We start from the raw sequence: 111,748 nt of genomic DNA, 5'->3' as shown, positions 1-111,748 counted from the left end.
GTCCTGGGTGATCCCGGCGACTTTTACGCCCAGACCGACTTTGGAACCGGCGAACATATCCGCAAATGACGCGCTACCGGACTTAAAGCCGTAGGTCGCGGAGTTGGCAATGTTGTTACCAATGACGTCGAGGTTAGTGGCTGCAGCATTCAGGCCGCTGACCGCTTGTGAAAAGGCCATGAGTTACTCCTGGTAAATGTTAGGGCTTAAATAATCTGCCGAACTTCGTCGAGCGTGGTGGTACCGTAAGTCCCGAGATCCAGCGTGTTACCGCCGCCGCTGCGAATCACACCCTGCACCAGTGCAAACTGCAGTGGCTGTGCCACCAGCTGCGTGCTGCCGCTGCTGGCGGAAATCGCGACGTTGTAAGAGCCGTTTGGCGCCGTGCTGCCATCGGTTACCGTCCCGTCCCAGGTAAAGGTATGGACGCCCGCTTTCAGCTCGCCAATGTCAATGGTGCGTACCACGGCACCGGTCTTATCGGTGATGGTGGCGGTCACTTTGTCCGCGCTCTGCTGCAACTCAACACCAAACGGGGTGGTTGAGGTGGTGGTCGAGCCTTCGGCACCGCTGGTGCCTGCCAGAACGGTAGAGCCCGGGATCATCACGCCATGGCCAATCAGCGTGCTGGCCTGCATCGACTGGCTGTTGTCGATCTGCCCGGAAATAGAGCCCAGCGTGGTGTTAAGTTTCTCGATGCCGCTCACCGTACTGATCTGCGCAAGCTGCGTGGTCAGTTCGTTGTTCTGCATCGGGTTAGTCGGGTCCTGGTTTTTCAGCTGTGCCACCAGCAGGGTCAGAAAGCTGCCCTGCAGATCGGAGGCATTGCTGCCGGTGAGGGAGCTGTTGCCGGTGGTGCCGCTGACGCCAGTGGTAGCCGTCCTGTCATTTACATTGACTGCAATGGACATTGATCTCTCCTTTACTGGCCCAGGGTGAGCGTTTTAAGCATCATGCTCTTCACGGTATTCAGGACTTCTACGTTGGCCTGGTAGCTGCGGGAGGCCGACATGGTGTTGACCATCTCGCCAACCACATCCACGTTCGGCATTTTGACGTAGCCGCTGGCGTCGGCCAGCGGGTTGCCTGGCTCGTACACCAGTTTGTCCGGCGCCTGGCTCTCGATCACGTTGGCCACTTTTACCCCGCCGGTTTGCGCACCCGGCGCAGCATCCACCTGGAATACCACCTGCTTGGCGCGGTAGGGTTGACCGTCCGGGCCCGTTACGCTGTCGGCGTTCGCCATGTTACTGGCGGCAACGTTCAGACGCTGGGATTGCGCGGTCAGCGCGGAACCCGCGATATCAAAGATATTGAGTAAGGCCATTATTAGTTGCCTCCCTGCAGAACACTCATCATGCCTTTAATCTGCCCGCCGAGAACGGTCAGCCCCATCTGGTACTTGAGGCTGTTATCGGCGAACTGCGTACGCTCCCGGTCCATATCGACGGTATTACCGTCCAGGGATGGCTGATCCGGGATGCGATAAAGTAAATCGGTATTCGGGGTAGTGACGGTCTCTGCGGGAATATGACGTGCAGAGGTCAGCGCAAGGGCAACACCGCTGTTCTCGGCCCGGCCACGCTCCATCACTTTCTTTAATTCACTGGAAAAATCGATATCACGCGCCTGAAACCCGGGGGTATCGGCGTTGGCGATATTGGCGGCCAGAATCTCCTGACGCTGGGCACGCAAGTTGAGCGCTTCTTGCTGAAAACGTAGCGCGGCGTCGAGTTTATCGAGCATGTCTCCTCCGCTGATGGCAAAATTTCAGTGGATAGCTTAAATCTCAACCCGTCTCCGTCATCGACGGAATAAGCGCAAAATGCGTCGCTATTTATTGCGTTGATGCCCACCCGCTACAGGTAGAATCCTGCTCATTCTGTAATCCGACGGTAACGGGCGATATGACATTCAAACGTGGAGTGACCGCAACCCTGCTCCTCTGGAGCTCCCTCTCTCAGGCGCAGGATCTGAATGGTCAGCTGACGGCGTTTTTTGCCCAGCGACTGGCAGGATTCAGCGATGAGGTGTCGGTTCAGGTCCGCACGCCAGCCAGCATGCTCCCAACCTGCGAAACGCCTCAGTTCAGCGTCCCTGGCAACACCCGGCAGTGGGGCAACGTGAGCGTGACGGCACGCTGTGACAATGAAAAACGGTTTATACAGGTTGCAGTTCAGGCGACGGGCGATTATGTTGTCGCGTCCCAAAACATCCCCCGGGGTGGGGCGTTGCAGCCGGGTAGCGTGACGCTGAAACGCGGCAGACTGGATCAGCTTCCGCCGCGCACGATTCTGGATATCAACCAGGTGCAGAACGCCGTAAGCTTGCGCGATCTAGTGCCCGGGCAACCTCTGCAACTGTCGATGCTGCGCCAGTCATGGCGGATCAAAGCCGGACAGCGGGTGATGGTGATCGCCACTGGCGAGGGCTTTAGCGTTAACAGCCAGGGTCAGGCCCTGAACAATGCGGCCGTTGCGCAAAACGCCCGCGTCAGGATGACCTCAGGCCAGGTTGTGAGCGGTACCGTCGATTCTGATGGGAATATTCTGATTAACCTATAATCTTTTTAAAGATTATGCGGCGACTGCCGATAAATCATTAACAAATGATAATGTCAGGCGCTTACGCCGCCAACCCTCGATGAGGACACCACAATGAGCATTGATCGTACATCGCCCCTGAAGCCGGTTAGCACTGTACAGCCTCGCGAAATGAATGAGACTGCAACGCCAAAAACGCGCCTGCAAAAATCAGCAGCGGCCGACAGCACCAGCGTTACGCTGAGCGATGCCCAGGCGAAACTGATGCAGCCGGGCAGCAACGATATCAACATGGAACGTGTTGAAGCGCTGAAAACCGCGATCCGTAACGGTGAGCTGAAAATGGATACCAGTAAAATCGCTGACGCGCTGATCCAGGATGCGCAAAGTTTCTTAGAGTAATCGCCGTATGAGTCGTCTGACGGAAATAATGGATCACATGACGGTCGTCCTGAACGACCTGAAAACGGTAATGGACGCCGAGCAACAGCAGCTCTCTGCCGGGAATGTGAACGGCAGCGCGCTGCAGCGCATTACCGAAGATAAAAGCTCCCTGCTGGCCACGCTGGATTATCTGGAGCAGCAGCGGCGCACCGAGCAGTCCGCGCGCCAGAGTGCCAATGATGATGTCGCCGAACGCTGGCAAACGATTACTGAAAAAACTCAGCATCTGCGCGACCTCAATCAGCACAACGGCTGGCTTCTTGAAGGGCAAATCACCCGCAACCAGCAGGCGCTGGAGGTGCTGAAGCCGCATCAGGAGCCGGCACTGTATGGCGCCAATGGCCAGACATCCAGCTCACGCAGCGGCGGGAAGAAGTTTTCGATCTGATTGTCCGGATGAGACAGACAGAGAACGGGGAGCACCGACAGGCGCTCCCCTTTTTGCGTTACGCCGTACGGCGGGCGAACTCTTTCACTTTGAAGCCCAGAACCGCGAGAGTCGCGAAGTACGCCACAACCCCCACCACCACTACGGCCATCAGGCGCAGCAGACGATAAGGCATGGTGCCCAGCGCCCAGTCCGGCATCACGTAAAGCATGCCCACCAGCGCCGCAGCCATTACCAGCACCGCAATCACCAGCCGTAAGAGGAAGCTCGCCCAGCCCGGCTGCGGGGTGAAAATCTGCTGCTTTCTCAACTGCCAGTAGAGCAGCCCGGCATTCAGACAGGCCGCCAGACCGATGGACAGGGACAGACCGGCATGCTTCAGCGGGCCGATAAAGGCCAGGTTCATCACCTGGGTCATGATCAGGGTCACGATGGCGATCTTCACCGGAGTCTTGATGTCCTGACGCGAGTAGAAGCCCGGAGCCAGCACTTTCACCACAATCAACCCCATCAGGCCGACAGAGTAAGCCACCAGCGCCCGCTGGGTCATCAGCGCATCGAAGGCGCTAAATTTACCATACTGGAACAGGGATACCACCAGCGGTTTGGCGAGGATCCCCAGCGCCACCGCGCTCGGCAGCGCCAGCAGGAAGCAGAGGCGTAACCCCCAGTCCATCAGACGGCAGTACTCATCCTGGTTGCCGCTGGCAAAACTGCGGGAGAGTGACGGCAGCAGGATCGTACCCAGCGCTACCCCCAGCACCCCGGACGGAAACTCCATCAGGCGGTCGGCGTAGTACATCCAGGAGACGGAACCGGAGACCAGGAACGAGGCGAAGATGGTGTTGATGATCAGCGAAATCTGGCTCACCGAGACGCCAAGAATGGCCGGCCCCATCTGCTTCACCACCCGCATCGCCCCGGCATCGCGCAGGTTAATGCGCGGCAGCACCAGCATGCCGATCTTCTTCAGGTGCGGCAGCTGATACGCCAGCTGCAGTACCCCGCCCACCGTCACCGCCCAGGCCAGGGCCAGCACCGGCGGATGGAAGTGCGGCGCGGCAAACAGCGCAAAGCCGATCATGCTGACGTTGAGGAACGTTGGCGCAAATGCCGGGACCGAGAAGCGGTTCCAGGTGTTCAGGATCGCCCCCGCCAGCGACGCCAGCGAGATCAGCAGAATATAGGGGAAGGTAATGCGCAGCAGCTGCGAGGTCAAGGCAAATTTATCGGCGGTATCGGCAAAGCCGGGCGCGGTGACCATGATCACCCAGGGCGCCGCCAGCATGCCGATCACCGTGACGATCGCCAGGGCGAGGGTCAGCAATCCCGAGACGTAGGAGACAAACACCTTCGTCGCGTCTTCCCCCTGCTTGCTTTTGTATTCCGCCAGAATGGGGACAAAAGCCTGGGAGAACGCGCCTTCGGCAAAGATACGGCGCAGCAGGTTAGGCAGTTTAAACGCAACAAAAAAGGCGTCAGTCGCCATCCCTGCGCCAAAGACCCTTGCCACAATGGCGTCGCGCGCAAAACCCAGCACGCGCGAAAACATGGTCATCGAGCTGACGGCAGCCAGCGATTTTAATAGGTTCATTAACGTGAATTTCCACTACCAGACGGCAAAACGCCTGCAAAGCAGGCGTGATTCTCGCCGGGTGGCGCTGCGCTTACCCGGCCTACAAGACAATAAACGCGCCTAGTCTACTCGTAAAAACGCGAATTGCTATGGGCAGATGTTACCGCAGGTTATTCGCTCATGGCCTCGCGCCAGAGCTTCTCCACGATGCGCTGGGCCCGGATCGCCTGTTCGCCTGCGGTTTCAGGAACCGTCTGATTTTGCACGCATTCGATGAAGTGACGCGCGCAGCCCGCAAAGCCGCGCTGCTCAAGGGTGCTTTGCCAGCCCGGGATGGCCGGCGTAACGACGCCACTCCCCCGCTCCTCGCGCCACTCACGCATATCGGTAATGTCCAGCAATGCGCCATCCGTCACCGCCTGGATCCACTCCCGCTGGCTGCCCGCCCGGCGGTGCATGGAGGTAGTGATCTGCAGATTACCGGCGCTGAAATGGTGCTCGGCATAGACCATCGCCCCGTTCTCGTTGGTCTGCAGCGTACCGCCGGTAAGCCGGGCATCATTGCCCGCCAGCCACAGGGCGGTATCCACCACGTGCAGATAATCATCCAGCAGGGTAAAGCGCAGATCGTTGGGCCCGATGCTGTCGGCGCGGTGTTTATCCATCCGCAGGGATGCCGCACCGTTCAGCTGGGTTTTCAGCTGCTGATAGAGCGGCGCGAAGCGGCGGTTAAAGCCGACCATCAGGGTGAGCTTCTTCTGGGCAGCGAGGTCAATCAGCCGCTCGGCGTCGGCCAGGTTATCGGCCAGCGGTTTATCGACGCAGACATGCACGCCCGCCTGCAGCAGCTCGCTGACCACCTGATAGTGGGTAACGGTGGAAGTGTGAACAAAGACCACATCACACTCGCGGGCCAGATCCTGTAACGACGTATAATAAGGCATGCGCAGGGACTCGCAGATCCGCAGCGCCTTATCCCGCGACGGCGACCAGGCCCCCTGCAACGTCCAGTCTGTTGCGGCGCTCAGCACCGGCAGCCAGGCTTTCTGGGCGATCCCGCCCAGTCCTACAACGCCTACACGTAATTTTGTCACCGTTAATCTCCCAGATGTGCCAGCAGCGAATCGAGTCGCTGTTTCAATTCTTCGACTTCATTTTCCAGCGCCTCAACGCGGGCCAGTAAGGTCTCATCCGCGACCGGGGCCGCAGCCTCAGCTGTCGTGACGGCGGTATCAACCTCACCGCTGAAGAGGTGCATATAGCGGCTTTCGCGCTTGCCCGGCTCACGGGCCAGACGCAGGACAAAAGGCCCATCTTCCCGGGCGGCAAGGCCCTCGAGCGCCTGCTCCACCTCCTGCATATCCGCGAACTCGTGCATACGCGCGGCCCGGGTGCGTAGCTCGCCCGGGGTCTGCGCCCCGCGCAGCAGCAGGGTGGCGACGAGCGCCACTTCGGCCGGGTTCAGCTTAAGGGCACCAAACTCGGAGTTGCAAAAACGCTGTTCATATTTGGTGACGCGATTGCCAAAGCCGCTGACGGTGCGCAGATAGTGGCGCTTAACCAGCGCATCAAGCTGCTCCTGCACCTCATGCTCGGCGAGGTTCATCACCGGCTCACGGTTGGTCTTCTGATTGCAGGCCAGGGTGACCGCATTCACCGAAAGCGGATACTGTTCCGGGGTGGTGACCTGTTTTTCCAGCAGGCAGCCGATAACGCGCGCTTCTGTGGCGGTTAACTGATATTTCATCTCTGTTCCTTAGCGCCCCGCGCTCCACTCTTTGGTTGTCAGCGCCGTCAGGACATGATCGCGCCATTCGCCGTTAATCAGCAGGTACTCTTTGGCATAGCCCTCTTTTTCGAACCCGAGGCGTGCCAGCAGATCGCCGCTGCGCTGATTGTGCGGCATGTAGTTGGCCATAATGCGGTGCATATGCTGGGTCCGCTGCATATAGCGGATAGCGGTGGTCAAGGCCTCAAACATCAGCCCCTGCCCCTGCCATTTTTGTCCGATGGAGTAGCCCAGGTAGCAGGCGTGAAAAGATCCCCGCACCACGTTAGAAAAGTTGGCGATCCCGACGATCTCTTTCTCTTCCGGATCGAGCAGGGCAAAATAGAACGCCGAGCCCTGCTTGTGGAACTCGGCAATCATGCTCAGCCGGGCCTGCCAGCCGGAAGGATAGCAGTGGCTTTCATCCCGCACGGGTTCCCAGGGTTTTAAAAACTGACGATTCTCAGCGTAGTAGTCCGCCAGACGCCAGGCATCACGCTCGTGCACCAGACGCACCACCAGCCGGTCGGTCGTCAGGCGAACTTTCGGCACATTACTGCGATAGCCAAACATGGATACAACTCCTTCATGTTACAACCTTGACCCGTTAGCTTTACTATACCTGCGCCGTTGCCATTCGGGAAAACAGTGACATAGCATTTTGATGTCTTTTCACATTTTTCGATGAAAAGCCTCAATCAAAGTCCCCTTTTGATAAAAAAATATTGTCGCCTGCGCGGTGGGAAAAACGCCGGCGAAACCGCAGAATATTAGCGCACTCATCATCTTTGTTCCCCTGGAGGGGAAATGTCCCGTATCTCACAGGCCCGGCGTCTGGGCAAATGTTTCCTGCTTGTCGATAACATGCTGGTTGTCCTCGGCTTTTTCGTCGTTTTCCCGCTGATTTCGATTCGCTTTGTCGATCAGATGGGCTGGGCGGCGCTGATGGTCGGTATTGCGCTGGGTCTGCGCCAGTTTGTTCAGCAGGGGCTGGGGGTGTTTGGCGGCGCCATTGCCGACCGCTTCGGGGCCAAACCGATGATCGTCACCGGCATGCTGCTGCGGGCCACGGGATTTGCCACCATGGCTATCGCCCATGAGCCCTGGCTGCTGTGGGTCTCCTGCATTATCTCCGGTCTGGGGGGCACGCTGTTCGACCCGCCGCGCACGGCGTTAGTGGTCAAACTGATCCGGCCTCAGCATCGCGGACGCTTTTTCTCTCTGCTGATGATGCAGGACAGCGCCGGTGCGGTGGTGGGCGCGCTGTTGGGCAGCTGGCTGCTGCAGTATGATTTTCGTCTGGTCTGCGCCACGGGCGCGGTGCTGTTTATCCTCTGCGCAGCCTTCAACGCCTGGCTGTTACCGGCATGGAAACTCTCCACCGTCAAAGCGCCGGTGCGCGAAGGGCTGGGCAGGGTCTGGCACGACAAACGCTTTATCACCTATGTGCTGACCCTGGCGGGCTATTACATGCTGGGCGTGCAGGTAATGCTGATGCTGCCGATCATGGTCAATGATGTGGCGGGTTCCCCGGCGGCGGTGAAGTGGATGTACGCCATTGAAGCCTGTCTCTCCCTCTCCCTGCTCTACCCGATTGCCCGCTGGAGCGAAAAACGCTTCCGCCTTGAGCACCGTCTGATGGCGGGCCTGCTGCTGATGTCCCTGAGCATGCTGCCCATTGGGATGGTGGGCTCCCTGCAGCAGCTGTTTATGCTGATCTGCACCTTCTATATCGGCTCGATTATTGCCGAACCCGCCCGCGAAACCCTGAGCGCCGAGCTGGCCGACCCGCGTGCGCGCGGCAGCTATATGGGCTTCAGCCGTCTCGGGCTGGCGATTGGTGGTGCGCTGGGGTATGCCGGTGGCGGATGGTTGTTTGATGCCGGGAAAGCCTTCAATCAGCCGGAGTTACCGTGGGTCATGCTGGCCTTAATCGGGGTGATCACCTGCTTCGCGCTGGGCTGGCAGTTCAGCCACAAACGTCGCCTGCCCGGCATCCTCGAGCCTGGCGCCTGATCGCACAGATATCAGTTTTTTCTGCTGGTCTGACACACTCTCCCCTGACATACTGGCGCGTCAGGATTGAAGCGCTGACATTATGTCGAGGAAAACCATGAAAAAATTCGTTATTGCCACTGCGTTGATCTTCAGCGGCCTGCTGGTTGGTTGTAATCAGCTCACCCAGTACACCGTCAGTGAGCAGGAGATCAACCAGGCCCTGCAAAAGCGCAATAACTTTGCGAAAGATATCGGCGTTCCGGGCGTGGCCGATGCGCATATCGTCCTGACCAACCTTGCCAGCCAGATTGGCCGCGAAGAGCCGAATAAAGTGATGCTCTCCGGGGATGCCAGCCTGGACATGAACTCGCTGTTCGGCAGCCAGAAAGCCAATATCAAACTGAAATTAAAAGCGCTGCCGGTCTTTAATAAAGATCAGGGCGCCATCTATCTGCAGCAGATGCAGATCACCGACGCGGTGGTGTCGCCGGACAAAATGAAACCGGTCCTGCAAACCCTGATGCCATACCTGAATCAGTCGCTGCAAAACTACTTCAACCAGCAACCGGCCTACATCCTGCGCGAAGATAACAGCAAGGGTGAAGCCCTGGCGAAAAAGTACGCAAAAGGAATCGAAGTGAAACCGGGTGAGATTGTTATCCCCTTCGTCGATTAACCACTGAGGCGCTTCGGCGCCTTTTTTTTGTGGAAAAGAGTGCAAACGAAAACGTTTCCCTCTATTCTTTGTGTCCGGCAAAAATCATCTCACTCAGCCGGAGCCTATCCATGACTGCACCATCCCAGGTTTTGAAAATTCGCCGCCCAGACGACTGGCATATCCATCTTCGCGATGGCGATATGCTCAACACCGTCGTGCCGTATACCAGTGAAATTTATGGCCGCGCGATTGTCATGCCAAACCTGGTGCCGCCCGTCACCACGGTCGACGCGGCGATTGCCTATCGCCAGCGCATTCTTGCTGCCGTGCCTGCCGGACACGATTTTACCCCGCTGATGACCTGTTATCTGACCGACACGCTCGATCCCAACGAGATCGAACGCGGCTTTAACGAAGGGGTCTTCACCGCCGCCAAGCTCTACCCGGCCAACGCCACCACCAACTCCAGCCATGGCGTAACCAGCATTGATGCGATTATGCCGGTGCTGGAGCGCATGGAGAAACTGGGGATGCCGCTGCTGGTGCATGGCGAAGTAACCCATGCCGAGATCGATATTTTCGACCGCGAAGCGCGCTTTATCGACACCGTGATGGAGCCGCTGCGTCAGCGTCTGCCTGGTCTGAAAGTGGTGTTTGAACATATCACCACCAAAGATGCGGCCGAGTACGTGCGCGATGGTAACGAGCTTCTGGCCGCCACCATTACCCCGCAGCACCTGATGTTCAACCGCAACCACATGCTGGTGGGCGGCGTGCGCCCTCACCTCTATTGCCTGCCAATCCTCAAGCGTAATATCCACCAGCAGGCGCTGCGTGAACTGGTTGCCAGCGGCTTTGAGCGTGCCTTCCTCGGCACCGACTCTGCGCCGCACGCCCGTCACCGCAAAGAAGCCAGCTGCGGCTGTGCAGGCTGCTTTAACGCGCCTACCGCGCTGGCCAGCTATGCCCAGGTGTTTGACGAGATGAACGCCCTGCAGCATTTCGAGGCCTTCTGCTCCCTGAACGGCCCTCGCTTCTACGGCTTGCCGGTTAATGAGACCTTCGTTGAACTGGTTCGGGAAGAGAGCAGCGTAGTGGAATCCATAGCCCTGACGGATGACACCCTGATCCCGTTCCTCGCGGGTGAAACCGTACACTGGACGGTAAAACGCTAAAAATTGTTGGCCCCCTGTTGTAAGTTCGACAATATAACTGTATAAATAAACAGTATATTACACAGGGGGCAACTATGCGTATCGAAGTGACCATTGCCAGAACAACTACTTTGCCTGCCGGGGCGCTGGACGCACTGGCGGGTGAATTATCCCGCCGTATAAATGACTCCTTTCCCGAACGCGATGGTGCTGTCACCGTGCGTTATGCCAGTTCAAACAATCTGTCGGTGATCGGCGGCGCCAAAGAAGATAAACAGCGCATCAGCGAAATTTTACAGGAAACCTGGGAGAGCGCTGACGACTGGTTTATTACCGATTAGTTTTATGCCTCATTGTTTTTTTTTGCCGGGTCGCCCCGGCTTTTTTTCGTCTGTTTAACGTAACTGCGAATAATCTGACTGACTCCGTCAAAAATCATCAGCAAGATGATGTTTTAATGTTCAAACAATCCTAAAAGGCACAAATTTGTTGTGCTGCCTGTTTCTTTTTCCCTTCAGAAGCCTTATTTATTGATATACTGAAATTGCTTCAGAAAAACACGCATTGAACCTCACAGTCGTTGTCATTTAACACGTATTCAGGGGGTTATGATGGAAAAGAATAATGAAGTCATCCAGACACATCCACTTGTTGGCTGGGATATCAGCACTGTAGATAGCTACGACGCACTGATGCTGCGTTTGCATTACCAGACCCCGAACCACCCTGACACCGATGAAGCGGAAGTTGGGCAGACGCTATGGTTAACAACCGACGTCGCACGTCAGTTTATTTCTATTTTAGAAGCCGGCATTGCAAAAATAGAATCCAGTGACTACCAGGCAAATGAGTACCAGCGACATTAATGTAATGTCTCAATCTCACCCAAAAAGGCACCTTACGGTGCCTCATTTATTTCGCCCTTGTATAACCGTCCCGTCTTAATTACCCTGCTAAGCAACGAAACGCGTAAAGAGAATCTGATGAAATACGATCTAATTATTATTGGCAGCGGATCTGTCGGTGCAGCGGCAGGTTATTACGCAACCCGGGCCGGTCAAAACGTGCTGATGATTGATGCCCATATGCCGCCCCACACCGAAGGGAGCCACCACGGTGACACCCGTCTGATGCGTCACGCTTATGGGGAGGGTGAGCGCTATGTGCCGCTGGTGTTGCGAGCGCAGGCGCTGTGGGATGAGCTAGCCGACATCAGCGGTGAACCGGTCTTTGAACGCACGGGCGTCGTCAATCTCGGGCCGTCCGGGTCGTCATTCCTGGCAAACGTTGAGCAGAGCGCCCGCCAGTTCAATCTCAACCTTGAGCGCCTGGATGCGGCGGCGGTGATGAAACGCTGGCCTGAAATTCAGGTTCCCGAGGGTTATATCGGTCTGTTTGAGGCTGAGTCCGGGGTCCTGCGCAGCGAGCTGGCGATCAAAACCTGGATTGCGCTGGCGAAAGAAGCCGGCTGCGCGCAGCTGTTTAACTGCCCGGTCACTGCGATTTCCCATCAGGACGACGGCGTCACCGTCGAGACCCCGGAAGGCCCGTACCGCGCAGATCGTCTGCTGGTAAGCGCCGGCACCTGGGTCTCGCGTCTGGTGCCAGACCTGCCGATTCAGCCGGTGCGTAAGGTCTTCTCCTGGTTCCAGGCCGACGGCCGCTACAGCCATCAGAACCACTTCCCGGCCTTTACCGGCGAACTGCCTGATGGGGATCAGTTCTACGGCTTCCCATCGGAGAAAGATGCGCTGAAGATCGGTAAACACAACGGCGGCCAGGTCATCTCTTCTCCGGAAGAGCGCAAGCCGTTTGGGGCTTATCCTGGCGACGGCTCTGAAGCCTTCAAATTCCTGCGCAACGTGCTGCCAGGCATCGGCGGCCTGTTACACGGGGCAGCCTGCACCTATGACAACACGCCGGATGAAGACTTCATCATCGACACCCTGCCGGGCCATGACAATACGCTGCTGATCACCGGTCTGAGCGGCCATGGATTCAAATTCGCCAGCGTGCTGGGGGAGATTGCCGCGCAATTCTCTCAGCAGATCGCCCCGCCGTTTGATCTCACGCCTTTCTCCCTGTCGCGCTTTAGCCGATAATGCTGTCAGGCTTCGGGTTGCCGAAGCCTTTCATTTCTTCCATTACCGGTACCCTCATGCGTCGTATTGTGAATTATGTGGTCAATAATATTCGCGAGCATCTGATGCTCTATATTGTGCTGTGGTCGCTCCTCGCGCTGCTCGATATTCTGTACATTGTATTTTTCTGATGAAAAATATTGACATAAATTGACGATTCTTAAGATAACTATAATTTCAAAATAAATTATTTGAACATCATAAAATCGTCATAACCCGCCTGTCATCAGCGCCGATCACATATCACTAACAATCACATTGACCATTATTGCCAATTGTTATTCAAAATAACTGAAAGAATAAAATTAATAATGAATATCTGTAAATATCATTTGCATTAATGTTTCACCCACGCCATTTTTAGCGCTTGCGAATTAATAACGGTATTCACAATGCAGGTGCGTAATTCCCCCACACGCTATGGCGTTATTTCCATGAGTTTACACTGGCTGATGGCTATTGCGGTGTATGGCATGTTTGGCCTTGGATTATGGATGGTGACACTCAGCTATTACGATGGCTGGTATCACCAGGCACCCGAGCTACACAAAAGCATCGGCTTTATGCTGATGATGGCCCTGGTGGTACGTCTGCTGTGGCGCCATTTCTCCCCGGTGCCTTCGGCGCTGAAAAGCCAGTCGCGTGCCACGCGCCTTATCGCCACTGCGGCGCATATTGCGCTGTATGCGCTGCTGTTCGCCATTCTTATCAGCGGCTATTTAATTTCCACCGCCGACGGCAAGCCGATCAGCGTCTTCGGTCTGTTTGATGTCCCTGCCCTGCTGGCAGATGCCGGGGCGCAGGCCGATCTGGCCGGAACCATTCATCTGTGGCTGGCCTGGGGCGTCGTCATACTTTCTGTCCTGCATGGTCTTGCGGCCTTCAAACACCACTTTATCGACAAAGATGCCACCCTGACACGTATGTTGGGGAAAGCGTCACCTGACTCTGGAGCATAAAATGAAAAAAAGCCTGCTGGGATTAACCTTAGGTTCTCTGCTGTTCACCACCGGCGCCGCGGTGGCAGCCGACTACAAAATTGATAAACAAGGTCAGCACGCCTTTGTGAACTTCCGTATCCAGCATCTGGGCTACAGCTGGCTGTACGGCACCTTCAAGGATTTCGACGGTTCCTTCACTTTCGATGAGAGCAATCCGGCGGCCGATAAAGTCAATGTGACCCTGAATACCAACAGCCTGGATACCAACCACGCCGAGCGTGACAAGCACCTGCGCAGCGCCGATTTCCTCAACGTGGCTAAATTCCCGCAGGCCACCTTCACCTCCACCGAAGTGAAAAAGGATGGTGACGGCCTGGATATTACCGGTAATCTGACGCTGAACGGCGTGACCAAGCCCGTTAAGCTAGATGCAAAACTGATTGGTCAGGGTGATGACCCGTGGGGCGGTAAACGCGCAGGGTTTGAAGCGACAGGCAAAATCCACCTGAAAGACTTTAACATCACCACCGATCTGGGCCCGGCGTCGCAGGACGTGGAGCTGATTATTTCGGTGGAAGGGGTTCAGCAGAAGTAATGCCCTCGCCCGGTCAGCATCATGCGACCGGGCAAGGTTTCAGGGTCATTCCGGATCGGGAATACCCAGGCGGGTGTTCAGACGTCCACGCGATTTATTGAAGATCTTATTGCCGTTCTCGCGACCCGCACGACGGCGGCGCTGCTCCTCTTCCGGCAACATACTCTCCTCGCTACACAGCTCGCTGCAGCAGCCGTTGAACTTTTCGGCGCAGGCCGGGCACTGAATAAACAGCAGATGACAACCGTCGTTTTTACAGTTGGTATGGGTGTCGCAGGCGGTGCCGCACTGATGGCAATGCGCGATCACATCGTCAGAGATACGCTCCCCCATCCGCTCGTCAAAGACAAAGTTCTTGCCGATAAAGCGCACCGGCAGGCCCTGTTCGCGCGCGCGACGGGCATACTCAATGATCCCACCCTCGATATGCCAGACCTTGTTGAAGCCCTGGTGCTTCATGTACGCGCTGGCTTTTTCACAGCGGATGCCCCCGGTGCAGTACATGACAATTTTCTTGTCCTTATGCTCCTGCATCATCTCAACCGCTTTTGGCAGCTGCTCACGGAAGGTGTCCGCCGGGATTTCAAGCGCGTTTTCGAAATGGCCCACTTCATATTCGTAGTGGTTACGCATATCGATAAACACGGCGTCGGGATCGTCGAGCATGGCGTTAACATCGGCCGCTTTCAGGTATTCGCCCACGTCGCTGGCGTTAAAGGTCGGATCGTCGATGCCGTCGGCCACGATACGTTCGCGCACTTTCAGGCGCAGCACCCAGAATGATTTGCCGTCATCGTCGAGGGCAACGTTCAGACGCAGGCCGTCCAGCGCCGGATCAAAGGCGTAGAGGAATTCACGCAGGGCGTCGACATTGCTTTCCGGCACACTGATCTGGGCGTTGATGCCCTCGTGCGCCAGATAGATACGGCCAAAGACGTTCAGGGCGTTTAAGGCTTTATACAGCGCGTCGCGCGTCGCCTTTGGGTTAACAATGGTGAAGTACTTATAGAACGAGATCGTCGTGCGCGGCTCGGTTTCAGCCAACATGCGCGCTTTTAGCTCTTCGTTCGAAATGAGGTTGTGTAACACTGGCATGGTGTACGGTTCCTGCAATCGTAGTGAGAATGAAAATCGGGCGGCATCATATAGCAAACAATGAGAATTTACATCCCTTCATTTTGCGCTACATTTCTCACCCTGAAATGCCGGGGCTATAACATTTGCTGTTTTCATGAACATTTCGACGCCGTGCGTTTTGGATATGAAACGAATAATGCGACAATCTGCCAACAGGACGTATCATAAACAGGAATGACATGACTCAATTACCTAAATTTTCCACTGCGCTATTACATCCTCGTTACTGGCTGACCTGGGCTGGCATCGGTTTATTGTGGTTACTGGTGCATCTTCCCTACCCGCTGATCTACCGCCTTGGCTGCGGCATGGGTCGACTGGCGATGCGCTTTATGTCTCGCCGCGCATACATTGCCCGCCGCAATCTGGAACTTTGTTTTCCAGAAATGAGCCAGCAAGAGCGTCACGAGATGGTGGTCAAAAATTTTGAATCCGTCGGTATGGGGCTGATGGAGACCGGGATGGCCTGGTTCTGGTCCGACAAACGCATGGCGCGCTGGACCGAAGTGACCGGCACCGGCATGGCACCCGTGCATCAGCTCCAGGCGCAGAAAACCGGCGTACTGCTGATTGGCGTCCATTTTCTGACGCTGGAGATCGGCGCGCGGATGTTCGGCATGCAGGCGCCCGGCATTGGTGTCTATCGCCCGAACGACAATCCGGTGATCGACTGGCTGCAGACCTGGGGCCGGATGCGCTCCAACAAAAGCATGATCGACCGTAAAGACCTCAAAGGGATGATCCGGGCCCTGAAATCCGGCGAAGTGATCTGGTATGCACCGGACCATGACTATGGCCCTGGCGCCAGCGTCTTTGTACCCTTCTTTGCCGTCGATGAAGCGGCCACCACTACCGGCACCTGGACGCTGGCCCGTCTGTCACAGGCGGCGATTGTGCCCTTCGTACCGCGCCGCAAAGCCAATGGCAAAGGCTATGAACTGATGATGCTGGAACCTGAGTGTTCCCCCCCGCTGGACGATGCGAAAACCACCGCCGCGTGGATGAATGAGGTGGTTGAGAAGTGCATCCTGCTGGCGCCGGATCAGTATATGTGGCTGCATCGCCGCTTTAAAACCCGCCCTGAAGGCGTGCCTTCCCGCTATTAATCTCCTGTACTGCGGCCTCTCCGGCCGCACCGCCCTTTTGACTTATCATGCCCTCCGCCATTGCAGCAATCATCACCCAGGCGCATAATTAGCAGGCTTATTACCTTCTTAAAATGATGATGCCGCCGCGCATCATAACGCGGATAGCTATGTCTCCCTCAGAAACGCCAATTAACTGGAAGCGGAACCTCACGGTGGCCTGGCTGGGCTGCTTTCTTACGGGTGCCGCCTTTAGCCTGGTGATGCCTTTCCTGCCGCTGTATGTCGAGCAGTTGGGCGTCAGCGGCCACAGCGCCCTGAACATGTGGTCGGGGCTGGTGTTCAGCATCACCTTCCTCTTCTATGCCATTGCATCTCCATTCTGGGGCGGGCTGGCCGATCGTAAGGGGCGTAAAATTATGCTCCTGCGTTCGGCGCTGGGCATGTCGGTAATTATGGTGCTGATGGGGATGGCGCAAAACATCTGGCAGTTTCTGATCTTACGCGCCGTGCTGGGGCTGCTGGGTGGGTTTGTGCCCAATGCCAACGCGCTGATCGCCACGCAGATTCCCCGTCATAAAAGCGGTTGGGCGTTGGGCACGCTCTCTACCGGTGCGGTGAGCGGCGCCCTGCTTGGCCCGCTGGCCGGCGGATTGCTGGCGGACAGCTACGGCCTGCGTCCGGTATTTTTCATCACCGCGGGCGTCCTGTTTGCCTGCTTCCTGCTGACCTTTTTCTGCATTCGGGAAAACTTCACTCCGGTGCCCAAAAAAGAGATGCTCCATGCCCGTCAGGTGTTCGCCTCGCTGAAAAACCCTAAACTGGTACTCAGCCTGTTTATCACCACGATGATCATACAGGTGGCGACCGGCTCCATCGCGCCGATCCTGACCCTGTACGTGCGCGACCTCGCGGGCCACGTGAGCAACATCGCCTTTATCAGCGGCTTAATCGCTTCGGTCCCCGGCGTGGCCGCGCTGATCAGCGCCCCACGGCTGGGAAAACTGGGGGATCGCATCGGCCCGGAAAGGATCCTGATTGTCGCTCTGGTGATCTCCGTCCTGCTGCTTATCCCGATGTCCTTCGTGCAATCGCCGTGGCAGCTGGGCGTGCTGCGCTTTTTACTCGGGGCCGCCGATGGCGCCCTGCTGCCAGCGGTTCAGACCCTGCTGGTCTATAACTCCACCAACCAGATCGCCGGGCGTATCTTCAGCTACAACCAGTCGTTTCGTGATATCGGCAACGTCACCGGCCCACTTCTTGGGGCCGGGATAGCCGCCAGCTACGGTTTTCGCGCGGTGTTTATTGTGACCGCCTGCGTGGTGATGTTTAACGCCTTTTACTCCTGGATCAGCCTGTCGCGCGCCGTTCGTCGACCGCAGCCAGATAAGACCCCTGCGCCTGATTAAGACAACTCCGTGAAGGCTTTTGCCGCTTTCATACTTGCAATTATGGAGAATCAGCTATTCTTTCCCTGAACACCATGTCAAAACACAGGGAGACGCCGATGACTATGTTTGCCACTCTAGAGGCAGAGTAAAACAAAATACATATTGTTTTATTGGCGTTTTTTCTTGAGCTGATTGCTAGTACTTCAACCGTCTACCAACATATGTCATCACTAACGCCCCGTCATGTACCACTCAGAATCAGTACTAGCATCTTGATCACATCGTCCAGTACTACAGGTGGCAACCATACGCCGAACACTGCCAGTACTACAGGTGCAATAACGTAGTTGTACACAATCAGAAAAACGAACACATACGCAATGTAATGCTTCCATGAGCTATCACCCTTAACACTACGGTTAGTCTTTGCCTTGACAGTCTTGTTAGTCTTGCCCTGCCCCAGTAGCTTTAGTAGCCATCCCTTCACTAACTCAATCATGTTAAGTCCTCCAATAGTTCACGAATTTTTTGCATATGCTCCTTATCCATTCCTGCTTTGAATTTGAATTTCGCCATCAGTGCTTTATTCAAACTACCCCACTGAGAACACAACATACAAATAAGTGCCGATTCAGCATGTAAGGCTTCGGCATATGTTGGATAACACGCCAGAATACTTTTTTTATACGGTTCTCCCGCTTCGATCATCTCATTCACTGATTTACTGGAACTGGTGTAATCGTTCCAGTTTGACTGTTTAGAAGTACTCTTAATCTCTGAGACATTTTTAACCGACTTCCATACTCGTTTCTGACCAATATAGAATTCACCGCTGTTCGGGAACTGAATTATATATACAAAACACGCCGTTTCTTCTGGGATGAAATCTTCATCCTGATACCACATTGCCCACTTCAATTCTTGTTCGTCATTTGACGCCATTTTTATCACTCCTTGATAAATACATTCATACACATATTTATGAGGAAACATCAAAATGAGCATCGAAACAGACGTAATCGAGTTACTGAAAAAACTTGAAGGCACTAAACAATACCAGACCAAAATGAAGTATTTCAGAAATGGAATGTTCCATATCTATAAAGACTCAGAAGGTTTTGAAACCATCGGGTACGGCCATCTGGTTAAATCAAATGAACGTAGTAAATTCGTGAACGGAATTACAGAACAGCAAGCCGATCAATTACTCCTGGTCGATTACCAGAAAGCAAAACGTGATGCTGATTCATTCAATCTGGATGTACCAGAACGTTGGAATGCATTAGTTTCTATTCTCGTATTCCAGTTGGGTAAAACTGGTTACTCTAAGTTCGTGAAACATCTTGCAGCATTGAAGAACCACAATTACGCTACTGCAATTGCAGAACTGAAAAACAGCAAATTGTACCAACAGACCCCGAACCGTATCGATCAATTACTGTACTGGGTAACAAACTAAAACAAAAAGGCCAGCTATTATTTATATACAGTTAACTTAAACGTGTATAAAGTGTACTAAAGCAGATGGATCTGCTTTTTTTTCACCCCAAAACTAAGCAAAGTATACAGTGTGTATTGTGTATTCTACTTAAAGGAAAACATGATTTGTCATCAGTTAAAGTCAGGGCAACGATTGTAGAAGATAACACTGGTATCAAAAGCCAAATCCCTATCCTTCTGACAGAGCAGGGAGAGTTGAGTGTGGTAACAGATTACCTGCTTAAGTTAGAAGCCGACGATGTAAGCCACTCGGTAATGAATGGGGTCCTCCAGGCTGTGTCCTTATTGCTGGATTACATGGAGGCAAATAGAGGCGACTTTGACGACCCAATGCTGCTCTTCCAGACTTTTTCTAAGCGTTTATATACTGGAACGATTGGCGAGAATGGGATTGACCCTTCAGGTTTGTATTGGGTGCCGGCCTCAACCAGTAACGTGAATAAACATATTCAACGACTGACTGCCTTCACCGACTGGCTGGCACACAAACAAGGTGTAGAGTCTGTGAATCCGTTGTGTGAAGCGACCCGGCATGAACAGAGGTTAAATTACGCCGCATGGTATCGCAAAAATCAGAACGATTTTTTAGGTCATATTGAAGATAAAACTGTTAACAAAACCATCCGTAAGGCTAGAACGATCAAAGGCCGTACTCCTCTCACAATAGCTGAACATGATGCTATCGCATTTCCCGAAATGCACTGGGAAAAATTCTATATGTGTGGTGTTGGTGGCTCTGGCGATCCACGAGTGGCACTAAGAGATAAATTAATTCTTCTGCTTATGCACGGTGGTGGGGTGCGCGAAAGTGAGGCGTTAACACTTTGGGTGACGGATGTATTTGAAGACCCGTATAACCCAGACAGTGCTGTGGTCAGGATCTATAACGAGACTGATGGTAAGGCCCCTGAAGGTTGGCGTAATCGCTCTGGTGCATCAACCAGAGCGGCATATTTAAAAGAACAATATGCCCGGATACCACGACAGCGAATGAAAGGAACTGCCCGACTTGGCTGGAAGAACCGCGTGGTTGATCATAAAGATAATTACCTACAGGTTCAGTGGTTTCCTGCCGACTATGGAAAAGTGTTTATGTCACTCTGGAAAAACTATCAAAAGTATCGCGCCAGTATCGACTGTCACCACCCTTATGCATTCATTTCTTTTCATCACAGCGCCCTCGGTAACCCTTACACAATTTCCGCTTTTCATGACAACTACATCAATGGATTAAAACGAATTGGTTTAGAACCAAACAAGGCAGAAGGTTTAGGCCCTCACGGACATCGACATAACTACGGAAGACGATTAGAGCGTTCAGGGCTGAGCCCGCTTGTGATCCGCCGTTGCATGCATCACAAGTCTCTGGATTCACAAATCCCATATACAGGCAAAGGTCAGAAAGAAATTTCGGACGAACTCACTAAAGCTACACTGCTGCTGGCAAACCCTGATTCGAAAGTCAAAATTCTTGACTGGAAAGCTCTAACTGAACATGGCTTTAATGACATTGACCCGCAGGGTTATTTCACAGGCCGGAATCCAAAGCTGAGAGGTAAATAATGTTGCCACCAAAAAGCAAAAAAAATGATGGGCGTACATCCGACTTAGCTTTCTTATGGATGCTGACTACGCTTGGCGCAGAATGGCGGCAATGGCAGGAGCTGGCAGCAAAGTGGATGGCAACACAAACCCTCGGTATAAGTGATAAACGCGAGGCCCTGGGACGCTTCTTTGAGTCCTATATTGCTGAGTACGCCCCGTATGCAATAAGTGATTTGTCATTATTTTTTAAAGGCTACCAGGGACATAAGTGCTCCAGTGAAGAGTTTGAGCAAATTATAAGGAGCACTGTTGCCGCATCCGCGAACATTCAAAAAGGCATGAACTATGCTTATGAATTCATTGATTTTGTTGTCAAAGACGTTTTTTCGGAAAAAGATAACTATGGCAATTTAGTTCCATTGGTTTTAAATCCACTCCGAAAAATTAAAAAAGGATATGTTGCTACAGAAACAGTGCGCAACCCCTTACCATATCGCTATATTCAGAACCTGCGCCAGATCCTTTGTCCATTACCGGATAAAACTGAACTCACCATTATCGGTCAGAATCTTAAACAGGAAGAAAAATTACTTCCTGCCTGGCATTACCGTCACTTTAAATACTGGGTTTGGGCGCAGCATGCTGGGAGCGACTGGTTTGAAGTCGGGCCAGAACTGATTGATAAAAATGACCCCGACTGCGTATGGCGTACCAGAGAAGTGACCCGTAAAGGTAAAAAAATCACCCTTTATCAAATCTGGTCGCCTGTAAAAGCAATGATGATTTTCATTAAGCTCCACCTGCCACTTCGTTCCTCGCAGGTTCGTATGCTGGACAGCGGAGAAGCCGATACGTGGCGCTATGAAAATGGTCGATGGATTCTTAACACTCGACATGATTTCGCCCTTGGCAGTGCAAAGCGCCCATTTGGAAAAGGCATATTCCGTCGGATTTACGATACCATGACTGGACTATACTCGACGGGGTTGTACATCAATACCAACAAGACTGCTGACCAGAATAAAAATGAACTGGAACGTGGTTACATCATACCGTGGCAAAACGAAGAAGTGCTGTACTGGCTGGAGAAATTGAGGAACTGGCAAGAAAAATACAATCCGATTGCGAAGCCTACCGAATGTACTTTGCTGCTGAGAAAGCATATACACCACCAGGGATCAGACAGACAACTGAAAAGTATGGGAGAAATCGCTTTTCTGTTCCGTGACGCATCTGCCAGAGGCGAGGATAAACAAAAACCTATTCCTTATAACGCGTCAGATTCATTCTGGTATCAATTGCTGCTTGAATTAGAAAATCAACTCGCAGCCCGCGGGGATACCCTGGATAACGACGAGCGTTTGAAGCTGGTTGTGGATTATCCCGAGGGAAGAATGAAAGGTACAGCCACGCTGTTTCCTCTTCACAGCCTGCGTGTCTCTCTCATCACTGCGTACACAATGGACACACAACTGCCATTACCTGTAATTTCAAAACTCCTAGCAGGCCATACTCGCCTGTTGATGACCATCTATTACAACAAAATCACACCTTCTGTCATGGCAGATAAAATGAGCGAGGCACATGACACTCTGGATGTTAAATCCAGGCTGTCGGTTCGCAACTTTCTCAAAGATGCTTCAATGGAGCAGATTCAGTGCAGGATGGCATATCACAGCGAGGGGAGTATCCAGACAGCTCTGGTTAATCGTAACCCGATTGGCTGGGAAGAGCGTTCGTGTGGGCTGTGCCTGATGGGAGGTAACACCGTGAAGCCTGATGAAATTAATACCCTAGGAGGATGCTGGAATGGTGGGGTATTGATAAAAGACTCAGGCTCCGCTGCCAGCCGTATTTATGAAAGTGTCCCCCATGGGCCTCAAAACTGTATTCGTTGTCGATGGTTTATCACCGAGGCCCGGTTCCTTCCTGCGCTCAATGCCCAATTTAACCAGCTGAGTTACAGGGCACACCAGGCTTCTGCCTTATCTGTGGAAATTGAAGGTGAACTGGACATACTTAAAGATGAACAGTTTTTCTTTGAGGAACAAGGAAAACCCTTTATCAGACATGATGAGCTAAAGGCACTACAGCGCCGTTATGAAATACAGCAAGCAGAAGCAGATGAGTATACGAAAGACTGGATTGCGTGTTTTGAACTTATTAACAAAATCATTCGTGTCGAAGAACTCAGGAAGGACGGCGACCTCAAAGATAAATTGATTGCGGTTGGCTCAGAGCAGGACGTTTGTCATGCTCTGAAGTTTATCGAAACTGACTCGGAATTATTGCATCTGTCTTTATTGTGCGAGGATGCTGAGTTCTATCCAGATTTGCTGGATGAACTTCGCAAAACACCGGTCATTCAAAAGCGTTCTGTGCAGCTGAGTCGGGTATTAATGAAAAAAGGTTTTGAGCCTGTTTTCATGGAAATGGACGATAAACAGCAGCTTATTGCTGCCAACGCAATGCTGCGCCAGATGGCTAAAATAGCTGATCCTGACGATAAACTTGAAGGATACCGCAAGGTGGTCGGTTATATTGAGGCAGGTGAATACCTGACTAATAATAACCTTTTTTCTGAGGGGATTCAGTCCCTTACCAGCAAAGCCATTCACCTTAGTCACATTGCCCTGCCTGACTTACTGGAGAACTAATGGAATTAAATATTGATATCATTCTTGCTGATTTGAAAGAAGGCAAAGTAAAGCGGACTCAGCAGAACCTTGAAAAGCTTAATGACACCTTGAAGAAATATGCTGAATCAGGCCAGCGAGACTTCTCCATCACAAAGATTGGGTTGGTGTCCGCTGCCGATGGCGGTCTTGCTTATGAAGCCCTGCGGGCTACCCGTAACGAGCATTACCGCACACTGATAAAGGCCTGGGCAGCCACTTGTAATACCAGTATCCAAAAGCCATTATCCGGTACCTCCCGGTCTAAATCTGTTCCCGCAGACTATAAACTTTTAGAGCGCATCCCGGACCTGGCGGTACGCGCCTTGTTTGGCCAAATCATTGCCGAGCGTAACCGCTACCGCAATGAAGTAAATCTGCTCAAACAACATGCCAATATCATCATCGACAAACGCCCCGTGCGGCAGTTTCAAACGACACCAGAATCTACGGTGGAGGTATTACCGTCCCTGTCAGGAATTCTCACCCACTCAGAAAAGAAAGCCCTGGCGTATTCCATATCTGAGGAATGCATGGATAAGAACAACTGGCAGATTACCCAGGCCGGGCAAGTAAAAGACACGGACTACAACAGTGAAGTTTTTCCACGAGGTTTTGTCACAGGGCTTCGAAAGTTATTGGATGTGGCAGATGAATAACGGCAAATGGCTATGTAAGCATTCCACATAATTGTCACCATTTTTCCCGTCTGGCGGGAGAAAATTCATATTGAAGTGGTTTACTGAATTTGGCCACCTGAACAGAGGTGATATGCTCACCTCAGAACAACACAGGTGTCATAATGAAAAAAAGAAATTTCAGCGCAGAGTTTAAACGCGAATCCGCTCAACTGGTCGTTGACCAGAACTACACCGTGGCAGATGCAGCCAGCGCTATGGATGTCGGCCTTTCCACAATGACGCGATGGGTGAAACAATTACGTGATGAACGGCAGGGCAAAACACCAAAAGCCTCCCCCATTACCCCGGAACAAATTGAAATCCGTGAGCTCAGGAAAAAGCTACAACGTATTGAAATGGAAAATGAAATATTAAAAAAGGCTACCGCGCTCTTGATGTCAGACTCCCTGAACAGTTCTCGATAATCGGGAAACTCAGGGCGCGTTATCCTGTGGCCACTCTCTGCCATGTGTTCGGGGTTCATCGCAGCAGCTACAAATACTGGAAAAACCGTCCTGAAAAGCCAGACGGCAGACGGGCTGTATTACGCAGTCAGGTACTTGAACTGCATGGCATCAGCCACGGCTCTGCCGGAGCAAGAAGCATCGCCACAATGGCAACCCAGAGAGGTTACCAAATGGGGCGCTGGCTTGCTGGCAGACTCATGAAAGAGCTGGGGCTGGTCAGTTGCCAGCAGCCGACTCACCGGTATAAGCGTGGCGGTCATGAGCACGTTGCTATCCCGAATCATCTTGAGCGACAGTTCGCCGTAACGGAACCAAATCAGGTGTGGTGCGGTGATGTGACCTATATCTGGACGGGTAAGCGCTGGGCGTACCTCGCCGTTGTTCTCGACCTGTTCGCAAGAAAGCCAGTGGGCTGGGCCATGTCGTTCTCGCCGGACAGCAGGCTCACCATGAAAGCACTGGAAATGGCATGGGAAACCCGTGGTAAGCCCGTCGGGGTGATGTTCCACAGCGATCAAGGCAGCCATTATACGAGCAGGCAGTTCCGGCAGTTACTGTGGCGATACCGGATCAGGCAGAGTATGAGTCGGCGTGGAAACTGCTGGGATAACAGCCCAATGGAGCGCTTCTTCAGGAGTCTGAAGAACGAATGGGTGCCGGCGACGGGCTATGTAAGCTTCAGCGATGCAGCTCACGCAATAACGGACTATATCGTTGGATATTACAGCGCACTAAGACCGCACGAATATAATGGTGGGTTAACGCCAAACGAATCAGAAAACCGATACTGGAAAAACTCTAACGCGGTGGCCAGTTTTTGTTGACCACTTCATATTTGTCTTTCTCTTCTGTTGAGGAAGCTGGAGTTGAAGGTTTGTTCGAAGATAAGGAAAGCTCAATCCCTAAAACAGTAAACACTCTGAATAGCCTTTCAAAACTGGCACTCGATGGATTGGATTCGAAACGTGCATAAGCTTGCTGTGACACTCCTAATCGCTCTGAAATAGCTTTCTGTGTGAGTCCATTAACTTTGCGAAAACCAATCAATATTGGACGTAAATGATCAAGATGCTTTATCGGATAGGCTTTATTCATTTTGAGATAACCACGCGTTGTTGCGTCTGAAACATGCTTCTGGAGTCTCATTTAACAACGTACAGGGTGTTAAAACAAGAATACAAACTATAGATTGTTAAACAAACATGTAGTAGCGCTTAAACCCTTATTGAAAGGGCTTTCTGCATGATGCTCGACTCAGAGAACATTATGAGTATGTTGCAGGATCTCTAAAGGTGAATCGTTCGTTTGCGAGAACTTAAGCTGTATGGAGGAAGAGGTCCTGAAAGAAGGCGTGGAGTGCGATCACTCGTGAAAATGGATAGCGCCTGCGTCCTTGTTGCCTAAGGATGGAGAATAGCGCAAGTCAGCCGCGCCTTGTGCGTATCGCGTGGGCAGTTCTCACTACCAGTTAAACTTTCTGCCGGTTAGCAGGGCAAGCGCTGTGACCGGCGTAACGACGAAGCACTTCCCCTATGGATAGACAGATAAGTTCTCTGATAGAAAGCAATTTATTATATTTAAAACACCATCCAATAATTTACAAAATAAACATTAAAAGACTCTCTAAATTAAATTCAGAGTCTCGTCATGAGATTTACAAATACATGATTGAAATGAATCGCTTTGAAACTGGCTGTTCAGACCTGATTAAACCTGCAAATTGTTTTTGCTCAGGGTGTCCCTAAGTGAAAAACTACTCACAAGTACATGAACAGGCTCTGTTTTTTATTATCTGGATAATTTGCCATTTCCTTTCAAAAGTTAGAAATCAAACCCAAATAACTCTTCCTTTTTTTATCCAGAAATGAGATTGACAACCATCTTTTAGCCATACAGAAGGATACAGGGAAGGTAAACTGTTATCGTCAAGAGCATAATCCCATCTGGGGTTGGCTTCTTCTATAACCAGTAACTCAATGGTTCGCTCACATCCACAGGGACACTTAAATCCAATACACCAATCCTCCGTGCCCTCTCTGGCGAGAATTATGGAACGAAGAGGCATCTTATCCGGTAATGAATCCTCATTAACGATGATCAGTTGCCTTGCCGGAAGTAAATATTCAAACTTGCGTAGAAAATAATAAAGAACCTTGTTGAAAAAAGACATTACATATCTCCCAGTTCAGGAATACCCAAAAGTGGTTCTTTCCTGCCAGCGGCTATACGGGGATTGGGAGCCCTGGCAATTGCATCTTCATCGATATAGTCCTCTTCAACGCCAGAAAGACTGAACAACGTTCGCGCATATCCCTTGTTAGGGTATTCACGAAAAGGGAAACATCTGGCGATATATTCCAGTACACATGCTGCCGCTGCCCTCATGTTCAGTGTTATTACAGCTGGAGCCTCTTCCTGTAGCCCTGTGATGTAACCTCTTTCGACTTGCTCGTCATACTCTTCTTCGCTCAGGTTTTCACGGTAGATAAGCTCCGGGGTGTATACATGCCGATCAGATAACGTAGAGCCACCGGGTTTTACATAGTCTATCCGTCCCGTGACATCCGTAATTTTTCTTCCATCCTCAGGATCAACATGCGTTGGTATTTTTACACCCACATCAAGCAGTGGGATTAAAAATGACGAAGCAATGCGATCTGCAATCATCCGAGCCTGGAAAGTATCAACACAGCAAAAAATCACATCTGCATTTGCCGCTGACAGAACGGCTTCTCGCGAGAAGATGGTGTCCTGAATGGGTTGGGCAATATCTTTTCCTCGTATATTGCGAATAGCTTGCGCAAACATATCAACCTTCGACCGGCCGCTCAGGGCATCATCAAGAGTCGAGTTCAGGATCCTGTTCAGATTTTTCTTTTCAATATGATCATGATCAATAAGAACTATTTCCCCAAATCCTAGCCGGGCAACCTGTTCGGCCACAATTGAACCTGTGCCAGATACACCAATGATAGCTGCGGTAAGTTTGTTAAAGGTGTCAGTCATACCCGATGTAAAAGCTATCGGTTGCTGGCTTAACTCATAAATACCATCCCACCAGTAGTGAATATCATCACCTGCGACAGTTACTAAATCCACATTCTCAGCGTATTTCCCCTTACGATAGAGCCGTGCACGCATGCTTCCTTCAGAGACCATAATTGCTGAACCATGAACAGTGTCAACGCCCTGATAAAGAGAAAGCATCGTCTGAGCATCACTTGCATCATCCGTATCCGAGAATTCAAGCAAACCGCCGGGATGTGAATGTACAAGAATAACTGTCATTAAAGTTTCTTCAGCGGCATCAATGGCTTTCTCCAGATAGCTACCAGGCCATGATATAAAGTCACTCGTCCTGGATACGCACTCTTCATATGGAACCGGAATTAGCTCCTTTGCCATGAGCTTCAGACGAACTCCTTCATAACGGTTACACACCAGGATTGCAGCCGCCTCTTTTCCGTCTCCTGGAAAAAGATGTTTCTTCAGAGAAGTATGGAGTTCCTGAGTTAAGATTAGACGACTTCCGTGGCTCATTGCTCCACCTCCTTTTGCAGACAACCATCAGCCATGGCCAGTTGAGAAATAACTGAATCGGTCTCAGGATCCCATGAGCGATGGCGAGACCATCGCTGATACGCAACACTATCAATAACCGCCGTAGCTTCCGTAGCCGGAATGTTGACGCCATTGACCCGAGCCAATGGTGGATAGACATAAAACATATCCAACATGTTTACGGGATAGCCAGATGTTATCGACAGTGCCAGATTTACCTGTTGATGATTATATCCTTCCGGCACCTCAAAACCGTGAATAATCAGCCATCGTGCATTGCCGTTCAGGCTGGTCTCCCAAAAATACCCCATTTCGTTAAGATAGCGCTCATCACTGGGCAGAAGACTGAACTCACGGCGCTTGGCAGGGGACTCTTCGCCATTGTTCACATCTTTCGGCGTAAGTCGCAGTTTCTCTATCCCGGGCGTGCGCAAATCGATGATATCATCAATATTCTTCTCAACTTTTGGCTGCCCTTCAACTTTGAGAAAGATATGCCATGCCTGATTGGGATTCAGCCCTGCCCGGATAACAGCATCCCGGATGACAACGGTCGGGGTATCAAAAGTAAATTCCTTACCCTGAACATTCAGCTTCCACGTTGCCTTTCTGCTGATGAAATGCTCAATCCCATCACCATCCAGATCGATAATCTGGTCATTTTGTATTTCAAGATCGGCTTCGTCTTCACGTTCAAGAAGAAGTTTTTTATTGTCGTCAATGTTTCCGAGCTTACGGACGTTATAACCAGTGATTAAGCGGCATGGCCACTCAAGACGTGCCCCGTCAATTGTAAAAAAATACGTGCGATCTGATTCAATAACGATGAAACGGCGAACATCAGAGCCAAGATGGACAACTTCATCAGGACGGATATCTTCCAGTGAACCATTCGGAAGAAACATCAGGACAACAGGCATTTGATCTGGTTTAAAACCTGATGCAGCAGAAATCTGTGAACCGTTTGGTGTACGGTCCTCAAGCGCGACCTGACGGAAAACGAGATGTTCATCTGCCACCTCAATGAAGTGGTCGTGGGGGTATTGGGAACGAATCTCTTGCATAAATATCTCCAGGAGTTCTTCAGCAGTAGCGCTTCAGAATCTCATTAAATAAAGCTGTTTAACCAGGTGTCAGAAAAAAACTGAACCACTGCGAAAACTATACATGCAGCAATCTGGTTAAATCAAGCTGTTTAAGCGGAAATATTTGGACCGGAGTATATAAACTCAATGCCTCCTGTTGGTGAGGACACTTCAGACCTCATGATAACCCCTTCACTGGAAAGTTTTTTAAGCCTTGTGCTCGCATTTTGAACTGATATGTTGAGAGACTTAGCGACATTTGCCGTACTAACGCCATTACGTCCTAACACGACGTCAAGCAACGCCTTTGTCGAGCTTTTCGCTTCAGGGCCAATAACCCGCACTCCGCCAGCCAAAACCACTATCATAGACTGTTGCTTTGCAATGGCAGCATAGTCCCAGTTATCGATGAGATCTGTTGAGCTGACATCGGTGATAAAGAAATACTTTTCCCCACAAAGCTGCTTTGCAAGCGCAATGACACTTTCACGTGGAAAAGAGGAATCGGTAGCCACAATTCCTTCAAGAGAGATTTCAAAAGACTTGCAGCCAGGGTTTGAGTCAACGACATTTTGAAGTCGCTTAAACACTTCCCGCCCCAAAACATTTCCAAATGGATGGTTATTGTTTTCAGTGAGTTCCAGCAGTTTGACTTTCATACAATCCTGCTTCTTATGGTTAATTTAAGGAGATGATACTAATCATAGCCCAGGAAAAAATCAAAGCAAACTTGTGTGCCCTTAATCAACGCGAGCCTTTTTTTGCTGGTAATTTCAGTTATAACACCATTCTTGTAGGTAATTCTCAACTCAAAGTCAGGTTGTCGGACAAGAACAACAGCATCATATTTTGCGGCCAGATCCTGAGAACGCTTCAGACCCAGTCCCCGAGCTGCCTCGTCAGGTGCAGACCCAAATTGGCTCAACCCACCATTTTTAAGCGCATGGGTAACCAAGAATAAATCAGCATCTTCGCCTGATGACTCCAGTTCCTCGAAAATTTCAGGATAATGTTTTTTAAGATTACGTTTCAATGTCGTGGCAATACCCAAACCACTATCTGAAATGACGGTCTGAATGTGGCGCCGCTTACCTTTATATAACTGTAACGCTGCAAACCCAGGAATCGGGCTCTCACTGTGATCCCGGACATTACCAATCAGCTCTGAAAATATGGTGAACACCGCCATGTAGTACTTTTGGCCGGCATGGACTACAAACTTCTTAGTTAACTTTACAGGGATAGAGTTATCAAAATCATCAAGGTCTATAGAGGCTATCTCAACCAGATTGTCACTGTTTCCCTGATAGCGTTGTGCCCTTGAATTCGTTGGTCTCTCAGGCTTGACTAACACATCAGGATGCAAATGATCAAAAAAACCTAACCGGTTCAGGTAGTTTTTCGCAGAAGGGCATTTGCTAAAATCGAGTTCTATGGATTTTCCAGAATATGCAGCCTGATTTGCCAATGCAATTATCCTTGCTCCAGCCGCCAATAAAATAGAGCAACTTTCCGGGAAGCTTATGCTGCATCTGCGCGCAGAGGCGCTCAACAGACATCCCGAAGCTGATAAGTTAGCTTCAAAAATATTTTCATCGATCCAAGCGTCGCCATCCAGAACCAGAACATATTCATCGTCAACATACCATTTCCATTCGACCCGTTTGAGTCCCTCTGCATGGCTATATAAAAATGAATTCAGGGCTGACTTGTCAGCATATCCGAGAGTTTTAGCTATCTGTTTGCCTGTCAGGCCGGGAGATTCCCGAAGCAGCTCTTTGATTTTCTCTGTATCGAACAGCATTCGATAAAATCCTTAAAGAGAAATTATTCCTTTCCCTGTCCGGCAACTACCGGCCCCCTGTAAAGATTCACAGGCTGAGAAAGAGCAGAGGGGTGCATCTGATGTAACAAAGCGATAATTATATGTGGTGCTCCGGTTCGAGGTAAACAGCCGACAGGATAAAAATGCAGATCCTGCGAGTCCTTTACATCTCAGCGCCTGGAGTATCTGTCGAAACACTTCATATCAATATCAACTGATGAGTAGACGAGGGATGCCTGTTTAGTGACCTGAGTGCATTTTACGCATGGGATCTGAATAAATGTGATGAAGAATTGCGAGCAATAGAGCAGAAAATTTGAGGGAGATATGCATATAAAAAATCATTATTAGGCAACACGTCGGACTGAGTTATTGTCGCCTAATAATAATGATATTCATTTAGCTTGAATGTGAATAGCTACATTATTAAGACACAATAGTAAGGTGTATGAGGCAGCAGGACCGCCACCTTTGAAATTTTTAGGAAGAAAATCGTACACACCGCTATACACAGTGTGTACATCTTAAGATGTAGGCCAAAACATTAATATGTAATCATTATTTTCAAGTCACAATCAATAAACACCCTATTAACTGTATACTCAAGTATGCTGGCCTTAGTTGTTTTTCGTGCTGCAATTCTAAAATGGTCAATACGCGTGACAGTTTCACATCAATTTCGTTGATTTTCATCTGAACGTTTTTCAGTTCGCTTTCTAAAACAACCTGCTCATTTTCAATCTTGTCTAAACGTTGCTTCAATAACTTCTGTTCAGACTGTAAATCTCCAATGCGACGTTCCAGAGCCTCTGTATCCTGTTTAAACTCACGGTATCGTGTAAATGCAAATCCCAGTACTGCCACGGTCGCACTTACACCCGCAATTAATGTTCCTGTAATCATCATACGCAAACCCCGAGAAATAGACTCAGCGTAACGATTGTCCATAATGGCAAGCCAACAGTATGCAGTGCAGCCAGTCCTACTACTGCCGCTGCATAGATGCCAAACTTGATTAATTTTTCTTTATCCATGTTATTATCCTCTCTCAATTGTACTGAGAGTATTTATTATTTTTATTGTAAAAACGGCTGTTTTAACTGTACCAGGTAGTACTGAATGTCCAGACCTTTAACGAACAATTTGTATACGTCAATTACCTGCACCTGGTATACATCATCGTAATATTGCCAATCAACAATATCACCACGGTTCAGTACTGGCATATCGTCACCCATGAATGCAATGTTCATGAAGTCATGCCCCATGACATCTACCCCATAATCTTTGAAGTACTTAGAATCGATGAAAGCCTGATTAAATGGACGGTTACACATCAGTACTTCATAACCGTCTAATGTGATGTTTTCTGTTACTTCTTCACTGAAATGCTCTTGCATTAGTTTCTCCTGAATATGAATGTTCCTTTCATATTATTTATCACTAATCTCGCTTTTTGTTCAGTTTCGTCAAAGAAGTCATAAATCATCTTACGTTTTTTCTTCTCATATTTACCGATAATACGTTTACTGCGTTTCTTCTTTTTTAGACTGGTATCAATCAAATACTTTTTACCGTTCTGTTCCACTACCTTGTACTTCTTGCCCATCTGGGTATGCAGTCCTGCAATGTTGCCTTGTGCAGTCATACGAGCGTTAGCCGTTGGGATAATTTTGTTAAACGTTGCCGGATCATCTGTCAGTACTGAACGCAGATATGCAGCCTGAGAACCACGTACAATGATTTGGTTAGTCCTGGTTCCATTACCGTGCTGAATGAAATTGAAGAATATCGCCCGTTTGGTGAACGCAACAGAACCACCCTCAACACTGTTGTTGATGTCATCCTGAATCTGTTTCGATAATGCACGGCATCGTTTTGTTAATTCTGATTGAAAATCTGTGATAAACACTTTGCCCTGACTATTCAGTACTCGTACTGCATCGGCGGGAGTTGCCCCCCGCCTAAAATCGCCTGATATCATTATGCTCTCCCTACGATTACGGTAATATTCCCGTTGAATGCAACCACACTGTTATTAGAACGCTGTTCGATTGTTAGTGTTACTGCAACCTGAATCGCCACGGGTTTAACAGACACCTCCGAGTCATTTAAGATGGCTTAAAGAGAGGTGCCCATGAGCGGTAAGCGTTATCCCGAAGAGTTTAAAACTGAAGCAGTCAAACAGGTTGTTGATCGCGGTTATTCTGTTGCCAGCGTTGCAACACGTCTCGATATCACCACCCACAGCCTTTACGCCTGGATAAAGAAGTACGGTCCGGATCCTTCCATTAATAAAGAACAGTCAGATGCTCAGGCCGAGATCCGCCGTCTCCAGAAAGAGCTGAAGCGGGTTACCGACGAACGGGACATATTAAAAAAAGCCGCGGCGTACTTCGCAAAGCTGTCCGACTGAGGTACGCCTTTATCCGTGACAACTCCTGTTGCTGGCCTGTTCGCCTGCTCTGTCGGGTGCTGGATGTTCATCCCAGTGGTTTTTACGCCTGGCTTCAGCAGCCGCATTCACAACGCCATCAGGCAGACCTGAGACTGACAGGACAGATTAAACAGTTCTGGCTGGAATCGGGATGCGTCTATGGTTATCGCAAAATCCATCTGGATCTGCGGGACAGCGGGCAACAGTGCGGAGTGAACAGAGTCTGGCGACTGATGAAACGTGTCGGGATAAAGGCTCAGGTCGGATACCGGAGCCCGCGGGCACGTAAAGGCGAGGCCAGTATCGTGTCGCCCAACAGGCTCCAGCGACAGTTTAATCCGGATGCTCCGGATGAGCGTTGGGTAACGGACATAACCTACATCAGGACCCGCGAAGGCTGGCTGTATCTTGCCGTGGTTGTTGATCTGTTCTCACGCAAAATTATCGGCTGGTCCATGCAATCCCGGATGACAAAGGACATTGCCCTGAACGCACTGCTGATGGCTGTATGGCGGCGTAATCCCCAAAAACAGGTGCTGGTTCATTCGGATCAGGGCAGTCAGTACACAAGCCATGAGTGGCAGTCGTTCCTGAAATCACACGGCCTGGAGGGCAGCATGAGCCGTCGCGGTAACTGCCATGATAATGCGGTTGCAGAAAGCTTTTTCCAGTTGTTGAAACGCGAACGGATAAAGAAAAAGAGCTACGGAACGCGGGAAGAAGCCCGCAGTGATATTTTTGATTACATCGAAATGTTTTATAACAGTAAGCGTCGGCATGGTTCCAGCGATCAGATGTCACCGACAGAATATGAAAACCAGTATTATCAACGGCTCGGAAGTGTCTAAATAGATGCGCGGAATAGTAGATCACTGAAAGGGAACTCAGCCCGGATTGTGCGATCTGATCAATCGCCAAACCAACCAAAACCACCAACCGGACTGAGCGATGCCGATCATAGCACCAATACCCCGTGGCGAACGACGCCTGATGCAGAAAGCTATTCATAAAACGCGCGATAAAAATCATGCCCGCAGACTCACGGCCATGCTGATGCTTCATCGGGGTGAACGGGTCAGCGATGTTGCCAGAACTCTCTGTTGTGCTCGTTCATCCGTTGGTCGCTGGATTAACTGGTTTACGCACTCAGGTATTGAAGGCCTGAAATCCTTACCCGCAGGGCGCTCCCGACGCTGGCCTTTTGAACATATCTGCACCCTGTTACGTGAGCTGATAAAGCATTCTCCCGGCGATTTTGGTTATCAACGTTCACGCTGGAGCACCGAATTACTGGCATTAAAAATCAATGAGATAACCGGTTGCCAGTTACATGCAGGAACCGTTCGCCGCTGGTTGCCATCTGCGGGGCTTGTATGGCGCAGGGCCGCGCCAACTCTGCGTATCCGTGACCCACATAAAGATGAAAAGATGGCGGTAATCCACAAAGCGCTGGATGAATGCAGCGCAGAGCATCCGGTATTTTATGAAGATGAAGTGGATATCCACCTTAATCCTAAAATCGGTGCGGACTGGCAGTTGCGCGGACAGCAGAAACGGGTAGTGACGCCGGGGCAGAACGAAAAATACTATCTGGCCGGCGCACTGCACAGTGGCACGGGTAAAGTCAGCTACGTGGGCGGCAACAGCAAAAGTTCAGCGCTGTTTATCGCTCTGCTGAAGCACCTGAAAGCCACTTACCGGCGGGCGAAAACAATCACGCTGATCGTTGATAACTACATTATCCATAAAAGCCGCGAAACACAGCGCTGGTTGAAAGCAAATCCCAAGTTCAGGGTAATTTACCAGCCGGTTTACTCGCCGTGGGTGAATCATGTGGAACGGCTATGGCAGGCACTTCATGACACGATAACCCGTAATCATCAGTGCCGCTCAATGTGGCAGTTACTGAAAAAGGTCCGCCATTTTATGGAAACCGCCAGCCCATTCCCCGGAGGAAAACATGGTCAGGCAAAAGTGTAGCGGTATTAGGCGCAGCTATTTAGATTATCCGTGGCGATTCAGTATTGTAAAATGACTGATAGTTATATTCGAACCAGGCTAGTTCAAACTCTTTTGCAATAGCCTGAATAGTACTGTTAGGACTGTACAGGCGGTTAATATAAAAACCTGCTGTATCAGTTACTGATGGGTTCTGTGCTATCCATCGCCCACCAGCTACCATCTTAATACGCTGTGACTCTGTTATTTCTTTCTGGCATTCTGGGCAGTGTAATTTTGCAGTACTGGAATCTGGGATGTCACGCTTGCCTACTTTCTTCCATTCGAACTTTACGTTCTCCCATTTCAACGTATGTTCATGCTGGCAGTGAATACATTTTACAAAGTATTCACGTTGATCTGAGTTCTGGTACTCAACATCAATTGCATCGCCTGCAAATGTAGGCGTTGAACTTATGAGGATTTTGGCTTCGGCTCCGAAATCAGTAGCCCTCTGCTCAGCTAAACGTATCGGGTTCCCTTCTGGTGAGTTCTGGTCTATTGCCGATACTTCATCAAGTATGATTCGCTTGAGCGTTTTACCTCGTAAAGCACGGGCACTACCTAATGTAAGAAAATATAAAAAAGTACCGTCTTTTAATTCGGTCTGTTGTTGGTTATTTGCTTTAGTTTTGTCGTTCTTATCTGTGACTAATTCTTGAAGTACTGGTATTTGCTCTATGGTCTTGTCAATCTTCGCTGACTTCCACTGTTTTAATTCTGACAATGAACTCTGGGCAATGCCAATATTAGAACTATCAGTACCCATCCAATAGAACAGTGCTGAGTTCAGTAGTGTAGTCTTTGCAATCTGGGCACTAGTTTTATAAACAACTTTGCGGTACTGGTCAGACTCAATAATATCTAGCATTTCTTTCTGAAATGAATATAGCTTTAACTTCTGTCCGGCTGCTGCACCATCAGGTAGTACTAAATGAGTCTCAGCCCATTCACTGGGCTTTAACTTCTGTGGAGGTTTGATAATTGGTACTGCATTTTTCAGTACTGTTATTGTCTTGTTCATTTTCGGCATCCTTGCCTTGTTCGTCCTCTTCTGGTACTTCAAATTTCATATCGCCAATTTCATTGAGCATTTCGTCAATTCTGGCCTGTAATACACGTTTAACTTTCAGTACTGAATCTTGTTCGAAAACTTCATGTTGAATTTTGTTCGGTAGTGAGCGGATATAATCACGTAACGTTTTAAAGTACTGGGTAAGTTCTTTATGAACTTCGTCGGCTTCGATTAGTTGATCCAGTTTTAACTTTACTTCGGCTTCGGCTAAATCTGCTTCTGCCTGCATTTTGCGTAGTCGTGCCTGGTCGATCTTGTCTCGTACATCACCATCACGTAGCGGCGTTAAGATGTTGTCTACGATCCATGCACGTGCATTCTCTTCTGTGTCTGTAGGCATCCCGCGTTTCTGCCATGCCAGTACAGTACTGTGTTCATAACCGTAATCACGGCCCAGCTTTCTGATTGAAATAGATTCGGACATTTTTATTTTCCTGATTATTGTTATTATATTTATCAGGGTTCAGTACTTCATCTGGTGCTTTGTCATCTAGTGAGAGTAAGTGATCCACGTGTTTTTCAGTATTATAAGGATCACTATTATCACGTGGATCACTTGCCATTACTGAATATCAAAATGACGAACGGATTCAGTACTGAATATTTCCTGGTGTGGTTCATTGATCAAAAATCGCACATACGCAAAAAACAACTCGCTGCCGAAACTACGCGAGGCTTGGCCTGTCTGGGAGTACCTTTTAATGCTTCTGTATCGCTCTGTATGCGACTGTACTGAATTAAACGCGTCCGTGCGTTAATATTTCTAGCGTTGTTTATGAAGTGATACAGGCTGTTCTGAAAGGTGTTCTAAATAGTAATCACGGATTGCTATAACTTCTTCTTTATAGAACGTATGGTTAACACCAGAATACAGTTCTTCTATAGTTTGCCAGTACTCAACATTCATAAAGTCTTCGGCAACAGTCAGTAATAGGCAACATGCCCTGCCCAGTTCTTTAGCGGTTGGTTCTTCCGAACCCTGTTCAAACTTCGAAATTAGTTCTAAAGCGTTGTGTGTCAGCTTGATACTTTCATCAGCAGACAATGATTCAAATGCAATAGTTTCATCTGCAATAATTCGTACAATTTTCATACACTTCCCAGTGCTATTCTTTTGACTCCGGTCAGTCTGGATCTTATCTGTACTGTCTGCAATACTGTACAAATATACAGTATAAAGAGAGGGTATAGGGATGGGTAACAAAGATGGGTATGACGCGTCGATCACCAGTGGCATACAGCGGTTCGTACATCATGGGCAATGGGCTACTGTGTGCTACTGGGGATCGTCGTTAGAAGAGTACAGGATCGGTGATAAGGTCTTTTTCCAGAATGAGTATAGGCAGTACTGGTTAGGTCAGATTCAACCTGATTGCTTTGTACTGCTCTATCCTGAACCTCTACCACGAGTGCTAGACGGCCTTACCTATCTGGACTCAATACAGCGTATGCACCAGATACACGACGATGATGATTGGTTCTGTGACCAGGGTGAACTGCCGTTCTAACAGTGCCAGTGGTAATCAGGGCAATAGAGTAATACCAGGCCCTGCATGAAGTTCTGTTGATCGGGTTCTGGATGGCTGAAATAGATATGCAGTACTTCACTGTGTTCATCGTAGTGCATATCTAATTTGATTAGTGGCTCTGTATCGATAACTGCTAGTAGTTCCTGAACCATCTCGAAATAGAGTTCAGTACTTCCATAGACTGGTAAATGTATAGATGTTCTCATAGGGTAAATTACTCATGTATGTTTGAGTATTTACCCCATAGTTAAAGTATTGCTTTATTTGTTAATGTGTTGAGCAATATTTTTTGCAACCTGTACTGCTATGTCATCCCAGGCACTTTCAAGTGTACCTGTCTGGCTAGTACCGCCGATGACAGGATCGTTTTTATGTGACGTGAACTGTTGAGACCAGGTTTGACCGTTCAGGTTGAACGTTGCATTAAATGTGACCGACCCAACGTCAATTGCCGGTGTGATGTTGAACATACCCGCTGAATATTCGAAACCGGAACGGGCTTCAATTACTGTAATGGTTAATTTCTGTCCAGAAGGATTAACATCAGCGAAAGTGCTCACTGCTTCTTCTATGCGTGAAGAGAGTGCAACCCCAGTTGGTACGCGTGTACGAGAACCGCCACCGACAAAACCATCAGCACCTTGTATATCAATACGCTGTGGGAAATCAGCAGGATTCCATACGATAGATAGTTTTGGCTTTTCACCCTGGATATGAACTGATTTCATTTCTGAGACTGAAGGATAAGAGAGACGGTTATTGAATGGTAAACTTACTGCACATCCTGTTAGCCCTACCGTTACTGCAAGAACCGCCAACGCTTTTACCAGCTTCATTTATTTTTCCTTAATTGGTATGGTACATAAAATAAGTCGCTGATATTTTAAGAATTATCTCATTGATATGCAATACGCGATTCGATGCCAGTACTGTCAATAGTTCACAGTTACGATTTAGTACTGGCATGAAGGCGTTCAAAGGTGGCAGTACTTTTACATCGAGTCCACGTCTACGCTAACCCGCACATTGCCTTTATATCGAATTTTAAAATGGTACGCCTTATCGCATGTGACGTTTGAAGTTGTCTCGGCTGAGAACCAGCTCGTTTCGGTCTTGATACTGTTCACCTGGTCGCACTGATAGCCAGATTGTGTGATTTCTCGTTGTGCCTTCTCCGCATCGTCTTTCGCAGCGTTGTCATCAGCGGCTAAAGCTGAGATTGAAGTCATCATCAGAACTAACCCTATAATTTTAATCATTAAAATTCCCCAGCACTTAAAGGTTGCTTATCCGTTGCAAAATGGTTCACCACTTTACCGATCGGTCAAATCGTTATTATTAATTACATCAATAGGCAATAACGATCAATGTTTAAGATATTTCCCCTACCTATTCTGGTAGTTAAGGGCTACTGATAAATTACGTTTACCACTAAAGTAGTGCTGTTTAGGCTTCGCCTGGGCCTTCATTGCGTGGGAAATGATCTGATGCAGTGGGCGTATACAAGACGTACACGAATCGTTTATAACTGTTTCTATCCCACTACCTTTAGTAGGGGTAAACAAACCATTACGAGGGCTTAAATCGAGATGACATAAAGTTGTGGCGGGAAGTCGTAGTACTTTCAATTCTAATTATTCAAATTTAAATCAAAAATCATATATTATATAGCGGGTTAAATATGGAAATCATTGGCTTACTAGTTTTAGCATGGTTAGGTTATGTAATTTTGGGCGGGTACAACAAGGCAAAAACACGTAGATATCATGCAGTAGTTGCACGGGCAAAGAGAACCATAGATGAAACGGATGAACTTTATCGTCCAACCTGGATTAATAATGATAACAAAAGGAATGAATTTATTGAGGTCGTGAGAAGTCTCAGCTCAAAACAAGGTGTGCCAGGTAATTACTTAGACCACCTTTTTAACAATGAGGCTTTCAACCGCATGGCGATAATGAAATTCACAGCCATCTTAGAGCAAAATAATTTAAGTTTTACAGATCAGAAAATGGCTGTTAGTGAACTCATTCGCGATTTGTGGAAAGATGGCGTTGAAATGCCCCCATCCAATACAAACCTACAAAAGATTATCACCTTCCTTGACACCAAAATTTTTAACGGTTTTGATGCTTCTGCTGTTGCAGCACGTTTATATCTGGATGCTAATTTCATACACGCGGTTGAAACATTCAATAATCCATCTTCTGTTTCTTTTGAAGAGAAATATGGTGATATTATTTCCAATGAAGCGAAACCATTTTTTAATGTGATTGATATTACTAATGGTGCCCAATATATGGAATTGCATTACCAAAATCACTCCGTGGACATTACCGAAATAAGTAGATATATTTCTTCCTTTAGTAATAACAAACCTTCAGACGAGCTTCTGCTGAAACTTTTTACCGCTGAACATCTTATTCAATACTGGAAACTCCGCTAATATTCCTAACTTATTACGATAATATTCAGTACTGTCAGTATGTGGCAGTACTGAATTTTTTGAGGTTTGATGCCTAAAGTTCAGTACTAGAAGTTTACGCTCAAAATCTGTCATTCTTTAGGGATAGTCAACAGTAGCAAGGTGCAGTACTATCTCATCACAGCAAAAACCGCCTATAGCGATACTCATAAATGAAAAAAACGATTCTCTGTTTAGGGCTTTTGGCTACATCGATTTGTTATGCATCAACAATGCAGGATGAACTGAAACCAATCAGTGTGCCAAAATCGCTGATGTGTACTAGTCATGCAAAAACTGATAAGGATAAAGATTTTCATGATATGCACGATATCGTGACAATCATCGATTTTGGTGATCGTTATTACATTATCTCTGACCCATCCGTTAGGGATGTACCAATTCTCACGCCTAAATTGACATTTTCGGATAAGGATAATGTACCGCTGGGGGCTGCAAAAATTAATGACCAAGTATTCGTGAAGGGCTTAGGCGGTAATGCAAATAATTACTTCATGGTTAACCCTGATTTGAAATCGACGATCAAATTCATGTGCCAGAAGTCGTTCCTCTAGATGAAGGGGCAGTACTTAATTGTACTGCCACATCCCCTACCAGTACCGAACCTTGATTAACAAACCCCAAAACGGTTCAGTACTGGCAGGGATTCACAGCTTACCACGACGTACCGGCATCGCAACCTTTGAACTTATGTCAAATCATGTACCAGTACTGTGCAGTAGTATAGAATCTACCAACAAACAATAACTAGCGATTTAACGTATGAACAAAGCCATACCTTCCGTCCTGTACAAGTATAGAGCGTTCAGTATTAACAGCCTGGACTCGCTGATAAATGATACTGTGTACCTTGCTGACCCGATTTCATTTAACGACCCGTTCGATTGTCAACCATCTGTGGTGGATGACTTGGATGATGTATTAAAGTTACGGGATATTGCCGCTACATTAATACTTAGTGCGAGACGTACTCAGTTAATGAGTTCAAGCGAAACTCTTCAAGACTTTATCCTGCATCTAAATGGTAGTCTAATGCTTAACATGTTTAATGGTGCCAATCCCCTTTCTGTAGATGATGAAGTATTCGAAGAGGAGTTTGGGCGTTATGAAAAACATATAGAGAGATGTGATGAAGAATATTATGAATTCTACTCTCTTCAAATCCAAAATATGAAAAACGCAATTTTGACTGAACTTAATAGATTGGAGAATTCAAAGCCTATTAAGAATTGGCAAGAAAAAATTGATATGTACTTGGATATAATTAAGACTGAACTTGTAGCAAGCCAAAACATTGGTGTATTGTCATTAGCTGAAAATTTCGACTGTCCTTTAATGTGGGCACATTATTCTGACGAACATAACGGATTTTGTTGTGCCTATAGCATACCAGGTGATGTAAGTAATTTTGCCGCTACAAATGAAATACAAAAAGTTGACTATGATGGAGTACGCACAGTTCTAACAAGTCAACTCCATGAATTATTTAGTAATCCTATTGGTAATACAACTGATATTAATAAAGCGATTTATTTTGTGAAAGCTAAAAAGTGGAAGTATGAGAATGAGTACCGTATGATCGGCAAACCGGGCTTACGTAAATCCCCCTTCATTCTGGAAAGTATCTATTTCGGCCTGCGTTGCAAAGAGTCCGTGAAGTTCAGCATTATGTCGGCATTAGCTAACCGTGACAGTACTGTTACCTTTTACCAAATGAAAGAGGTGAAAGGTACTTTTAAACTGGAACCAGAACCGATCACCTTGTCTAATCTTCAGGGTTTGCCGAGGAATTGATAAATTGGTAGTACTGGTGACTGCGTTTAGCCGTCTAGAAGTATGCGGAATTCACTACCATGTGTTGAAACTTAAAATGTGGAATTATTTAGCTATAATATATAGGTATTTTGACCTGCCCCCAGGATTAGATACAAGGCTCAGTTAGTAATGTCGGATCCTTCACTCTCAGAATTACCCTTTCTCCAGCTCGCTGCAAATTCAGACGGCGTCTGATAATTCAGCGTGGAGTGCGGGCGACATTCGTTATAATCCTGACGCCATTCGCTGATGGTTTTCCTGGCATGATTGACGTCGCTGAACCAGTGTTCATTCAGGCATTCATCGCGAAAGCGTCCGTTAAAACTCTCAATAAATCCGTTCTGCGTCGGCTTGCCGGGCTGGATAAGTCGCAGCTCCACTCCATGCTCAAAGGCCCACTGATCGAGCGCGCGGCAGGTAAACTCCGGGCCCTGATCGGTTCTTATCGTAGCCGGATAGCCGCGAAACAGCGCAATGCTGTCCAGAATACGCGTGACCTGCACGCCTGAAATCCCGAAGGCAACAGTGACCGTCAGGCATTCCTTTGTGAAGTCATCGACGCAGGTAAGGCACTTGATCCTGCGACCAGTAGCCAGCGCATCCATGACGAAATCCATCGACCAGGTCAGGTTGGGCGCCTCCGGGCGGAGCAGCGGCAGACGTTCTGTTGCCAGCCCTTTACGACGACGTCTGCGTTTAACGCCCAGCCCGTTCAGATGATAAAGGCGGTACACGCGCTTGTGATTAACCAGAAGCCCTTCACGGCGCAGTAACTGCCATATGCGGCGGTAGCCAAAACGCCTGCGCTCCAGTGCCAGTTCAGTAATGCGCCCTGATAAATGGGCATCAGCCGCCGGACGCTGAGCGTCATAGCGGCAGGTCGACAGGGACAAACCTGTGAGTCTGCAGGCACGACGTTGCGACAGACCGGTCGCATCACACATCAACACCACGACTTCGCGCTTCTGGTCTGTCGTCAGTACTTTCGCCCAAGAGCCACCTGAAGCGCCTCCTTATCCAGCATGGCCTCGGCGAGCAGCTTCTTGAGTCTGGCGTTCTCTTCCTCAAGCGACTTCAGGCGCTTAACCTCAGGCACCTCCATGCCGCCATACTTCTTACGCCAGGTATAAAACGTGGCGTCGGAAATGGCGTGCTTACGGCAGAGTTCACGGGCAGAAACTCCGGCTTCAGCCTCGCGGAGAATACTGATGATCTGTTCGTCGGAAAAACGCTTCTTCATGGGGATGTCCTCATGTGGCTTATGAAGACATTACTAACATCGCGGTGTATTAATCAACGGGGAGCAGGTCACAGGTTTGCTTCATGACGTGCCTTACGATTTTTCAGGAGTCTCTTTTCAGCTTCCTCAGCCGTTTCATCATCTCTCTGAGACACGGTTTTATATTTACCGACCAAATAGCCATTTAACCGTCTGTCGCGTAATTTATTGTATACTGTAACGAGGTTCCAGCCCCTGTCGTTGTATCTGTCACCATTAGCATTCAGCGTTTTTACGATTTCAGTAACGCCCATACCGCTAACATACATTTTGAAGATGTTTGTTATTTTTTCAACATTTACACTATTAATTACATACGCTTGCTTATCTTCACTCAAAGATAGCCAATCAGGTGTATTGTTATTTAATGCAGTACCTTGTTCTTCGGCGGTTGATTTGCGTTTTTTCCATGATTTTTTACTGAAATTAGATTTACGCAATGACTCATTGTACGCACGACTGATAGACATATTGAGTACTGTACTGGACTCTGGGATACGGTTACTAAAGCAACTGCCAGATTCAACCTCTAAGATGTCTATCCCATTCATGATCAGCGTACTGAGTTTGTTGTTAGCCTCATAGTTACTAAGTCGAACTAGTCTATCAATGTTCTCGCAGACTAGGACGCCGCTTGTGATCTTACGGTCTACTACTGCCTTATAGAATTTTCCGAGCGAGCTTTTCGCCCCCCAGTTCGCTCCTTTAAATGCACTCTTACCTATGTCTGAATCTAGGATTTCGTAATTTTCTGGGTCTAGCTGATACCCCAGACGTTGATCCAGCGTCGCATAGCTAAGGTATTCGGTAACAGTAGAAATTTGCCTGTCAATCCCGAACCCGTGCTGTTGTTGCATCGTCGATATACGACTGTAAATGAAAGCTTTGACACTTTTCACTATGGCACCTATAAGTTTTGGTAACGTTAACCCCTTTGCGAGGCACATTACCATGTCACATGAAGATTATGTATTTTATAGTACCCTGCAGGAAGCGATTGATGCCGCGCGCGAGGAGTTCCTCGTTGACAATCCCGGCATTGAGGAAGAGGACGCGAATATTGAGCAACTCAATATTCAGAAGTATGTCATGCAGGATGGGGACATTATGTGGCAGGCCGAATTTTTTGCCGATGATGGCGAAGACGGCGAATGCCTGCCGGTGCTTAGCGGTGAAGCGGCCCAGGCAGTGTTTGATGGCGATTATGACGAGATTGAATTGCGTCAGGAGTGGCTGGAAGAGAACACTCTGCATGAATGGGATGAGGGCGAATTTCAACTCGAGCCACCGCTGGATACCGAAGAGGGGCAAACCGCAGCGGATGAGTGGGATGAGCGTTAATTACTCATAGGGCCCGTGCTGAGCGTCGATGGGTAGCAGAAGGGTATCGAACACCAGCGAGAATGGCAGATCCAGAACCGTCAGGTAACGCCATGCAGAATCGCGAACGTCCCACTGCACGCCCGGGTAGTATTGATTGCCGTGTCCCTGCCCTGGGATAGTCCGGCTGATAATACTTCCGCAGCCGCTCAGTAATAACGCCATCGTAATGACGATCAAAAATCGCATCCAGTAGTACCTCTGATAAAAAAATACCGGCCCTGGAGCCGGTATTTATTTGCCCTTCGGGGCATTACTTCGCTTTCAACGCCTGCGGGTTCATCTTCAACGTCTCATAATGGCTCACCCAGGAAGAGTATCTCTCCGGGGCGGACCAGACACGATGATGCAGACGCGACATGGTGACCGGGTCGCTCAGCAGCACCAGACGACGATCGCGGTTCAGCTTCTCCGGGGTCTCGTTCAGCGCCTGCTCAACGTGACGATCGCGGGCAATCTCCAGCACGTTACTGGCCCGGTGACGGGCTGTCGCCATTGCGGTCGCCAGGGCGTTGAATGACGGATTAAACACGGCGTGCATAAACCCATCGTCCAGCGAACGGCTGCGATTGAGCTCCAGATATTTGTCGGTATCCACCAGCACCTGCGGCGGGGAATACTCTTCCGGGATCAGGAACAGCTTCCAGCGTTTGGTACGTAATCCCAGCGTTGACCGGCTGGAGAACACCGACACAAACGGCGACAGGATCAGGGAGAAGACAATCGGTGCCAGCCAGAACAGGAAGCGCAGATCCAGCCATGCCATGCCAACCGCCCACACCAGACCCAGCAGCATCTGCGAGCCGTGACGCATAAAGGCTTCACTCCATGGGGTGGAGTCATCGTCACGCTGCGGCGAGTTCCAGACCACTTCCCAGCCGAGGAAGGCGCTGACCACGAAGACGGTGTGGAACAGCATACGCACCGGGGCCAGCAGCACGGAGAAGAGCACTTCCAGCAGCAGGGAGAGCGTTACGCGGAAGAAACCGCCGTACTCTTTCGAGCCTTTACACCAGATGAGCACGATACTCAGCAGCTTCGGCAGGAACAGCAGCACCATCGTCGAGGCAAAGAGCGCAATCGCCAGCTCAGGACGCCACTGCGGCCACACCGGGAACAGCTGGCGCGGTTGCAGGAAGTACTGCGGCTCGGTCAGGGCGTGCACCACCTGCAGCGCGGTCGACAGGGCCAGGAACATAAACCACAGCGGCGCGGAGAGATAGGACATCACGCCGGTCAGGAACACGGCACGGTGTACCGGGTGCATCCCTTTGACGAGGAACAGGCGGAAGTTCATCAGGTTACCGTGGCACCAGCGACGGTCACGCTTCAGTTCATCCAGCAGGTTAGGCGGCAGCTCTTCATAGGAGCCCGGCAGGTCGTAGGCAATCCACACCCCCCAACCGGCACGACGCATCAGCGCGGCTTCCACGAAGTCATGGGACAGGATCGAGCCCGCAAAGGAGCCTTCACCCGGCAGCGGTGCCAGGGCACAGTGCTCGATGAACGGCTTCACGCGGATGATGGCGTTATGCCCCCAGTAGTGCGATTCACCCAGCTGCCAGAAGTGCAGACCGGCGGTGAACAGCGGCCCGTACACGCGGGTCGCAAACTGCTGGCAGCGCGCATACAGCGTGTCCATGCCCGACGCTTTTGGCGAAGACTGGATGATCCCGGCATTCGGGTTGGCTTCCATCAGGCGTACAAGGCCCGACAGGCAGTCACCGGTCATCACCGAGTCCGCATCCAGCACCACCATATAGCTGTACTGGTTGCCCCAGCGACGGCAGAAGTCATCGATGTTACCGCTTTTACGCTTCACGCGACGACGGCGGCGACGGTAGAAGATCTGCCCTTCACCCTGCACTTCGGCGATCAGCTCCATCCATGCTTTCTGTTCCGCCACGCAAATGTCGGGGTTGTAGCTGTCACTCAGGATGTAAACGTCGAAGTGTTCGCCGTTACCGGTGGCTTTCACCGACTCCCAGGTGGCACGCAGGCCGGCGAAGACGCGATCCACGTCTTCGTTACAGATAGGCATGATCAGCGCCGTACGGTGCTCAGGGTTGAGGGGTTCATCCCCTACCGTAGAGTGCGAAATGCTGTATTTGTCCCGGCCAATCAACAGCTGCAGGAAGCCCATCAACGCGGTCCAGAAACCGGCCGAGACCCAGCAGAAGAGAATGGCGAACAGCAGCAGGATGCCGCTTTGCAGAATATACGGCAGCAGCTGCATAAACGAGACCAGCAGATCCTGGCCGAGCATATCGGCCGGATTGATCAGCGCCCAGCCCTGGTAAGGCAGAATGGTCTTCATATACCAGGTGGCGACTACGGTCTGCGCGATGGTCAGCAGCAGCAGGATGTAGCGGCGAATACTGCCGACGGTACGCCATTTCTCTTCGCTGGCCTGTTGCTCTTTGGTCAGGCGGGAGAGATAGCGCGGGGTCACATCGCGGCCACGCAGGCGATCCCAGAAACGGCCCACCGGGTTGGTGCGCCATGGATCCGGGAACATTGAGGAGCGCGTCGCTTTCGGCATCGCTTCAAGCTGGGTGCGCCCTTCGTCATCGCGAATCAGCTGGCCTTCGGCCAGTGAGTCGGGCCAGGCCTGCTCGAGACGGCTTTTAACCGAGCCCAGCGGGGTATCATCTTCACGGGTAAACGGATGATGATCGGCATCCAGCGCGGTATGCACCGCAGTGATGTCACCCTTCGGCAGTGCCGCCTTCTCGATATCGGTCAGCGGCATGGCATCGATATACTCAGTTGTCTTATTCATTGGCAGGTAGCTGATAGCTCCAGGTTTCACTCAACGGCTGGTCAGCGTTCACCAGAGCGGCACGCATCTCAGTCGGTTGTTTCGCATCTTTCAGTTTCACACGGAGGGTTAAACGCCAGCCTTTGGTGACCGGGTTATAACGCACGTTGTTTTCCACGATTTCACCGTTATCACCAATGCTGGTCTGGGCGGTGACCGGGGTTTCCGGTGCCAGTTTACTCATCTCCTGACCGGTGAAGTCCACCACGAAGGCGATGGTGCCATCAGGCTGACGGATCAGATTCGACTGTTTCACATCTCCGGTGGAACGGCGGGTCTGCAGTACATACGCGTTTTCTGGCGCATGCAGCTTGTCTTCATCGCGGCTCATGGTGATGGAGTAGTTGAAGTTCATCTCTTTCCCGGCTTCCGGCAGCTGATCCGGCGTCCAGTAGGCGACGATGTTGTCGTTGGTTTCGTCGTTGGTCGGGATCTCTACCAGCTCAACTTTGCCTTTGCCCCACTCGCCTTTCGGGGTAATCCAGGCGCTTGGGCGCAGATCGTAACGATCGTCCAGATCTTCAAAGCGAGAGAAATCACGGCCACGTTGCAGCAGGCCAAACCCTTGTGGGTTTTCCATGCTGAAGCTGCTTACCGCCAGGTGTTTCGGGTTGTTCAGCGGACGCCAGATCCACTCGCCGTTCCCGGCCAGAATCGACAGACCGTTAGAGTCATGCAGTTCCGGGCGGAAGTTGGTAGCGGACGACGGCTGGTTAGGTCCGAACAGGAACATACTGGTCAGCGGCGCTACGCCCAGTTTGCCGACTTTATCGCGCAGATAGACTTTAGACTGCACGTCAACCACGGTGTCGCGGCCCGGAATAATGACAAAGCGATAGGCACCGGTTGCACGCGGGGAGTCCAGCAGCGCATAGATGGTCAGGCGTTTGTCGGTCGGTTTAGGACGTTCAATCCAGAACTCACGGAAACGGGGGAACTCTTCCCCGGAAGGCAGGGCGGTATCGATCGCCAGACCACGTGCAGAGAGGCCGTACACCTGGCCACCGCCGATCACGCGGAAATAGCTGGCGCCCAGCATGCTGACAATTTCGTCGTTCTTATCTTTACTGTTGATCGGGTAAAGCACTTTAAAGCCCGCGAAGCCCAGATCTTTCACGGTGTCTTTATCGTGTTGCACATTGCCGAAATTAAAATAGTCCGGGCTGTACTTGATTTTACGTACCGCGTTGGATGTCACTTCATTAATGGTGACAGGCGTGTCGAAGTACATCCCCTGATGATAAAACTCAAGCTTGAAAGGGGTTTTAATCTTATTCCAGTACGCTTTATCGTGATTAAACTGGATCTGCTGATAGTCCGCGTATTTCATGTCGCGGAAAACGGAGGGCAAGTTACTTTTTGGCGCTTCGTACCCCTTACCTGCCATCGATTTTGCCTGTTTTGCGACATCGTCGATAGTAAAGGCCAGGGCCGATGAGGTATACAGAGACAACAAGACGGCTGCCCCTACCCAACGCATTTTCATCATATGTGGTGTATGTTTCATAATAAGTAAGCACTTCCCCCTTTGTGTGCTTATATCGATCCGATCCATTTTAATGGAAAATCAGGCATTCCGACAACATAATCACCGCTTTGTTCAGCGTGCTGGCTCATGGAATAAGCAAATGAAAGTAACCCGTTTTCACTTTGCGTGCTTATCCTGGAGACAGTATGTCGGACTTCGTGTAGGGTTGGCTCCGAATGTAACCACTATTGCTCTTAGGGATAAGGCGATAAGTCTGAGAATGCACAAGGCTATATGAGTACCGTACCCACACAACGCGAATACTTCCTTGATTCTATTCGGGCCTGGCTGATGCTGCTGGGTATCCCGTTTCACATCTCCTTGATCTATTCGAGCCACGTCTGGCACGTCAATAGCGCCGAGTCCTCATGGTGGCTGACGCTGTTTAACGATTTCATCCACTCGTTCCGGATGCAGGTCTTTTTCGTTATTTCGGGCTATTTTTCCTACATGCTTTTTCTGCGCTACCCGCTTAAGCGCTGGTGGAAAGTGCGCGTGGAGCGGGTCGGGATCCCGATGCTCACCGCCATCCCTCTGCTCACGCTGCCGCAATTCATCATGCTGCAGTATGTAAAAGGCAAAGCGGACACCTGGCACAACCTGTCGCTGTACGAAAAATACAATACGCTTGCCTGGGAGCTGGTCTCGCACCTGTGGTTCCTGCTGGTGCTGGTGGTGATGACCACGGTCAGCCTGTGGCTGTTCAGCCGTATGCGCCGCCGTCTGAGTACAGGTTCACAGACGTTTTTTGCTGACATCAGTTGGGGCAAACTGTCGGTTCTGTTTTTACTGCTGGGCATTGCCTACGCCGCGCTGCGCCGCACGTTGCTCATCGTTTATTCGCCGATCCTCAGCGACGGCCTGTTCAACTTTGTGGTGATGCAGACCCTCTTCTATCTGCCTTTCTTTATTATTGGCGCGCTGGCGTTTGTCCATCCCCAACTGAAAGCCCTGTTTACCACCCCGTCGCGCGGCTGCACCCTCGGAGCAGCCCTGGCGTTTGTCGCCTATCTGCTGAATCAGCGTTATGGCAGCGGCGATGCGTGGATGTATGAAACCGAAAGCGTGATCACCATGCTGCTGGGACTGTGGATGGTGAATGTGGTCTTTGCCCTGGGGCACCGCCTGCTGAACTTTAAATCCGCGCGCGTCACCTATTTCGTTAACGCTTCGCTGTTCATCTATCTGGTGCACCATCCGTTGACGCTGTTTTTCGGCGCTTACATCACGCCGCATATCAGTTCAAACCTGCTGGGCTTTATCGCCGGACTGGTGTTTGTGGTCGGGATTGCGATTGTGCTGTACGAAATCCATCTGCGTATTCCGCTCCTGCGCTTCCTGTTTTCCGGTAAACCGGCCAGCAAACCCAATAATACCCCGCAGGCCACCAGCTAATCCGTTGCGCGCCGGTCATTGCACCGGCGCAACTTCACAGCAGCCACTCTACCGGCAACCAGTAGGCCAGCCGCACCTGCATCCGCTGCCAGAAACGGGTTTTAGGCTCCTTTTTGTGGACGATCTCCTCCCCGTCCTTGCGCTCAATCCAGTTCACACGCCCCAGTTTGTCCAGCTTTAACTGCCAGGCCTCGTGGCGCTGACTGCGTACAAACCGCGTATGGATCAGTCGCGCCAGTACCTCGCTTTCGATGACGAAGCCCATCTCGGTGTTGAGCATCGTTGATCGGGGATCAAAATTAAGCGAACCAATAAATACCTTTTCCCCGTCGATGCTGAACGTTTTGGCATGCAGGCTGGAACCGGAGTTCCCGGTAATGCCGCGGTCGTGTACTACCGGCACGCCATCCTGGGTCGGCTTGAGCTCGTAGAGTTCAATGCCATGACGCAACAGCTTCTTGCGCCAGCGGGCATAGCCGGCATGCACTACGGCGACATCGTTGGCCGCCAGGGAATTGGTCATGATGGCGACCTTAACCCCTTTGCGCACCATCTGCAGCAGCAGCGCCACCCCCGCCCGGGTGGGAACAAAATAGGCCGAGATAATCGCAATTTGCTCCACCGGCGAGCCCATCACGTCCAGCAAGCGCTGCGGCAGCAGGGAATGGCGTTTTGCCCGCCCCTGCCCTTTACGGGGATCGTCACTAAGCAACCGGGTTTTCGCCCAGATCAAGGGTAAATCCCCCGCTTCCAGACGAGTAATAAACTCGCTGGACTGGAGCTTATCCAGATAGCGGCGGGTAATATCGTCCCGATACCACTCTTCAGGCGGGTGAATTTTATCTTCGATTTCGGTCTCGGACAGTTCCAGCACCTGCTGGAGCGTGGAGACCGAGGCGCAGTTCCAGTAACGTTCAAAGTCATCGGCCACGTCCTGGACCACCGGGCCTGTCGCCATCACATCCAGATCGGAGAACAGCGGCTCCTCGCCCGCGCCAAAATAGGCATCCCCGATGTTTCTGCCACCGACGATGGTGACCTCCCCGTCCACGGTGAAACTCTTGTTATGCATCCGCCGGTTGAGGCGGGCAAAATCGGTGAGATAGCCCAGGGCGCGCAGGGAGCGAAACGAGAAAGGATTAAACAGACGAACCGAGAAATTGGGGTGCGCGTCCAGCAGGCGCAGGATGGCGTCGAGCCCCTGGGTATTGTTGTCATCCAGCAGCAGACGGACGCGCACGCCGCGCATGGCGGCGGAGAGCAGCACGGAAAACAGCAGTCTTCCGGACATGTCGTCTTCCCAGATGTAGTACTGCACATCGAGGGTCTTTTCCGCCATCTCCGCCAGCCGGTAGCGGCAGGCGAAGGCGTCCAGACTGTTATCAAGGGGGAGAAGGCCACAAAGGCCAGGATGTGCGGAACTGACCGGCGCAATAGCACGCCCGAGTCGGGTGTTATGCGTCGGTTTCCTGTCCTCGCTGGGTAAGCAGTCGCTTGTATAGTCGGGCATTTTCTTCATCATAGCAGACAAAGTATACCCGCTCCGGCAGAGGCTTGCGGGTGAGATAATCCGAAACCGTGTTAACGGCGATTTCTGCCGCTGCCGCGCGAGGATAACCGTAGACCCCGGTGCTGATCGCCGGGAAGGCGAGGGAGTGATAGCCGTTGGCTGCCGCCAGGTTCAGGCTGTTGCGATAGGCCTCTTCGAGGATCCGGGCTTCATGATGCTCGCCCCCATGCCAGACGGGACCAACGGTGTGGATCACCGCTTTGGCAGGCAGATCGCCTGCCAGGGTAATGACCGCCTGGCCCGGGGCGCACTCACCCTGCTGCTGACGCACCACCCGGCAGGCCTCCAGCAGGGCTGGCCCCGCCGCACGGTGGATAGCGCCATCCACGCCGCCCCCGCCCATTAACGAGGGGTTGGCGGCATTGACGACCACATCAACATGCAGGGTGGTGATATCACCCAGAAAAACTTCAATACGCGAGTTCATAAGCAACCTCTGCTGACGCTTTTTTCTTAAGTGTATCGCAGAGGATGGGGTGTGTAAGCCCGGTAATCAGAAAACCGCCCCGCCTCAGTGATAATCCACCTGAACGATAGCCAGCGACTTTTCAGGATTGATGTACTTCATACTGATGGTCGCACGATCCGTTACCGCAGCCCCATATAAGGCATCTGAATAGCTCACCTGTTGAGTGTGCATTTTTGATTCATGCGGACAGGATACCGAAAGAGTACGTGATGTCGGTGAGATGACGCAGGGACCTTCAACAATCTGTCCGATAAAATGGATAACATTACTGGCGTAAGCCGGTGTGAACGTAGCCGCCAGCACGAGAGCGGCGGCAAGTTTGATGCGGGACGAGACCATCGGTGCGATCCTTAATGAAAATCGTCCCTGATAATGAAACAACAGGTCCCGGACCGGGCTGTCGACCAGCATCGACGATGCCAGTAACATCAGCATAATCACATAACAACATTTCCGCTACATTAATCAATACATTGATTTCATGAATGTTTTTACCCATTACGCTTTTGACGGCGGCCACTGTTGCGAAAGATGCAGTGACTTGCCATCCGACACGGTGACAATGACATTGACCTTATCGTCAGGGCCTGAGTTTAGTGTCATGCGGGACAGATTGACCATTTTATTGGCCGGTAACGAGAGCGTATTTTGCTGTCGCGAGGTGCTTTGCCCACCGGGGCCGCTGCGCGAGGTAAGGATCTGCACCTGACACAGGCAGGGTTCCGTCACCGTTACCTGAGGAATAATGGTCAACATCTCCCCTTCTGTGGTGGTCTGAAAAGTGATCTGGCTGGTCAGCGCGGCAAGCAGTAACAGTGTATTCATGATCTTCTCCCAAAAAAAAACAGGGCCTCAGCCCTGTTTTTTCATCGTTCGGACGTCAGCGTTAGTACTGACCAGCTGTAACGGTGTTGCCAAAGCCAACCTGAGTGATGTTAGCGGTAGCGCCGTTAGAGGTTTGGTTCAGACTAACTTCGTTACGGCCACCAGACTGACGAACGTTAGCGGTCAGGTCACGACCACTCCACTGGCTGATGGTCGCTTCGTTACCCTGGCCACGCTGGTTCAGATCGATTTCGCTGTTATCAGCGCCCTGTGACAGGTCAGCATCGTTACCGAAACCGTTCTGGGTTACGGTGATTTCAGACCCACGAGCGTCGCTCTGCAAAGCGTCTACGTTGTTACGACCACCGTACTGATAAACAGTCAGCGTTTCTGGGCTAACGTTATTACCACCATTGTTGCCGCCGCCATGATTATTGCCCCATTGTGGAACGGAGCCAGCCATAGCACTGCCAGAAACCACGATTGCTGCAATTACTGCCACTTTTAAAAGTTTCATTGTAAAGCCCCCATCGGATTGATTTAGTTCGTCATTAAATAGCTAGCGTTGGATAACGCGAATGGCCATTTGTGACTGTCTCTGCACTACAACTGCCGTTTTTTGCGTACCGTACTGCGTAATATTCGCTTTATTACCAGAACCTTTCTGAATAATCATGGCGGTATTACCATATGCACCTTGATTAATACTCGCACTGTTCGAGTTCCCTTTTTGATCAATCCAGGCAAGGTTATAACTGCCTGATTGTTCAATGTTCGCCCGATTATTTCCGCCTTCCTGGGAAACTACAGATAACAATTTCGAGCCCTGCTGGAGAACAGTCGCGTTATTATTAACGCCCTGTTGTCCAATAATAGCGGCCTGGTTATAGGATGATTTACTCAATTCATTCACCGCAAAATTGTATTCTGAAGCTGCCAAATCAGGGGTGGCGAAAACAAATCCAGGTGCACCCAGTAATGTAAACATCAATAACAAACTGTTCTTCATGTCATCACCCTGGACCTGGTGGTAAAATAACTTGCGTTAACAAAGCGAAATATTTTGTTAACCCGGCGTTACGATGAAGAGTATGTCTGCCGAAACAATTTTAATATCTCACCCGCCAGTTGTATTTTTATTCTCCCTTTCACCCCAAAGTATTAAAAAAAATTAAACACTGTGGCGATACAGCGATTTAACAGGCCTTTTTAAAAGGGCATATGCCCATTTTGGAAATGGATAGCGACGAAAATGCTGATTTGCCGTTTCGCCTGCTTTGCAGGGGGGCGATCACGATATATCCATGAATGCGTGACAAAGTGCGTGATTTCTTAAGACGTTTACACAGTGTAAAAATAGACTTAGCGTTTTGACCCGACTCATACCTGAATGACAATAACACCTAAAATAAATTAACCTTAAAAATCAATAATATAATATAATTTGTATGATTTTTAAAATGTGTGCATCAATATCTTTGTGTACAACTTTATGATGAATCCTCATCAATTCATGAACTCAATTTTTACAAGTTAATATTGATTTTTACATCTTGTTACACGTTTAACACTTGCTTTAAAAATCGTAATAGCTAGATTGAAAACAGAAGTTCGCTATTGTTATTTTATTTTCCCTTACTTGAAGGGATATGGTCTTTCTTCTACACACAGCAGTGCAACATCTGTCAGTACTTCTGGAGCCCCCAATAATATTATTGGGGGCAACTGCCAGGTGTTTCAAAAAAGGGGTTTCATCATGTTTAATGAAGTCCAAAGTTTTCATGGTCAGACATTATTGTTAGTGACCAAACCTTCTTTGCAGGCAACAGCCTTACTACAGCATTTAAAGCAAAGTCTGACCTTGAGCGGAAAATTGCATAGCATTCAACGCTCTTTTGATGACATTGCCCCTGGCAGCATTATTCTTTTCGATATGATGGAAGCGGATAAAAAACTTATCCAATACTGGCAAGATATTTTAAGCAGAAAAAACAACAATATCCGTGTGTTGTTGTTGAATACGCCCGAAGAGTATCCATTCAGAGATATTGAAAGCTGGCCGCATATCAATGGTGTCTTTTATGTCAACGAGGACGAGACACGCGTGGTGGAGGGCCTGCAGGGAATTCTGCGTGGGGAATGCTATTTTTCGCAAAAACTTGCCAGCTACCTCATAACGCATTCCGGAAATTATCGCTATAACAGTTCAGAGTCTGCGTTGCTGACCCATCGCGAAAAAGAGATTCTGAATAAATTACGCATCGGAGCTTCAAATATTGAAATCGCCCGTTCGTTATTTATCAGCGAAAATACGGTCAAGACCCATCTTTATAATCTTTTCAAGAAGATAGCTGTTAAAAATCGGACGCAGGCGGTTTCATGGGCAAATGATAACCTCAGGCGTTAACAGTATGAAACGCACAATGAGTTGGATTGCCGCAGCAGGTTTATGGCTTGCTGCCGGGAATCTGCATGCGGTTGAAGTAGAGATCCCAGGATTGTTAACTGACCACACGGTCTCGGCTGTCGGTCATGCTTTTTATCGCGAGTTCAGCGACAGATGGGAAAGTGACTATCCTGGGAACTTAACGATCAATGAACGGCCCAGTGCGCGATGGGGGAGTTGGATCACGATAACGGTCAATCAGGACGTTATTTTCCAGACGTTTTTATTCCCAACGAAAAGAGACCTGGATCAAAACGTGGTCTTCGCTCTGGCTCAAACCGAAGAAGCATTAAATCGTCTGCAGATCGATAAAGCTCTGCTCAGTACCGGCGATTTAGCGCAAGACGAGTTTTAATTCGGAGGCATTCATGCGTGTTGTCTATGCAGTTATCGCTTTACTGCTCATTCCATCGTTGAGCTGGGCCGGAAATATGACTTTTCAGTTCCGTAATCCTAACTTCGGGGGCAACCCCAATAATGGCTCTTTTCTTTTAAACTCAGCCCAGGCGCAAAACTCCTACAGGGATCCGAGCGCCGACGATGACTTCGGTATTGAGACCCCAAGCGCTCTGGATAACTTTACCCAGGCAATCCAGGCCCAGGTTCTGGGCGGATTATTGACCAACATCAACACCGGTAAACCGGGCCGGATGGTGACCAGCGACTTTATTGTCGACATCGCCAATGCGGACGGACAAATGCAGTTAAATGTCACAGACCGGAAAACGGGGAGAACTTCCACCATTCAGGTCGCTGGCTTGCAAAGTAATTCCACCGACTTTTAGACATAGTCGAGATAAGGACAATAATCATGCAGCGCTTTCTCATACTTGTTGCAGTGTGCTTATTGAGCGGTTGTTTAACTGCTCCGCCCAATCAGGCAGCAAAACCGACATTAATGCCTCGCGCCCAAAGCTATCGTGATTTAACCCAATTACCACTGCCAACGGGTAAGATCTACGTGTCGGTTTACAATATTCAGGATGAAACGGGTCAATTTAAACCTTATCCGGCAAGTAACTTCTCTACCGCTGTTCCGCAAAGCGCCACCGCAATGCTGGTCACGGCGTTAAAAGATTCTCGCTGGTTTATTCCTCTGGAACGTCAGGGGCTGCAAAACCTGCTCAACGAACGCAAAATCATTCGTGCGGCGCAGGATAACGGCACCGTGGCGATGAATAACCGTATTCCATTGCACTCTCTCACGGCGGCAAACGTCATGGTTGAAGGCTCGATTATCGGTTACGAAAGTAATGTGAAATCGGGGGGTGTTGGGGCGCGCTACTTTGGTATCGGCGGTAATACGCAGTACCAGCTTGATCAGATTGCAGTGAACCTGCGTGTGGTCAACGTGAGTACCGGGGAGATCTTATCCTCCGTCACCACCAGCAAAACCATTCTCTCGTACGAGGTTCAGGCCGGGGTGTTCCGCTTTATCGACTATCAGCGACTGCTGGAAGGCGAAATCGGTTATACCTCTAACGAACCGGTGATGCTCTGCCTGATGTCCGCTCTTGAAACCGGGGTGATCTTCCTGATTAACGACGGTATCGATCGCGGCCTGTGGGATCTGCAAAACAAGAACGAAGTGAAAAACGATGTTCTGGTGAAATACCGCGAGATGTCAACGCCGCCAGAATCCTGACAGAAAGCGCATTAAAAAGGCGAGACTCTGGTCTCGCCTTTTTTTATTTGCTTAACGCCGTCACGCTTCGCGCCCTGTCTCTGCGCGCCGCCAGCCACAGTCCGCTGTTTTTCATCGCGTAACCAAACACCAGCCCTAACGCCAGCGAAGGCACCACCAGCCGCCAGTCCCCCTGCCCTGCAAAAGTGGCGCAGGCTCCCATAAAGGTGCCAGGTACAAAAGAGAGCAGCAGATGTTTTGCCTGGATGCACATCAAAAACGCCACTACGCCGGTCATGACGTAGCCGACAATTTCCAGATGAGGCGTCAGCGCGCTGCCGTGGATGATGATCATCGCCCACGCCACGCCGCTCATCAGCGTACAGGCCGAGATAAACAGCCCCTTCACGCCACCCTGCGGGCAGGCGAAATAGGCTGTGCAGCCCAGAAAGCCCGCCCAACTCAGGAGTCCAAGGGAGACAGCAACCCAACCCCATATCCCGGAGAGGATGCCAGTTGTGATTGCAATAGAAAGTAATATGTTCATGGCGCGCATCTTAGCAGATACGCGGCCATGAAATGAGATCAGGAACACATAATATGCAAATTGAGATTTTCTGTTACATTAAGAAAGTGATCCAGATCACTCTTCGTTCTCTTCCTGCAGCTCGTCCCACATAGCGGCAACGGCGTCACGGGTCAGCGGGGCCATGGTACGCCAGAATGGCGAGGTGGCATGCGCCTCGACCTTGCCGAGAAACGCGCCACACCAGGGTAAAATGTACTCCCCGAAGAGGGTTTCCAGCGCCTCGTTTTCATCTTCTGCCGCGTGATCTTCAATCCACGAGGCCGCCAGCAACAGCGTACCGATATGGTCGGCAGGGGTATCGGTCAGGGGCATACCCCGTGTGGAGAGAAACGCACGCACTTCGGCTTCGGTCGCCCCCTCTTCCCAGGCAGAGCGGTAAGGCGACACGCGACACTCTTCTCCCACAAACAGTGCGTTGTAATCCGCTGAAATCTGCTGCATGTCGCAGCTGTTTTGCAGACGTTGCAGCAGCTCATCCTGCTCAAGGGGCCAGCTATTCGCCAGCTTGCCTTCGCGGATCAGGGTAAACAGCGGCACCAGCAGCGGATCCTGCGGCTGGCGATAATAGATAGAACCCAGTACGCGGCAGAGGATGGAAAACTCGTTCATTTATTTAGTCCATTACACAGTTAAAATTCAGCAAATTCGGCAATCGGTGCCATACCGCGTGACGCCAGGAAATCGAGTAACCGGCGTGGCGTCACGTTCAGAATGCGATCTTCAGGGAAGTCCACCGCATCGAGGATTTTGCGGCACTCGCTAAAATCACCCAGCGTAAACGCGGTGTGGGAATCGGAGCCCAGCGCCACATAGCCACCAGCGTCACGCACCGCCGCCGCAACGTCACGGCAGTTCGCCTCGCTGCCTTTACGGGAGTGAATAAAGGAGGAGTTGTTGATCTCCAGCGCCACGTGATGTTCAGCCGCAGCCCGGGCGACAGCCTGAATGTCGATAGGGTATTTCGGGTTACCCGGATGGCTGATGATATGCACGTTGCCGCTGGCAATGGTGGCGATCATCGCCTCGGTGTTGGTGGCTTTGTCCTGCGGGGGAAATACCGGCTCATGAAAACCGGCGAGGATCAGATCCAGAGAGGTCAGCATCGGGCCGGTACAGTCAATCTCACCCTGGGTGTTTTTGATGTTAGCCTCAATGCCGCGCAGGATCCCCACCCCGTCCACCACCCGCGGCCAGATACGCATATTCACAAAGTGCCAGTAGTGCGGGGCATCTGCCATATCCGGACCATGATCGGTGATCGCAAAGAGTTTGATGTTCTTTACCTTCGCCTGGGCGATATAGTCATGAAGATTGCTGTAGGCGTGAGTGCTGGCGACGGTGTGCATATGCAGGTCAACGGGGTACATCGTTTTCTCCTCTCGTGTTTCCCAAAGGATAGCAGTTATCCCAGGCGTTTATTAGCAAAAACCCGGCGATGGCCGGGTTTGACTCAGTAACCGCGCTGTCTGTCGACCTGCCCGGTGACCGGCTCGCCTTTTTCCAGATGGGTGATGGTGCGGGCGATATAGGCCACGGCTTCTGCCGGACGCGTCACCGCCGCCACGTGCGGGGTCATGGCCACGCGCGGGTGGGCCCATAATGGGTTCTCAGCAGGTAATGGCTCTTTACTGTAAACATCCAGCATCGCCCCTTTCAGCTTGCCACGCTCCAGCGCCGCCAGCAGATCGGCCTCGATCACATGAACGCCGCGCGCCAGGTTCATCAGATAGCTGTTATCCGCCAGCTGATTCAGCAGGCCGCTATTAATGATCCCAACGGTTTCCGCGGTATTCGGCAGGAGATTAATCAGCACCCGGGTGCCCTGTAAAAATTGCGGAAGCTCCTCCATCCCGGCAAAGCTGGTGACGCCAGGATAGTCCTTGCGGGTGCGGCTCCAGCAGCGCAGCGGGAAGCCCCAGGGTGCCAGCGCTTCGGCCACCTTAGCACCCAGCACCCCTGCCCCGAGGATACCGATGGTAAAATCTTCGCGCTGATAATCGGCCAGCGGCTCCCAACGGGCCTGCTGTTTTAAGGCCTGGTAGTCATCAAAGCGGCGGAACCAGTGCAGCACCTGGCTTACGGCATACTCCTGCATCTGCTGCCCCATGCCGGTATCTTCAAGACGGAACAGGGGAATACTTTCTGCCAGCATCTCCGGGTGCGCTTTGAGTTTGCTGAGGATCGAGTCCACGCCCGCTCCAAGGGCAAACACCGCCTTTAAATTGCGCCCCTGCAGCATCTCTACCGGGGGATGCCACACCAGGGCATAATCCGCCGGTTCATTATCGCCGCGTTTCCACTCGCGAACCCGTGCGCCCGGCAGCGCCGCCGAAAGCGTTTTAATCCAGTAAGCGTTATCAAATGTTGGGTGGTAAAAAATGATGTCCATTGCGATTGCCTTCTGTTGCGCTGTTTTACGTTCATTTTCAACTGCATCGCAGCATAACAAATTTTGCGACCTGGGTGGTTGTAGATAAAAGAGGCACTTTCAGCACAATTCGAAATCATGTTGGTTGAAGTTTGTCTCAACGCGCTAATTTACTGAAAAAGTTGATTGACGTAAGTAAGGCTTTTCCTTACATTAGCGCCCGTCCCGGCAACAACGGGATGACAATATGGTGAGGTGTCCGAGTGGCTGAAGGAGCACGCCTGGAAAGTGTGTATACGGCAACGTATCGGGGGTTCGAATCCCCCCCTCACCGCCATATTCGAGATGAGAGCTCGTACGAAAGTACGGGCTCTTTTCTTTTATATTCTCCCGAGAGGGAGGGATGAGAACCCCCGACTGGGGGTTCGACAACTGGCGACAGCCAGTTGGACAGCCTGAGAGCGCAGCGAACAGGCTGCCCGCAGGGCGAGCGCAGCGAGTCAATCCCTCCCGATGCCAAATATAATACTGTGCAGCCTGTATGTCGGGTGGCGCTAGCGCTTACCCGACCTACAAAACCTCAATCCACTCACTCCTCCACCATCCTCGCATACTCCCCGGTCAAAAAATCCACCAGCGTTCTGACGGACGGCAGCAGTCCGCGACGGGACGGATAGACCGCATGGATCACCTCCCGGCGCGGTTCCCATGCCTCAAGCACTTTTACCAGCGCCCCAGAGGCCAGCTGGTCTTTGACCATCAAAATCGGCAACTGCACCAGGCCCACCCCTGCCATCGCCGCTTCCCGCAGCGCCAGCATGTCGGTAGTAATCAAACGCGGTTGAAAATGGATCTCCGCCCTCGCCCCTTCCGGCCCGCTCAGCGCCCACTTATGAACCTGTTTCCCCTCCCCCATACTCAGACCGGGCCAGGCGCTGAGTTCGGACGGCACCCCCGGCGTTCCCAGCCGGGCGATCAACGCTGGCGCCGCCACCAGGCAGTGGCCCCTGTCGGCCAGCACCCGCAGGACCAGATCGCTGTCATCGAACGGGCGCGGTCGCACGCGGATCGCCACATCAATCCCTTCCGCCACCAGATCCACCCGCCGGTTGGTCGCCTCAAGCTGCAGATTAATGCCAGGGTAGCGCGCCATAAATCTCGCCAGCATCGGCCCGACGTGAACATGCAGCAGCGTCACCGGACAGGTGATCCTCACCATGCCGCGCGGCTCAGCCTGCAACGCGGCGACCGCCTCCTCCGCCGCCTCGGCCTCTACCAGCATCGCCTTACAGTGCTGATAGAAGGTGTGCCCCACCTCCGTCACCGTAAACTGCCGGGTGGTGCGCTGGATCAAGCGCACGCCGAGCCGCGTCTCCAGCTGGGCAATTCGGCGGCTGAGCTTGGATTTAGGCTGGTCAAGCGCCCGGCCCGCCGCCGCGAAGCCCCCGTGCTCCACCACCTTCACAAACCATACGAAATCATTCAGATCCTGCATATCGCCTCATCGTTCCATTTAAGGAACAGTGAATGTCATTTTTGCTATCTACCGGGATATTAAACCTGAATATAAGCTAATTACATCGACAGAACATCAGGAGAAGAGGATGAAAAACGTAACAGGCATTTATACCGCACCCCGCCAGCACTGGGTTGGCGACGGTTTCCCGGTGCGTTCGATGTTTTCTTACCAGACTCACGGCGAGCCGCTGAGCCCGTTTTTACTGCTGGACTATGCCGGGCCGCACAGCTTCCCGGCGGATGGCGCAAAACGCGGCGTGGGTGAGCATCCCCACCGGGGCTTTGAGACGGTCACCATCGTCTATTCCGGCGAAGTGGAGCACCGCGACTCAACGGGAAAAGGTGGCGTGATTGGCCCGGGGGACGTGCAGTGGATGACGGCCGGGTCCGGCATTCTGCATGAGGAGTTCCACTCCAGCGCCTTTGCGCAGCAGGGTGGCGAGTTAAAAATGCTGCAACTGTGGGTCAACCTGCCGGCGAAAGACAAGATGGCGACGCCGGGCTACCAGAGCATCACCAGCAGCCAGATCCCGGTGGTGGCGTTGCCCGATAACAGCGGCACGCTGCGGGTAATCGCCGGGCGCTACGAGGATGTATCCGGTCCGGCGCACACCTACTCCCCGCTGAACGTCTGGGATATCGCCCTGCGCCAGGAGAGTCATCTCACGCTCGCTCAGCCTGAAGGCTGGAGCACCGCGCTGGTGGTGCTGGAAGGCAGCGTGACGGTGAACGGTTCCGCCGGGGCGGGTGAAGCCCAGCTTGTGGTGCTGAGCCAGGAAGGAGAAAAGCTGCACCTGGAAGCCAGCAGCGACGCCAAAGTGCTGCTGATGGCCGGGGAGCCGCTGAATGAACCGATCGTCGGTTACGGGCCGTTCGTGATGAACACTAAAACCGAAATCGCAGAAGCCATTCGCGATTTCAACTCCGGCCGCTTCGGCCAGATCTGAACCTGATAAAGGAGAGAATTATGTCTACCCCAGCTAACTTTAACGGTGCGCGTCCGGTCATTGATGTGAATGATGCGGTGATGCTGCTGATCGATCACCAGAGCGGCCTGTTCCAGACCGTTGGTGACATGCCGATGCCGGAGCTGCGTGCTCGCGCTGCGGCGCTGGCAAAAATTGCCAGCCTGGCGAATATCCCGGTGATCACCACCGCCTCCGTGCCGCAAGGGCCTAACGGGCCGCTGATCCCGGAGATCCACGCTAACGCGCCGCATGCGCAGTACGTGGCGCGTAAAGGCGAGATCAACGCCTGGGATAACCCGGCGTTCGTGGCCGCCGTGAAAGCAACCGGGCGCAAAACGCTGATTATCGCCGGGACCATCACCAGCGTCTGTATGGCCTTCCCGTCGATCAGTGCAGTGGCTGACGGGTATAAAGTGTTTGCGGTGATTGATGCCTCGGGCACCTACAGCAAAATGGCGCAGGAGATCACCCTGGCGCGGGTGGTGCAGGCGGGCGTAGTGCCAATGGATACCGCCGCGGTCGCCTCGGAGATCCAGCGCACCTGGAATCGTGAGGATGCGGCGCAGTGGGCAGAAGTCTACACCCACATTTTCCCGGCGTATCAGTTGCTGATGGAAAGCTACGGCAAGGCGCAAGAGGTAGTGAAGAACAGCGAAGTGCTCGATTCACAGCGTTAATGATTCGCTCCACGGTATAAAAACCGTGGAGCTGATTATTGCTTAACCGAACGCGCGTTAAAGCGGAAAATCTGCTTGACCGATTTAGCCTGACTCCCTATAGTAACGCCCCGTTGCCCCCGAGAGGAAAGGCAGCAAAACAATATGGTGAGGTGTCCGAGTGGCTGAAGGAGCACGCCTGGAAAGTGTGTATACGGCAACGTATCGAGGGTTCGAATCCCTCCCTCACCGCCATATTTAAAGAAGAGCTCGCATGAAACTGCGGGCTTTTTTTTCGCATATTGCACGCCTGCGGGAGGGATAAGATCCCTCGACCGAGGGTTCGACAACTGGCGCAGCCAGTTGGACAGACTGAGAGCGCGGCGAACAGGCTGCCCGCAGGGCGAGCGCAGCGAGTCAATCCCTCCCTCACCGCCATATTTAAAGAAGAGCCCGCATGAAAATGCGGGCTTTTTTTTCGCATGTCGCACGCCACCGGGAGGGATGAGATCCCCCTTCACCACCCCTGTAAAAAAAGAGCCCGCACTTTCGTACCGGCTCTTTTGCGTATCTTTAACTTACTGTACGACTTCCCGGCAGAGAAGATGTCTCACCCGAGTTCACATCCTTTTCATCTTTACGTTCTTTAACCCAATGATCGGCATTTTTAATCCCAAGCCGAATCGGATCAAATTGCGGATCGATACCTTGCGCCTTTTGCGTTTCATAATCTTTAAGACTGGCAAATGCTTTTTTATGTAAAAGAACAATTGCAATAATGTTAAGCCACGCCATCAGACCGACCCCAATATCGCCCAGGCCCCATGCCAGATCCGCAGTACGCACGGTGCCATAGACCGTGGACGTTAACAGAAATATTTTCAGCAAGAACGTCAGCCATGGGCGGTGAATTTTACGGTTGATATACGCGATATTCGTTTCTGCAATGTAGTAGTAGGCAATAATCGTTGTGAAGGCAAAGAAGAACAGCGCAATGGCAACAAAGTAATTACCAAAGCCAGGCATCATGCTTTCCATCGCGGTCTGCACATAGCCAGGGCCTGCCGCCACGCCCGCAATGCCCGTGTAGATTGCCGCGCCGTCGACGCCCTGAACGTTATACAACCCGGTAATCAATAGCATGAACCCGGTCGCAGAACAGACGAACAGCGTATCGATATAGACGGAGAAGGCCTGCACCAGCCCCTGTTTCGCCGGATGACTTACTTCGGCCGCTGATGAAGCATGTGGCCCTGTACCCTGTGCCGCTTCGTTGGAATAAACACCACGCTTAACACCCCACATTATCGCCTGACCCAAAACAGCACCAAAGCCCGCTTCAAGGCCAAATGCGCTTTTCCAGATCAGCAGAATAACGGAAGGAAGTTGGTCAATATTAAGGGCGATAATAACGCAGGCGACAATAATATAGCCGAGCGCCATAAAGGGAACGACCATGCTGCTAAAGCTGGCGATCCTTTTCACACCACCAAAAATAATAAAACTTAACAATATAGCCAATAATGCAGCGGTGACATTTGGATCGAGCCCAAAGGCAATATCCAGGCTGGCGCCAATAGAGTTTGCCTGTACACCGGGAAGTAATAATCCGCAGGAGAAAATAGTCACTATAGCAAATAACCATGCGTACCATTTTACGCCCAAACCTTTTTCAATATAAAAGGCAGGACCGCCACGATATTCGCCATTGATTTTTTCTTTATAAACCTGACCCAGAGTGGATTCAACAAAAGCAGAGCTGGCGCCCAAAAACGCTACCATCCACATCCAGAATAGCGCGCCAGGCCCACCAAACGTAATGGCGGTCGCCACGCCAGCGATGTTCCCGGTCCCCACGCGTCCCGCCAGCGTCATTGTCAGTGCCTGAAACGACGATACGCCTGCATCCGTGGCACGCCCCTGAAACATCAGAGCCACCATATGTTTGACATGACGTAATTGAAGAAAGCGACTACGCAGTGAGAAATAGAGGCCGACACCCAGGCATAAAAATATTAACGCCGGGCTCCAGATAACCCCATTAATTGCACTAACCAGTTCGTTCATGTATGGCCCTCAGCGTGATGGTCCAGAGAAAACGCTTCCCCGGAGTTTCTTTTTAGAATTGTGTTTTAATGACTACGAAACATAGATAATAGTCCGAAAGTTACCAACTTAATATTCGCCTGGCAGTAATGAACTGTGACAACATTCACGTTTAATTGATTATTTATAATTAGCCTGATCATGGTTCTCATACATATTTTGTGGGTATTATGAATTAATATCACACTTCTGCCATTTTTATTAAAAAGCCCTTTGCGCTAACAACAAGACTTATAGATACAGCAAAACACCGGGTAATACCCGGCATTTTCTATACGAAATAAATATGTCACCAGCATAATATGATCTTGTGAAGACAACCAAACAGATGAGTTTCAACCGAGGGTTCAGATGCAGCTTCCCGGCATTGCGCCGGGAAGGGGGTAAAAGATGTACGTAAAACGAGAAGGTTACGCCATTACCAGGAATAGACCTGCAGTGTCCGCTGGCACAGGGCCGAGCGCACGCAGTCATCTTTGGTAAACTGCACTATCCCTACCATCTCGTCTTCCTCGAAACGTGCCAGCGCATCGCTCAGACCCGATTTGACGCCGGCCGGCAGGTCGCACTGGGTGATATCCCCGTTTACGATTACCGTCACGTTTTCCCCGAGGCGCGTTAAAAACATCTTCATTTGCGCAGCAGTTACGTTCTGAGCCTCGTCGAGAATCACAACTGCATTTTCAAATGTACGTCCGCGCATATAGGCGAACGGCGCAATTTCTACCTTGCCGATTTCTGGCCGCAGGCAGTACTGCATAAAAGATGCGCCCAACCGCTTCACCAGCACGTCATAAACGGGCCGGAAGTATGGCGCAAACTTCTCCGAAATATCACCGGGCAAGAAGCCGAGATCTTCATCGGCCTGCAATACCGGGCGAGTGACAATGATCTTATCGACGTCTTTATGAATCAAAGCCTCTGCCGCTTTGGCTGCACTAATCCAGGTTTTCCCACACCCGGCTTCACCGGTGGCGAAAATCAGCGACTTATTCTCAATAGCATTCAGGTACTGCGCCTGAGCGTCATTGCGTGCCACAACTGGCGTCATATCCCGGCTGTCCCGCGCCATGCCAATTGCTTCTACGCCACTCATCTGCACAAGCGAGGTGACCGACTCTTCTTCACGCTGTTTATGGCTACGTGAATCCCGTCTCAGCACACGTTTTGCTTCACGACGAGCTTTGATCACTGCTTTTTGTCTTCCCATGGATAGCACCTTGAGTTGTTGGTATTCATCACTCGTACCGGCATCGGTACGATTAGGCGAACAAACATCTGAGGGTTGGCTTCCTTCTAAGCCAGAGCTTACTTGGTTAAATGACCCAGCCGGATCGCTATGCTCACCAAACGGCGGGTCGGAAAAATCAGGATTTGCTGTGGAGGGGGAGAATTTTTCGGTGAAGAGATCGCTGCCGGAGTGTGGGCCTCCGCGCCGGGTGCTGCGGTTGTTGCGTTTACCATGTCCACGTGAGGACTCAACCATTCGCGATCTCCAGAGTGATGCATATTCACTGTAAGGTTTACCGCTTTCTTAATGTAAGTACATCAGGATTTAGCATGAATGCAACATTATTTTTACCTGAATGCAACTTTAAGAATCGCCTGACAACGTCACTTAATCTGCCTGGGGAATATTACAGAAGTATAACAACGGGATAGCGGAACATAAAAAAATCGTCCCGCTTAAGGGGTAAGCGGGACGGGATTCAGGCTGTGAGCAGCCCCTGAGCAAGCCAGCCGTTTTTATCACGCACGCCTGGCAGAGCAAAGAAGTAGCCCCCACCTACCGGCTTGATGTACTCCTCCAGCGCTTCGCCATTCAGACGCTTCTGCACGGTCAAAAAGCCCTGCTCCAGATCGTGCTGGAAGCAGACAAACAGCAGGCCCATATCCAGTTGGCCAGAGTTGGTTACCCCCAGCGAGTAGCTGTAGCCCCGGCGCATCATCAGGTTGGATTCGGTCTCTTTCGTTCGCGGGTTGGCAAGGCGGATGTGGCTGTCGAGCGCAATGATCTCGCCATCAGGATCGCTGGCGTAATCTGGCACGTCATGCTCGTTTTTCATCCCCAGCGGCGCGCCGCTGTGCTTATCCCGGCCAAAAATGGTCTGCTGCTCTTTGAGCGGCGTGCGATCCCAGAACTCCACGTGGAACTGGATAATACGCACCGCCTGATAGCTGCCGCCCACTGCCCAGGCCGGTTCACCCTGATCGGCCGTCACCCATACCACGCTCTCCATCAGGGGCACATCCTGGCTGTTGGGGTTGGCGGTGCCATCCTTAAAGCCGAGCAGGTTCACCGGCGTCTCTTTGCCTTTGCTGCGCGCGGCGTGGTCAGAGATAAACCCTTCCCGCTTCCAGCGCACGCTCAGCAGATCCGGGGTGTGCTTGATAAGATCCCGCAGGGCATGAATCACCGTGTCCTGGGTGTTGGCGCAAATCTGGATCAGCAGATCCCCGTGGCACAGGGCCGCATCCAGGGAGTCATTCGGAAAGCGCACCATCTTCTGCAACGATTTTGGTTTCTGTGGTGCCAGCCCAAAGCGATCGTCAAACAGCGAGGCCCCCAGCGACACCGTCATGGTCAGGTTATCCGGGGCGATAAAGGCCCCCAGAATCCCCGAATCCATTGGCGGCAGACGTGGGTTCGGCGTGTCGGGCGCCGGGCCGCCGGTGGTCAGAAAGGCAATGCGCTGGGTCAGGAGGCGGAACAGACGCTCCAGCTCGCTTTTGTCGCTGGCCAGCACATCGAAGGCCACCAGCATCATCGACGCCTGCTGCGGGGTTAAAATTCCGGCCTGATGCGGACCGTAGAACGGCTGGGTCTCCATCCGCGCATCCGGGGAGAGCGTGCCCGGCGCGCTCTGCGGTTTTGCCGCATGCGCTACCGGGCAGCCGCCCGCCAGGGCAAGGGCGCCGCCAAGCGCCCCGACCCCTTTTAACAACCGACGCCGTGAAGGTTCTACAACGTCGTACTCATCATGCTTGTTCATCAACTTAGTCCAGACCCAGTACGCCACGCAGCTGCGCCAGATCCTCTGCCAGAGTGGTGATCGGCCCTTTCAGAGCGTTACGGTCGGCATCGGTCAGCTTGTCGTAGGTTTCAAACCCGTCTTTGGTGCGGTATTTTGCCAGAATGGTGGTCACCTTCTTAAAGTTGGCATCCACTTTCGCCAGCAGGGCGCTGTTATCTTTCTGCAGCTGAGGACGCAGCAGGTCAACGATCTTCTGCGCGCCTTCGACGTTAGCCTGGAAGTCCCACAGGTCGGTATGGCTGTAGCGGTCTTCTTCCCCGCTAATTTTGCTGGCCGCCACTTCTTCAATCAGCCCTGCCGCGCCACCCACCACTTTTGACGGCGGGAAGGCCAGCTCGCTGATGCGTTTTTGCAGCTCCAGCACGTCGCTGTTCAACTGCGTCGCGTACTGCTCCATCCCTTTGGTGGAATTATCGCCAAACAGGGCTTTCTCCAGACGGTGGAAGCCGGTGAATTTTGGATCGGCGGCTTTCTGCTCGTAGTCATCTTCACGGGCATCGATGCTGCCATCCAGGTCCGAGAACAGCTCGGCGATAGGCTCGATGCGCTCATAGTGCTGACGGGTTGGCGCGTACAGGGATTTGGCTTTTTCGATATCGCCCGCTTTCACCGCGTCGGTAAAGGCTTTGGTGCCGGCCACCAGGTCCGCCGTCTCTTTGGTGACGTAAGCTTTATATGCGGTAATGGCCTCGCCGAGGCTCAGCAGCGCGTCGCCTTTGGCGGCGTCGGCGGTGGCAGCACCTTTGACGATCAGCTTACCTTTCGGGTTGGTCAGCAGGCCGCAGGTCATGTCATATTCACCCGGCTGCAGGTTGGCGGTCATCTTCTGAGTGAAGCCCGGGGCGATGTTCTCGCGCTCTTCCACCACCATCACCCCTTTGAGGATCTCCCACTCCAGCGCTTTCTGGCTGTGGTTCTGGATGATGAACTGGGTTTTACCGCTGTTGACCGTGATGGTCATCGGCTCACACTGTTTATCATTGACGGTGACTTTTACCTGCGGAACATCTGCCGCCTGAACATAAAACGCGGAGGTAACCAGCGCGGCAATACCCGCCTGCAAAGCGGTGCGACGAAGTTGAATAGTCATAACCTTTCCCTTTTAAAAGTATGTTGTAACTACAGTGAGCACTTCAGGGCGCAGTATGCGACGGCTGCGTGCCCGGCCGCGATGGCATAAAGAACAGCGCCAGCGCCGGAATGAGATAGATAAAGTACACCGCCACTTCACTGACGCTCGGCGCTTCCTGATAGCCGAAGATCCCTTCCAGCAGGGTGCCGGTCAGCGAATGGGTGGACAGGATATTACTGAGATCGAACGCCACATCCTGGAAGTGGTTCCACAGGCCCGCCTCATGGAAGGCGCGGATCGCCCCCGCGGCCAGCCCGGCGGCCACCAGCAGAATAAACAGGCTGGTCCACTTGAAGAAGACGCCGAGGTTGAGGCGGATCCCGCCCCAGTAGAGCAGGAAACCGAGCACCACCGCAGTGGCCAGACCCAGCACCGCACCCAGCGGCGGCCAGATGCCGACATCCTGCTGGAAAGCGGCCAGCAGAAAGAAGACCGACTCCAGCCCTTCACGCGCTACGGCGAAAAAGACCATCATGATCAGCGCCCAGCCGTGGTGATTGCCTTTCGCCAGGGCGCTGTCCACCGCCTGCTCCAGTTGAACCTTGACGTTACGCGACACTTTACGCATCCAGAACACCATCCAGGTGAGGATCACCACTGCAATCAGCGCCACGAGGCCTTCAAACAGCTCCTGCTCTTTTTGCGGGAATTCCCCGGTGGTTTCGTTGATCGCAATGCCCAGACCCAGGCAGAGGGCGGCAGCCAGGAAGACGCCGATCCACATCACGCCGATCCAGCGGCCGCGCTGGGTACGTTTCAGATAGCTGGCGATCAGGCTGACAATAAGGGCCGCTTCGAGGCCTTCACGTAACATAATGAGAAATGGAACAAACATGCCGACACCTTAAATGTTATTCACGGTCAACTGATGCAAAGAAAAGTAAATTCTTGTGATAGTGATTATCATTACGGCAATAAGAAATACAAGCGAAATATGCTGCGTTTTGATGACAGGATGTAAAACCATAAGCAGAAAATAATCACTCAGGTGACTAAAGGGTTCATAAGTTATGTCGTAAAAGTTCATTTACGGTTACAGCGGGCTGTGGCTAAATAAGCGCCTCATTAATCTGCTGAAAATCAACTATGTATCAATTCCTGCACTTCCTGCTGGCGCTGGTGGTAATCCTTGCGCTGGCCTGGCTGGTCAGCTTTGACCGCCGCAACATTCGCATTCGCTACGTTATCCAACTTATTGTGATTGAGATTGCGCTGGCATTCTTTTTCCTCCACGCCGAAAGTGGCCTGTTTGTTATTCAGTACGTCTCAGGCTTCTTCGAGTCATTACTGAAATATGCCGCCGAAGGGACCAACTTTGTATTTGGCGGAATGGGTGAAAAGGGGCTGGCCTTTATTTTCCTCGGCGTGCTGTGTCCGATTATCTTTATTTCCGCGCTGATCGGGATTCTGCAGCACTGGCGTATTTTGCCGGTGATCATCCGCGTTGTCGGCACCCTGCTGTCGAAGGTTAACGGCATGGGCAAGCTCGAATCCTTTAACGCCATCAGCTCTCTGACGCTTGGCCAGTCGGAAAACTTCATTGCTTACAAAGGGGTGCTGGGGGATCTCTCGTCGCGTCGTCTGTTCACCATGGCGGCTACCGCGATGTCGACGGTTTCACTGTCGATTGTCGGAGCCTATATGACCATGCTGGAGGCGAAATATGTGGTGGCGGCGCTGATCCTGAATATGTTCAGCACCTTTATTATCCTGACGGTGATTAACCCGACTCGCCCGGAAGCGGAGCCGGAAATTAAGCTGGAGAAGATGCATGAGTCCCAGAGCTTCTTCGAGATGCTGGGAGAATATATTCTGGCTGGCTTCAAGGTGGCGATGATTATTCTGGCGATGCTGATTGGCTTTATTGCGCTGATCAGCGCCGTTAACGCCCTCTTCTCCAGCGTCTTCGGCCTGAGCTTCCAGCAGATTCTGGGATATGTCTTCTATCCCCTGGCGTGGCTGGTGGGCATTCCGCTGAGCGATGCTCTGCATGCGGGCGGGATTATGGCAACCAAGCTGGTGGCAAACGAGTTTGTGGCGATGATCGAGCTACAAAAAATCGCGGCACAGATGACCCCGCGCGGGCTGGGCATTCTGTCGGTGTTCCTGGTCTCCTTCGCCAACTTTGCCTCGATCGGCATTGTGGCTGGGGCGATTAAGGGGCTGAACGAGCAGCAGGGCAACGTAGTGTCGCGCTTTGGCCTGCGCCTTGTGTACGGCGCAACGCTGGTAAGCCTGTTATCGGCGAGCTTTGCGGGATTAGTGTTGTAGTTTATTGCCCGGCGGCGCTGCGCTTGCACGGGCCTACGGGTTTCGTAGGCCGGGTAAGCGCTAGCGCCACCCGGCAGATTTCATCAAAACTGCACGCACACCGGCTGGTCGACGCGCATCACTGACTCCTGGGCAAAGCGCTGCTTATAGATCCCCCGCAGCGTCTCGATGTTGCTCTCGCTCTGCGCATCTTTCCCGTGGATTAGCATCAACGCCTTGCTTGATTCGCGCGCCACTTTCCCGTCATTTCCCAGCCACTGCCCACGCGCATCAAACACCGTTAAGCCATCGCGAAAACGCGGGGTCACGTCCTGATCGACAAACTGCTGCCACTCCTGGCCGGTGATCGCCTCCCCTGCCGGACGGTTCAGGCCAAAATAGAGGGTGGTTTGCTGCATCTGATTATCGGCTTTGCAGGTGTTATCCGCGGTGCTGTGGGATGGGGCGTTGCAGCCGGCCAGCAGTAATATTGCGCCAGCCATGAGCCCTGTTTTGAATGTCATTGTTCGCTATCCTCATTATTTTTTAGCACAGCGATATGAACGTAAGTTGCAGAAATTAGCAATAAAAAAAGCCGGGCATGCCCGGCTTAGATTCCGAAGATGATGGTTCCCCCTCAACCCGGCCCTCTCCCTCAGGGAGAGGGAGAAGACAAATTACTCAGCCTGTAACTTCGTTGGCGGTGCGGAGTGGTAATGCGCATCTGCGTCAGCAAAGCGTTTCTGCATGGTGGCAGACGGGGCTTTACCCAGCAGACTGAAGACCACAATCCCGATACTGCCGAAGATAAAGCCTGGAATGATTTCGTACAGCCCCAGCCACGCGAACTGCTTCCAGACGATCACGGTGACCGCACCGATAATCATCCCCGCCAGCGCGCCATTGCGGGTCATGCGGGACCACAGCACCGAGAACAGTACCACCGGGCCAAAAGCAGCACCGAAGCCTGCCCAGGCGTAGCTCACCAGGCCCAGCACGCGGTTTTCCGGGTTCGCTGCCAGGGCGATGGAGACCAGGGCCACCACCAGCACCATAAAGCGCCCGACCCACACCAGCTCTTTCTGGCTGGCGTTCTTACGCAGGAAAGCTTTGTAGAGATCTTCCGTGATGGCACTGGAGCAGACCAGCAGCTGGCAGCTCAGGGTGGACATTACCGCCGCCAGAATGGCAGAGAGCAGAATACCGGCGATCCACGGGTTGAAGAGGATCTGCGCCAGCTCAATGAACACGCGCTCGGCGTTCTGGTTCACCGCACCCGCCAGGGACGGGTTGTTGTTGAAGTAGGCAATTCCGAAAAAGCCCACTGCACAGGCCCCGCCCAGACAGAGGATCATCCAGGCCATGCTGATACGGCGGGCATGAACGATGGTGTGGTGCGAGTCCGCCGCCATAAAGCGCGCCAGGATGTGCGGCTGACCGAAGTAACCCAGCCCCCAGCCCATCAGGGAGATAATCGCCACGAAGTTCAGCCCTTTCAGCATGTCGACGTTTTCGATGCTCTTCTGCTGGATCACTGCCAGGGAATCCCCCAGGCCACCCACGGAGAGGATCACAATCACCGGGGTCAGGATCAGGGCAAAAATCATCAGAGTGGCCTGCACGGTGTCAGTCCAGCTGACGGCCAGGAACCCGCCGACGAAGGTATAGAGGATGGTTGCCGCTGCCCCCGCCCACAGCGCGGTCTCATAGCTCATACCGAAGGTGCTTTCGAACAGACGCGCCCCGGCCACGATGCCGGAGGCACAGTAGATGGTGAAGAACAGCAGAATAACCAGCGCAGAGATAATACGCAGGATGCGGCTCTTATCTTCGAAACGGCCAGTGAAGTAGTCCGGCAGGGTCAGGGCGTTGTTATTGGCTTCGGTGTGCACGCGCAGACGCCCGGCCACCAGCTTCCAGTTAATCCATGCGCCCAGGGTCAGGCCGATGGCGATCCAGCTTTCGGAGATCCCGGAGAGGAAGATGGCACCCGGCAGGCCCATCAGCAGCCAGCCGCTCATATCCGATGCACCCGCAGAGAGTGCAGTCACGAACGGCCCTAAACTGCGTCCGCCCAGAATGTAGTCATCAAAGTTTTTGGTAGAACGCCATGCAAGGAACCCTATCAGGATCATGCCAAAAATATAGATAAGAAATGTCACCAGCATCGGTGTGCTAATTGCCATTTAAATACTCCGCAAAGATGTTCGACAGCCTTCCCGGCTGTCTTTATTCCACCCCCGGAACGAGGGGGTGATGATGTGTGTTTCTGTTGGCCGCGCGTATCCTGCCGTATGCGTTGCCATGACACAAACGATTTAACACTGCATTTACATCAATTTCATCCCCGGTTTCACACCAGTTTGCTGGAGGTTGCACTCGCTCACGTTTTTTACGGTTGCACCTGCAAAAAGTGTTAAGCGCCGCATGAAACCAGGGTTGACAGCGAAAATCCACATCTTTTTTATGGTTAACCATGACGTAACAATCTATTCATTTTCCAGCTTGCAAACCGGGTCACATTTAACGAGGTTGCACAAAGTTGCAACATAGTGGATATTTCACGTTAACTACACTAGCGCTACTGAATCACAGGAGTTTTTGGCATGGGCATGACCACCATGGGGGTTAAGCTGGATGACGCGACCCGCGAACGGATTAAATCGGCAGCTACGCGAATTGACCGCACGCCGCACTGGTTAATTAAGCAGGCCATCTTTAACTATCTGGAAAAGCTGGAGAGCGACGACGCCCTGCCAGAGCTGCCAGCCCTGCTGTCCGGTGCCGCCAATGAGAGCGACGAGCACAGCGACGCTGTCGAAGAGATCCACCAGCCGTTCCTCGAATTTGCCGAGCAGATCCTGCCTCAGTCGGTAAGCCGCGCGGCCATCACCGCTGCGTACCGCCGCGCAGAGACCGACGCCGTGCCAATGCTGCTGGAGCAGGCGCGCCTGCCGGAGCCGATTGCCTCTCAGGCCCACAGCCTGGCGTATCAGTTGGCCGAAAAACTGCGCAGCCAGAAAACCGCCACCGGCCGTGCCGGAATGGTGCAGAGCCTGCTGCAGGAGTTCTCCCTTTCCTCGCAGGAGGGCGTGGCCCTGATGTGTCTGGCGGAAGCGCTGCTGCGTATCCCGGACAAAGCCACCCGCGACGCGCTGATCCGCGACAAGATCAGCAACGGCAACTGGCATTCCCACATTGGCCGCAGCCCGTCGCTGTTTGTTAACGCCGCCACCTGGGGTCTGCTGTTCACCGGCCGCCTGGTCTCTACCCACAACGAAGCCAGCCTCTCCCGCTCCCTGAACCGCATTATCGGCAAGAGCGGCGAGCCTTTAATCCGCAAAGGCGTGGACATGGCGATGCGCCTGATGGGCGAGCAGTTCGTGACCGGGGAGACCATCGCCGAAGCGCTGGCCAACGCCCGCAAGCTGGAAGATAAAGGCTTCCGCTACTCCTATGACATGCTGGGGGAAGCGGCGCTGACCGCCGCCGACGCACAGGCCTATCTGGTCTCCTACCAGCAGGCGATCCACGCCATCGGTAAAGCCTCCAACGGCCGCGGCATTTATGAAGGCCCGGGGATCTCCATTAAGCTCTCCGCCCTGCATCCGCGCTACAGCCGCGCCCAGTACGATCGGGTGATGGAAGAGCTCTACCCGCGCCTGAAGTCCCTGACCCTGCTGGCCCGCCAGTATGATATCGGGCTCAACATCGACGCCGAAGAGGCCGACCGTCTGGAGATCTCCCTCGATCTGCTGGAAAAACTGTGCTTCGAACCGGAGCTGGCGGGCTGGAACGGGATTGGCTTTGTTATTCAGGCCTACCAGAAACGCTGTCCGTTCGTGATTGACTACCTGATCGACCTCGCCACCCGCAGCCGTCGCCGCCTGATGATCCGTCTGGTGAAGGGCGCCTACTGGGACAGCGAGATCAAACGCGCCCAGATGGAGGGTCTGGAGGGCTATCCGGTCTATACCCGCAAGGTTTACACCGACGTCTCCTACCTCGCCTGCGCCAAAAAGCTGCTCGGCGTGCCGAACCTGATCTACCCGCAGTTCGCTACCCACAATGCCCACACCCTGGCGGCTATCTACCAGTTGGCCGGCCAGAACTACTATCCGGGCCAGTACGAGTTCCAGTGCCTGCACGGCATGGGGGAACCGCTGTACGAGCAGGTCACTGGTAAAGTGGCGGATGGCAAACTGAACCGTCCGTGCCGTATTTATGCTCCGGTTGGCACCCATGAAACCCTGCTGGCCTACCTGGTGCGCCGTCTGCTGGAGAACGGGGCTAACACCTCCTTCGTGAACCGCATCGCCGATGCCACCCTGCCGCTGGATGAGCTGGTGGCCGATCCGGTGCAGGCCGTCGAGAAGATGGCAGCCCAGGAAGGTCAGGTCGGTCTGCCGCATCCGAAGATTGCCCTGCCGCGCGAGCTGTACGGCGCAGGCCGCATCAACTCCTCCGGCCTGGATCTGGCCAACGAGCACCGCCTGGCGTCGCTCTCCTCGTCGCTGCTCAACAGCGCCCTGCAGAAATGGCAGGCCAAACCGATCCTTGAGCAGCCGGTGAGCAACGGCGAAATGCAGCCGGTGATCAACCCGGCCGAGCCGAAAGATATCGTCGGCTTTGCCCGGGAAGCGACCGAACAGGAAGTGGATCTGGCCCTCGACAGCGCGGTAAACAACGCGCCGATCTGGTTCGCCACTCCGCCGCAGGAGCGCGCCGCTATCCTGGAACGCGCTGCGGTGCTGATGGAAGATCAGATGCAGCAGCTGATTGGCATTCTGGTGCGCGAGGCGGGGAAAACCTTCAGCAACGCCATCGCCGAAGTGCGCGAAGCCGTTGACTTCCTGCACTACTATGCCGGTCAGGTGCGTGACGACTTTGACAATGAAACCCATCGCCCGCTGGGGCCGGTGGTCTGTATCAGCCCGTGGAACTTCCCGCTGGCGATCTTCACCGGCCAGATTGCTGCCGCCCTTGCCGCCGGTAACAGCGTGCTGGCGAAACCGGCCGAGCAGACCCCGCTGATTGCCGCCCAGGGGATTAACATCCTGCTGGAAGCGGGTGTTCCGGCTGGCGTAGTGCAACTCCTGCCTGGCCGCGGTGAAACGGTGGGTGCCAAGCTGACCGCCGACAACCGCGTGCGCGGGGTGATGTTCACCGGCTCCACCGAAGTGGCTTCCCTGCTGCAACGCAATATCGCTACCCGCCTGGATGCCCAGGGCCGTCCGACTCCGCTGATCGCCGAGACCGGCGGCATGAACGCGATGATCGTCGATTCGTCTGCCCTCACCGAACAGGTGGTAGTGGATGTGGTGGCTTCGGCCTTCGACAGTGCCGGACAGCGCTGCTCCGCCCTGCGCGTGCTCTGCCTGCAGGATGACATCGCCGACCACACCCTGAAAATGCTGCGCGGCGCGATGGGCGAATGCCGGATGGGCAACCCTGGCCGTCTGACCACCGACATTGGGCCGGTGATTGATGCCGAAGCGAAAGCCAACATCGAGAATCACATTCAGGCGATGCGCGCCAAGGGCCGCCCGGTGTTCCAGGCGGTGCGTGAGAACAGCGAAGATGCCCGCGAATGGCAGACCGGTACCTTCGTGGCGCCAACCCTGATCGAGCTGGCAACCTTCGACGAACTGAAAAAAGAGGTCTTCGGCCCGGTACTGCACGTGGTGCGTTACAACCGTAACAACCTCGATCAGCTTATCGAGCAGATTAACGCCTCCGGCTACGGCCTGACCCTGGGCGTGCATACCCGTATCGACGAAACCATCGCTCAGGTGACCGGCAGCGCGAAGGTCGGCAACCTGTACGTGAACCGTAATATGGTCGGCGCGGTCGTGGGTGTGCAGCCGTTCGGTGGCGAAGGGCTGTCGGGCACTGGTCCGAAAGCCGGGGGACCAATGTACCTCTACCGCCTGCTGGCCAACCGTCCGGCCAACGCCCTCGGCGTGACCCTGGGTCGTCAGGATGCACAATACCCGGTGGATACGCAGGTGAAAGCGGCCCTGACGCAACCGCTGGAAGCGCTGGCGAACTGGGCAGAGAAACGCCCTGAACTGCGCGCCCTGTGCCAGCAGTATGGCGAGCTGGCGCAGGCCGGGACCCAGCGCGTGCTGCCTGGCCCGACCGGCGAGCGCAACACCTGGACCCTGATGCCGCGCGAGCGCGTGCTCTGCGTGGCGGATAACGAGCAGGATGCGCTGGTTCAGCTGGCGGCGGCATTAGCCACCGGATGTGAAGTGCTGTGGCCGGAAGATGGCCTGCACCGCGACCTGGCGAAGCAGCTGCCGAAGGCGGTGACCGACCGTATTCGCTTTGCTAAAGCAGATGTGCTGACCAGTCAGCCGTTTGATGCGGTGATCTACCACGGGGATTCCGACCAGCTGCGCGAGCTGTGCGAGCTGGTGGCAGCCCGTAGCGGCGCGATTGTGTCGGTGCAGGGCTTCGCCCGCGGCGAAGACAATCTGCAGCTGGAACGTCTGTACGTGGAGCGCTCCCTCAGCGTCAACACCGCTGCCGCAGGCGGTAACGCCAGCCTGATGACCATCGGCTAAGCGTGCAATCTCTCCCCGGTGGCGCTACGCTTACCGGGGCTACGGTTTTGATGTTCCAGGCCGGGTAAGGCGAAGCCGCCACCCGGCTTTTTTATACGGAGGGAGTCATGAAACGAGCTTTGATCGCAGGTGCCGCGTTACTGCTGAGCACCAGCGCCCTGGCGGATGAGTGCGCCAACGCCAGCACCCAACTGGACCTGAATACCTGCACCGCGCAGCAATACCAGGCGGCGGATAAAACCCTGAACCAGACTTACCAGGCTGTGATGAAGCGCGCCGCCGCACCCCAGCGCGATCTATTGAAAAAGGCGCAACAGGCGTGGATCGCTCTGCGCGATGCCGACTGCGCCGTTATCGGCTCGGGCACCGCTGGCGGCTCCGTCCAGCCAATGATCGTCAACCAGTGCATGACGGAAAAAACCAGCGAGCGCGAAGCCTTTCTGGCCTCGCTGATGCAGTGCGAAGAGGGCGATTTAAGCTGCCCTCTCCCACCCGCCAGTTAACGCACCCGAACCCCTTCGATAATCATCCGCTGCACGTTATCTACCGTGCTGTGGAAGAAGTCGTCATCCTTGAGCGACTTGCCGGTCACCGCCTCTACCTGCGCGGAAAAGTCGGCGTAGTGCTGGGTGGCGGCCCAGATCATAAAGATCAGATGATGCGGGTCCACCGGCGCCAGTTTGCCGGTGGCAACCCATCCGGCAATGATCGCTGACTTCTCATCCACCAGCGATTTCATATCCCCGCTCAGCACCGTTTTCAGCAGCGGTGCCCCCTGCAGCATCTCCAGACAGAACAGCCTTGACGCCTGAGGATAATCCCGGGAGACCTCCAGCTTGAGGCGGATATACTGCTGGATCGCCACCAGCGGGGTGAGCTCCTCACGAAACGCCTTCAATGGTGCCAGCCAGATATCAAGGATCTGTTGCAGGACGGAAACGTACAGCGCCTCTTTCGACGGGAAGTAGTAGAGCAGATTGGTTTTTGACACCCCCGCCAGCTCGGCCACCTGCTCCAGCCGCGTGCCGTGAATGCCAAACTGCGAGAAGGTCTCCAGCGCCGCCGAGAGGATCGCCTGTTTTTTCGCGCTCACCGCCTGCGAACGTTTACCGGTTGTTTTCACTGCGCCTTGTGCCATGGGCTCACTCCTTGTTGATCTGCTCCCAGCATAGCAAAAACCCTGGTGTTACCACGACAATCTGCACCGCCACCGCGCACGACTGCCTGCTTTGTGTGCAACTATTTTGACCAGACAGTCCACTTTCGCCGCCTGCATTTCATCAACCAATCATTAACACGTTAATAACATTAGCAATTTCAAACCTGGCATCGCCTTTGCAAAACAGGCTTACGCGGCTGAACAGGAGATGCAGGATGCAGCGCCACGTCTGACTTTCACCCCCACGTTGTGATGAAGAGAGGTTCGTGATGAAAATTGGCGTATTCGTTCCCATTGGCAATAACGGCTGGTTGATCTCCACCCACGCACCGCAGTACCTGCCGACCTTCGAGCTGAACAAGGCCATCGTGCAAAAAGCGGAGCACTATCACTTCGACTTTGCCCTGTCGATGATCAAGCTGCGCGGCTTCGGCGGTAAAACCGAATTCTGGGATCACAACCTGGAGTCCTTCACCCTGATGGCAGGGCTGGCGGCGATCACCTCGCGGATCCAGATCTACGCGACCGCCGCCACCCTTACCCTGCCTCCGGCCATCGTGGCGCGAATGGCCTCGACCATCGACACCATCTCCGGCGGCCGCTTTGGCGTTAACCTGGTCACCGGCTGGCAGAAGCCGGAGTACGAGCAGATGGGCCTCTGGCCGGGGGATGAGTATTTCTCGAAGCGCTACGACTATCTCACCGAGTATGTCCAGGTCCTGCGGGATCTGTGGGGCACCGGCAAGAGCGATTTCAAAGGCGAGTTCTTCACCATGAACGACTGCCGCGTCAGCCCGCAGCCCTCGGTGCCGATGAAGGTGATCTGCGCCGGACAGAGCGATGCGGGGATGGAGTTCTCGGCGAAATATGCCGACTTCAACTTCTGCTTCGGTAAAGGGGTTAACACCCCGGCGGCCTTTGCACCAACCGCGGCCCGGATGAAAGAGGCAGCAGAGAAAACCGGGCGCGATGTCGGCTCCTACGTGCTGTTTATGGTTATCGCCGATGAAACCGACGAGGCGGCGCGGGCTAAATGGGAACACTACAAAGCCGGGGCCGACGAGGAAGCCCTGAGCTGGCTCAGCGAGCAGAGTCAGAAAGACACCCGCTCCGGGGCGGATACCAACGTGCGGCAGATGGCCGACCCGACCTCGGCGGTGAATATCAATATGGGCACCCTGGTGGGATCCTATGCCAGCGTGGCGCGGATGCTCGATGAGGTCGCCAGCGTGCCGGGTGCCGAGGGCGTGCTGCTGACCTTCGATGATTTCCTGACCGGGATTGAAACCTTCGGCGAGCGCATTCAGCCTCTGATGCAGTGCCGGTCTCATATTCCTACGTTAACGAAGGAGGTGGCGTAATGACAACATTACCCGCACGCCCTGAAGCCATCACCTTCGACCCGCAGCACAGCGCCCTGATCGTGGTGGATATGCAGAACGCCTACGCCAGCCCCGGGGGCTATCTCGATCTGGCCGGGTTTGACGTCTCCGCCACCCGGCCGGTGATTGAGAACATTAAAACCGCCGTCGCCGCCGCGCGCGCCGCCGGGATCCAGATTATCTGGTTCCAGAACGGCTGGGATGAACAGTATGTAGAGGCGGGCGGCCCCGGCTCGCCCAACTTCCATAAATCAAATGCGCTGAAAACCATGCGCCAGCGCCCGGAACTGCAGGGCAAGCTGCTGGCGAAAGGCGGCTGGGATTACCAGCTGGTGAACGAGCTGGTGCCGGAGCCGGGGGATATCGTGCTGCCGAAACCGCGCTACAGCGGCTTCTTTAATACCCCGCTGGACAGCCTGCTGCGCAGCCGCGGCATTCGCCATCTGATCTTTACCGGCATCGCTACTAACGTCTGCGTGGAATCGACCCTGCGCGACGGCTTCTTCCTCGAGTATTTCGGCGTGGTGCTGGAAGACGCCACGCATCAGGCCGGGCCGGCGTTTGCCCAGCAGGCCGCGCTGTTTAACATCGAAACCTTTTTTGGCTGGGTCAGCGACGTCGCCACCTTCTGCGATGCCCTTTCACCCGCCGCTTATGCCCGTATCGCCTGAGGAACTCAATAATGCCGAAATCTGTGATTATTCCCCCGGGCACCAGCACCCCGATTGCCCCTTTCGTCCCTGGCACCCTGGCGGACGGGGTGGTCTACGTCTCGGGCACCCTGCCGTTCGACGCCCACAACAACGTGGTGTTTCCCGATGACCCAAAGGCGCAAACCCGTCACGTGCTACAGACCATCCAGCGCGTTATCGAAACGGCGGGCGGGACGATGGCGGACGTGACCTTCAACAGCATCTTTATTACCGACTGGAAAAACTACGCCGCGATTAACGAGATCTACGCCGAGTTTTTCCCCGGCGATAAACCGGCGCGGTTCTGCATTCAGTGCGGGCTGGTGAAACCCGAGGCGCTGGTGGAGATCGCCACCATCGCCCACATTGGCCGGTGAGGTTGCCATGAATCTTTCCCTTTCTCCCCCACCCTTTGACGGCGCACCGGTGGTGGTGCTGATCGCCGGGCTGGGGGGCAGCGGCAGCTACTGGCTGCCCCAGCTGGCTGACCTGGAGCTGGAGTATCAGGTGGTCTGCTATGACCAGCGCGGCACCGGCAATAACCCCGGCGAACTGCCGGAGACCTACAGCCTGGCGCAGATGGCCGTTGAGCTGTGGCAGGCGCTGGAGACCGCCGGGATAACGCGCTTTTGCGTGGTGGGCCATGCGCTGGGGGCGCTGATCGGCCTGCAGCTGGCGGTAGATCGTCCCGCGGCCATCCGGGCGCTGGTATGCGTCAACGGCTGGCTGACGCTGCATCCCCATACCCGGCGCTGTTTCCAGGTGCGCGAGCGGCTGCTGCATGCCGGTGGCGCCCAGGCGTGGGTGGAGGCTCAGCCGCTGTTTCTCTATCCCGCCGACTGGATGGCCGCCCGTCAGCCGCGCATGGAGGCCGAAGAGGCCCTGGCGCTGGTCCATTTCCAGGGCAAAACCACCCTGCTGCGCAGGCTGAATGCCCTGAAGCGGGCCGACTTCAGTCGTCAGACAACGCATATTCGCTGCCCGGTGCAGATTATCTGTTCCGCCGACGATCTGCTGGTGCCTGCCGTCTGTTCATCCCAGCTGCACGCCGCCCTGCCCGACAGCGTCATCACGGTGATGCCCCGGGGCGGCCACGCTTGCAACGTCACCGAGCCGGAGGTTTTCAACGCCCTGCTGCAAAACGGGCTCGCCAGCCTGCTGCACCGCCACGAACGTTTATCGAAGGAGCTGCCATGAGTGAAGCCATCACCCCGACCGCCCAGCACGCGCTGTTTACCGACGCGCGCACCCATAACGGCTGGCTGGATCGCCCGGTCAGCGACGAGACGCTGCGCGAAATTTACGATCTCATGAAGTGGGGCCCGACCTCCGCCAACTGCTCCCCGGCGCGGATGGTGTTTATCCGCACCCCGGAAGGCAAAGAGAAGCTGCGCCCGGCGCTTTCCAGCGGCAACCTGCAAAAGACCCTCACCGCCCCGGTGACGGCCATCGTCGCCTGGGACAGCCAGTTTTACGACCGTCTGCCGGAACTGTTTCCCCACGGCGATGCACGGAGCTGGTTCACCGCCAGCCCACAGCTCGCGGAGGAGACCGCCTTTCGCAACAGCACGATGCAGGCCGCGTATCTGATTGTTGCCTGTCGGGCACTGGGGCTCGATACCGGGCCACTGTCCGGCTTCGACCGGGAGAAGGTCGATGCAGCCTTCTTCACCGGCAGCAACCTGAGAAGCAATCTGCTGATCAACATTGGCTACGGCGACACCAGCAAGCTGTACGGCCGACTGCCGCGCCTGAGTTTTGACGACGCCTGCGGGCTGCTATAAGGAGCGAACATGAACCTTGATAAACAAGACTTCCGGGATGCGATGGCCTGTCTGGGAGCGGCGGTAAACATCATCACCACCGACGGCCCGGCCGGCGAGGCGGGCTTTACCGCCAGCGCGGTGTGCAGCGTCACCGATTCGCCGCCGACATTGCTGGTGTGCCTCAATCGCGGGGCCTCGGTGTGGCCGGTGTTTAACGACAACCGCACCCTGTGCGTTAACACCCTCAGCGCCGGGCAGGAGTCGCTGTCGAATCTGTTCGGGGGTAAAACCCCGATGGCCGATCGCTTTGCCGCCGCCCAGTGGCAGACCGGGGCCACCGGCTGTCCACGCCTGGCGGACGCGCTGGCCTCGTTCGACTGCCGGATTAGCCAGGTGGTGAGCGTGGGCACCCACGACATTCTGTTTTGCGAGATCGTTGCAATTACCCGCCACCCGGTGCCGCAGGGCCTGGTGTGGTTTGACCGCGGCTACCACGCCCTGATGCGACCCGCCTGTTAATCCTCCTTAAGGAGCAGCTGATGGCACTATTCGGTTTTCCTCACTGGCAGTTGAAATCGACCTCAGATGAACGCGGCGTGGTCGCGCCGGATGAACGTCTCCCGCTGGCGCAAACCGCGGTGATGGGGGTGCAGCACGCGGTGGCGATGTTTGGTGCCACGGTGCTGATGCCCATTCTGATGGGGCTGGATCCCAACCTGTCGATACTGATGTCGGGCATCGGCACCCTGCTGTTCTTCTTCATTACCGGCGGACGGGTGCCAAGCTATCTCGGCTCCAGCGCGGCCTTTGTCGGGGTGGTGATTGCCGCGACGGGCTTTAGCGGTCAGGGGATCAACCCGCAGCTGAGCGTCGCCCTGGGCGGGATCATCGCCTGCGGGGCGATCTACACGGTGATTGGCCTGGTGGTGATGAAACTGGGTACCCGCTGGATCGAACGGCTGATGCCACCTGTGGTTACCGGGGCGGTGGTGATGGCGATTGGCCTGAACCTGGCCCCCATCGCCGTGAAAGGCGTTTCCGGGTCGGCATTTGACAGCTGGATGGCGGTGGTGACGGTGCTGTGCATCGGCCTGGTAGCGGTATTTACCCGGGGGATGATCCAGCGGCTGCTGATCCTGGTCGGGTTGATCCTCGCCTGCCTGATCTACGCCCTGCTGACCAGCGTTTTCGGGCTCGGCAAACCGGTCGATTTTGCCCTCGTCCAGCAGGCGGCGTGGTTCGGCCTGCCGCAGCTCACCTCGCCGACCTTTAACGGCCAGGCGATGATGCTGATCGCCCCGGTGGCGGTGATCCTCGTGGCGGAAAACCTCGGCCACCTGAAGGCGGTGGCCGGGATGACCGGGCGTAATATGGACCCGTATATGGGGCGGGCCTTTGTCGGTGACGGGCTGGCGACCATGCTCTCCGGCTCGGTGGGCGGCAGCGGCGTGACCACCTATGCCGAGAATATCGGCGTGATGGCGGTGACCAAAGTCTACTCGACGCTGGTGTTCGTGGCGGCGGCAGTCATCGCTATCCTGCTTGGCTTTTCACCTAAATTTGGCGCGCTGATCCACACCATTCCGGCGGCGGTGATTGGCGGAGCGTCGATTGTGGTGTTTGGCCTGATTGCGGTGGCCGGGGCGCGGATCTGGGTGCAGAACCGGGTCGATCTCAGTCAGAACGGCAACCTGATTATGGTCGCCGTGACCCTGGTGCTGGGCGCCGGTGATTTCGCCCTCTCCCTCGGGGGCTTTACCCTCGGCGGGATCGGCACCGCCACCTTTGGCGCGATTGCGCTCAACGCCCTGCTCAGCCGCCGGATGGCGGGGGTAGCTCAGGGCGATGTCGTGACTCAGGAGCCTTGATCCAGCGTGGCGCTGTCGGCCTCCGCCAGCGCCTTTTTCTTTCTTTTCAGCTTCAGCTCGCTCACCAGCACGCCGGCAATGATAAAGGCCGCCCCCACCAGGGCGAGCAGCGGCAGGCGCTCGCCGGCCAGACGGCCAAAGATCCCCGCCCACACCGGCTCCCCGGTATAGATCACCGTCGCCCGGGTCGGGGAGACGCTGCGCTGGGCCCAGTTCATCGTCACCTGAATGATGGCGCTAAAAATCCCCAGCCCAAGGGCGACAATCACCAGCCCGGATGAGATCGGCGGGACGGACTCCCCGGCCGGGATCATAGCCAGAAACGCCACCAGCGAGGCGGTCGCCAGCTGCACGACGGTGACGCGCTTAACGTCCACCTTCCCGGCCCAGGCGCTGATCAAGATAATCTCCGCGGCAATCGCCACCGCGCCCACCAGGGTGATTATCTCCCCCTTGCCGAGTGCCAGCAGGTTATCGTCGGGCCCCGCCAGCAGGATCAGGCCGATAAAGGCCAGCACGATGCCGATGCAGGACATCACGCCCGGCATCCGGCGCAGGCAGAGCCACTGTAACAGCGGCACCAGCGGGACATACATGGCGGTGATAAACGCCGACTTACTGCTGGGAATGGTTTGTAATCCCCAGGTTTGCAGGCTGTAGCCCATCGCAATAGAGACGCCGATTGCCAGACCGGCTTTCAGCTCGGTCATGGTCAGCCCAGGCAGGGTTTTCAACGAGATGATCGCTACCGCGATCGCCGCCGTGGCGAAACGCAGGCCGACAAAAAAGAAAGGATCGCTGAGCGTGACCGCGTACTGCACGGCAAGAAATGTCCCACCCCAAAACATGGTGATAAGGATCAGGATCGCTTCCTGCGGTTTGATCGAAAAGGCATAACGGGAGGAGGACATGGGACACCAGCCAAAAGAGTTAATCCGCTAGTGTGAAAGGAATTTGATAACACTTCAATAACAGGCATAAAAAAACCGCCGGGGAGCCCGGCGGCGGGGGATGCCTGTGGTCATGAGACCCATACTTCAGTTGGCTACAACTTAACTGCTCTTGTTGCCGCCATGGCTATTTTTGCCCCCTTTTTTGCCAGCTTCGGATGCGCGTTGAGGATCATTCTTGAAGTTCCCCCCGCTTTGCTGGCCACCTTTACGTCCTGCTTCTGATGCTCTTTCACGGTCTTCTGCAAAATTACCTGACCCACCACGATGGTTTGCCATGTCGGACCTCCAGAGTTATAAAACATAAGACTTAATACTGCATTCAGTGAAAGCGCATTCTTTCACCTGGCGACGCTAAAAAAGTCTCTTTATCTGCGCCACGTGAACCTAAGCTTAGTGGAGTATGCGCATTCATCCAGCTAACCGTAATATTCTGCAATATGAAATCAGCCTTTCGTATGACGCTCGCCGAAACGGAACCATAAGCCTTTCTTATCATTCCAGAAATCCTCAATAGCGAAAATGTGTCATTTTGCTACGAAGGAGGAGGTGCCCGGTTTTATGTTGCAAATCAAATAAATGGCGTCCAGATTTGCAGTCTCGCTGTCACGTCATATCTTTAAAAGAGGGCAGCATGCCGCTGCCTTAAAAATCATGCGAGGAGTGAAGCGAAATGACGAGAATTCTGGTGCTCTACTATTCCATGTACGGACACATCGAAACCATGGCTCATGCAGTGGCGGACGGCGCCAGGAAAGTCGAGGGGGTTGAGGTGGTGATTAAACGCGTACCGGAAACCATGCCGGCAGACGCCTTTGCCAAAGCCGGGGGAAAAGCGCAGGATGCCCCTGAGGCATCACCCCAGGAGCTGGGCGATTATGACGCCATCATTTTTGGCACCCCAACGCGCTTCGGCAACATGGCCGGACAGATGCGCACCTTCCTCGACCAGACGGGCGGGCTGTGGGTGAAGAATGCCTTACACGGCAAGATCGCCAGCGTGTTCAGCTCCACCGGCACCGGTGGCGGTCAGGAACAGACCATCACCTCAACCTGGACCACCCTCGCCCATCACGGTATGGTAATTGTGCCGATCGGCTACGGAACACCGGAGCTGTTTGATATTTCTCAAACGCGCGGCGGCACGCCTTATGGGGCGACGACGATTGCCGGTGGCGACGGCTCGCGCCAGCCGTCGGAAGCGGAACTGAACATTGCCCGCTATCAGGGTGAATACGTTGCCGGTCTGGCTGCTAAACTGAAGGGTTAACTCTCAACTGGAGGATCGCTATGCCTACTCAAGAAGCTAAAGCACATCGCGTCGGTGAATTCGCGCGTTTACGTAATACGTCACCGGAGATCGCCGAGGCGATTTTTGAAGTCGCGAAATATGACGAAATACTGGCCGAGAAAATCTGGGAAGAAGGCAGCGATGAAGTGCTGGTGATCGCCTTCGACAAAACCGACAAAGACTCGCTGTTCTGGGGCGAGCAGACCATTGAGCGCAAAAACGTCTGATTGTTTCCCCCTCTCCCCGGTGGGGAGAGGGTTACACTTACTTCGCCGCCGTGTTCAACACCGTATTAAATGTCTCTACCGGACAGAATCCATCCGCATCCACCGGACAGCCGTTCAGCTCCAGCGTGACGCGCTGCGCAGGCGCTTTTAAGCTCAGCACCTGGGCATTACGCAGCTGCTCCGTACTCTGATAAACATACTCAATTTTCATCAAATCACGGTTGCCGGTCTTGTCGTGCCAGCGCTGGAAGACGATCTTGCCACCAATCGGCGTGCGTTCGTACTGCCCGGGCAGCTGATAGGGTTTGAAGTCGAGGGCTTTCAGCAGCGAGGCGATGTTGGAGTCATGCCCCACCAGCAGCGTGACCTTCGGCGCTTTCGCCTGGTCGGTGACCAGCGCGTTGTCGATGTACTTGACCAGCGGTTTTGCCACATTGCGCGCCACCTCCGCCGAGGTGAACAGCGAATCCTGATAACCATTTTTCAGCTGGGACAGCACCCGCCACTGCTGGTCGGTTTTGATCTCGCCCCACGCCACCTGATCCAGCGGGAAGCCTTCGTAATATTGCAGGGTGAACGCATCCACCAGCGAGTTACCCACCTTCAGCGGGCCGGAGACGCCTGGCTCTTTCTGGTATTCAGCGCTGTAAGTGTCTTTCGCCTCGGTCAGGGAGCAGACCTGTTTCTCTTTGCAGGATGGTGAATCTTTATAGTCGGTCATCTGCTCCAGAAGTTTATAGCTTTCCTCAAGCTTCATCCCCTGACGCTCGGCGTTCATCGCCTGCAGGGCTTTCTCGCGAAATTCCGGGGAGTTATCGGTGATCACCGGGTTAAAGGTGGGGTCCATGGTGCCCATCTGTTCCTGATGGTGCACCGGCACATCGCAGCCCGGGAAGGCCCCGGTGATAAAGAACTGCGCGGTTGCCACCGTGCGCTGCAGGCTGTTGGCATAGGCATAGACGCTGTTTGCCGTCGGGCACTCCCCGGCGGTCACCACGCCCTCCTCCGCCAGCCACTCACGCATGTAGTGGCCCATGTAGACCTCCAGCACCCCGCCTTTGGTGGTGAGCTGCCCGCCCGGCACATCCCACTCCGGCCATTTTTCCGGGGTCGACTGCTCCAGCACGCTGCCGTTATTGGCCAGCGGCGCGCGCAGGTTATGACGGCTCATAATCAGCACCTGTTCCAGCTGATACCCTTCCGGTGCGGTTTGCGCCTGGACGCCGCCAGACAAGCCGATGCTGCCCGCCACGGCGACAGCGATTAGTGCTTTTCTCATCCCTAATTCCTCACTCTGTTTTATCGTCGTAAACAGTGTGACAGATTTGTGACGGATTACCTGGAGCCCACCCGCAAAGTGACGGCTTACTTTGTACGCCGGGCCAGAATGGTTTTATAATAAAACTCACTACTGATAAGGAGCCGCCGTGAAACGTACCCGCCTGGAAGAGAGTCCCTGCCCTGTTGCCCGCTCGCTGGATATTATCGGCGACTGGTGGTCACTGCTGATTGTGCGCGATGCCCTGAGCGGAGTGACGCGATTTGGCGAGTTTCAAAAGAGCCTCGGGATTGCGAAAAATATGCTGGCAACCCGGCTGAAACTGCTGGTGGACGAAGGGATCCTCGTGCTGCAGCCCGCCTCTGACGGGAGTGCGTGGCAGGAGTATGTTCTGACGGAAAAGGGCCGCGCCCTGCAAACCGTGCTGGTGGCGCTCTCCCAGTGGGGGAATGCGCATCTGTTTGCGGAAGGGGATGTCGGGACGGTGCTGGTGGATGCTCGCGATCGTAAGCCGCTGCAGAAGCTGGCGATGGTGGCGAGTGACGGGCGGGAGCTGGGGCCGGAAGAGGTTGTGCCGAAGTATCCGCTGGCCGAGGGATGACAGGGCATCGCCCCGTTCACTTTACAGCGTGAAGCAGATTCGCGATTTAACCGTTTCTGATTTTCCCATCGATACCCGGCTGAGGCTTGCCAAACAGATAGCCTTGCGCGAGATCGCAGCCCAGCGCCTGTAGGTTTTCCAGCTGTTCCTGGGTTTCAACACCCTCTGCAACCGTCTTCATATTCAGGGACTTCGCCATACCCGTGATGAGTTTGATTATCGTCAGGGCATCTTCCTGGGTTGAGATCGAATGCACAAAGGACTTGTCGATTTTGATTTTATCGAAGGCAAGCTTGCTCAGCCGGGAAAGAGAAGAGTATCCGGTACCAAAATCATCGATGGAGATTCTCACGCCTAATGCCCGGAGTTTGTTAAGCGTATTTACCGGCGTACTGCTCCCGGCAAAGAGAGAAGACTCCGTCACTTCCAGTTCAAGACGGTCGGCCTGAAGGCCGGTCTCTTTAAGGATGGACAACACTATCCCGGCAAAGGCTTTGCTGCTTAGCTGAACAGGAGAGACATTCACTGAAATTTTTGCCGGAACCGCCCAGGACGCCGCTTCCCTGCAGGCCATTTCCAGCACAGATTTACCCATCTCATTAATCATGCCTGTTTTTTCAGCCACCGGAATAAAGCTATCCGGCGACAGAAGCCCCTTCAGAGGATGCACCCAACGAATAAGGGCTTCATAGCTGTAAATATCCTGGGTGAACGAATCGACGATCGGCTGATAATAGACCACAAACTCTTTATTCACTAACGCCATGGCCATATCGTGTTCAAGGGTTCGGCTTTCCAGCAGCTTTTGTAGCATGCGTTGGCGGAAGACTTTTATCTGACCGGAGCCCTCTTTTTTAGCTTCATACAGGGCCAGATCGGCAAATTTATACAGATAGTCGGCGCGGCGTTCAGTCTCTGAAATAACGATACCGACACAGGTGGCGATATTCACAATCGTATTATCAATCGTGTAGGGCTGGTTGATAGCCTCACATATTTTTTGGGCCCGCAAGACAGCGCTGCTCTCGGTCAGGCCAGACGAAAGACAGGCAAACTCATCTCCACCTAAGCGATAAAGCGTTTCTGAAATCAGACCTATTGACGTCAGACGGTCGGATATCTGGCGTAACAGCATATCGCCGGCATCATGACCCCAGGTATCATTAATCTCTTTAAACCGATCTAAATCAAATAACATCACCGTCACAGCTTTATTATTTCTTTCAGCAATCTCGATGACTTTTTTTAGATTATCCCAGAAAAACTGGCGGTTATTCATCCCGGTAAGGGAGTCGTGATAGACATCATATTCCAGCTGCGCATTCTGGATTTGCAGTTTCTCTTTTGATGTCTGGAGCTCTTCTGCAAGGCTCTTTACCTGAAGGTGCGCCTGCAGGATATTTCTGTTCTGATAGAATATCAGCGTACCTAATATGGCACTCAGTATAATCAGCAGAACAGAGGTCGTTGAATAAATATAATACAGCGTTTGAATTTTGAGGTTAGCACTGTTAATCGAGGTAACATCCTTATCCAATGCACTGGATGAAAGATGGCTTAATGGCGCATCAAGCGTGTGCATTGTTTTCAGGTATGTTTCGAGTTCTGAACGGGTCATTTTTTCAAGATGAACATCCAGATATTTAAGTGTCTTTTCGAGGTGGAGAGCCAGTTCCTGATGCGCTTTATTGCTCTCAATATAGCGCCCTAAATCACCTTCTTTCGTTAAATCACTCTGGCTGAGCATAATGTCGAGACGCAGGCGGACATCATCGATCGACAGCGTGTCATCGATAGTGTAAAGCCCCAGCACGGATTCAAATCGGTAATATTCTGATACCAGCTGCGCAGCAGACCATGAATCGGTGTAGTGGGTCAGTTTTTGTAACTCTTGTTGCCTTTCATGCACCAGGAAAGAGATATATCCGGTGGAGATAAAGAGGAAAAAAATGATGCCCGCCAGTATCCTGTTCATGATGCTCTCCTGAACGCCTATTCAATCGTCATTTTGCTGACCTGCCATGCAGATCTTGAATAGTAAATCTGATTGTTCAGTTCAGGTATGCTGTCATAAGGATACACGATGAATAATGGGCCTTTATCACGGATACGCATATATTCTCCGTTGATTTTCAAGGCCAGGATAACGTTGTATTTTTTGAAATCATTGAGAGGGATAATGGTGGTGTAGTCATTAAGCGCGGTGACCTTAACGACAGTCCCCTTCGCCCCGACATAATCCATCAGCTTTTGCACGGGAACACCCGTAAAGGTAGGGCGCCCATCGTACCAGGGAGAAGTGGTCTGGAAACTGACCATGCCCAGTTTCTCAAGGCTGGCGATATCAAAAACGGCTTTTCCGTCTTCATTTGTATTTTGTATATTACCGGACATCGTTAAAAGTACTTTACCGGCAGGTTTGGAAAGCTCACCAGCCCAGGCCTGGGTGGATATCACAAAGCTTAACAACAAGACAATTAACCGCATTCTAGCCTCACCTTTCCGTCATATGTACAGAAGTATAATTTAGTTATAATGCTATTAATATATGTCACCAGGGCATTATGGATTCAATAAATTCCATTAAAAATTTAATACATTAAAATCAATGAGTTAGCAACTCTGGCGTTTCCTGGACTGGATTAAGGAAGGTCTGAATTGTTATTTGGGGCAGGTTAAACCCTATTCTGCTTGTACAAAAAACAAGCCAGCAGGTTATTCGATACCAATAAACACACACAAATACAGAGGTTTAATTTGTTCGTGCAGCCCCAGGATAGGGTTGTTTCTACGGTTGGTAGGATCGTTGAATACTGCCATCTATTTTTGATGTCTGCCCCCTCCTCCGCCTAATCACCGCAAGATATCTGACGCGGATCCGTGCATACAGCTCGCATCTTCCTGCGCTGGACCCGCGGCTGCACTTTCGCTTCACCAGTTCCGGGTGCATTTCTGCACCAGACGCTCAATTAATCAGTCCAGTGCAGAGATGAATGCGATTCATTGATTGGTCTGTTGCTGTTGTGGTGCAGGCTTAGACCATGCGTCGGTATATTTAATCACCCCATCCAGGTAATACCATTCGATACTGTTATAGCGCAATCCTATGGTTTCAATCATATTGTGGCTGTTGGATCCCGGTATATAGGTGTGATTGGCATTGACAGATACAATCACAACGCCTTCCATTGTGACCCGGTAGATTTCCCGCTCGATGCCTGCCTCGTTGGTTTCATAATATTTCATCTCGGCTTTTTTTAGCCGCCGACCTTCACAAATACAATTGGCGAGAAAGGGGGATAATTTATTCACCTGCTTATGGATAACATAGGGTGCGTGCTGCCGCGTTCCGCCCATTCGTCCGGTGTGCGGATCAACCGGCTGGCTGAGGCCGTAGCTGCTGCTCATCACCTCGACCGCGCCTTCGCGACCCAGTGCCAGGCTTCCACCGTTTAATAACATTCCGTTTTCATCATAAAGAAATAAATAGGCGGGTAATGACATGGTTAGTATCTCCTTTACTTTAAAAATAGCGCTTCCATTATTAGCGATGAAAGCGTAGCTGCATTGCTTATTACCAGGGAATAATGCTCATATATGGGCAATCAGTATATGCCCATAAATATATGACATGACCGGAACTGTCTATAATAAAAGTATCGTAATAATTCTTTTGATCCAGCATATAGCTTGCCCTATAGATAACTCCCCTTTCCAACGGAACCATGAAACAGCTCTCCGGATAAGAAAGATGAGTCGAACGGCCCCTTAATAATACTTTAGGTATCTTACCCATAACTGAAAAATCATAATTGCTGAGCACTCTCTTTTTATCAACACTGAAGCAGACGCGATCCCTGTCAATATAGACGCTCCTGTTTTTTGCATATTGTGGGCCTTTATTGACTTTACCAATACATCCAGTCAGTGTTATGACTAGCGCAAGTAATATGATTTTTTCCATCCTTGTTAAGTTCCTTAATTCCTTCATCGCGGGTGAATTAATCATAATGATTCAGCACTCGGATAAGGACATACTGCCTCTCCACCTAAATCTAAAACCTGGCCGTCATTATCAATAATGAAAGAGTAGTTATACCATTGTTTATTGATCATATATCTTGCACCATAGATCATTGCTTTTTCAAAATGCGCTGTGAAACAGGTATCTGGATAAGACAACTGAGTTGAATAGTTATAAAGCAATTTATTAGATACGTTGCTGTTGGGTCCAATCCTATAACTTTCGAGCACATCATCTTTATCTAAAGTGAAACAAATGCGATCCCCGTCAATATGAATTGCTCGCCATGAACCATATTGCGCACCTTCATATCCCTTGCGTGGGCATCCCGTCAACAGAATCACCGACATAATTAATACAGGAATTTTCATCCGGGAAAACTCCCTAACACCTTTTCATATTTCTGCATCAATGTCAGAACTGGTTCCGACGGATCATAATCCCTGTAATCATAAAGCCCTTCGTTCCCCAGGAAACCATAGTGCTTTAATAACCAGTAATCGCTCACGAGAGAGGCTTGCTGCTCCAGACCGTAATCACCTAAAGTTGCCTTATCCAGGCTGTAGGTGTAATCCGCTGCCCATGAAAACGCGCCGCGCATACGCACCCACATTCCACGCTGATGCTGCCAGACGTGCATCATTTCATGCAGGAAAAGATGTTGGGCAATCTGGGGTTCTCCTTTTTCAGGCATAGAAAAATCATGCTGATATTTTCCTGTCCTGAACCATATTTCACCATTGGGAGCCATTCCTCGGTCGGCATCCTGCAAATTGAAAGGGAAATAACTTTCACGGTGGATCCAGACCTTATGATAATGAATGCTGTAACCGTAAAGCGTACTGGCCAGATTAATCTCCCCCAGCCTTAACCTTCTTAATCCGCCCTCTTCAGTAGATGGCCATTTAACAGAATTTAGGTAGTACATCTCTCCGAGCCCCAGAGTATTATAGTGATGTAAAAACCCTATATCACCTGAACTTGTTCATCTGAGATATTCAATGCATTACGCTTAAACTCAGAAATAATTTAGAAATGCTTTTTACGATAGCAATAATTCATATCTGTAGTTATTTATTATTTTGCCATTCATCTTTTCCTTGCAAATAAAGTCCGTTCCCGGATGCGAAACAGGTTATTTTTTGCTGTACTCAATCAATCGTTATCCGCTTAACAAGGAAATAAGCCATGCCCACCCCACCGCTCGAAACCGAACGCTTACTGCTGAAACCTCTCACCCCCGAAGATGCCCCCCAGATCCAGCGCATCTTCCCCCGCTGGGAAATTGTCCGTTACCTGGTCGCCAGCGTCCCCTGGCCCTATCCCGATAACGGGGCGCAGCACTATGTTGAAAACGTGGCGTTGCCAGCAAGCAAAGAAGGTAAAGGTTGGTTCTGGACGCTACGCCGGAAAGCGGAGCCGCAGGAGGTCATCGGCGTTATTTGCCTGATGGATACGCCGGACAATAACCGCGGCTTCTGGCTGGTCCCGGAATATCAGGGTCAGGGATACATGACCGAAGCCTGCCAGGCGGTTACCCGCTTCTGGTTTACCGACCTGGATCGCGAGGTGTTGCGCGTCCCGAAAGCCGCCATTAATAGCCGGTCCAGAAGCTTATCCGAGCGCAGCGGCATGCGGTTAGTGCGTGTAGAGAAAGGGCAATACGTTGCCGGTGAGCTGGACACGGAGTTGTGGGAAATCACCCGAGAGGAGTGGCGGCGCATCGCTTCACAATTATAACCCCTCTTCCGACAGCAACTGCCCCTGGCTGAAGCTCCAGTCATCGGCGGTATTGAAGTGGATCATCACCATCACATCATTCGGGTGAATATCCAGCACCGCTTGCAGCCGTTTGCAGAGCAGGCGGCAGAAGTTTTGCTTCTGCTCACACGAGCGCGGCTTGCCCGCCAGAATATGAAACTGGATAAAGTTATCGCTGCGCCCTCTGCTTTTGTAGTGGGGATCAAACACGCGTAGCCTGGGCGGAAGCTCCTCAAAAATCTGAAAGCGATCCCCGGGCGGGACGGCAAACTCTGCCTCCAGGCTGTGCTGCAGAATGTCCGAGATCTGGGTTATCTGCGCATCGCTGTAACCTGGTCGCAGGGAGATACGGGTGAAAGGCATCGGCGTTACTCCTCGTCCAGGCAGCCAAGCGCTGACACCGCCGCAGGCCAGCCGGCGTAGAACGCCAGATGGGTGAAGGCTTCGGCGATCTCTTCTCTGCTCAGGCCGTTTTGCTGCGCGAAGTCGATATGCCAGGGCAGCTGCTGCACCCGCCCCAACGCCGTCAGGGCACCGAGAGTGATCAGGCTGCGATCGCGCCGGGAAAGCCCGTCACGTTGCCAGATATCATTGAACAGGAGCTCTCTGCTCAGCTCGGCCAACTTTGGCGCGACGCGGGACAGGGTTTCAGCCGTGAGTGATTTCGCCATGGTGTTCTCTCCGTATTGACAGTCAGGTGATTCTGGCGCGATATTTTCATCCTGAAAATCAAATAATCTGTGACCTACCATCCCCTATTTCAGGACGATAATGAACAAACTTCCCCCAACCCTCGACCTTGATGCTCTGCGCACTTTCGCTACCGGCATGGAGTGCGGCAGCTTTGCCCAGGCCGCCCTCCGCCTGTGCCGCTCCACCTCGGCGGTCAGCGCTCAGCTGAAAAAGCTGGAACAGCAGTGCGGAACGGAGCTGGTAATGAAGAGGGGTCGCGGCCTGACGCTGACCCGCGACGGCGAGATCGTTATGGGCTATGCCCGTCGGATGCTGGCCCTGAATGATGAGATGCAGAGCGTCATTAAAGGCGAACAGCTGCAGGAGGAGATCCGCATCGGCATGCAGGAGGATTTTGGCGAGTCGCTGATGCCAGGCATCCTGGGAGAGTTCAAACGCCATCATCCCGGGGTGCGGATCATCGCCCGGGTGGATCGCAACCGGCCCCTGCTGAATGCCTTCGATGATGACGCCCTCGATATGGTGCTGTTGTGGCAGGATTCGCACGCCCAGCGCCAGGGTCGGACGATCGGCCAGAGCCAGATGGCATGGATCCAGCCCCCGGACCTGGACATCAGCGCCCTGCTGGCCGGGGGCGAGCCCCTGCCGCTGGTGATGTTTGATCACCCTTGCCTGATGCGATCCCATGCCATCGACTGCCTGAACCGGGCGGGCATCCCCTGGCGGGTGGTGTTTGTCAGCCACAGCCTGAGCGGGATTTGGGCTGCGGTACAGGCGGGACTTGGCGTCACGCTGCGCACCCGTATCGGGATGCCGGGCAATCTGCGGGTGGCGGGAAAGGTTCTGCCCACGCCGGGAAGCCTGGGGATCACCCTGCAACATAAGGAGGGGACCAAAGCCCGGACATTGCTGGAGCAGCTGATGGCGGAGGCGCTGCTCAGGGTGACCTGATGTGGCGGATCCTCGCCACAGGTTGTCAGTTTTGCGCCAGTACCCTGCCCCCTTTTTCGCCAGGATAACAACACAACATCACCTGGAGAAAAACCATGCTGCCAAATCCCTCGCAGAAGTACGCCGCCTTTGCCCCGATTGCTTTACCCGACCGCCAGTGGCCGGACAAGATCCTGACCCAGGCCCCGCGCTGGCTCTCTACCGACCTGCGCGATGGCAACCAGGCCCTGGCCGAGCCGATGGATATCCCGCGCAAGCTGCGCTTCTGGGAGCAGTTGCTGAAGTGCGGATTTAAGGAGATCGAGGTCGCGTTCCCCTCCGCCTCAGAGACGGATTTTCAGTTTGTCCGTCAGTTGATTGAGGAGCAGCGCATCCCGGATGACGTTACCATTCAGGTGCTCACCCAGGCGCGCAGCGATCTGATTGAGCGCACCTTTGCCTCGCTGGAGGGGGCTAAACGCGCCACGGTGCATCTCTATAACGCCACCGCGCCGCTGTTCCGCCAGCTGGTTTTTCGCCAGAGCAAAGAAGAAATTATCCAGCTCGCCGTCAGCGCCACGCGCCAGATCCGCGCCCTGTGCGAAGCCAACCCGCAGACGCACTGGAACTACGAATATTCCCCGGAGACCTTCTGCTTTACCGAACCGGAATTTGCCCTGCAGATCTGTGAGGCGGTGGCGGATGTCTGGGAGCCCTCTTCCGCACGGCCGATGATCGTTAACCTTCCCGCCACGGTCGAGGTCAACACCCCCAACGTCTATGCCGATCAGATTGAGTACTTCTGCCGTCACTTCTCCCGCCGACGTGAGGTCTGCATCAGCGTGCATCCTCATAACGATCGCGGCAGCGGCGTCGCCAGCGCCGAGCTGGCCCTGCTTGCCGGAGCCGACCGGGTGGAGGGTTGTCTGTTTGGCAACGGGGAGCGCACCGGGAACGTCTGTCTGGTGACGCTGGCGATGAACCTCTATAGCCAGGGGGTTTCGCCCCAGCTCGATTTCAGCGACATGAAGCAGGTGGTGGAGCTGGTGGAGCAGTGCAACCAGCTGCCGGTGCATCCGCGCCATCCTTACGCCGGCAAGCTGGCATTTACCGCCTTCTCCGGCTCGCATCAGGACGCGATCAAGAAAGGTTTTCACGCCCGGGAACAGTCAGCCTCCCCGCAGTGGGAGATGCCCTATCTGCCGGTCGACCCGAACGATATCGGCTGCAGCTATGAGGCGGTGATCCGCGTCAACAGCCAGTCCGGCAAAAGCGGCGCGGCCTGGATGCTGGAGCAAAATCATGGTCTGGTACTGCCCCGGGCATTGCAGCAGGATTTCAGCCGCCACGTCCAGGCGCACACCGACCGGGAAGGGAGCGAGATGACGCTGAGTGCGTTGTGGCAGCTCTATCGCGAGCTGTATGGCCCGCATCAGCTCGCCCCGCGCCAGCTGCTGGACTACCGGACCGAAAGCCAGGCGGACGGTGGGCTGGCCCTGTGGGCCCGCGTGCAGACCGCCGACGGGATTGTGACCTTAGAGGGGAAAGGCAACGGGCTGCTCTCGGCCGCCGCGGGTGCGTTAAAGAGCTGCTTTAACCTGACGTTTGCGATCGAGGATTATCACGAGCATACGCTCGGCAGATGCAGCGAAAGCCGGTCCGCGGCCTATATCCGCTGCAGCTTTAAGCAGGGCGTAAGCCGCTGGGGAACCGGCATCGACAACGATGTTTCCCGGGCGTCGCTTCAGGCGCTGTTGAACGCGTTGCCGGAGAGCGACTCGGGCTGGAAGTAGTCGCTCGGGGCCACGCCCAGGGTGCGGCGGAACATGGCGCTGAAGGCGCTGTGACTCTCATAGCCGAGGTCCAGCGCTACCCGGAGCACGGACTGTCCCTGGGCGAGGCGGTTCAGTGCCTCCATCAGCCGCGCCCGGCGCAGCCATTCACTGAACGCCAGCCCGGTCTGCTGGCGAAAGTGCCGCAGCAGGGTACGCTCGCTGATGTTGAGCTGGCTGGCGGCCAGCGCCGTGGTCCAGCGGGTGCCCGGCTCGGCCTGAATCAGACGGCACAGTGCCAGCAACGCAGGTGCCTCGGGTTCGGGCAGATTGAACGGCAGCACGCTTATCCCGCGAATTTCATCGAGTATCAGCTCATAAATACGCTCCGCCCGGCTGCCCGCCGCATAGCGTTCCGGCAACTGCAGCGAGGCGATGATCAGCTCGCGCAGCAGGGTGGAAATCTGTACCACCTGGCAAACCGACGGTAAATCCGCCCTGGCAAAGGGATCGATAAACAGCGTCCGGGCCGCCACGTTGCCGGTGATCAGCAGGCGATGCTGCGTCCCGGCGGGCAGCCAGACACCCCGCCCCGGCGGCACAATCCAGAACCCCTGCACCGTCTCCACGCGCACCACCCCGCTGAGGGTATGCAGAAGCTGGGCACAGGTGTGGCTGTGCCAGGGCTCCGTTTCGCCATGAGTGTAATCATGGGCAAAGGGCACCAGCGGACGGGTGGCAAAGCTGAACTGCTGTTGGGTTGTCATAGGTTATTTATTTTTCATATTCTGCGAGATGATAAAATCTAAAAAACTTCCGCGGCGTCTCTGGCGGAAGAAATATCTTTGACGAAATCGCCACATAATTATCGTTCATCATAGGGATAACAATAAAACCCTCTTACTGAGTTATTACGCCCTGTCCAATCCTATCTTATCAGTGCCTTTGGCAGAAGCCGCTGTTTTTTGGGTATGACATAATAAGGAAAAAAGCAAAAATATATCCAAAAGAAGAATAGTCTGAATTATGCCTCCCGGAAATGTGTGTCACGTCACAGTGGCTATTATTTATATTCAATAACTAAGGAGGCCGGGATGACATCAGGAAACAACACTTCAAAACACTACCCATGTCCACCGTTTGTGGAGCAGCCACAACAAATGCCTGGACTGGCATCAGAAATGAAGCCAATCCCCGATCATGGCGAGACGAGTTATATCGGCTCAGGCAAACTTGCAGGTAAAAAAGCCCTTATTACTGGCGGCGACTCCGGAATTGGACGTGCAGTAGCGATCGCTTACGCCCGTGAAGGTGCCGATGTGGCCATTGGTTATTTGCCCGAAGAAGAGTCTGATGCTGCGGCCGTTATCGCGCTTATTCAGGCGGAAGGCCGTAAAGCTGTCGCCATCCCGGGTGATATTCGGGTGGAATCGTTTTGCGATACCCTGGTTGAACGGGCGGTGAGTGAACTGGGCGGCCTCGATATTCTGGTTAACAATGCCGGGAGACAGCAGTATTGCGAGTCCATTGAGGAGCTGACGACCGCGGCTTTCGACGCGACCTTCAAAACCAACGTCTATGCCCCCTTCTGGATTACGCGTGCCGCGCTGCGCCACCTCTCTGAAGGCGCGGCCATCATTAACACCTCCTCGGTTCAGGCCTTCAAACCCAGCGAAATCTTGCTGGATTATGCCCAGACCAAAGCCTGCAACGTGGCCTTCACCAAATCCCTTGCCAAACAGCTTGGCCCAAAAGGTATTCGGGTAAACGCGGTGGCTCCGGGCCCATACTGGACTCCACTGCAGTCCAGCGGCGGTCAGCCTCAGGAAAAAGTGCAACAGTTTGGTGCAGATACCCCGCTGGGCAGACCCGGTCAGCCAGTTGAGATCGCCCCCCTGTATGTTCTGCTGGCGTCTGACAGCAGCTCTTATGCCTCCGGTCAGGTCTGGTGCTCAGACGGTGGTACCGGCGTCGCCTAAGGGTTTATTAAATCTGGCGCGCCTGATGAAGAGTAAGGAATATTATAAAATCCGTTATCTTAAGCGGTAACGGATTTTTAATGAGCGCAGTACACTCCTGAAATATTATTGCAGGCGGAAAGCCTGTGCAGGAAATTTGTGTTTCAAGCGTCATCGCTGCCGTTGCGCTTATTTCTTTGAAGCAAAACGTGCCCGGAGCAAAATTATCAACTATCCTAAGATCATTGAATAGATGTCTATATTCACTTTTCAGCTGTTTTATTTTCTTTAACTTTTAGCGATCGCCTCGTTATAAGGTGTATAGATCGGTCCTGAAAGCGGTTCAATGTTGAAGATGGATAGGTTTCCTGTTTTTTCAATCAGTTCCTGGTACTGAACGCAAACAACAGACCTGCGTTCCGGCGTAAGATTATTTAAAGGACAACAGCTATGACTCACATTCACGATCATTCCACGGTTAACACGCAGTATCCTGATCCGCGTCTGCCTGAAACCGTCGCGAGCAGCACCACCAGTGCCGTATCATGGGGCGCCATCTTTGCGGGCGCGGCGGCAGCGGCATCCTTGTCGTTAATTCTGCTGATGCTGGGCGCCGGATTAGGCCTGACGTCCGTATCGCCCTGGGAAAATGACGGACTTGAAGCCGGTACGGTAGGTATTGCGGCGATAGGCTGGCTGACGTTCACACAAATCGTGGCGTCAGGTATGGGGGGCTATCTGGCCGGACGCCTGCGTACCAAATGGGTCGGTACCCATACCAATGAAGTTTACTTCCGCGATACCGCCCACGGGTTTTTAGCCTGGGCTGTTGCTGCCCTGGTCTCGGCAATGTTGTTAACCTCAACCGTGAGTTCCATTGTGGGTGGAAGTGCTAAAGTGGTGGGTTCCGTTGCAGGCGGCGCTGCCGCAGCGACGGTAGGTGGCGCAGCGGGTATGGCTAACGCCTCCTCTGAAGGTTCAGGTTCGCCAATGGACTACTTCGTTAATTCGATGTTCCGTCCAGGTACACCTGCTGCCGCACCAGCTACCCCAGCATCGCCAGATGCGCCAGCAGCAGCGCCCGCTGCCCCGGCACCTCAGCAGGATCTCACTCCAGCACAGTTGAATGAAGTTACCGGTATTTTCACCAACAGCATCACCACCGGTCAGTTACCGCCGGAAGATCGTCAGTATGTCGCGCAGCTGATTGCTCAACGTACGGGTATCAGCCAGCAAGAGGCTGAACAACGCGTACAAACCACCTATGACAAAGCTCAGGCTAAATTAAAAGAAACGAAAGAGAAAGCTCAGCAAGTGGCTGATACTGCACGTAAAACCACAAGCTACCTTATGCTCTGGACATTCATCTCTCTGCTGGCCGGTGCTTTCGTAGCCAGCCTGTGTGCGACCTTCGGTGGCCGTCAACGCGATCTTTAATACTTACTATTCCAGGAGGTTTATATGCGCTCATTACTGCTGTTCTTTTTAGGCGTCCCGATCCCAATCATTATCCTGATTGCGCTGTTCTGGCACTAACCGGTATCTGACAGGATACATTCAGACAAAACATAAATGCCCGAAAGGGCATTTATGTTTTTCTGCCATAACACTCAGTGATACAGTGGCTTGCAGACATATCAGAGGATTATCAGAAATGACGATTGTATTTGTTCCTGCCCTGATCGCCGTGCTGGTGGCTAAAGAACGCGAAATGGGACATGCGTTGACCCAGCAAGAGGTTGAATTGATACGCGACAGCGCCACGGCCATTGAGCTACCTGAAGAGATTGCTGAAGATATGGCCAAAGAGCGTGGCTACCCTGACATCGATCCGGAGAATGTCTGGAGCGAGTGGCTGGCGTACAAAGCAACGCGCTCGGCATAACAGTAAAATGATTTAACGTTTCTCCCTACCCGGCGGCCAACATCCTGAGCGTGGACGCTGATCTCAACCCTGCGACACAGCTATCGCAGGGTTACAGTCTCTCTGGCATAGTGAGGCAGACGCAACCTGCTGAAAGGAACGAAACTATGCTCGAACTTCGCCCGAACTGTGAATGGTGTGATCGTGACCTGCCCCCTGACGCTCAGGACGCCCGGATCTGCTCCTTTGAGTGCACCTTCTGCGCCGACTGCGTAGAAACCCATCTCAACCATCGCTGCCCCAACTGTCAGGGAGAACTGGTGCGCCGCCCGGTGCGCCCGGCCAATAAACTGATCAACTCGCCTGCCTCCACCGTGCGGGTGCATGCGCAAAAAAGTTCCTGACGCTCCCCGCTTTCTGATGATGAGGTAAATGATGATCCAGCTGCAGACCATCCCGGCACCACGCAATTTTACGGCTGTGGCCCCGGTGTTGCTCACCGATGCGACGATGCTTGAGCGTAAAAATAAGGTGCTGACCCGCATGAGCGAGGCGGGCTTTGACGCCCTTGTGATTTATGCTGATAAGGAGCACGGGGGGAACTTCGAGTACCTGACCGGCTTTGTCCCGCGCTTCGAAGAAGGTCTGCTGATCCTTGATACATCGGGCGCGGCGACGGCGATTCTGGGCAATGAAAACCTGAAGATGGCGCAGCATTCGCGGCTCCCGGTTACGTTAAAGCACTGCCCCTCTTTTTCGCTGCCGAATCAGCCAATGGAGAATGAGGCTTCGCTGGAGACGCTGTTCAGCGTTATCGGCCTTCACAAGCTGGGTAAAATCGGGCTGGTTGGCTGGAAAATGTTTACCTCAACCGGAGCGGACAATACGCAACTGTTCGACCTGCCGCACTTTATCGTCGAGGCGCTGAGAAACAGCACCGGCGCACAGTTGGAAAACGCTGCACATCTGTTTATCCGCGGCGATAACGGCGCTCGCGTGACTAACAATGCGAACGAAATCGCCCATTACGAATATGGTGCCAACCTCGCCTCCGGCTGCATGCTGAATGCCATGAACGCGGTAGAGCCGGGGATCCGCGAAACCGAACTGGGGGCGCTGCTCGCGGCGGAAGGCCAGTATCAGACGGTAGTCACCATCGCCGCCGCCGGACAGCGCTTTGAGAAGGCGAACTTCTATCCCACCTATAAAAAGCTGGAGCGCGGCCAGCCGCTGTCGATGACCACCGGGTTTAAAGGCGGGCTATCGAGCCGGACCGGATTTGTGATTGCCGATGAGAGCGAACTGCCTGAAGCGCAAAAAGATTATCTCGATCGGGTGGCAAAACCCTATTTTGCGGCGGTCGCCAGCTGGCTTGAGACTATCCATATCGGGATGCCGGGCGGCGAGATGTATGCCCATATCGAAAAGGTGCTCAATAAAGCGCAGTACGGCTGGCACCTCAATCCGGGGCATCTCAGCGCCGATGAAGAGTGGATCTCCTCCCCGATTTACCCTCACTCCGCCGAGACGCTGAAAAGCGGGATGATCCTGCAGATTGATATTATCCCCTCGGTGCCGGGCTACACCGGGGTGAGCGCTGAAGAGAGTATCGCCGTTGCGGACCAGGCATTGCAGGAGAAAATTCAGGCGGCGTATCCGGATCTCTGGGCGCGGATTGTGACCCGCCGGACCTACATCCGCGACGTGCTGAAGATTAATCTCGCGGATGAGGTGATCCCGCTGTCGAATACCGTGGCCTATCTGCGCCCGTTCCTACTGGCGAAGGAAAAGGCGTTCACCTGCTGAGCCGTACTTTGCCCGGCGGCGCTGCGCTTGCACGGGCCTACAGGTTTTGTAGGCCCCCGAATTTACTGCAACGCTTCCAGAATGTGATACGCCGCCTTCACCCGTTCCGGGTTGGGGTAATTTTTATTCGCCAGCATCACAATGCCGAGCTGCTTCGCGGGGATAAAGGCGATGTAGCTACCAAACCCGCCGGTCGCCCCGGTTTTATGCACCCACGAGGCCTTTACCGGCGGCTGTGCCGGGGTGATGGCCCTGGCATCGCGTGCCGCCAGAGCGTACTTATTATCCGCCCCCGCCTCCAGTGTTTGGGAGGTGACCGGCCAGTTCAGCATTTCCCATCCCAGGCCCTGATACATATCGCCCACCTGCCAGTACCGTGATTGCGCGAGAGCCACCCCCTGTTTCAGCGACGCGTCCCGGATGCCCTCCGGCTGGATGTTAGCCTGCAGCCAGCCTGCCATATCGACGATAGAGGTTTTCACCCCGTAGGCTTCGGCATCGAGCATACCCGGCGAGACGTGGACGGCCTTGCCGTCCCGGTAGCCCCAGGCATAGTTCGCCTTTTCACTGGCCGGGACGGTGACCCAGGTATGGGTGAGGTTTAGCGGCTGCAGCACCCGGCGGGTGAGCGCCTGCTCGAAATCCATCGTCGAGGGTTTGACCGCCAGGGCACCAAACAGGCCAATACTGGCGTTGGCATACTGGCGCTTCGTGCCCGGGGCCCACTCCGGGCGCCAGGTCTGGTAGTATTTTTCCAGCGATGCGGCATCGGTGACGTTGTCCGGCACCTGCAGCGGCAGGCCGCCCGCGGTATAGGTCGCCAGATGCAGAAGCGTGATCCCTTCCCACTGCTTGCCCGATAACGCCGACCAGTACTTGCTGGCAGGATCGCTGAGCGCAATCTCCCCGCGCGCCACCGCATCGCCCCCCAGCACCCCGGTAAAGGTTTTGCTCACCGAGCCAAGCTCAAACAGCGTCTGGCGGGTGACGGGCTTGTTCCCGGCCACGTCCGCCTGCCCCCAGGTGAAGAAGTACGGCTTGCCCTGATAAACCACCGCCACCGCCATACCCGGAATTGCCTGCGCCTTCATCAGCGCCGTAATGGTGGGGTTCACCACCTTCGCGATCTGCGCCTCTTCGGTTGTCGCAAAGGCGGAGCCGGACAGAAGAGCAAGGAGCGCGCACAGCAGGGATTTTTTCATCAGGAGTATCTTTTGCGAAAAGTGAGGCGGCTATTTTGCAGGCATGACGGCGGAATGTAAAACGGACCAGGGAGACTGGATGGCCCCCGATTAAGCCCGGCCGAAAAGCAGCCGATCGCCCATGCTCATCCCCACTTTGCGTAAATACTTGCCGCGGAAAATTTGTTCCCGTTCCCACTCAGACAGGGCTTTGTCCGTGTCATCAGGCCAGGCTTGCAGGGCATCGCCTAAGGCCAGAGCATTGGCGGCCGCTTTTGAGGTGCTCGCCGCGGTATGAGGCCGGGGGATAGAGGCGGCATCGCCCAGTAAGATCACCCTGCCCTTCACCATCTTATCGACCGCGAGATCGCGGATCGCCTGGGCAAAGGGTTCCTTTGTTGCCTGCACAATGTCGCGGAAGCCGGGCGGGAGGAGTGTTTGTGCTTCAGTATCAAGATGCGCCTTCCAGCGTGCGGCCAGCAGCCCTTCAGGCACGGAATAACGTCGCGCCACACCGTCGGTCCCCGTCATGATCGCTTCCCGCTGCGCGTCATCAACGACCCGATACCAGACCCAGTTGTAAAAGCGGTGGCCTGGCCGTAAATCGTTATCCGCACCCGGCATCAGATAGCCCAGAATGTGCGACCCCAGGTTGCTGGCGAAAGCAAAATCGCCATGAAGCTGCTGTCTGGCCCGTTCGGGCATGGCGTTTTCCTGCACCAGCCCGCGCCAGGCGATATACCCCGCGTAGTCTGGCGTGTCGTTCCACAGCAGTTTGCGCACAAACGAACCGTTACCGTCAGCCCCGATAAGCAGATCCCCGGTCTCCCTTGCGCCCCCTTCAAAGTGGGCGGTGACGTGATGATCATCAGGAAACGTGATATCCGTAAGGAGACGATTTTTATGGTAATGAATATCGCTAATCGTCGAGCGCATCAGGGAGTAGATCAATGACCACGAGGTCTGCACCTGGGGGGCATACTGTTTGTGCTCCACCGAGCCGTCCGGGCGAAACACCACTCTGTGCGCTGAGCGCACGCCCAGATTGTCCCAGTCGCGTTCGATGCCGCTGCGGCGGATTAACGCCACCACTTCGGGTTGCAGCACGATGCCGCCGCCCCGGCTGTCGAGATCCTGAGCCGAGCGCTCAAAAATATCGACGTCCCAGCCCGCCTGCTGCAGCATGTTCCCTGCAAATAATCCCCCTAACGAGCCGCCGATAATCAAGGCCCGCTTTCTCGGGTGCATTTCACCGATCATATTTTGCTCCTTCCCCTTTAAGCCGGTCGCGATAAGCATCCATGATGTAATAGCGGAGCTGATCCACCGGAACAGCGCCCGTCAGCCTGATACCGGCAATATCAAAGGTGGGTACGCTGTTGATATCGCCCTGCCGCGCCAGATCCTCCAGCTGGATCACCTCCGCTTCTCCCGCGGTACTCAACAGATATTGGCGCGCAGCCTCTTTGTCCATCCCACACTCGCCAGCCACATCCACCAGCACATTGAGGTCGCCAATATCTCTCCCCTCCTCGAAATACGCCTGAAACAGACGCTTAACCAGCAGGGTTCGGGCCTTTCCGGCAGCCGCAAACCGCGTCAATCGATGGGCCGTAAAGGTGTTAGGCACGCGCTGAATGGCCGGGTAGTTAAAGGTGACATCGTCCGTTTTCCCCTTCTCCACGGTGTGCTCATCCAGCTGATGTGAATATTCCCAGCTGCCGAACTTAGCCCGGCGATAGGCGACACGCTCCATGCCCTCCAGCGGCATGCCCGGGTTGAGCTCCATGGGCAACCAGTCGACCTCAACCTCGACGTCGTCGGGTAACGCCTGCAGTACCTTTTCCAGCCGGGCATCCGCAATCCGGCACCAGGGACAAATAAAATCTGACGTAACGGTAATGGATATTTTCATGTTTCACCTCTCACTGTGGAGAAGGCTAACACTGTTACTTAATGGTGATAATATAGTTAAAACAGCTAACAGAGTTGCGCCATCCGCAACGATTCGGGGAGAGTAAAATGGATATGCTGGCATCGCTTGAAGCCTTTATTACGGTCGTCGAAGAGGGCGGGTTCGCGCCGGCAGGCAGAAAATTAGCGCTGGCGACCTCTTCGGTGACGCGTCAGATCGACGGGCTGGAAAAGGTGCTTGGTACGCAGCTGCTGACCCGATCGACCCGCAGCGTGGTGCTGACGGCGGCCGGGCATGTCTATTTTGAACACGCGGTGAGGATCCTCAACGACCTGGAGTACGCCAATCAGGAAGTGCGGGACCAGACCGGGGAGCCCCGGGGGGTGTTACGCATCAGCCTGCCGGTCTCGTTTTCCAGGCTGCATATCGCCCCGCTGCTGGCCCCCTTCTCCCGCCGCTATCCGTTAATCTCCCTGGATCTGACCTTTACCGATGAGGTCGTCGATCTGGTGGAAAAGCGGCTAGACTTGACTGTCCGCCTGGGTAAGGTCGACTCCCCTAACCTGATCGCGCGTAAGTTACTTTCCCAGCGCCGGTGCATCTGCGCCAGCCCGGACTATCTGAAAGCGAATGGCTATCCTGAGCTGCCTGGAGATCTGAAGAATCACAACTGTCTGATCTTTTCCTATTCGTCCGGGAAAACGAAGTGGTATTTCAATGGGGAGAGTCAGGTCGCCATCGATGTGAAAGGCACGCTGAAGTGCAACAACTCAGAAATTTTGCGCGAAGCGGTGTTAAGTGGTTATGGCATTGCGCTCCTGCCTGACTGGCTGATCGACAAGGATATTCAGGACGGGAAGCTAATCAGGTTACTGCCGCAATGGCGCGCGGAAGTGAACGACGGTGAGGATGATTCCGCGATTTATGCCATCTACCATCCCACCCGCAGGAACACTAAAAAAGTGAAGGTGTTTGTCGATTTTCTGATGGCGCATCTTTCCCCAGAGTCGGAAAGTGAATAGTGCAAATTCAGCAGCGTTGCGTCTGACGCAACGTACTTTTGCGCAAACGTGAGGTTCTGTTATCGCTGGCTGTGCGGTATGTTGATGAATATTCAGGTATAAAAATCGCCACATCCCATTTCTAACGCTGCAATCTGGAGTGACATGTATGTCTAAACCCAAGCTGTTTACACCGTTACGTATCCGCAATCTTGAACTCGAAAACCGTATCGTGATCGCCCCGATGTGCCAGTACTCCGCCGAAGAGGGCTGCATGACCGACTGGCATACCCTTCATCTGGGGCAACTGGCCCAGTCCGGTGCGGGCCTGCTCACCATTGAGGCGGCGGCCGTCTCCCCTGAAGGCCGGATTACCTACGCTGACGTCGGGCTCTATGATGACAAGACAGAAGAAGCGATGGGCCGGGTGCTTGCCACTATCCGTAAGTGGTCAGATATTCCTGTTGGCATCCAGCTGGCCCATGCGGGCCGTAAAGCCTCAACCTATAAGCCGTGGGATAAGCACGGTCAAATCCCACCCGATCAGCAGGGTGGCTGGCAGACCTTAGCCCCGTCTGCGGTACCCTACAGCGAAGGCTATACCCTCCCCACCGCTCTCGACAGCAACGGCCTGGCCGAAATTCGCAACCAGTTCGCGGAGGCTGCCAAACGTGCCGCCCGACTGAATATCGACCTGATCCAGATCCACGCCGCGCATGGCTATCTGTTACATCAGTTCTTATCCCCGCTCTCTAACCAGCGCACGGACAATTACGGCGGTTCGCTGGAAAATCGCGCCCGCTTCCCGCTGGAGATCGTCGACGCGGTGCGGGAAGCCTTCCCTGCCGATAAAGCCATCAGCGTGCGTATCTCCGCAACCGACTGGGTCGAGGGCGGATTTAATCTCGAAGAGGCCGTGGAATTCTCGAAAATGCTGGAAGCCCACGGAGTGGATGCGATTCACGTCTCCAGCGGCGGTCTGCACCCCGATCAGCAGATTGAGGTCTACCCCGGCTATCAGGTGCCGCTGGCACGCGCGGTAAAAGCTGCCGTCAATATTCCGGTGGTGGCGGTAGGGTTGATCACCGACCCTGAACATGCAGAGTCCATCGTCGCCAGCGGGGATGCGGATATCATTGGGATCGCCCGAGGCGCGCTCTACAATCCGCGCTGGCCATGGCATGCGGCGGCGGAGCTGGGGGCCCAGGTGCATGCGCCGGACCAGTATCTGCGCTGCCAGCCGCACACGCTGAAGAATCTGTTCAAGTCCTGATCCTGTCTCTGGCGGGTACCCGTGGCACACGGGTACTCTTCATGCCTCAGCCCCGGGATAGTTAAGCGAACTCATTCCTGCGATTGCCGTCGAGCTAATGATAAAGAGGGTAAACAAAATAACAAAGAGCCAGCTAAACATATAAAATGCATTACTCGCCCCCAATCCTCTGCGAGAGAGAAATACATTATCAGTTGAGATAAAAGTGCCGGATACGTTGCGAAATTGCACAATATAATAAACGCAATAACCCAGCATAAGGAATATGAACAGAACGCCAACCACCTTATGAAAAACAATCGCAAGCAGCACGCTAACGGCTATGATAGTTAAATAGACTACTGCTGCGGTCGATTCCATTTTTCTTAATTTGTTTCTGATGGCACTATCGTGCAGCGCTTTCCAGCGACGAAGCGAGCTGATACTGAATCCATATTTCTCACACAACTCATTATCAGGCATGCCTTCTTTAGCCTGCCGCAGAAAATCAGCAATTTGTTCCTCTGTAAAACGCTTTCTGCTCATAGAGTCTCTTCCTTCGCAGAATATAGATGAGATTTGGCCTCATCTGAAAAGATGAGTAGTTGAAAGATGCTGAGTGAGAAAGGTATAGATTTTAGATACAAAAAAGCCCGTTTTCACGGGCTTTTATGCAGAATTTGGCGGAAGCGTAGAGATTCGAACTCTAGAACCCTTTCGGGTCGCCGGTTTTCAAGACCGGTGCCTTCAACCGCTCGGCCACGCTTCCAAAGTGAGGCGCACTATAAACATCTCTGCGCGCTATGTAAAGAGGGGAATTGAAGAATTTGATAATGTTCCGGTTTTGCACCCGGCGCACTTTTTTGCACATATGTGCAAATTTTTAGCAAAAATGTAACATTGCGTCGATATATTCCTGACTGTCTTTCACAGCCAGGGATAAACCAGTGTCTTACCCATCTGATATCCACCCACGCCACGGCGCGTGGCAAAAGCTCCGCCATACTCTGTCGATTATCAGTCATGAGCCCGCCAACCTGCTGGCAGTGCTGCTGCTCGGTCTGTTCAGCTGGATAATCCTGGCCCCGGTCGTTTCCGTGTTAATTAATGCGCTGCTGGTGCAGAGCGGAGATGAAGGCCGCACCGGCGCAACCGAAGGGGCATTTACCACGTACTACCTCCTGCGCACGCTGACATCGCGCATGTCCGATCTTCTGCTCTGGACCCCATTACTCAACACCCTCGCGGTGGCGCTGAGCACCGTTGCCATCGCCCTGGTAGTTGGCATCGTGCTGGCGTGGCTGGTGAATCGTACCGATATCGCGGGCCGCAAGTGGTTTGCCACCCTGCTT

121 protein-coding genes, 3 tRNA genes and 1 other RNA gene (2 of these 125 cut by a window edge) are annotated in these 111,748 nt (G+C 53.1%); 59 read left to right on the top strand and 66 right to left on the bottom strand.

Annotated features, from left to right (window positions below; genetic code table 11):
• The 4 genes in view from flgE to flgB are tightly spaced (at most 26 nt apart) and all read right to left on the bottom strand, a layout consistent with a single transcriptional unit that may run on beyond the window.
• On the bottom strand, positions 1–180 hold the start of the coding sequence (gene flgE / locus G7090_RS08695) for a flagellar hook protein FlgE (RefSeq protein WP_166182137.1). It extends 1,083 nt beyond the left edge of the window; 180 of the gene's 1,263 nt are visible here — the first part of the coding sequence; it begins with the start codon at positions 178–180; its stop codon lies beyond the left edge, outside the window.
• Positions 181–206: 26 nt separating this feature from the next.
• Complete coding sequence (gene flgD, locus G7090_RS08690; RefSeq protein ID WP_106992720.1) at positions 207–911, bottom strand: flagellar hook assembly protein FlgD; 705 nt, start codon at positions 909–911, stop codon at positions 207–209.
• 11 nt (positions 912–922) lie between these two features.
• The gene (flgC, locus tag G7090_RS08685; protein ID WP_106992719.1) at positions 923–1,327 is read right to left on the bottom strand and encodes a flagellar basal body rod protein FlgC; all 405 of its coding nucleotides are present in this window, start codon (positions 1,325–1,327) and stop codon (positions 923–925) included.
• A 2-nt stretch (positions 1,328–1,329) separates the two neighbouring features.
• Positions 1,330–1,746, bottom strand: a complete 417-nt coding sequence (gene flgB, locus G7090_RS08680) for a flagellar basal body rod protein FlgB (protein ID WP_032617531.1) — start codon at positions 1,744–1,746, stop codon at positions 1,330–1,332.
• 161 nt (positions 1,747–1,907) lie between these two features.
• Here flgB and flgA point away from each other — a divergent pair, with 161 nt between their 5' ends.
• The 3 genes from flgA (at position 1,908) to flgN (ending at position 3,375) form a co-directional block, all read left to right on the top strand.
• Positions 1,908–2,564 (top strand): flagellar basal body P-ring formation chaperone FlgA, encoded by a 657-nt coding sequence (gene flgA, locus G7090_RS08675; protein WP_166182136.1) that lies wholly within the window; start codon positions 1,908–1,910, stop codon positions 2,562–2,564.
• 93 nt (positions 2,565–2,657) lie between these two features.
• Positions 2,658–2,945 carry a flagellar biosynthesis anti-sigma factor FlgM gene (gene flgM / locus G7090_RS08670; RefSeq protein WP_166182135.1) on the top strand — a complete coding sequence of 96 codons (288 nt, stop codon included), beginning with the start codon at positions 2,658–2,660 and terminating at the stop codon, positions 2,943–2,945.
• A gap of 7 nt (positions 2,946–2,952) precedes the next feature.
• On the top strand, positions 2,953–3,375 hold the full coding sequence (gene flgN, locus G7090_RS08665; RefSeq protein ID WP_106992716.1) for a flagella biosynthesis chaperone FlgN: 423 nt from the start codon (positions 2,953–2,955) through the stop codon (positions 3,373–3,375).
• A 58-nt stretch (positions 3,376–3,433) separates the two neighbouring features.
• Here flgN and murJ read toward each other — a convergent pair whose 3' ends face one another.
• The 4 genes from murJ to rimJ all read right to left on the bottom strand — a co-directional run bounded on the left by murJ (position 3,434) and on the right by rimJ (position 7,292).
• Positions 3,434–4,969: a murein biosynthesis integral membrane protein MurJ gene (gene murJ, locus G7090_RS08660; protein WP_106992715.1), complete on the bottom strand. Its 1,536-nt coding sequence runs from the start codon at positions 4,967–4,969 to the stop codon at positions 3,434–3,436.
• Positions 4,970–5,121: 152 nt separating this feature from the next.
• Positions 5,122–6,045 carry a Gfo/Idh/MocA family protein gene (locus G7090_RS08655; protein WP_166182134.1) on the bottom strand — a complete coding sequence of 308 codons (924 nt, stop codon included), beginning with the start codon at positions 6,043–6,045 and terminating at the stop codon, positions 5,122–5,124.
• Positions 6,046–6,047: 2 nt separating this feature from the next.
• Positions 6,048–6,698, bottom strand: coding sequence for a YceH family protein (locus G7090_RS08650; RefSeq protein WP_166182133.1), 651 nt, complete (start codon positions 6,696–6,698; stop codon positions 6,048–6,050).
• A gap of 9 nt (positions 6,699–6,707) precedes the next feature.
• Positions 6,708–7,292 (bottom strand): ribosomal protein S5-alanine N-acetyltransferase, encoded by a 585-nt coding sequence (gene rimJ, locus G7090_RS08645; RefSeq protein ID WP_106992712.1) that lies wholly within the window; start codon positions 7,290–7,292, stop codon positions 6,708–6,710.
• Between the two features lie 234 nt (positions 7,293–7,526).
• Between rimJ and mdtH the strand changes: the two genes are divergently transcribed.
• From mdtH to G7090_RS08600, 9 genes are all read left to right on the top strand, one after another.
• Positions 7,527–8,735 (top strand): multidrug efflux MFS transporter MdtH, encoded by a 1,209-nt coding sequence (gene mdtH, locus G7090_RS08640; RefSeq protein ID WP_166182132.1) that lies wholly within the window; start codon positions 7,527–7,529, stop codon positions 8,733–8,735.
• Positions 8,736–8,832: 97 nt separating this feature from the next.
• Positions 8,833–9,393, top strand: a complete 561-nt coding sequence (locus G7090_RS08635; RefSeq protein WP_166182131.1) for a lipoprotein — start codon at positions 8,833–8,835, stop codon at positions 9,391–9,393.
• Between the two features lie 110 nt (positions 9,394–9,503).
• On the top strand, positions 9,504–10,550 hold the full coding sequence (gene pyrC / locus G7090_RS08630; protein ID WP_166182130.1) for a dihydroorotase: 1,047 nt from the start codon (positions 9,504–9,506) through the stop codon (positions 10,548–10,550).
• Positions 10,551–10,624: 74 nt separating this feature from the next.
• On the top strand, positions 10,625–10,870 hold the full coding sequence (dinI, locus tag G7090_RS08625) for a DNA damage-inducible protein I (RefSeq protein ID WP_166182129.1): 246 nt from the start codon (positions 10,625–10,627) through the stop codon (positions 10,868–10,870).
• A gap of 270 nt (positions 10,871–11,140) precedes the next feature.
• On the top strand, positions 11,141–11,395 hold the full coding sequence (gene bssS / locus G7090_RS08620; RefSeq protein ID WP_106992707.1) for a biofilm formation regulator BssS: 255 nt from the start codon (positions 11,141–11,143) through the stop codon (positions 11,393–11,395).
• A gap of 117 nt (positions 11,396–11,512) precedes the next feature.
• The gene (gene solA / locus G7090_RS08615; protein ID WP_166182128.1) at positions 11,513–12,631 is read left to right on the top strand and encodes an N-methyl-L-tryptophan oxidase; all 1,119 of its coding nucleotides are present in this window, start codon (positions 11,513–11,515) and stop codon (positions 12,629–12,631) included.
• A 56-nt stretch (positions 12,632–12,687) separates the two neighbouring features.
• Complete coding sequence (locus tag G7090_RS08610; protein WP_106992824.1) at positions 12,688–12,801, top strand: YceO family protein; 114 nt, start codon at positions 12,688–12,690, stop codon at positions 12,799–12,801.
• Positions 12,802–13,062: 261 nt separating this feature from the next.
• Positions 13,063–13,629: a cytochrome b gene (locus G7090_RS08605; protein ID WP_166182127.1), complete on the top strand. Its 567-nt coding sequence runs from the start codon at positions 13,063–13,065 to the stop codon at positions 13,627–13,629.
• Between the two features lies 1 nt (position 13,630).
• Complete coding sequence (locus G7090_RS08600) at positions 13,631–14,206, top strand: YceI family protein (protein ID WP_106992705.1); 576 nt, start codon at positions 13,631–13,633, stop codon at positions 14,204–14,206.
• Positions 14,207–14,251: 45 nt separating this feature from the next.
• On the opposite strand, the gene G7090_RS08595 is transcribed toward G7090_RS08600, so the two are convergent.
• On the bottom strand, positions 14,252–15,301 hold the full coding sequence (locus G7090_RS08595; RefSeq protein WP_166182126.1) for a rhodanese-related sulfurtransferase: 1,050 nt from the start codon (positions 15,299–15,301) through the stop codon (positions 14,252–14,254).
• A gap of 221 nt (positions 15,302–15,522) precedes the next feature.
• Between G7090_RS08595 and G7090_RS08590 the strand changes: the two genes are divergently transcribed.
• Positions 15,523–16,449: a Kdo(2)-lipid IV(A) acyltransferase gene (locus G7090_RS08590; protein WP_166182125.1), complete on the top strand. Its 927-nt coding sequence runs from the start codon at positions 15,523–15,525 to the stop codon at positions 16,447–16,449.
• 149 nt (positions 16,450–16,598) lie between these two features.
• On the top strand, positions 16,599–17,837 hold the full coding sequence (gene mdtG / locus G7090_RS08585) for a multidrug efflux MFS transporter MdtG (RefSeq protein WP_166182124.1): 1,239 nt from the start codon (positions 16,599–16,601) through the stop codon (positions 17,835–17,837).
• Positions 17,838–18,060: 223 nt separating this feature from the next.
• Here the strand turns inward: mdtG and G7090_RS08580 are convergent, their stop codons facing one another.
• Together G7090_RS08580 and G7090_RS08575 are read right to left on the bottom strand one after the other, a co-directional pair.
• Entirely contained in the window at positions 18,061–18,318 is a 258-nt protein-coding gene (locus G7090_RS08580) for a hypothetical protein (RefSeq protein WP_166182123.1), read from the bottom strand.
• Positions 18,315–18,761, bottom strand: coding sequence for a hypothetical protein (locus G7090_RS08575; RefSeq protein ID WP_166182122.1), 447 nt, complete (start codon positions 18,759–18,761; stop codon positions 18,315–18,317). Before G7090_RS08575 ends, G7090_RS08580 begins: the two co-directional genes overlap by 4 nt.
• Before the next feature lie 55 nt (positions 18,762–18,816).
• On the opposite strand from G7090_RS08575, the gene G7090_RS08570 reads away from it, so the two are divergent.
• The 5 genes from G7090_RS08570 to G7090_RS08550 all read left to right on the top strand — a co-directional run bounded on the left by G7090_RS08570 (position 18,817) and on the right by G7090_RS08550 (position 25,510).
• On the top strand, positions 18,817–19,278 hold the full coding sequence (locus G7090_RS08570) for a glycoside hydrolase family protein (protein ID WP_166182121.1): 462 nt from the start codon (positions 18,817–18,819) through the stop codon (positions 19,276–19,278).
• 146 nt (positions 19,279–19,424) lie between these two features.
• Entirely contained in the window at positions 19,425–20,882 is a 1,458-nt protein-coding gene (gene gmtY, locus G7090_RS08565; RefSeq protein ID WP_014833215.1) for a gamma-mobile-trio recombinase GmtY, read from the top strand.
• Positions 20,882–23,521: an integrase family protein gene (locus G7090_RS08560; protein WP_032622071.1), complete on the top strand. Its 2,640-nt coding sequence runs from the start codon at positions 20,882–20,884 to the stop codon at positions 23,519–23,521. Before gmtY ends, G7090_RS08560 begins: the two co-directional genes overlap by 1 nt.
• Positions 23,521–24,198 carry a gamma-mobile-trio protein GmtX gene (gene gmtX / locus G7090_RS08555; protein WP_014833216.1) on the top strand — a complete coding sequence of 226 codons (678 nt, stop codon included), beginning with the start codon at positions 23,521–23,523 and terminating at the stop codon, positions 24,196–24,198. Before G7090_RS08560 ends, gmtX begins: the two co-directional genes overlap by 1 nt.
• Before the next feature lie 143 nt (positions 24,199–24,341).
• Positions 24,342–25,510, top strand: a protein-coding gene (locus tag G7090_RS08550) for an IS3-like element ISEc52 family transposase (RefSeq protein WP_108454466.1) whose coding sequence is annotated in 2 segments (ribosomal slippage) — positions 24,342–24,591 and positions 24,591–25,510 — 1,170 coding nt in all. Because the reading frame shifts where the segments join, the coding sequence is not laid out codon by codon here.
• Here G7090_RS08550 and G7090_RS08545 read toward each other — a convergent pair.
• The 10 genes from G7090_RS08545 to G7090_RS23645 all read right to left on the bottom strand — a co-directional run bounded on the left by G7090_RS08545 (position 25,485) and on the right by G7090_RS23645 (position 33,141).
• On the bottom strand, positions 25,485–25,781 hold the full coding sequence (locus G7090_RS08545) for a helix-turn-helix domain-containing protein (RefSeq protein ID WP_166182120.1): 297 nt from the start codon (positions 25,779–25,781) through the stop codon (positions 25,485–25,487). The two genes, G7090_RS08550 and G7090_RS08545, sit on opposite strands and share 26 nt — an antisense overlap.
• 733 nt (positions 25,782–26,514) lie before the next feature.
• On the bottom strand, positions 26,515–26,856 hold the full coding sequence (locus G7090_RS08540) for a DUF6527 family protein (RefSeq protein WP_032622073.1): 342 nt from the start codon (positions 26,854–26,856) through the stop codon (positions 26,515–26,517).
• Complete coding sequence (locus G7090_RS08535) at positions 26,856–28,226, bottom strand: ThiF family adenylyltransferase (RefSeq protein WP_032622075.1); 1,371 nt, start codon at positions 28,224–28,226, stop codon at positions 26,856–26,858. The genes G7090_RS08540 and G7090_RS08535 overlap by 1 nt, the downstream gene beginning before the upstream one ends.
• Positions 28,223–29,311, bottom strand: coding sequence for a multiubiquitin domain-containing protein (locus G7090_RS08530; RefSeq protein WP_032622076.1), 1,089 nt, complete (start codon positions 29,309–29,311; stop codon positions 28,223–28,225). The genes G7090_RS08535 and G7090_RS08530 overlap by 4 nt, the downstream gene beginning before the upstream one ends.
• 131 nt (positions 29,312–29,442) lie before the next feature.
• Positions 29,443–29,991, bottom strand: a complete 549-nt coding sequence (locus G7090_RS08525; RefSeq protein ID WP_001567865.1) for a winged helix-turn-helix transcriptional regulator — start codon at positions 29,989–29,991, stop codon at positions 29,443–29,445.
• Positions 29,992–30,029: 38 nt separating this feature from the next.
• Complete coding sequence (locus G7090_RS08520; RefSeq protein ID WP_001567866.1) at positions 30,030–31,136, bottom strand: hypothetical protein; 1,107 nt, start codon at positions 31,134–31,136, stop codon at positions 30,030–30,032.
• 585 nt (positions 31,137–31,721) lie between these two features.
• Positions 31,722–32,063 carry a hypothetical protein gene (locus G7090_RS08515; protein ID WP_166182119.1) on the bottom strand — a complete coding sequence of 114 codons (342 nt, stop codon included), beginning with the start codon at positions 32,061–32,063 and terminating at the stop codon, positions 31,722–31,724.
• On the bottom strand, positions 32,060–32,191 hold the full coding sequence (locus tag G7090_RS23880; protein ID WP_256367588.1) for a hypothetical protein: 132 nt from the start codon (positions 32,189–32,191) through the stop codon (positions 32,060–32,062). The genes G7090_RS08515 and G7090_RS23880 overlap by 4 nt, the downstream gene beginning before the upstream one ends.
• Before the next feature lie 42 nt (positions 32,192–32,233).
• Positions 32,234–32,557: a hypothetical protein gene (locus tag G7090_RS08510; RefSeq protein WP_166182118.1), complete on the bottom strand. Its 324-nt coding sequence runs from the start codon at positions 32,555–32,557 to the stop codon at positions 32,234–32,236.
• On the bottom strand, positions 32,557–33,141 hold the full coding sequence (locus G7090_RS23645) for a hypothetical protein (RefSeq protein ID WP_207630104.1): 585 nt from the start codon (positions 33,139–33,141) through the stop codon (positions 32,557–32,559). The genes G7090_RS08510 and G7090_RS23645 overlap by 1 nt, the downstream gene beginning before the upstream one ends.
• A gap of 153 nt (positions 33,142–33,294) precedes the next feature.
• Here G7090_RS23645 and G7090_RS08500 point away from each other — a divergent pair.
• Together G7090_RS08500 and G7090_RS08495 are read left to right on the top strand one after the other, a co-directional pair.
• Positions 33,295–34,442, top strand: a protein-coding gene (locus G7090_RS08500; RefSeq protein WP_166182117.1) for an IS3 family transposase whose coding sequence is annotated in 2 segments (ribosomal slippage) — positions 33,295–33,532 and positions 33,532–34,442 — 1,149 coding nt in all. Because the reading frame shifts where the segments join, the coding sequence is not laid out codon by codon here.
• 100 nt (positions 34,443–34,542) lie between these two features.
• Complete coding sequence (locus G7090_RS08495) at positions 34,543–35,574, top strand: IS630-like element ISEc33 family transposase (RefSeq protein ID WP_032425611.1); 1,032 nt, start codon at positions 34,543–34,545, stop codon at positions 35,572–35,574.
• Between the two features lie 19 nt (positions 35,575–35,593).
• On the opposite strand, the gene G7090_RS08490 is transcribed toward G7090_RS08495, so the two are convergent.
• From G7090_RS08490 to G7090_RS08475, 4 genes are all read right to left on the bottom strand, one after another.
• On the bottom strand, positions 35,594–36,616 hold the full coding sequence (locus tag G7090_RS08490) for a phage terminase large subunit family protein (protein WP_166182116.1): 1,023 nt from the start codon (positions 36,614–36,616) through the stop codon (positions 35,594–35,596).
• Complete coding sequence (locus G7090_RS08485) at positions 36,543–37,091, bottom strand: hypothetical protein (protein WP_166182115.1); 549 nt, start codon at positions 37,089–37,091, stop codon at positions 36,543–36,545. Before G7090_RS08485 ends, G7090_RS08490 begins: the two co-directional genes overlap by 74 nt.
• Positions 37,092–37,430: 339 nt before the next feature.
• On the bottom strand, positions 37,431–37,760 hold the full coding sequence (locus G7090_RS08480; protein WP_166182114.1) for a hypothetical protein: 330 nt from the start codon (positions 37,758–37,760) through the stop codon (positions 37,431–37,433).
• A 696-nt stretch (positions 37,761–38,456) separates the two neighbouring features.
• Positions 38,457–39,032, bottom strand: a complete 576-nt coding sequence (locus G7090_RS08475) for a hypothetical protein (RefSeq protein ID WP_166182113.1) — start codon at positions 39,030–39,032, stop codon at positions 38,457–38,459.
• 845 nt (positions 39,033–39,877) lie between these two features.
• Between G7090_RS08475 and G7090_RS08470 the strand changes: the two genes are divergently transcribed.
• The 3 genes from G7090_RS08470 (at position 39,878) to G7090_RS08460 (ending at position 42,475) form a co-directional block, all read left to right on the top strand.
• Positions 39,878–40,642 carry a hypothetical protein gene (locus tag G7090_RS08470; protein WP_166182112.1) on the top strand — a complete coding sequence of 255 codons (765 nt, stop codon included), beginning with the start codon at positions 39,878–39,880 and terminating at the stop codon, positions 40,640–40,642.
• Between the two features lie 191 nt (positions 40,643–40,833).
• On the top strand, positions 40,834–41,235 hold the full coding sequence (locus G7090_RS08465; protein ID WP_166182111.1) for a hypothetical protein: 402 nt from the start codon (positions 40,834–40,836) through the stop codon (positions 41,233–41,235).
• A 355-nt stretch (positions 41,236–41,590) separates the two neighbouring features.
• Entirely contained in the window at positions 41,591–42,475 is an 885-nt protein-coding gene (locus G7090_RS08460) for a DUF2971 domain-containing protein (RefSeq protein ID WP_166182110.1), read from the top strand.
• A 140-nt stretch (positions 42,476–42,615) separates the two neighbouring features.
• Here the strand turns inward: G7090_RS08460 and G7090_RS08455 are convergent.
• Both G7090_RS08455 and G7090_RS08450 read right to left on the bottom strand, forming a co-directional pair.
• A protein-coding gene (locus G7090_RS08455; protein WP_118929462.1) for an IS3 family transposase occupies positions 42,616–43,736 on the bottom strand; the annotation gives its coding sequence in 2 pieces (ribosomal slippage) (positions 42,616–43,478 and positions 43,478–43,736; 1,122 coding nt in all).
• Between the two features lie 68 nt (positions 43,737–43,804).
• Positions 43,805–44,674, bottom strand: a complete 870-nt coding sequence (locus G7090_RS08450) for a recombinase family protein (RefSeq protein ID WP_166182109.1) — start codon at positions 44,672–44,674, stop codon at positions 43,805–43,807.
• 52 nt (positions 44,675–44,726) lie between these two features.
• Between G7090_RS08450 and G7090_RS08445 the strand changes: the two genes are divergently transcribed.
• A complete protein-coding gene (locus G7090_RS08445; RefSeq protein ID WP_166182108.1) occupies positions 44,727–45,116 on the top strand; it encodes a MysB family protein in 390 nt (129 codons plus the stop codon).
• Here G7090_RS08445 and G7090_RS08440 read toward each other — a convergent pair whose 3' ends face one another.
• The 3 genes from G7090_RS08440 to mdoG form a co-directional block, all read right to left on the bottom strand.
• Positions 45,117–45,344, bottom strand: coding sequence for a YceK/YidQ family lipoprotein (locus G7090_RS08440; RefSeq protein ID WP_106992700.1), 228 nt, complete (start codon positions 45,342–45,344; stop codon positions 45,117–45,119).
• A 64-nt stretch (positions 45,345–45,408) separates the two neighbouring features.
• Positions 45,409–47,937, bottom strand: coding sequence for a glucans biosynthesis glucosyltransferase MdoH (gene mdoH / locus G7090_RS08435; RefSeq protein WP_106992699.1), 2,529 nt, complete (start codon positions 47,935–47,937; stop codon positions 45,409–45,411).
• Positions 47,930–49,465 carry a glucans biosynthesis protein MdoG gene (gene mdoG, locus G7090_RS08430; protein WP_106992698.1) on the bottom strand — a complete coding sequence of 512 codons (1,536 nt, stop codon included), beginning with the start codon at positions 49,463–49,465 and terminating at the stop codon, positions 47,930–47,932. The genes mdoH and mdoG overlap by 8 nt, the downstream gene beginning before the upstream one ends.
• A gap of 273 nt (positions 49,466–49,738) precedes the next feature.
• Here mdoG and mdoC point away from each other — a divergent pair, with 273 nt between their 5' ends.
• Positions 49,739–50,899, top strand: a complete 1,161-nt coding sequence (gene mdoC / locus G7090_RS08425) for a glucans biosynthesis protein MdoC (RefSeq protein ID WP_166182107.1) — start codon at positions 49,739–49,741, stop codon at positions 50,897–50,899.
• Between the two features lie 34 nt (positions 50,900–50,933).
• Here the strand turns inward: mdoC and G7090_RS08420 are convergent, their stop codons facing one another.
• From G7090_RS08420 to csgB, 6 genes are all read right to left on the bottom strand, one after another.
• Positions 50,934–52,418, bottom strand: a complete 1,485-nt coding sequence (locus G7090_RS08420; RefSeq protein ID WP_166185161.1) for a phospholipase D family protein — start codon at positions 52,416–52,418, stop codon at positions 50,934–50,936.
• Entirely contained in the window at positions 52,354–52,896 is a 543-nt protein-coding gene (ymdB, locus tag G7090_RS08415; RefSeq protein WP_166182106.1) for an O-acetyl-ADP-ribose deacetylase, read from the bottom strand. The genes G7090_RS08420 and ymdB overlap by 65 nt, the downstream gene beginning before the upstream one ends.
• An 84-nt stretch (positions 52,897–52,980) precedes the next feature.
• On the bottom strand, positions 52,981–53,373 hold the full coding sequence (locus tag G7090_RS08410; RefSeq protein ID WP_242685361.1) for a type 1 fimbrial protein: 393 nt from the start codon (positions 53,371–53,373) through the stop codon (positions 52,981–52,983).
• Between the two features lie 63 nt (positions 53,374–53,436).
• A complete protein-coding gene (gene csgC / locus G7090_RS08405; RefSeq protein ID WP_166182105.1) occupies positions 53,437–53,763 on the bottom strand; it encodes a curli assembly chaperone CsgC in 327 nt (108 codons plus the stop codon).
• Positions 53,764–53,824: 61 nt separating this feature from the next.
• The gene (csgA, locus tag G7090_RS08400; RefSeq protein WP_106992691.1) at positions 53,825–54,280 is read right to left on the bottom strand and encodes a curli major subunit CsgA; all 456 of its coding nucleotides are present in this window, start codon (positions 54,278–54,280) and stop codon (positions 53,825–53,827) included.
• Positions 54,281–54,322: 42 nt separating this feature from the next.
• Positions 54,323–54,772 (bottom strand): curli minor subunit CsgB, encoded by a 450-nt coding sequence (gene csgB, locus G7090_RS08395; RefSeq protein ID WP_106992690.1) that lies wholly within the window; start codon positions 54,770–54,772, stop codon positions 54,323–54,325.
• Between the two features lie 747 nt (positions 54,773–55,519).
• On the opposite strand from csgB, the gene csgD reads away from it, so the two are divergent.
• Genes csgD through csgG form a run of 4 tightly spaced genes read left to right on the top strand, consistent with a single transcriptional unit; the run spans position 55,520 to position 57,854 of the window.
• The gene (gene csgD / locus G7090_RS08390; protein ID WP_106992689.1) at positions 55,520–56,170 is read left to right on the top strand and encodes a biofilm master transcriptional regulator CsgD; all 651 of its coding nucleotides are present in this window, start codon (positions 55,520–55,522) and stop codon (positions 56,168–56,170) included.
• 4 nt (positions 56,171–56,174) lie between these two features.
• Positions 56,175–56,564 carry a curli production assembly/transport protein CsgE gene (gene csgE, locus G7090_RS08385; protein ID WP_166182104.1) on the top strand — a complete coding sequence of 130 codons (390 nt, stop codon included), beginning with the start codon at positions 56,175–56,177 and terminating at the stop codon, positions 56,562–56,564.
• A 13-nt stretch (positions 56,565–56,577) separates the two neighbouring features.
• Positions 56,578–56,994 carry a curli production assembly/transport protein CsgF gene (gene csgF, locus G7090_RS08380; RefSeq protein ID WP_106992687.1) on the top strand — a complete coding sequence of 139 codons (417 nt, stop codon included), beginning with the start codon at positions 56,578–56,580 and terminating at the stop codon, positions 56,992–56,994.
• Positions 56,995–57,020: 26 nt separating this feature from the next.
• Positions 57,021–57,854: a curli production assembly/transport protein CsgG gene (gene csgG / locus G7090_RS08375; RefSeq protein WP_106992686.1), complete on the top strand. Its 834-nt coding sequence runs from the start codon at positions 57,021–57,023 to the stop codon at positions 57,852–57,854.
• A 43-nt stretch (positions 57,855–57,897) separates the two neighbouring features.
• Here csgG and G7090_RS08370 read toward each other — a convergent pair whose 3' ends face one another.
• The 4 genes from G7090_RS08370 to ghrA all read right to left on the bottom strand — a co-directional run bounded on the left by G7090_RS08370 (position 57,898) and on the right by ghrA (position 60,811).
• Positions 57,898–58,380 (bottom strand): DUF1097 domain-containing protein, encoded by a 483-nt coding sequence (locus G7090_RS08370; protein WP_207630103.1) that lies wholly within the window; start codon positions 58,378–58,380, stop codon positions 57,898–57,900.
• Positions 58,381–58,476: 96 nt separating this feature from the next.
• Positions 58,477–59,031 (bottom strand): molecular chaperone, encoded by a 555-nt coding sequence (locus tag G7090_RS08365; protein ID WP_106992685.1) that lies wholly within the window; start codon positions 59,029–59,031, stop codon positions 58,477–58,479.
• A 20-nt stretch (positions 59,032–59,051) separates the two neighbouring features.
• Positions 59,052–59,789: a phosphatase gene (locus tag G7090_RS08360; RefSeq protein ID WP_166182103.1), complete on the bottom strand. Its 738-nt coding sequence runs from the start codon at positions 59,787–59,789 to the stop codon at positions 59,052–59,054.
• 83 nt (positions 59,790–59,872) lie between these two features.
• The gene (gene ghrA, locus G7090_RS08355; protein WP_106992683.1) at positions 59,873–60,811 is read right to left on the bottom strand and encodes a glyoxylate/hydroxypyruvate reductase GhrA; all 939 of its coding nucleotides are present in this window, start codon (positions 60,809–60,811) and stop codon (positions 59,873–59,875) included.
• A gap of 228 nt (positions 60,812–61,039) precedes the next feature.
• Between ghrA and G7090_RS08350 the strand changes: the two genes are divergently transcribed.
• Positions 61,040–61,127 (top strand) — tRNA-Ser (locus G7090_RS08350).
• 252 nt (positions 61,128–61,379) lie between these two features.
• Here G7090_RS08350 and G7090_RS08345 read toward each other — a convergent pair.
• Positions 61,380–62,285, bottom strand: coding sequence for a LysR family transcriptional regulator (locus G7090_RS08345; protein WP_166182102.1), 906 nt, complete (start codon positions 62,283–62,285; stop codon positions 61,380–61,382).
• Positions 62,286–62,394: 109 nt separating this feature from the next.
• Between G7090_RS08345 and G7090_RS08340 the strand changes: the two genes are divergently transcribed.
• From G7090_RS08340 to G7090_RS08325, 4 genes are all read left to right on the top strand, one after another.
• A complete protein-coding gene (locus G7090_RS08340) occupies positions 62,395–63,255 on the top strand; it encodes a pirin family protein (protein ID WP_166182101.1) in 861 nt (286 codons plus the stop codon).
• A gap of 20 nt (positions 63,256–63,275) precedes the next feature.
• A complete protein-coding gene (locus G7090_RS08335; RefSeq protein ID WP_166182100.1) occupies positions 63,276–63,953 on the top strand; it encodes an isochorismatase family protein in 678 nt (225 codons plus the stop codon).
• 146 nt (positions 63,954–64,099) lie between these two features.
• Positions 64,100–64,187: transfer RNA gene (locus G7090_RS08330), tRNA-Ser, on the top strand.
• Positions 64,188–64,232: 45 nt separating this feature from the next.
• Positions 64,233–64,370: non-coding RNA, RtT sRNA (locus tag G7090_RS08325), on the top strand.
• A 135-nt stretch (positions 64,371–64,505) separates the two neighbouring features.
• On the opposite strand, the gene G7090_RS08320 is transcribed toward G7090_RS08325, so the two are convergent.
• The 5 genes from G7090_RS08320 to efeU form a co-directional block, all read right to left on the bottom strand.
• Positions 64,506–65,999: a sodium:alanine symporter family protein gene (locus G7090_RS08320; protein WP_166182099.1), complete on the bottom strand. Its 1,494-nt coding sequence runs from the start codon at positions 65,997–65,999 to the stop codon at positions 64,506–64,508.
• Between the two features lie 457 nt (positions 66,000–66,456).
• Entirely contained in the window at positions 66,457–67,248 is a 792-nt protein-coding gene (gene phoH, locus G7090_RS08315; RefSeq protein WP_207630116.1) for a phosphate starvation-inducible protein PhoH, read from the bottom strand.
• Between the two features lie 499 nt (positions 67,249–67,747).
• On the bottom strand, positions 67,748–69,031 hold the full coding sequence (gene efeB, locus G7090_RS08310) for an iron uptake transporter deferrochelatase/peroxidase subunit (protein ID WP_166182097.1): 1,284 nt from the start codon (positions 69,029–69,031) through the stop codon (positions 67,748–67,750).
• Between the two features lie 4 nt (positions 69,032–69,035).
• The gene (gene efeO, locus G7090_RS08305; protein WP_166182096.1) at positions 69,036–70,163 is read right to left on the bottom strand and encodes an iron uptake system protein EfeO; all 1,128 of its coding nucleotides are present in this window, start codon (positions 70,161–70,163) and stop codon (positions 69,036–69,038) included.
• A 43-nt stretch (positions 70,164–70,206) separates the two neighbouring features.
• Positions 70,207–71,040: an iron uptake transporter permease EfeU gene (gene efeU, locus G7090_RS08300; RefSeq protein ID WP_166182095.1), complete on the bottom strand. Its 834-nt coding sequence runs from the start codon at positions 71,038–71,040 to the stop codon at positions 70,207–70,209.
• A gap of 251 nt (positions 71,041–71,291) precedes the next feature.
• Here efeU and G7090_RS08295 point away from each other — a divergent pair, with 251 nt between their 5' ends.
• Positions 71,292–72,476 carry a NupC/NupG family nucleoside CNT transporter gene (locus G7090_RS08295; protein WP_106992675.1) on the top strand — a complete coding sequence of 395 codons (1,185 nt, stop codon included), beginning with the start codon at positions 71,292–71,294 and terminating at the stop codon, positions 72,474–72,476.
• Between the two features lie 83 nt (positions 72,477–72,559).
• On the opposite strand, the gene G7090_RS08290 is transcribed toward G7090_RS08295, so the two are convergent.
• Together G7090_RS08290 and putP are read right to left on the bottom strand one after the other, a co-directional pair.
• On the bottom strand, positions 72,560–72,979 hold the full coding sequence (locus G7090_RS08290) for a DUF3574 domain-containing protein (RefSeq protein WP_106992674.1): 420 nt from the start codon (positions 72,977–72,979) through the stop codon (positions 72,560–72,562).
• A 153-nt stretch (positions 72,980–73,132) separates the two neighbouring features.
• On the bottom strand, positions 73,133–74,641 hold the full coding sequence (putP, locus tag G7090_RS08285) for a sodium/proline symporter PutP (RefSeq protein ID WP_166182094.1): 1,509 nt from the start codon (positions 74,639–74,641) through the stop codon (positions 73,133–73,135).
• Between the two features lie 420 nt (positions 74,642–75,061).
• On the opposite strand from putP, the gene putA reads away from it, so the two are divergent.
• Positions 75,062–79,024 carry a trifunctional transcriptional regulator/proline dehydrogenase/L-glutamate gamma-semialdehyde dehydrogenase gene (putA, locus tag G7090_RS08280; protein WP_166182093.1) on the top strand — a complete coding sequence of 1,321 codons (3,963 nt, stop codon included), beginning with the start codon at positions 75,062–75,064 and terminating at the stop codon, positions 79,022–79,024.
• Positions 79,025–79,131: 107 nt separating this feature from the next.
• The gene (locus G7090_RS08275) at positions 79,132–79,527 is read left to right on the top strand and encodes a lysozyme inhibitor LprI family protein (RefSeq protein WP_166182092.1); all 396 of its coding nucleotides are present in this window, start codon (positions 79,132–79,134) and stop codon (positions 79,525–79,527) included.
• On the opposite strand, the gene rutR is transcribed toward G7090_RS08275, so the two are convergent.
• A complete protein-coding gene (gene rutR, locus G7090_RS08270; RefSeq protein ID WP_106992670.1) occupies positions 79,524–80,162 on the bottom strand; it encodes an HTH-type transcriptional regulator RutR in 639 nt (212 codons plus the stop codon). The two genes, G7090_RS08275 and rutR, sit on opposite strands and share 4 nt — an antisense overlap.
• Before the next feature lie 290 nt (positions 80,163–80,452).
• On the opposite strand from rutR, the gene rutA reads away from it, so the two are divergent.
• The 7 genes from rutA to rutG are packed head-to-tail and all read left to right on the top strand — an operon-like array spanning position 80,453 to position 85,891.
• Positions 80,453–81,544 carry a pyrimidine utilization protein A gene (gene rutA, locus G7090_RS08265; RefSeq protein WP_166182091.1) on the top strand — a complete coding sequence of 364 codons (1,092 nt, stop codon included), beginning with the start codon at positions 80,453–80,455 and terminating at the stop codon, positions 81,542–81,544.
• A complete protein-coding gene (gene rutB, locus G7090_RS08260; protein WP_106992668.1) occupies positions 81,544–82,236 on the top strand; it encodes a pyrimidine utilization protein B in 693 nt (230 codons plus the stop codon). The genes rutA and rutB overlap by 1 nt, the downstream gene beginning before the upstream one ends.
• A gap of 11 nt (positions 82,237–82,247) precedes the next feature.
• A complete protein-coding gene (rutC, locus tag G7090_RS08255; RefSeq protein ID WP_106992667.1) occupies positions 82,248–82,634 on the top strand; it encodes a pyrimidine utilization protein C in 387 nt (128 codons plus the stop codon).
• A gap of 7 nt (positions 82,635–82,641) precedes the next feature.
• Positions 82,642–83,454, top strand: a complete 813-nt coding sequence (gene rutD / locus G7090_RS08250) for a pyrimidine utilization protein D (protein ID WP_166182090.1) — start codon at positions 82,642–82,644, stop codon at positions 83,452–83,454.
• Entirely contained in the window at positions 83,451–84,041 is a 591-nt protein-coding gene (locus tag G7090_RS08245) for a malonic semialdehyde reductase (RefSeq protein WP_166182089.1), read from the top strand. Before rutD ends, G7090_RS08245 begins: the two co-directional genes overlap by 4 nt.
• A gap of 9 nt (positions 84,042–84,050) precedes the next feature.
• Positions 84,051–84,542, top strand: coding sequence for an NADH-dependent FMN reductase RutF (rutF, locus tag G7090_RS08240; protein WP_106992665.1), 492 nt, complete (start codon positions 84,051–84,053; stop codon positions 84,540–84,542).
• A gap of 20 nt (positions 84,543–84,562) precedes the next feature.
• A complete protein-coding gene (gene rutG, locus G7090_RS08235; protein WP_166182088.1) occupies positions 84,563–85,891 on the top strand; it encodes a pyrimidine utilization transport protein G in 1,329 nt (442 codons plus the stop codon).
• Here rutG and G7090_RS08230 read toward each other — a convergent pair.
• Both G7090_RS08230 and G7090_RS08225 read right to left on the bottom strand, forming a co-directional pair.
• Positions 85,879–86,802, bottom strand: a complete 924-nt coding sequence (locus tag G7090_RS08230; RefSeq protein WP_166182087.1) for a DMT family transporter — start codon at positions 86,800–86,802, stop codon at positions 85,879–85,881. The genes rutG and G7090_RS08230 overlap by 13 nt on opposite strands.
• 141 nt (positions 86,803–86,943) lie before the next feature.
• The gene (locus G7090_RS08225) at positions 86,944–87,120 is read right to left on the bottom strand and encodes a general stress protein (RefSeq protein WP_032617468.1); all 177 of its coding nucleotides are present in this window, start codon (positions 87,118–87,120) and stop codon (positions 86,944–86,946) included.
• Positions 87,121–87,514: 394 nt separating this feature from the next.
• On the opposite strand from G7090_RS08225, the gene wrbA reads away from it, so the two are divergent.
• Both wrbA and G7090_RS08215 read left to right on the top strand, forming a co-directional pair.
• Complete coding sequence (gene wrbA / locus G7090_RS08220) at positions 87,515–88,111, top strand: NAD(P)H:quinone oxidoreductase (RefSeq protein WP_166182086.1); 597 nt, start codon at positions 87,515–87,517, stop codon at positions 88,109–88,111.
• Positions 88,112–88,131: 20 nt separating this feature from the next.
• Complete coding sequence (locus G7090_RS08215) at positions 88,132–88,359, top strand: YccJ family protein (protein WP_106992661.1); 228 nt, start codon at positions 88,132–88,134, stop codon at positions 88,357–88,359.
• Between the two features lie 37 nt (positions 88,360–88,396).
• Here G7090_RS08215 and agp read toward each other — a convergent pair whose 3' ends face one another.
• Positions 88,397–89,638 (bottom strand): bifunctional glucose-1-phosphatase/inositol phosphatase, encoded by a 1,242-nt coding sequence (gene agp / locus G7090_RS08210; RefSeq protein ID WP_166182085.1) that lies wholly within the window; start codon positions 89,636–89,638, stop codon positions 88,397–88,399.
• A 148-nt stretch (positions 89,639–89,786) separates the two neighbouring features.
• Here agp and G7090_RS08205 point away from each other — a divergent pair, with 148 nt between their 5' ends.
• Positions 89,787–90,239, top strand: coding sequence for a helix-turn-helix domain-containing protein (locus G7090_RS08205; RefSeq protein ID WP_166182084.1), 453 nt, complete (start codon positions 89,787–89,789; stop codon positions 90,237–90,239).
• A gap of 46 nt (positions 90,240–90,285) precedes the next feature.
• On the opposite strand, the gene G7090_RS08200 is transcribed toward G7090_RS08205, so the two are convergent.
• The 6 genes from G7090_RS08200 to G7090_RS08175 form a co-directional block, all read right to left on the bottom strand.
• Complete coding sequence (locus G7090_RS08200) at positions 90,286–92,214, bottom strand: bifunctional diguanylate cyclase/phosphodiesterase (protein WP_166182083.1); 1,929 nt, start codon at positions 92,212–92,214, stop codon at positions 90,286–90,288.
• Positions 92,215–92,231: 17 nt separating this feature from the next.
• A complete protein-coding gene (locus tag G7090_RS08195) occupies positions 92,232–92,726 on the bottom strand; it encodes a molybdopterin-dependent oxidoreductase (RefSeq protein WP_106992658.1) in 495 nt (164 codons plus the stop codon).
• Positions 92,727–93,239: 513 nt separating this feature from the next.
• Positions 93,240–93,743 carry a type VI secretion system tube protein TssD gene (locus tag G7090_RS08190; protein WP_106992657.1) on the bottom strand — a complete coding sequence of 168 codons (504 nt, stop codon included), beginning with the start codon at positions 93,741–93,743 and terminating at the stop codon, positions 93,240–93,242.
• 70 nt (positions 93,744–93,813) lie between these two features.
• Entirely contained in the window at positions 93,814–94,203 is a 390-nt protein-coding gene (locus tag G7090_RS08185; RefSeq protein WP_166182082.1) for a putative T6SS immunity periplasmic lipoprotein, read from the bottom strand.
• Positions 94,204–94,244: 41 nt separating this feature from the next.
• Entirely contained in the window at positions 94,245–94,634 is a 390-nt protein-coding gene (locus G7090_RS08180) for a putative T6SS immunity periplasmic lipoprotein (RefSeq protein WP_166182081.1), read from the bottom strand.
• Complete coding sequence (locus G7090_RS08175) at positions 94,631–95,191, bottom strand: type IV secretion protein Rhs (RefSeq protein ID WP_166182080.1); 561 nt, start codon at positions 95,189–95,191, stop codon at positions 94,631–94,633. Before G7090_RS08175 ends, G7090_RS08180 begins: the two co-directional genes overlap by 4 nt.
• Before the next feature lie 260 nt (positions 95,192–95,451).
• On the opposite strand from G7090_RS08175, the gene G7090_RS08170 reads away from it, so the two are divergent.
• Positions 95,452–96,003, top strand: coding sequence for a GNAT family N-acetyltransferase (locus G7090_RS08170; RefSeq protein WP_166182079.1), 552 nt, complete (start codon positions 95,452–95,454; stop codon positions 96,001–96,003).
• Here G7090_RS08170 and G7090_RS08165 read toward each other — a convergent pair.
• Positions 95,998–96,387 carry a tautomerase family protein gene (locus G7090_RS08165; protein ID WP_166182078.1) on the bottom strand — a complete coding sequence of 130 codons (390 nt, stop codon included), beginning with the start codon at positions 96,385–96,387 and terminating at the stop codon, positions 95,998–96,000. The two genes, G7090_RS08170 and G7090_RS08165, sit on opposite strands and share 6 nt — an antisense overlap.
• Positions 96,388–96,392: 5 nt before the next feature.
• Positions 96,393–96,695 (bottom strand): carboxymuconolactone decarboxylase family protein, encoded by a 303-nt coding sequence (locus G7090_RS08160; RefSeq protein ID WP_166182077.1) that lies wholly within the window; start codon positions 96,693–96,695, stop codon positions 96,393–96,395.
• Positions 96,696–96,795: 100 nt separating this feature from the next.
• Here G7090_RS08160 and G7090_RS08155 point away from each other — a divergent pair, with 100 nt between their 5' ends.
• Positions 96,796–97,668 carry a LysR substrate-binding domain-containing protein gene (locus G7090_RS08155; protein WP_166182076.1) on the top strand — a complete coding sequence of 291 codons (873 nt, stop codon included), beginning with the start codon at positions 96,796–96,798 and terminating at the stop codon, positions 97,666–97,668.
• A 95-nt stretch (positions 97,669–97,763) separates the two neighbouring features.
• Positions 97,764–99,440 carry a 2-isopropylmalate synthase gene (leuA, locus tag G7090_RS08150; protein ID WP_166182075.1) on the top strand — a complete coding sequence of 559 codons (1,677 nt, stop codon included), beginning with the start codon at positions 97,764–97,766 and terminating at the stop codon, positions 99,438–99,440.
• On the opposite strand, the gene G7090_RS08145 is transcribed toward leuA, so the two are convergent.
• Positions 99,392–100,186 carry a helix-turn-helix domain-containing protein gene (locus tag G7090_RS08145; protein WP_166182074.1) on the bottom strand — a complete coding sequence of 265 codons (795 nt, stop codon included), beginning with the start codon at positions 100,184–100,186 and terminating at the stop codon, positions 99,392–99,394. The two genes, leuA and G7090_RS08145, sit on opposite strands and share 49 nt — an antisense overlap.
• A gap of 327 nt (positions 100,187–100,513) precedes the next feature.
• Here G7090_RS08145 and G7090_RS08140 point away from each other — a divergent pair, with 327 nt between their 5' ends.
• The 5 genes from G7090_RS08140 to G7090_RS08120 all read left to right on the top strand — a co-directional run bounded on the left by G7090_RS08140 (position 100,514) and on the right by G7090_RS08120 (position 105,047).
• Complete coding sequence (locus G7090_RS08140) at positions 100,514–101,398, top strand: SDR family oxidoreductase (protein WP_166182073.1); 885 nt, start codon at positions 100,514–100,516, stop codon at positions 101,396–101,398.
• 429 nt (positions 101,399–101,827) lie between these two features.
• The gene (locus G7090_RS08135) at positions 101,828–102,814 is read left to right on the top strand and encodes a hypothetical protein (RefSeq protein ID WP_166182072.1); all 987 of its coding nucleotides are present in this window, start codon (positions 101,828–101,830) and stop codon (positions 102,812–102,814) included.
• 217 nt (positions 102,815–103,031) lie between these two features.
• A complete protein-coding gene (locus G7090_RS08130; RefSeq protein WP_166182071.1) occupies positions 103,032–103,262 on the top strand; it encodes a hypothetical protein in 231 nt (76 codons plus the stop codon).
• A 146-nt stretch (positions 103,263–103,408) separates the two neighbouring features.
• The gene (locus tag G7090_RS08125; RefSeq protein ID WP_106992650.1) at positions 103,409–103,645 is read left to right on the top strand and encodes a DUF1272 domain-containing protein; all 237 of its coding nucleotides are present in this window, start codon (positions 103,409–103,411) and stop codon (positions 103,643–103,645) included.
• A 28-nt stretch (positions 103,646–103,673) separates the two neighbouring features.
• Complete coding sequence (locus tag G7090_RS08120; protein WP_166182070.1) at positions 103,674–105,047, top strand: Xaa-Pro peptidase family protein; 1,374 nt, start codon at positions 103,674–103,676, stop codon at positions 105,045–105,047.
• 62 nt (positions 105,048–105,109) lie between these two features.
• Here the strand turns inward: G7090_RS08120 and ampC are convergent, their stop codons facing one another.
• The 3 genes from ampC to G7090_RS08105 form a co-directional block, all read right to left on the bottom strand.
• Positions 105,110–106,252, bottom strand: coding sequence for a CMY2/MIR/ACT/EC family class C beta-lactamase (ampC, locus tag G7090_RS08115; protein ID WP_166185155.1), 1,143 nt, complete (start codon positions 106,250–106,252; stop codon positions 105,110–105,112).
• 87 nt (positions 106,253–106,339) lie between these two features.
• On the bottom strand, positions 106,340–107,488 hold the full coding sequence (locus tag G7090_RS08110) for an FAD-dependent monooxygenase (RefSeq protein WP_166182069.1): 1,149 nt from the start codon (positions 107,486–107,488) through the stop codon (positions 106,340–106,342).
• Positions 107,478–108,143, bottom strand: coding sequence for a DsbA family oxidoreductase (locus tag G7090_RS08105; RefSeq protein ID WP_166182068.1), 666 nt, complete (start codon positions 108,141–108,143; stop codon positions 107,478–107,480). Before G7090_RS08105 ends, G7090_RS08110 begins: the two co-directional genes overlap by 11 nt.
• A gap of 107 nt (positions 108,144–108,250) precedes the next feature.
• Here G7090_RS08105 and G7090_RS08100 point away from each other — a divergent pair, with 107 nt between their 5' ends.
• Together G7090_RS08100 and G7090_RS08095 are read left to right on the top strand one after the other, a co-directional pair.
• Positions 108,251–109,165 (top strand): LysR family transcriptional regulator, encoded by a 915-nt coding sequence (locus G7090_RS08100; RefSeq protein ID WP_166182067.1) that lies wholly within the window; start codon positions 108,251–108,253, stop codon positions 109,163–109,165.
• A gap of 148 nt (positions 109,166–109,313) precedes the next feature.
• Positions 109,314–110,417 (top strand): NADH:flavin oxidoreductase/NADH oxidase, encoded by a 1,104-nt coding sequence (locus G7090_RS08095; protein WP_166182066.1) that lies wholly within the window; start codon positions 109,314–109,316, stop codon positions 110,415–110,417.
• A gap of 39 nt (positions 110,418–110,456) precedes the next feature.
• On the opposite strand, the gene G7090_RS23875 is transcribed toward G7090_RS08095, so the two are convergent.
• Both G7090_RS23875 and G7090_RS08085 read right to left on the bottom strand, forming a co-directional pair.
• On the bottom strand, positions 110,457–110,942 hold the full coding sequence (locus G7090_RS23875) for a transposase (protein ID WP_166182065.1): 486 nt from the start codon (positions 110,940–110,942) through the stop codon (positions 110,457–110,459).
• A gap of 135 nt (positions 110,943–111,077) precedes the next feature.
• Positions 111,078–111,165, bottom strand: a tRNA-Ser gene (locus G7090_RS08085).
• Between the two features lie 178 nt (positions 111,166–111,343).
• On the opposite strand from G7090_RS08085, the gene G7090_RS08080 reads away from it, so the two are divergent.
• Positions 111,344–111,748, top strand: partial view of an iron ABC transporter permease gene (locus G7090_RS08080; protein ID WP_166182064.1) — the start only. The gene runs 1,419 nt beyond the window's last position; only the first 405 of its 1,824 coding nucleotides appear in the window; it begins with the start codon at positions 111,344–111,346; its stop codon lies beyond the right edge, outside the window.

Origin of the sequence: Leclercia sp. 29361 (assembly GCF_011290365.1) — a bacterium.
Classification (GTDB): domain Bacteria; phylum Pseudomonadota; class Gammaproteobacteria; order Enterobacterales; family Enterobacteriaceae; genus Enterobacter; species Enterobacter tamurae.
Note: the sequence above shows the minus strand (reverse complement) of the source record. Positions and strands in the feature narration are given on the sequence as shown.

Bases quoted from the DNA above. Each gene is read 5' to 3' on its own strand.
- flgD (WP_106992720.1), bottom strand. From the start codon at position 911: ATGTCCATTGCAGTCAATGTAAATGACAGGACGGCTACCACTGGCGTC.
- flgC (WP_106992719.1), bottom strand. From the start codon at position 1,327: ATGGCCTTACTCAATATCTTTGATATCGCGGGTTCCGCGCTGACCGCG.
- flgB (WP_032617531.1), bottom strand. From the start codon at position 1,746: ATGCTCGATAAACTCGACGCCGCGCTACGTTTTCAGCAAGAAGCGCTC.
- flgA (WP_166182136.1), top strand. From the start codon at position 1,908: ATGACATTCAAACGTGGAGTGACCGCAACCCTGCTCCTCTGGAGCTCC.
- flgM (WP_166182135.1), top strand. From the start codon at position 2,658: ATGAGCATTGATCGTACATCGCCCCTGAAGCCGGTTAGCACTGTACAG.
- flgN (WP_106992716.1), top strand. From the start codon at position 2,953: ATGAGTCGTCTGACGGAAATAATGGATCACATGACGGTCGTCCTGAAC.
- murJ (WP_106992715.1), bottom strand. From the start codon at position 4,969: ATGAACCTATTAAAATCGCTGGCTGCCGTCAGCTCGATGACCATGTTT.
- G7090_RS08650 (WP_166182133.1), bottom strand. From the start codon at position 6,698: ATGAAATATCAGTTAACCGCCACAGAAGCGCGCGTTATCGGCTGCCTG.
- rimJ (WP_106992712.1), bottom strand. From the start codon at position 7,292: ATGTTTGGCTATCGCAGTAATGTGCCGAAAGTTCGCCTGACGACCGAC.
- mdtH (WP_166182132.1), top strand. From the start codon at position 7,527: ATGTCCCGTATCTCACAGGCCCGGCGTCTGGGCAAATGTTTCCTGCTT.
- G7090_RS08635 (WP_166182131.1), top strand. From the start codon at position 8,833: ATGAAAAAATTCGTTATTGCCACTGCGTTGATCTTCAGCGGCCTGCTG.
- pyrC (WP_166182130.1), top strand. From the start codon at position 9,504: ATGACTGCACCATCCCAGGTTTTGAAAATTCGCCGCCCAGACGACTGG.
- dinI (WP_166182129.1), top strand. From the start codon at position 10,625: ATGCGTATCGAAGTGACCATTGCCAGAACAACTACTTTGCCTGCCGGG.
- bssS (WP_106992707.1), top strand. From the start codon at position 11,141: ATGGAAAAGAATAATGAAGTCATCCAGACACATCCACTTGTTGGCTGG.
- solA (WP_166182128.1), top strand. From the start codon at position 11,513: ATGAAATACGATCTAATTATTATTGGCAGCGGATCTGTCGGTGCAGCG.
- G7090_RS08610 (WP_106992824.1), top strand. From the start codon at position 12,688: ATGCGTCGTATTGTGAATTATGTGGTCAATAATATTCGCGAGCATCTG.
- G7090_RS08605 (WP_166182127.1), top strand. From the start codon at position 13,063: ATGCAGGTGCGTAATTCCCCCACACGCTATGGCGTTATTTCCATGAGT.
- G7090_RS08600 (WP_106992705.1), top strand. From the start codon at position 13,631: ATGAAAAAAAGCCTGCTGGGATTAACCTTAGGTTCTCTGCTGTTCACC.
- G7090_RS08595 (WP_166182126.1), bottom strand. From the start codon at position 15,301: ATGCCAGTGTTACACAACCTCATTTCGAACGAAGAGCTAAAAGCGCGC.
- G7090_RS08590 (WP_166182125.1), top strand. From the start codon at position 15,523: ATGACTCAATTACCTAAATTTTCCACTGCGCTATTACATCCTCGTTAC.
- mdtG (WP_166182124.1), top strand. From the start codon at position 16,599: ATGTCTCCCTCAGAAACGCCAATTAACTGGAAGCGGAACCTCACGGTG.
- G7090_RS08580 (WP_166182123.1), bottom strand. From the start codon at position 18,318: ATGATTGAGTTAGTGAAGGGATGGCTACTAAAGCTACTGGGGCAGGGC.
- G7090_RS08575 (WP_166182122.1), bottom strand. From the start codon at position 18,761: ATGGCGTCAAATGACGAACAAGAATTGAAGTGGGCAATGTGGTATCAG.
- G7090_RS08570 (WP_166182121.1), top strand. From the start codon at position 18,817: ATGAGCATCGAAACAGACGTAATCGAGTTACTGAAAAAACTTGAAGGC.
- G7090_RS08560 (WP_032622071.1), top strand. From the start codon at position 20,882: ATGTTGCCACCAAAAAGCAAAAAAAATGATGGGCGTACATCCGACTTA.
- gmtX (WP_014833216.1), top strand. From the start codon at position 23,521: ATGGAATTAAATATTGATATCATTCTTGCTGATTTGAAAGAAGGCAAA.
- G7090_RS08545 (WP_166182120.1), bottom strand. From the start codon at position 25,781: ATGAATAAAGCCTATCCGATAAAGCATCTTGATCATTTACGTCCAATA.
- G7090_RS08540 (WP_032622073.1), bottom strand. From the start codon at position 26,856: ATGTCTTTTTTCAACAAGGTTCTTTATTATTTTCTACGCAAGTTTGAA.
- G7090_RS08535 (WP_032622075.1), bottom strand. From the start codon at position 28,226: ATGAGCCACGGAAGTCGTCTAATCTTAACTCAGGAACTCCATACTTCT.
- G7090_RS08530 (WP_032622076.1), bottom strand. From the start codon at position 29,311: ATGCAAGAGATTCGTTCCCAATACCCCCACGACCACTTCATTGAGGTG.
- G7090_RS08525 (WP_001567865.1), bottom strand. From the start codon at position 29,991: ATGAAAGTCAAACTGCTGGAACTCACTGAAAACAATAACCATCCATTT.
- G7090_RS08520 (WP_001567866.1), bottom strand. From the start codon at position 31,136: ATGCTGTTCGATACAGAGAAAATCAAAGAGCTGCTTCGGGAATCTCCC.
- G7090_RS08515 (WP_166182119.1), bottom strand. From the start codon at position 32,063: ATGATGATTACAGGAACATTAATTGCGGGTGTAAGTGCGACCGTGGCA.
- G7090_RS23880 (WP_256367588.1), bottom strand. From the start codon at position 32,191: ATGGATAAAGAAAAATTAATCAAGTTTGGCATCTATGCAGCGGCAGTA.
- G7090_RS08510 (WP_166182118.1), bottom strand. From the start codon at position 32,557: ATGCAAGAGCATTTCAGTGAAGAAGTAACAGAAAACATCACATTAGAC.
- G7090_RS23645 (WP_207630104.1), bottom strand. From the start codon at position 33,141: ATGATATCAGGCGATTTTAGGCGGGGGGCAACTCCCGCCGATGCAGTA.
- G7090_RS08495 (WP_032425611.1), top strand. From the start codon at position 34,543: ATGCCGATCATAGCACCAATACCCCGTGGCGAACGACGCCTGATGCAG.
- G7090_RS08490 (WP_166182116.1), bottom strand. From the start codon at position 36,616: ATGAACAAGACAATAACAGTACTGAAAAATGCAGTACCAATTATCAAA.
- G7090_RS08485 (WP_166182115.1), bottom strand. From the start codon at position 37,091: ATGTCCGAATCTATTTCAATCAGAAAGCTGGGCCGTGATTACGGTTAT.
- G7090_RS08480 (WP_166182114.1), bottom strand. From the start codon at position 37,760: ATGAAAATTGTACGAATTATTGCAGATGAAACTATTGCATTTGAATCA.
- G7090_RS08475 (WP_166182113.1), bottom strand. From the start codon at position 39,032: ATGAAGCTGGTAAAAGCGTTGGCGGTTCTTGCAGTAACGGTAGGGCTA.
- G7090_RS08470 (WP_166182112.1), top strand. From the start codon at position 39,878: ATGGAAATCATTGGCTTACTAGTTTTAGCATGGTTAGGTTATGTAATT.
- G7090_RS08465 (WP_166182111.1), top strand. From the start codon at position 40,834: ATGAAAAAAACGATTCTCTGTTTAGGGCTTTTGGCTACATCGATTTGT.
- G7090_RS08445 (WP_166182108.1), top strand. From the start codon at position 44,727: ATGTCACATGAAGATTATGTATTTTATAGTACCCTGCAGGAAGCGATT.
- G7090_RS08440 (WP_106992700.1), bottom strand. From the start codon at position 45,344: ATGCGATTTTTGATCGTCATTACGATGGCGTTATTACTGAGCGGCTGC.
- mdoH (WP_106992699.1), bottom strand. From the start codon at position 47,937: ATGAATAAGACAACTGAGTATATCGATGCCATGCCGCTGACCGATATC.
- mdoG (WP_106992698.1), bottom strand. From the start codon at position 49,465: ATGATGAAAATGCGTTGGGTAGGGGCAGCCGTCTTGTTGTCTCTGTAT.
- mdoC (WP_166182107.1), top strand. From the start codon at position 49,739: ATGAGTACCGTACCCACACAACGCGAATACTTCCTTGATTCTATTCGG.
- G7090_RS08420 (WP_166185161.1), bottom strand. From the start codon at position 52,418: ATGAAGAAAATGCCCGACTATACAAGCGACTGCTTACCCAGCGAGGAC.
- ymdB (WP_166182106.1), bottom strand. From the start codon at position 52,896: ATGAACTCGCGTATTGAAGTTTTTCTGGGTGATATCACCACCCTGCAT.
- G7090_RS08410 (WP_242685361.1), bottom strand. From the start codon at position 53,373: ATGCTGATGTTACTGGCATCGTCGATGCTGGTCGACAGCCCGGTCCGG.
- csgC (WP_166182105.1), bottom strand. From the start codon at position 53,763: ATGAATACACTGTTACTGCTTGCCGCGCTGACCAGCCAGATCACTTTT.
- csgA (WP_106992691.1), bottom strand. From the start codon at position 54,280: ATGAAACTTTTAAAAGTGGCAGTAATTGCAGCAATCGTGGTTTCTGGC.
- csgB (WP_106992690.1), bottom strand. From the start codon at position 54,772: ATGAAGAACAGTTTGTTATTGATGTTTACATTACTGGGTGCACCTGGA.
- csgD (WP_106992689.1), top strand. From the start codon at position 55,520: ATGTTTAATGAAGTCCAAAGTTTTCATGGTCAGACATTATTGTTAGTG.
- csgE (WP_166182104.1), top strand. From the start codon at position 56,175: ATGAAACGCACAATGAGTTGGATTGCCGCAGCAGGTTTATGGCTTGCT.
- csgF (WP_106992687.1), top strand. From the start codon at position 56,578: ATGCGTGTTGTCTATGCAGTTATCGCTTTACTGCTCATTCCATCGTTG.
- csgG (WP_106992686.1), top strand. From the start codon at position 57,021: ATGCAGCGCTTTCTCATACTTGTTGCAGTGTGCTTATTGAGCGGTTGT.
- G7090_RS08370 (WP_207630103.1), bottom strand. From the start codon at position 58,380: ATGAACATATTACTTTCTATTGCAATCACAACTGGCATCCTCTCCGGG.
- G7090_RS08365 (WP_106992685.1), bottom strand. From the start codon at position 59,031: ATGAACGAGTTTTCCATCCTCTGCCGCGTACTGGGTTCTATCTATTAT.
- G7090_RS08360 (WP_166182103.1), bottom strand. From the start codon at position 59,789: ATGTACCCCGTTGACCTGCATATGCACACCGTCGCCAGCACTCACGCC.
- ghrA (WP_106992683.1), bottom strand. From the start codon at position 60,811: ATGGACATCATTTTTTACCACCCAACATTTGATAACGCTTACTGGATT.
- G7090_RS08345 (WP_166182102.1), bottom strand. From the start codon at position 62,285: ATGCAGGATCTGAATGATTTCGTATGGTTTGTGAAGGTGGTGGAGCAC.
- G7090_RS08340 (WP_166182101.1), top strand. From the start codon at position 62,395: ATGAAAAACGTAACAGGCATTTATACCGCACCCCGCCAGCACTGGGTT.
- G7090_RS08335 (WP_166182100.1), top strand. From the start codon at position 63,276: ATGTCTACCCCAGCTAACTTTAACGGTGCGCGTCCGGTCATTGATGTG.
- G7090_RS08320 (WP_166182099.1), bottom strand. From the start codon at position 65,999: ATGAACGAACTGGTTAGTGCAATTAATGGGGTTATCTGGAGCCCGGCG.
- phoH (WP_207630116.1), bottom strand. From the start codon at position 67,248: ATGGGAAGACAAAAAGCAGTGATCAAAGCTCGTCGTGAAGCAAAACGT.
- efeB (WP_166182097.1), bottom strand. From the start codon at position 69,031: ATGAACAAGCATGATGAGTACGACGTTGTAGAACCTTCACGGCGTCGG.
- efeO (WP_166182096.1), bottom strand. From the start codon at position 70,163: ATGACTATTCAACTTCGTCGCACCGCTTTGCAGGCGGGTATTGCCGCG.
- efeU (WP_166182095.1), bottom strand. From the start codon at position 71,040: ATGTTTGTTCCATTTCTCATTATGTTACGTGAAGGCCTCGAAGCGGCC.
- G7090_RS08295 (WP_106992675.1), top strand. From the start codon at position 71,292: ATGTATCAATTCCTGCACTTCCTGCTGGCGCTGGTGGTAATCCTTGCG.
- G7090_RS08290 (WP_106992674.1), bottom strand. From the start codon at position 72,979: ATGACATTCAAAACAGGGCTCATGGCTGGCGCAATATTACTGCTGGCC.
- putP (WP_166182094.1), bottom strand. From the start codon at position 74,641: ATGGCAATTAGCACACCGATGCTGGTGACATTTCTTATCTATATTTTT.
- putA (WP_166182093.1), top strand. From the start codon at position 75,062: ATGGGCATGACCACCATGGGGGTTAAGCTGGATGACGCGACCCGCGAA.
- G7090_RS08275 (WP_166182092.1), top strand. From the start codon at position 79,132: ATGAAACGAGCTTTGATCGCAGGTGCCGCGTTACTGCTGAGCACCAGC.
- rutR (WP_106992670.1), bottom strand. From the start codon at position 80,162: ATGGCACAAGGCGCAGTGAAAACAACCGGTAAACGTTCGCAGGCGGTG.
- rutA (WP_166182091.1), top strand. From the start codon at position 80,453: ATGAAAATTGGCGTATTCGTTCCCATTGGCAATAACGGCTGGTTGATC.
- rutB (WP_106992668.1), top strand. From the start codon at position 81,544: ATGACAACATTACCCGCACGCCCTGAAGCCATCACCTTCGACCCGCAG.
- rutC (WP_106992667.1), top strand. From the start codon at position 82,248: ATGCCGAAATCTGTGATTATTCCCCCGGGCACCAGCACCCCGATTGCC.
- rutD (WP_166182090.1), top strand. From the start codon at position 82,642: ATGAATCTTTCCCTTTCTCCCCCACCCTTTGACGGCGCACCGGTGGTG.
- G7090_RS08245 (WP_166182089.1), top strand. From the start codon at position 83,451: ATGAGTGAAGCCATCACCCCGACCGCCCAGCACGCGCTGTTTACCGAC.
- rutF (WP_106992665.1), top strand. From the start codon at position 84,051: ATGAACCTTGATAAACAAGACTTCCGGGATGCGATGGCCTGTCTGGGA.
- rutG (WP_166182088.1), top strand. From the start codon at position 84,563: ATGGCACTATTCGGTTTTCCTCACTGGCAGTTGAAATCGACCTCAGAT.
- G7090_RS08230 (WP_166182087.1), bottom strand. From the start codon at position 86,802: ATGTCCTCCTCCCGTTATGCCTTTTCGATCAAACCGCAGGAAGCGATC.
- G7090_RS08225 (WP_032617468.1), bottom strand. From the start codon at position 87,120: ATGGCAAACCATCGTGGTGGGTCAGGTAATTTTGCAGAAGACCGTGAA.
- wrbA (WP_166182086.1), top strand. From the start codon at position 87,515: ATGACGAGAATTCTGGTGCTCTACTATTCCATGTACGGACACATCGAA.
- G7090_RS08215 (WP_106992661.1), top strand. From the start codon at position 88,132: ATGCCTACTCAAGAAGCTAAAGCACATCGCGTCGGTGAATTCGCGCGT.
- agp (WP_166182085.1), bottom strand. From the start codon at position 89,638: ATGAGAAAAGCACTAATCGCTGTCGCCGTGGCGGGCAGCATCGGCTTG.
- G7090_RS08200 (WP_166182083.1), bottom strand. From the start codon at position 92,214: ATGAACAGGATACTGGCGGGCATCATTTTTTTCCTCTTTATCTCCACC.
- G7090_RS08195 (WP_106992658.1), bottom strand. From the start codon at position 92,726: ATGCGGTTAATTGTCTTGTTGTTAAGCTTTGTGATATCCACCCAGGCC.
- G7090_RS08190 (WP_106992657.1), bottom strand. From the start codon at position 93,743: ATGTCATTACCCGCCTATTTATTTCTTTATGATGAAAACGGAATGTTA.
- G7090_RS08185 (WP_166182082.1), bottom strand. From the start codon at position 94,203: ATGGAAAAAATCATATTACTTGCGCTAGTCATAACACTGACTGGATGT.
- G7090_RS08180 (WP_166182081.1), bottom strand. From the start codon at position 94,634: ATGAAAATTCCTGTATTAATTATGTCGGTGATTCTGTTGACGGGATGC.
- G7090_RS08175 (WP_166182080.1), bottom strand. From the start codon at position 95,191: ATGTACTACCTAAATTCTGTTAAATGGCCATCTACTGAAGAGGGCGGA.
- G7090_RS08170 (WP_166182079.1), top strand. From the start codon at position 95,452: ATGCCCACCCCACCGCTCGAAACCGAACGCTTACTGCTGAAACCTCTC.
- G7090_RS08165 (WP_166182078.1), bottom strand. From the start codon at position 96,387: ATGCCTTTCACCCGTATCTCCCTGCGACCAGGTTACAGCGATGCGCAG.
- G7090_RS08160 (WP_166182077.1), bottom strand. From the start codon at position 96,695: ATGGCGAAATCACTCACGGCTGAAACCCTGTCCCGCGTCGCGCCAAAG.
- G7090_RS08155 (WP_166182076.1), top strand. From the start codon at position 96,796: ATGAACAAACTTCCCCCAACCCTCGACCTTGATGCTCTGCGCACTTTC.
- leuA (WP_166182075.1), top strand. From the start codon at position 97,764: ATGCTGCCAAATCCCTCGCAGAAGTACGCCGCCTTTGCCCCGATTGCT.
- G7090_RS08145 (WP_166182074.1), bottom strand. From the start codon at position 100,186: ATGACAACCCAACAGCAGTTCAGCTTTGCCACCCGTCCGCTGGTGCCC.
- G7090_RS08140 (WP_166182073.1), top strand. From the start codon at position 100,514: ATGACATCAGGAAACAACACTTCAAAACACTACCCATGTCCACCGTTT.
- G7090_RS08135 (WP_166182072.1), top strand. From the start codon at position 101,828: ATGACTCACATTCACGATCATTCCACGGTTAACACGCAGTATCCTGAT.
- G7090_RS08130 (WP_166182071.1), top strand. From the start codon at position 103,032: ATGACGATTGTATTTGTTCCTGCCCTGATCGCCGTGCTGGTGGCTAAA.
- G7090_RS08125 (WP_106992650.1), top strand. From the start codon at position 103,409: ATGCTCGAACTTCGCCCGAACTGTGAATGGTGTGATCGTGACCTGCCC.
- G7090_RS08120 (WP_166182070.1), top strand. From the start codon at position 103,674: ATGATGATCCAGCTGCAGACCATCCCGGCACCACGCAATTTTACGGCT.
- G7090_RS08110 (WP_166182069.1), bottom strand. From the start codon at position 107,488: ATGATCGGTGAAATGCACCCGAGAAAGCGGGCCTTGATTATCGGCGGC.
- G7090_RS08105 (WP_166182068.1), bottom strand. From the start codon at position 108,143: ATGAAAATATCCATTACCGTTACGTCAGATTTTATTTGTCCCTGGTGC.
- G7090_RS08100 (WP_166182067.1), top strand. From the start codon at position 108,251: ATGGATATGCTGGCATCGCTTGAAGCCTTTATTACGGTCGTCGAAGAG.
- G7090_RS08095 (WP_166182066.1), top strand. From the start codon at position 109,314: ATGTCTAAACCCAAGCTGTTTACACCGTTACGTATCCGCAATCTTGAA.
- G7090_RS23875 (WP_166182065.1), bottom strand. From the start codon at position 110,942: ATGAGCAGAAAGCGTTTTACAGAGGAACAAATTGCTGATTTTCTGCGG.